Raw genomic sequence first — 115343 nt, 5'->3', positions numbered from 1 at the left:
CTGTGCTTAGTGGTTTTAAAAAGGCCTTGCTTCCGTTCGTATCTTTTGTATAAGGGTTAAAATGAAAAAGCCCAATGCCGGCAAATACATAAGGCGTCCACCATTTATCATTGAGGCTAAAAAAACTATACTGGCCGGTCAACTCCCAATCAAAAATTTTGGATTTAAAATTGAGATTGCGTTGTTGCATGGCTGCCGTTCCTTTCTTATCGTCAGCCTGCAAGCCTGTAAGACTAATGTAGCTGCGGGCCATCACATGCTCCGAAAGATCGTATCGGGCGCCTAGTGAAAAAAACAATTTCGCCTGGGAGAGAGAAACGGAGCTTTTTTTGAGATCGCCCTGGTAATTGGCAATACCCAGTCGTCCTGAAAAATGGAAATTTTGAGCCGCAGACACAAGCGGTAGAAAGCCAAAAGCAAGTAGTAGTTTTTTCATTCGTATAGAATTAACAGTCAATTCCGCTTCATCAACGGTTTTTTATCCTTTTTATTTTTCCATTTATTCAATTAAATCACTAATGATCAGATGTCTGCGGAATTGAGTAAATTACAGTAGGTCTTTTCAGCCGGATCGCCTCATTTGACCACGGTTTGCATGAAGCTTATTCTACGATATGGTTTGCTTTTGTTGCTTTTTCCCACTGTAACTTTTTCGCAAAAGGTTATTTCCCTGAAAATTGACGGTTCTATCAATCCTGTCACCGCTGCTTTTATTCATGATGGCATTGAAAAAGCAAAGGCGGAAAAAGCGGAATGCCTGGTCATTCTTCTGAATACTCCCGGTGGTTTGCTAAAATCAACCCGGGTAATAGTCCGGGATATGCTTGATTCCCCGGTACCGGTAGTGGTATACGTTTCGCCGTCCGGAGCACATGCGGGTTCGGCAGGTGTATTTATTACGCTGGCCGCACATCTTGCCGCTATGGCGCCGGGAACTAATATCGGCGCTGCCCACCCGGTAGCGTTGCAGGCCGCTATGGACAGCACAATGAATGAAAAAGCTACTAATGATGCTGCAGCCTTTATCCGAACTATAGCAGAAAAAAGAAACCGCAACCTGCAATGGGCGGAAGAGGCAGTACGCAATAGTGTTTCCATTACCGAAACAGAAGCCATTAAAAACCAGGTGATCGATATTATTGCCGTAGATGAAAAAGATCTGCTGCAACAGGTTCACGGAAAAACGGTGCAGTTGAATGGCGGCACCCATGAGTTAAACACGAAGAATGCAACAACCGAGTCGTACAAAATGAGTTTTATAGAAAGACTGCTGGATGTTATCAGCGATCCGAATATCGCTTATATCCTTTTGTTGGTGGGTATGTACGGGATTATGTTTGAATTGTATAACCCCGGTGCTGTCTTGCCGGGTATCGTTGGTGTGATCAGCATTATCCTTGCTTTCTATTCCATGCATTCCCTTCCTGTAAACTATGCCGGTGTAGCGTTGATCATTTTTGCAATTATTCTTTTTCTCCTGGAGATTAAAATAGTAAGTCATGGCTTGTTGGCTATCGGTGGTGTTATTTCGTTGTTGCTTGGCTCCATGATGCTGATCCGGTCAGGATCACCTTTGGAAATTGCGAGGATATCCCGCGGCCTGATCATTGCAGCCACTACGGTGTCGGCTGCTTTCTTTTTATTTATTGTAGGTGCAGGAATCAGGGCCCAGCGACAAAAGACAACCACCGGAAAAGAAGCAATGGTTGGGTATATGGGGGAAGTAATTGAATCGCTTAACCCTACGGGAACCATATTGGTGCAAGGAGAAATATGGAATGCTGAATCACTTTCGGGTGAAATCGCTAAGGGGGAAAAAGTAAAGGTGAAGGAACTAAAGAATCTCAAGCTGTATGTAGAACCGATCGCAAAAACTTAAAATAATATTTATATGCAACAATTCCCTGTAGCAACCGTCGCTATTATCTTGTTTGTTGTCTTTATTTTGGCCAGTGCGATACGGATTTTAAGAGAATATGAGCGAGGCGTTATTTTCAGGCTGGGCCGGTTAATTGGCGGTGGCGGTGTAAAAGGTCCGGGATTGATTTTATTGATACCCGTGATTGATAAAATGGTGAAAGTTAGTTTACGGACAGTAGTACTGGATGTGCCGCCGCAGGACGTAATCACCCAGGACAATGTTTCCATCAAAGTAAATGCGGTTGTCTATTTCCGGGTGATAGAACCGCAAAAAGCGATTGTACAGGTAGAAAATTTTTTAGCTGCCACTTCCCAAATATCTCAAACCACATTAAGAAGTGTGTTGGGGCAATCAGAATTAGATGACCTGCTTTCACAACGGGAAAAAATAAATCAGAAACTGCAACAAATCATTGACACCAATACAGAACCCTGGGGTGTAAAAGTGACCAACGTGGAAGTGAAACAAATAGATCTGCCACAGGAAATGCAAAGAGCGATGGCCAAGCAAGCCGAAGCAGAACGGGAGAGACGGTCAAAAGTAATTGCGGCCGAAGGCGAATTCCAGGCTTCTCAGCGATTGGCTGATGCGGCCAAGGTGCTGGCTGACCAGCCCAGTGCATTAACACTTCGTTACCTGCAAACATTAAGAGAAATCGCTACAGAAAATAATTCTACTACCATCTTTCCAATACCTATCGACCTGCTAAGGCCATTTTTGAAAACGGGTCAATAAGATTTGTAACAAGAAACTTATTTTTTACCCCTGATAAGCCGCAATTCTTCAGCGCTGATAAAATCAATCAGCCTTGAGGGTAGTTGTAGCTCCTCCAGAGTCAAAGTAAACCTGTTGCTTTCAACACCCCTGACGGCGCCGCAATTTTTTTCGATAAAGAGGTTGTTTTTTTCTGCCTCACCATTTTTGCCCGAAGTGTAATTAATGTTGTTATTAGCAATTTCAATGTCCTTACAATCTGCGTCTGCCTGCGCCCAGGCATAGATCCCAACATTGGTGAATTTTTGCGGCCGGGCAAATATTTTATTGTTACGGATGATGATATTGTTTCCGCCTGAAGCAGCTATCCCATATTGCCCCGGATCAACCAATATGTTATTTTCTACAATCACATTTCCGCCGCCGTTGTCACCCGTCATGATGCCACCGCCTGATTCAGACGGGCCGCCGCCCCTGAAGATATTATTGCGAATAAGAATGGGACTATCTGATGTTCCCCTTGATTTGAAAATGCTGATAAGGTCTTCGGGGTTGGATTCTCCCGGCCAGCATTCTCCTTTATTATTTTCGATCACATTGCCGCCGCCGGTGCAGGAATTAAGCTGAACATACTGAGCCCTCGGGTGCGGCCCTTTGATATTGATGAATTGATTGTTGCGGATGACAATGCCACCAGTAGTATTGTAAGAATATACACAGGATTTATTATTGGCAAACAGGTTCTTTTCAATCGTTATTTTGCTGCCTTTTTCAATACTGATAGCTTCTTCTTTGCTTGCTCCGAAATAGCAATTGCGAATGATGATGTTCGTACAATTTATCAATACAAGGTTGTTACCGGATGGATTAGTGAACTGAACATTTTCAATAACAAGATTCGAAGCGTTTTTATAAGTCGTGGGTGTTGAATGTGGTAAAGACAAATAGTCTACCTTTTCTGAAACCTGTTTTGTTGATTCTGTAGTCAGTATTGTTTTTTTATAAGGACGGGTTTCTTCAACAACGGTTTGTTGATGCAGGGAATCGATTTTGACGACTTGGATTTGCGTGTCTTTGTCCTCCTGAATCGTAATGACCTTGTTGGTTGTCGCCAACGAATCAGTTGACTGGTCTGTAGAAGAACCGCAGGCAAACGCAAATGCCATACCTAAGAATAAAGGAATATACCGCATGAAGATGTCTAACCTGATGATTAATGGTAATGTGTGCCAATTTACCGTTTTAATTCTTACATACAATACTCGGGTGCATTTCAAAATGTCGCTGTTGAAATAAGTTCGTTGGGCTAAAGCCCGCTGACTTTTTCTGCCTTATTGCCCCGCCTTTAAAGGCGGGGCAATAGAATCACACATTATATTTGGGCTTTAGCCCAATCGACATTTTGAAATGCACCCCAATACTCGTGTAATTTTTCAGACGTTAAAAATTAATGTGCATTAAATCAGCATATTCATTCTTTATTTTTCTTTTAACTCGGATGAATTACCCCCTTAAATAAAAATAATCGTTCCGTCAGGAACGACTCGTGGGTTGAAAAAATGCGAGACAAGGGATAACGTTCCATCGGAACGTTTGGTGCTTTCAGTTAGTTACCCACGATGCCCGGGTGGAAAAAAATATCGGCGCATTACATAAAAACAAAAATTAATTCCCATTGCCTACACGTTGCATTTCATCGCTTGCACCCCCGGAATATCTTTTGGTTGACTTGAAACTTTTACCAAAACGATACACAAAACCCAGGGTGCAAACCCGGCTGTCCCGTTGAAGTTTAAAATACTCATCAGCCCGCTCAAAATGTGTGAGGCCTTCCATGGCTTGTGTATAGAAAATATCCCGCACCGTCAGTCGAATTGTTCCCCTATTTTTCCAAACCTGCTTCGCTATGCCTACCGCTACCTGCCCTGTCGGTTCTAAAATTTCCTGGATATCATTTTGGTTTTTGGTGGTATAAAAACCGGAAAGCTCTGCAGACCAGTCTTTCTTAAAACGAAATTGATTATTGATATTAAAATTCATTTGCCCGATGGAAGCGACATAATCATTCCATAATACACCTTCAATTCGCTTGTGATTGAACAGGGCCATAGCTGTAAATGACCAGCAGTTGAGCGGAGAAAAATTAGCGCTTACAGAGGCGCTGATATTTCTCATCCGGTTAAAATTGCCTTCTGTATAAATAACTGTGCCGTCACTGTTGGCGATAAATAGCTGTGAGAAATAATCGTTGGTTATGCTATAACCAACAGTTGTCGTAAGAATATTTTTATAAACATGGGAGAACTCTGTGTTCCAGGTGTATTGTGGCCTTATCAATGAATTGCCCCGCTGGTAAGTGTATTTATTAACGATGTATAAGAAAGGATTCAGTTTTTGAAAAGCCGGCCGGTCTATTCTTCTTCCCGCACTTAGCATAAACTGGTTGGACGAATCCGCTTCAACATTGATGGAAGCGGAAGGGAAAAGACTATTATAGTTCCTGGAAAAAGCTGAATCTTTTTGCTGGCTGTTGCCCAGTTGGTTGGCTTTATAATTGGTAAGCTCATACCGGAGTCCGGCCTGTAATGTCCAACGGTCTGTCTTTTTTTCGGCATTGCTGTATACGGCATGAATATTTTCCGTGTAGAGAAAATGATTTGTTTTACCCAGGTCCTCTTTCCACTGCGCACCATCTTTGTAAAAATAAGCTGCCGTGTTATCCGTCGAGATATGAGAAGTTTTTATGCCTGTTTGCAATTTCAGGCTATTGGGAAGTTGTGCAGTGTGATCAGCTTTGAACGAAACAATATCAATCAGCGAGGGCAGATCTCCTTTGAAAGCTTCTTCGTAACCACCCGGTTCATCCAAATTGTTTTGAAATGCCTGGTGAGTGTTGATATCATATTTCAGCATATCAATATCTGCCGTCAACTCTTGTTTAGTCGAAAATGAATGTCGGAAGTTAAAATTGGCCGCCAGGTTTTTCCATCTGTTCTTACTGGAATTGGTAGTTTGTATTATGGAATCAGTTGTTCCTTGTGCATCTTTCCAGATGGCCGTGTTGTTGCCTCTTCCATTCCGCGAAGAATTGATGCCGGTCAGCGATAAGCCAATGGCTGTCTTATTATTTATAGCATAATCTATACCCGTACGAACAGTATGATTACGGCTTGCATTCGTAAACCAGGATGGTTGATCCAATAGCGTTTCGATTGTTTTTCCGTCGGGCTTATAATAGCTGCGAAGAGCGTACAAATCGGTGAATCCCTTATTGGCATTCATACTATAATTAAAAAACAGGTTCCATCTGCCATTTCGATAGTTCATCAAAGCGCTGTTATTACTTTTATAATAGCGACCCTGGCCATAGGCAAGACTGATATTCCCGTTAAACCCTTTTTGTTTATTCTTTTTTGTGCGGATATTAATAATGCCGGCATTGCCTGCTGCATCATATTGCGCTGACGGATTGGTAATTAATTCAATAGTCTCCACCTGGTTTGAGCTCATACTGTTCAGCATATTGACCAGGTCAGTGCCGGAGACATAAGCGGGTTTATTATCGATCATGATCAATATCCCCGATCGGCCTTTGAGACTGATATTGCCATTTTTGTCGACCGTGACACCCGGGGATTTTTCCAGCACTTCCATGGCCGTTGTGCCTGCGTTGGTGATAGCCGCTTCTACGTTAATAATTGTTTTGCCGGGCAGTTGCTGGATAAAAGGTTTTTTGGATAAAACAGTTACTCCCTGCAGGTGAGTGTTTGCCGGGTAAAGCACAATGGCCGCCAATCGTTCATTTGATTCGTCGGCCAATACCTGAACCGGGGGTGAATAGTGTGTTCCGTAATTCACCGAGCTTATACGCAATAAATAAACACCTGCAGCCACTTGTTGAAAGGAGGCAAGTCCTGATGTATCGGTAATGGCGGCTTTTATCAAAACTGAATCCTTACTGCGCAAAAGCTCAACCGTTGCATCAGCAAGAGGCAGCTGTTTGTCGTTAACAACCGGAACTAATAATTTATCAATGCCAGGCTGTGCAGGCTGAGCCAGCAAAACAGTTGATAAAGTGAATACCAAAAAAAATAAAAGGACTTTTTGCATGTATCGCTTATAAACCGGGAAAGATAGCTGAAGCGGCGGAGCAGAAGATGTTTTTTATTTTAGCGGTTTAATAAGGAGATGAAGAGTGATTTTTTTATAAGGTATATTCTTTTTTTACATCGGCGGAGCAGTGTGTCTCGCCCCTGCAGGAGGATTAATCAGCAAGGGCTTAAGGAAGCTCCACCAGGCAACCCTCATTAAAGGTTTCCAACATTATTGAATGAAGTTTGATTTAAACCAGCCCGGCTGTTTATTGTCGGGTAAACCATTCTGTAAGTTCATCGGTATGTTTTACATGAATTTCAGAAACACGTCAGCCATCATAGTAGAAAAACCCTGTTAGCGGGAGTTTTTAACCGTTGGTATTTTTTTCGAACGCACTAATTTTATAAAGTTCTTTATGTCCGTCGTGAGCTAAGTCGTCTATTGGAAGATTTTTAAAAAAAATGATACTTTTCAATTAAGGGTTTAAACTTTTCAATTCCATTTTTACTTAGGCAATTGTAAAATATCATCAATACCTCATCGCTTGATAATTGGGCCCTAACCAGTGTACTATATCTATACTTTTCTTTATCGGAAATATCACTGCTATTAACATACTTTAAAATATGGTATAGATTTCTAAAATAATGCCCAAAGTCAGTCTGATAAATTTTATAAAACTTGAGATAAATTGCTTCGATTTCTTGTTGAATCGAAACTTTTGAAAGTTCTCGTTTTACATCAGCGTATCTGCTTTTGAAAACATCTCTACCCTGTTGAGTTATAGCCCCCTGACGCCTCAGGTCCATTGCATTCACAATTTGATGGTGTAAGGTCAGTAATTGAAAAAATGTTGTTTCAAATCGTTGTTGAATTAACGTAGCGTTTTGTCGAATCATTTGTTCCTTCTGACCTTGTAGCTCACCTCGGGTCAATTCCAATTCTTCGCGTTGGAAAGCAAGCTCTTTCCTTTGTAATCGTAAGGTTATGTAAAAAAGAATTACTCCCACAAGACTCCATAAAGCACCAACTGTCCCACTAATTAACGAACCAAAATTTCCAAATTTTTCGTCGTTTATTTTTTTATCAACATCGAATGTTTCGGCATTTTTAAATAAAAAGACCGATCCGATTATTGTAACTGCACCCCAAATGGCGAATGTGATAGCAAGCCCAACTAGGAACTTTTCTAGCTTGGAAAATTCATTTTTATCAGTTTTTAGTTGACTTTGGGTTGACATAAAATTTAAGCTAACGTCGAGGGCTTGGCGATGTGGTGGTATTCCGTGATTCATCAGCCCGAACCTGTGCCCGGTAAAGATATAATGCTGAGTTTATATTCCAAAGCTCATCTGTGATCCGGAAAATCGGAACTGCAACACATCCGCGTTAATGTCGATCAGGTTATATTCGGAAGTCACCATATTGCCAAGCGATGTTAGGCACAGGCTTTCTTTAGTCAAACTAGTTGATATTTTCTTTATACTTAAACGATGCTAAAGAGTTTTGAAGATCATCTTGTATTTTTTCGTTTTTAGTATAATACATTATGATTATTTGATTGTCATAAAAAATCCTACCCTCAAATTTGTCTTGTGTATATTGGGTCTTGTAAATAGTCAAGCCATTCAGATTTACTACATTTTTCTTAACCTTACCTGAATTAAGTTGGTTGAAAAAAAAGGTTTTTAGTTCGTTGTCAAAGTCATAGTAAATTACTATTGAAGTTTCACTTGTGTCACCATCATCTGAATTAAATGAAATGTAGAATTCTTTATTTCCAAATCCAAATGACCACTTATGAATTGAATTTGGAATTGTCAAACTATATGGTGGGTCATAATAATTTTGAACATACTCAAAGCCATTATTGCAGCTAACGATATATGGAATTAGATCATCAAACCCTTTGTAGGTTGCAAGTTGAGTTGTACTATCAATTTGTTGTATTGAAAAAAGATGCCTGTCTTCTACTATACATTTTGCCGTCTTCACACCATAGTCTTTGGGGATTTTATCTGCTCTCTGATAAATAACAGTTCTCTTAAACTCACTTCGATTTAAATGACTTGGATATAGATAAAAAATTAGATGCTCACCTTCCAGCCTCAGGATATTATTGTCGTCCAAATCAAGTATGTATTCTGGGTTTACTTTAAAACTGACGGCGTTCTCGCTTTCAATAGAAAGTTTTCTTTTTTCAACTAGCCAATTTGTGATTAATAATGTCGTGACATGATTTAGGAATAGAGAATCTTTACCATTGATGGTCTGTCCAAAACATTTTATTCCTGTTCCGTCTGAACTAAGTCTTAAAAATTCAAAACTTGTCTTGTCTTTGAGATAAAACTTCCAGTCTCCAACAAGTTTATCTTTGACAGGTTGCGCCGTAGCCTGTAAGCAGAAAAAAAGGAAGATGAATACTGAATGCTGTTTCATAAGCTTGTGCTAACAGTTGTATTACCGCTAAAATACGCTTCTCCAACTACCAAACAATTTTTTCAACTCATTCTTTGTCAAGCCATATAGAAATATGCGCAACTCGCCAATAGCTTAAATTTGACACCGCTATCAGATTGATTAAGGAAGTGATAAAAAGCTGCAGTGCCGGACATTAGTGAAAGACGCCACATTGTATCCTCCCCCCGTTCAACTATCTTTGCGCTTTCCAAAAAGCAGGAGCAACCTGCCTCACATTAATAATTTATCAACTTGCGATTCACCGATTTTAATTTTCATCCGAACCTCATGGAAGGGATTGAGGCTTCTAACTATGAAAAAGCCACCCCAGTACAACAACAGGTTATTCCAGCCATACTTGCCGGTAAAGATATCATTGCTTCTGCCCAGACGGGCACTGGCAAGACAGCGGCTTTTTTATTGCCCGTTATTCATAAGCTACTGAGCAATCATGTGGATGGACAGGTTGGCGCCCTGGTGATTGTGCCCACCCGTGAACTGGCGATACAGATCTCCCAACATTTGGAAGGCCTTTCTTATTTCACGCATCTTAGTTCTATCGCAGTGTATGGGGGTAATGATGCACAGAATTTTGTTGCTGAAAAAAAGGCGTTACAATCAGGCGCCGATATTATTGTTTGTACACCCGGCCGCATGATTGCCCACCTGAATATGGGTTATGTGTCCATGAAAGGCCTGCAATTTTTAGTATTGGATGAAGCGGACCGAATGCTGGACATGGGTTTTCATGATGAGCTGACCCGCATCATTAAAACATTGCCGGTAAAACGCCAGACATTACTGTTTTCGGCCACCATGCCGCCAAAGATCAGGCAGCTTGCCAGGAATATTTTACATGAACCTGCAGAGATCAATATTGCTATTTCCAAGCCACCGGAAAAAATTGTTCAAAAAGCTTTCGTCGTACATGAAGAGCAGAAGCTTCCATTGGTAAAACATTTACTGAAGAGTACGCCTTATAAAAGTGCGTTGATCTTTTGCAGCCGTAAACAAAATGTAAAACAATTAGCCCGGATGTTAAAACAGGCGGGGTTTTCGATTGAAGAAATGCACAGCGATTTAGAGCAGTCGCAACGGGAAAGTGTAATAGGCGGTTTTACAAGCGGCCGGATACCGGTGATGGTAGCTACCGATATTTTAAGCCGCGGTATTGACATCGATACGATCGACCTGGTGATAAACTATGATGTGCCGCATGATGGTGAAGATTATGTACACCGGATTGGACGTACGGCAAGAGCGGAAGCGGATGGAATGGCTTTTACAATGGTAGGAGAGAAAGAACAAAACAAATTTGCCGGCATTGAAGCACTCATTGGTAAAGAAGTAGAAAAAGCAGGCATCCCCATTGAGCTCGGACCCGGCCCTGTTTATAACCCAAGATTAAGAACAGGCGGCAAAAGGCCCAATCGAAAATTTTACCATCGTAAACCGGGCGGCAAACGCTAAGCAAAAAGGCAAAAGCATCTTAACCGTATTCCTTTTCAGGAAGCCCTTCCTTCGTTGGCAGAGATGCTTTCTATTAATTGTTTTATTTCTTCCTTACTAAGATTCATTTTTTTCTCAAGGCGTTCCAGTAGCGCATCTTCCTGCCCCGGTTGATAGTTAAGATCTTCATCGGTCAGGTAAATATTATTTTCCTTCAAATCCTCTTTGACATCTTCCCACGGTTTTTGCAATTTAAATTGATTAGTTGCCATGTGGATCTTTTTTTCAAAATTACAGACAATATCCAGGCCATTTATAAGGATGCCGCAAAGAGGTTAATTAATATTTTGAGGTGCAGGACCCGGCCTAAATAATTTAGCTGTCCCGTAGGGACAACAGGTAGGTAACAAAAAGGGAAAATGATCCCTCTTGCGTCCTATAGGGACGGTTGGTGATTCAGAGAAATGTTTTATCTTTTTTAAAATGTTTTCTTATGGCCAATACCTATACTCAATTGCATATTCAATTTGTTTTTGCAGTTCAATACAGGGCAGCCCTGATTGATGCTTTATGGAAAGAAAGATTGCATCAATATGTAACCGGAATTTTTCAAAGAAACCAACACAAAATGTTACAGATTAACAGCATGCCTGATCATGTGCATGTCCTGATAGGACTTCGTCCGAATCAATCCATTTCCTCATTAATGCAGGTTGTTAAAGCAGAGAGTACAAACTGGATCAACCATAATAAATTGACGAAAGAAAAATTTGCCTGGCAAGGCGGCTACGGTGCATTTTCTTATGCTAAAAGCCAGTTACCCCGGGTAATTTCTTACATTCAAAACCAGGAAATTCATCATAAAAAGCAAACTTTTTTAGATGAATACAGGGCTTTTTTAAAAGCATTTGAGGTGGAATATGACGAACAATATATTTTTAATGAGCCGATCTGATTTTTATTTTTTTCAACAATCATCACCTGACGCCCCTATGGGGCATAAAAAAACATTACCTGTTTCTTTCTACCAACCTATTGTCCCGCTGGGACAAACAAACGGATCATATCATTCCAGCACTTCAAAATATTAATTAGCCCGCAAAGAATTAATTCCAGGAATCGTTACCCGGACTCATATTTACAACGGTGCGGTGATAATTCAGGGTTTAGGGTGCATTCCAAATTTTCGCATAACCCAAACCCACCCCATCGAAATTTTCTTATGCTAAACTGTTTCTTCCCCTCCCAGGGGGGATGCAGCATTCCCTTTTTGTAATAGCGTAAGCGACAACGCTGCGAAAATTTGGAATGCACCCAAGGGTTTAAGCCATAAACAGGATTATTTTTATCTTTCACTGAAATCGTTAAGTGTCATGTTCAAATATTTGGTCGTTACCCTATCTGTGACCGCAGTGGTTTTTCTACAAGCTTGTGCACCCGGTTCATACAGCAAAACAAACAAGAGCTATAAGAAACAGGCAAAGGCCTATGCGAAATTGTTGCGTGAATATCCCGTGGAAGATTCAGTCGGCTTGCTTTATGCTACCAAATGGGTCGGTACCACAAATTTCAGCATGCGGCGTCCTAATTACGTAATCATTCATCATACAGCGCAAAACAGTTGCGAACAAACTTTAAAAACGTTTACATTGCCCCGTACACAGGTAAGTTCTCACTATGTTATTTGCAAAGACGGAACAGTGCATCATATGTTGAATGATTTGTTGCGGGCACATCATGCCGGCGTTAGTAAATGGGGTAATGCATCTGACATCAATAGTAGCAGCATCGGTATTGAAATTGACAATAACGGGCTTGAATCATTTACCGATGCGCAGATTAATACATTACTGGCTCTGTTACAACGATTGAAGAACGCCTATACTATTCCGATAGCCAATTTTATTGGTCATGCTGATATAGCACCGGGAAGAAAGGTTGATCCTAACCGCAACTTTCCCTGGCAAAAATTGGCAGAACAGGGTTTTGGCTATTGGTATGATACAACCAATGTGGAAGTGCCTGCTGATTTTAATGCTATGCAGGCATTGCGCATTATCGGTTATGATATCAAAAAAGAAGAAAATGCTATTCAATCATTCAAATTGCATTTCGTGCAAAATGATTCAACTCAAGTTTTAACTGATAGCGATAAGAAAATATTAGTCGATCTGCAAAAAAAGTATCAATAACGACTTCTTCTATACATCTTCTATACATCCTGCGCTTTTTTGCCTGTTATGAGTTAATTTTATCGGATAGTAAATGATTGTCCCTGAAAATTCTTTTATAGCAACATGGTTGTTCGCCATCTTATTTTGACGATAAATACTCTGAATGACAGTAGAACATCAGCGCCTTGCGGTGAATGCCGATAAAGAAATTCCTTTGGTGCAATGGGGACCCTATCTGAGCGAACGACAATGGGGTACGGTGCGGGAAGATTACAGCGTATACGGAGATGCCTGGCATTATTTTCCATTCGATCATGCACATTGCCGTACTTATTTGTGGGGCGAAGATGGCCTTGCCGGGATATCTGATTTTTTTGGCAATCTTTGTTTTTGCGTAGCGCTTTGGAATGGTAAAGATCCCATATTGAAGGAAAGGCTTTTTGGTTTGAGCAATCCACAGGGTAATCATGGTGAGGATGTGAAGGAGTTGTATTATTACCTCGATAATCTTCCTACGCATTACTACATGGAGTATTTGTACAAATACCCGCAGCAGGCTTTCCCTTATGATCAGCTAAGACAGGAAAATCAAAAACTAAACAAACAGGACCCTGAGTATGAGATACTGGATACAGGTGTCTTCGATAATAACCAGTATTTTGATGTTTTGGTAACGTACGCTAAGCAAGGTCCGCAGGACATCTTTATAAAAATTGATATTACCAACCAGTATAGCAAGGCTGCGGAGATTCATGTATTACCTACCTTATGGTTTTATAACCGGTGGGATGGCGGAAGTTTCAAAGAGAGACCTTCAATCACTTATGTAAATAAAACAACGGTAAAGGCCGAACATGAAAGACTCGGTAATTATTATTTTTATTTTCAGCCCACCGAAAAGAGTTTTTTTACCGAGAATGAAACCAATACCGAAAAAGTAACAGGCGTACCCAATGAATCCATATTTGTAAAAGATGCCTTTCATGATGCAGTTATCAATGGAGAGAATATTAAAGAACTTTCTCAAAAGCAGGTAGGTACCAAGTTTTCCCCGGTTTATAAAATGAGAATAGCGGCAGGAGCAACTAAAACAGTTTATTGCCGGCTGAACAATAAAATGACGGATAATCCATTTGCCCGTGGGTTCAAGGACATCTTTTCCGTTCGTAAGCAGGAAGCTGATGAATTTTATGCGGCGATTTTGCCAAAGGGGATGAGTGAAGATATGGCTAGAATACAACGACAGGCCTTAGCTGGTATTTTGTGGAGCAAGCAATACTATCATTTTGATGTAGAAGAATGGTTGAATAAAACAGATGGCATCACCCCTATTAGTAATAACCGCCTTACGGGCCGGAATAATGACTGGACGCACCTGAAAAACCAGGACATCATAATGATGCCCGACAAATGGGAATACCCCTGGTACGCGGCATGGGACCTGGCTTTTCAATGTATTTCCATGGCAGTAGTTGATCCCACGTTTGCCAAACATCAATTGCTTTTGGTAATGCGTGAATGGTATATGAAACCGGATGGGCAATTGCCGGCTTATGAATGGAACTTCAGTGATGTTAACCCACCGGTGCAGGCATGGGCGGCGATGCAGGTATACAATATTGAAAAAAAGCAAACCGGAAAAGGCGACATTAATTTTTTAAAAAAAGTATTTCAAAAACTGCTTATCAACTTTACCTGGTGGATCAACCGAAAGGACGTAAGAGGAAACAATATCTTTGAAGGCGGCTTCCTGGGCCTGGATAATATTGGAGTCTTTAACCGGAGTTTTCATTTTGCCGGTGAAATGCAGTTGGAACAGGCCGATGGTACAAGCTGGATGGGCACCTATGCTTTGGATATGATGGATATAGCCGTGGAAATTGCCATGCAGGATCCTTCATTTGAAGATACCGCCACCAAGTTTTTTGAGCACTTTGTATTAATAGCCGAATCACTCAACCAACATGGTCTCTGGAATGAAGAGGATCGTTTCTTTTATGATGTTTTATGTGTGACGGGCAATGATCCCATTCCGCTTCGCATTCAATCTATCGTCGGTGTCACTTCTCTTTATGCGGTTTCAACGATCAGTAAAAAAGTGTTGGATAAGCTTGTCGATTTCAAAAAGCGTATAACCTGGTTTGAGAACTACCGTAAGAAGAACAAAAAATTTTGGCCCAATGAGGAAAGAAGCAATGACGGTGAAACTTTATTGTCACTGATTCCGAAGGACAGGCTGGTGGACTTACTCAAACCCCTGTTGGATGAAAACGGGTTTTTATCTGACGGCGGTATAAGGGCATTATCCAAATACCACGAAGAGAAACCTTACTCCGTGACAGTGGATGGAATTATCTACAGCATTAAATATGATCCCGGTGATTCAACCTCCGACATGTTTGGTGGTAATTCCAACTGGCGAGGCCCCGTGTGGATGCCCATTAACTTCCTCATCATTCAGTCTATCCGAAAATACGGCGAGTTTTATGGCGATACGTTGCTCGTCGAGTACCCCACAGGATCGGGCAATAAAATAAATCTAACACAAGTAGCCAACGAATTGACCAAAAGAGTGATCAGCTTGTTTGGGCAAAATGGAGATGGCAAGAAGCGCCGCTTGTATGGAAAGTATAGCTGGTTTTATGAGCAACCGGGCAATCAGCACCTGCTAACCTTTTACGAATATTTTCATGGCGACAGTGGCCGGGGATTAGGCGCCAGCCATCAAACGGGTTGGACGGCCCTTGTAGCCGAGCTGATCAGTGAGTATGGCGAGAAAAGCAAACAGTAGAAAAGCCAATATCCTCAATTCGATACATGAAAATCGCCGTTCATCTATAAAATCCGAGCGGAGGGATTTTTGAATTGATAAAGGCGGTATTTTGTTAAATGCAAGCCGGTCTTTAGTATTTCATCAACTTCCGAATAATTTTTTCATCCGGGAAATACTGTAAACATTGTGATAGCATATGAGACAACTAACTGTATTCTTTTTTCTGCTTCCATTTATTGTTGAGGGCCAGCATTCACAAATTGCCGATAGCCCGGGTGTAGACAGCATTGCGGCTTTCTATTTTGCCAATCAGGGCGAAACACTTGCTATTCACAATGGAAGGGTTTTTTTGGGTTATCCGGGTATTGTTGGTGATGCTTTTTATCCCTCTACGGCTTTTCAAAAAGGTTCCATATTATTTGACGGCACCTGGTATCATGATGTTTCGATCATGTATGATATCTACCAGGACGATGTCATTCTGCTTCACCCAGGCTCAACTCCAATAAGATTGTTTAGTGGGAGAATTGCGCAATTCAGTTTTGACGGATTGAATTTTGTTCGGCTTAATGCTGATAAAGACCATGTATTAAAACCAGGATTCTATCAGCACCTTGTCGAAGGAAATGCAACAATCCTGGTGCATCGCAGTAAAAAAATAGAAGAAAATATCGTTGACATGAGAGTCGAACGAAAGTTTGTTTCAGCCACCCGTTATTTTATTTTAAGAGATGGCGCTTATCATCCCATTCACAGACAGAAATTTTTATTCGATATCTTAAAAGTCAACAGGCAGGCGATAATAAAGCACCTGAAATCGCAGGGTATAAGATATAAAGACGACCAGGAAAAGGCGATTATTGCTATTGCCCAATACTATAATCAACTGCGTAAATAGAATGAAAAAGCATTTGGCAATCAGTTCTTTTTTCTTATTGTTTACACTGGTGATCATGGCACAGGGTAAAAAAGAAATAGTGATAAGCGGACGTTTTGATAGTCTGCTGTTGCCGGAATTTTTTAAGCAAATAGAATCACAAGCACCCTGTTTTTTTTATTACGATGCTGCTCAGCTCGATTCTACCAGTATAAACCTGGTAGTGCAAAACGAAACGCTGTCATCAGTACTGACGAAGGTATTTCACAATACCGGTCTGCAATTTTCAATAGACAGAGATAATAGGATTTATGTCACAAAAGGAATTAAAATTGTTACGACACTGCCGGAAGGATTTTTCCAGGCTGAGGGAAAAACCCCTGTTTATTCGATGAAGGACACTGTCGTTGACTATGGGCTGGAACTCAAAAAAACTGGTGTAGTAACATCAGAAAGCAAACTTTACGAAATAGGAGTAAAAACGAATACTGTCAGGGGAAATGCTATCCTGACCGGTACTGTACGGAATGCGAGATCGGGCGAACCGCTCATTAATGCGTCAGTGTTCATTAGCAATGAACATTCTACAGTAACAGATGCCTATGGCAACTATTCTCTCACCGTGCCGGCTGGTAAGCATACGTTGAATATCCTGGCCATAGGTATGAAGGATACAAAATTGCAATTAGCAGTTTATTCAACCGGCAAACTGGATATAGATATCCGGGAACAAGTAACTACTTTGAAAGAAGTGATCGTTTCATCCAAAAAACTTGTCAACATAAACAGGGTGCAAATGGGCGTGGAAAGAATGAGCATTGATAATATCCGTAAAGTGCCTGCAGTATTTGGGGAAGCCGATGTATTGAGGGCTATTACAAGTTTGCCGGGTGTGAAAACAGTGGGGGAGGCCAGTACCGGTTTCAATGTGCGGGGTGGGTCAGCCGATCAAAACCTTATTCTTTTCAATGATGCTACGATTTATAATCCTTCTCACTTTTTCGGAATGTTTTCTGCCTTTAATCCCGAAGTGATAAAAGATGTAGAATTGTATAAAAGCAGCATACCTGCAAAGTTTGGTGGCCGGTTAGCATCGGTTTTAGATATAAACAGCCGCGAAGGAAATAAAAAAAAGCTTACCGGTTCTGCGGGTATTGGACTTATTACCAGCAGGGTGCATCTGGAAGGGCCGATCGCAAAAGATCAAACGTCATTTATTTTTGGTGCCCGTAGCACTTATGCCAATTGGTTGTTGGGGCTTCTTCCATCTGAGTATGAAGATAGCCGGGCCTCTTTCCAGGATGTGAATCTTGGTATAAGTCACCGGGTCGATAGCTCGAGCAATCTTTACTTTTCAGGGTATTTCAGCAATGACCGCTTTGCTCTCGACAGTGACACGACGTATGCCTACACAAACCGCAATTTTAGTTTGAAATGGACACATAATTTTAATAACAGACTTAGCTCCGCCTTTATTATTGGATTCGATCAGTATAAATACAAAGTATTCCGGCGGGAAGATAAGGAGACGGCCTTTAAGCTACGTTTTGGAATTACACAATTAAATGCAAAAGCCAACTTTGTTTACTATGTCAATCAAAAGCATTCTTTTGATTTTGGGGCTGGTGCTATTCGTTATAATCTTCAGCCGGGTTCTTATGAGCCTTATGATGATAATTCCATTGTTAGTCCTGATTTGGTAGAAGATGAACAGGGCCTTGAAAGCAATATATATTTTACCCATCGGTTTACTCCAACTAATAAACTATCGGTAAGCACCGGGTTGCGTTACTCGCTATTTAATTATCTCGGGCCACAAACTATAAATTACTATGCACCCGGGCTCCCGGTCACGCCAGGTAATGTAACAGAAACAAAGCAGTTTGGAAAAGGAAAATCTATTCAAAATTATTATGGACCTGAATATCGATTTTCCATACGATATGCATTTACTACAAGTTTTTCAATCAAAGCCGCTTACAATACGCAGCGGCAGTACATTCATATGTTGTCAAATACAACGGCTATTGCTCCGACTGATATATGGAAGCTGAGCGATCCCAATATAAAACCGCAACAGGGTGACCAGGTGTCGTTTGGCTTATATAAAAATTTAAAGGCCAATACGATTGAAACATCGGTTGAAGTGTACTACAAAAATATTAAGGACTACCTCGACTATAAACCGGCAGCCAAATTATTATTGAACCATACTATTGAAACAGGTGTTATCAACACGAAGGGTAAAGCCTGCGGTTTGGAGTTTTTAATAAAAAAACCGGGCGGAAAATTAAATGGATGGATCAGCTATACCTATTCCCGCATTATGCTAAAAACAAATACAGAGGATCCTGAGCTGCGGGTGAACAGTGGGGAATACTATCCGGCCAACTATGATAAACCGCATGATGTAACACTGGCCGGAAATTTCAGGGTGAATCATCGCTTTAGCGTCTCATTAAATTCTACTTACAGCACAGGCAGGCCGATAACACTTCCGATTGGCAGGTATTACTATGCAGGATCAGAAAGAGTGCTCTATTCTGACAGGAATGCTTATCGCATACCTGATTACATACGCACAGATTTTTCATTGAACATAGACGGTAACCATAAAGTCAACCAGAAAACGCATAATTCATGGACGATAGGTGCATACAATTTATTGGGCAGAAAAAACCCATACTCCGTGTATTTTATTTCGGAGAATGGATTAGTCAATGGATATAAGTTGTCAATTTTCGGCAGCATGTTGCCATTTGTAAATTTTAATATTCGGTTCTAAAATGAGCAATCTGAAAATTTTATTGGTATGCTGGATGCTTATAGCATTATTTTCCTGTAAGGAGGTTTATAAACCCATAGTGATTTCCTCTGCAGACTCGTATCTGGTAGTAGAAGGAGTGTTGATCGCGGGAGCAGGCCCTACAAATATCCGGCTCTCCAGAACTTTTAAGCTCGATGATACAGCCCGATTGCAGGGCGAACGCAATGCACAGGTAACAGTTGAAGGCAAGGATAACACTGTAAGGACATTAACTATGACAGGCGATGGTGTTTATTCATCTCCCGACCTGGGCCTTGCTATCAACAATGAATATCGGTTACGAATAAAAACGGCCGGAGGCAAAGAATATTTATCCGATTATGTTACTGCGAGAAGCACGCCTGTTATTGACAGTATTAGTTGGAAACAGGATGAAAAAGGTGTGCAGTTAAATGTAGATACACATGACCCTGGAAATAATACCCGTTACTATCGTTGGGAGTATGATGAAACATGGGAAATAAGAACCTTTTATTATTCTGAATTTAAGTATGTAAACGGGGTAGTTAGCAAACGGACACTGGATGAAGCGGTGGCTACCTGCTGGAAATATGATGTATCAAATTCCATTTTATTAGGATCATCGGCCCGATTGCAGTCAGATATTATACATCGGGCTCCAATTGCTTTTCTTTTCAATGGTGATGAGAAATTGGATGTTCGTTATAGCATTTTAATTCGGCAATATGCGCTGGATAAACAGGGGTATGAATTCTATGAGATGATGAAAAAAAATTCTGAAAGCCTGGGTACTATTTTTGATGCGCAGCCATCCGAATTAAGAGGAAATATTCACAGTGTTTCCGCCCCCGGTGAATTAGTGATAGGCTTTATATCGGCCTCAGAGGTAAGCGAAAAGAGAAGATTTATTTCAAGATCTGAACTGAACTGGTGGAATTTTTATGAAGACTGTCCGGAAATACTTGTTAAAAATGATCCTGATAGTATCCAGGCGGCATATGATGGTAACGGTTCTATTTATGGTGCGGTATTTACTCCATTTAATACGATCTCTCACTATAAATTTTCAACTAAACCATGCGTCGAGTGTACGGCGAGGGATGGTTCGCTTATCAGGCCTTCTTATTGGTAATCGTCTGTCAACTAAATAAATTATTTGAATATAAATGAACGAAGAAAAAAAACGTTTTTTATCCGGCTTGATGTTCTTTACGCTGATAATAATGCCGTTTGTATTATTAGCCCAGGAAGACCGGTTTGAAAATATCAGGCAAAAATTTGCCAGTGCCAATCATCAACAAGTTCAGGAAAAACTGTATCTACATACCGATAAAAATTTTTACCTGGCCGGTGAGATTATCTGGTTCAAATTATATAGCGTCGATGCTTCAAATAATCAACCGCTCCACTTCAGTAAAGTAGCTTATCTGGAGGTTTTGGACAGAACCGGTAGACCTGTACTCCAGGCAAAAATTGAATTGACTAAAAAAGGTGGATCTGGTTCTCTTTATTTGCCTCTCTCATTGAATTCAGATAATTACGTGTTAAGAGCTTATACCAACTGGATGAGAAATGAAGGTGCGAAATCATTTTTTGAAAAAGTAGTTAGTATCGTAAATACTATTAAACCTGCGGAAAAGAAGGTTCAACAGGATTCTATTTATATCACAGCGGCTTTTTTCCCCGAAGGTGGAAACCTTGTCGAAGGAATAGAAAGCAAAGTCGCTTTTAAAATTGCAGATCAAAATGGCAAGGGGATTGATGCCCGTGGGATATTGACCAGTAACAACGGTGACACCATTGCCAATTTTTCGCCCCACAAGTTTGGAATGGGTAGTTTTTTATTGAAGCCACAGCAGGATCAGCAATATAAAATCACATTCTTACTGCCGGAAGGAAAAATATTTACCACTGCTTTACCAGTAGCGTATAGCCACGGTTATGTAATGAGCGTAACGGACAACAGGGATGGACGGATAAAGATACTTATCCGGGCTAAAAGCAGTGATGTCGCTATTCGGGGAGAAAGGGTTTTTTTGATGGCGCATACCCGTCAGCAAATTAAAAAGGCGGAAGCTGGTTTTATCAATTACGAAAGTGACCTCGTACTGTACGTTAATAAAGAAGACCTGGGTGATGGTATCAGCTACTTGACTTTATTCAACGCCAGTCAGAGGCCGGTTTGCGAAAGGTTGGTTTTTAAAAGACCGAAGGTTGTAAGCAATGTAAGTCTTAAAAGTGATAAGGTTATTTATGAGCCAAGACAAAAAATTCAGTTGGACATTTATCCAACAAGTAATAAAAACCATCAAAACGACAATTATTCAATAGCCGTATACCAGCTCGATTCTTTGGGGGAATCCGATCAGCAAGATATAGTCAGTTATACCTGGCTTGGCGATGAGTTAAAAGGATCCATTGAATCACCGGGATTTTACTTTTCCAATGACGCGGCTGTGGAAGAGGGGATCGATAATTTATTACTTACACAGGGATGGCGGCGTTTTGAATGGGAAGAGGTTCTTTCGCCTGCCGGGGGCGGCAACGGGTTATTCATTCCTGAATACAGGGGTCACCTGGTTGCCGCCCGGATCACGCATATCACCGATGGAAAACCTGCCCCGGGTATTAAATGTTTTCTATCTTATTCTACCACGCCATTTGGTTTTTCTGTTGCAAAAACAGACAGTAAAGGTGTTGCATGGTTTGATGTAAAAAATTATTATGGCCCCGGAGAAATTATAGTGCAGGCCGGAACAGAACCACAAACCAATTATCGTGTAGATGTATTGACGTCTTACTCAGACGAAAAGATGAATTTATCGCCTCCCTATTTGGCCATTTCGAAAAATGAAGAAGCACGGCTAACTGATAAAAATATCTCTATGCAGGTACAGAACATTTACAGGGCTGATAGTGTTCGTCGGTTTACTGCACCTGCATTTTCAGACACACTGCCTTTTTTTGGCAAAGCAGAATACTCATACCGGTTGGATGAGTATAAGCGTTTTACTACAATGGAAGAAGTGTTGCGGGAGTATGTAACGCCAATCAATGTCGTATTGAGAGGAGGTAAGCTCTATATGAGCATATATGATGAAGTTTCACAGACAGTTTACAATGACCAGTTGCTTGTTTTGCTCGACGGTGTACCGTTGATGGATTTCCAAAAAATATTTTCCTATGATCCATTAAAAGTAAAAAAGCTGGACGTAGTTCCCCGTAAATACCTGGTAGGAGGTGTAAACTTTAAAAGCATTGCCAGCTTCGAAACCTATAATGGTAAGTTTGATGGGTTTGAATTGACACCAGGGCTTGTAGCGATTGATTATGATGGACTGCAATTACAACGGGAATTTTATTCTCCCAGGTATGACCAGGAAAGTGAAAGACAAAAACGGATTCCTGATTTTCGAAGTACACTATATTGGAATCCAAATGTACCAATTGATGAATCAGGCAATGCTTCAATGCAGTTCTATACTTCAGATAAAAAAGGCGATTTCTTAATTGTTTTACAGGGAATTAATGCTAATGGGGAAATAGTATCGGCCTCAAATTCATTCAGGGTTGAATGAAGGGGATCATGAATTCAGGGTACAGTTTTTATATGCTCCCGGTGTAATACCCTCAGTCTTTTTGAACAGGCGAACAAAATAATTGACATCGCTAAAACCGCATTGCAAACTTACACTGGTGATGCTATTATTTTTATCAGCCAGTAATTGCTTAGCCAGTTTTACTCGTTCTTTATTGATGTATTCCAACGGTGTGATACCAAATTGTTCTTTAAACCAGGCAAAAAACAAATTGCGGCTCATATAAGCACGGCGGCTCAGTTTGTCCACTGCAATTTTTTCAGTCAGATGCTCATGGATATAATGTAACACATAGTGAAGACGGTTTTGATTCGAGTCTTTACCACTTTCGATTTTTACCTGTTGCAGGTACTGGCTTTGTACGAGACGTATCAGTAATTCCTTCAGGTTTAGATCTGCAAAAATATTTTTAGCCTTGTCTCCGCTGCTGCAGACCCGCATTAGCTTGTTGATCAAATCTGTTACTTCAGTATCATTGTCAAAATGATATTGATTGAATTGTAGTTTCCATTCATGCTCTCCCGACCGGTCACTATTGTAAAAAGTATTAAGATACTGCAACGTGTTGTTTACATATCGCTCATCAACTGCAAGAGCGATACATTGTGTAGGATTTTCCGCCTGTGCTTCGGGGAAGTCAATGACCATAGTTTCGTTGGCGGGAACAATAACGGTTTCACCCGGCAAATAATCAAATGAAGGTTTGTCAAAAAGATGCATTACCTTTTTTCCACGCACCATACTGGTAATGACGAAGTCACTAAAGGTTAAGGGTACACGATAGGTTTCCTGGTAGCTTTCAAAAATATTCAGCTCGCAATTATTCAGGTTAAAAACACGGCGATTTTCTACCAGCGTTTGCAGGTATTTGGGTTGGGTAAGATCAATCTTATTTAAATAACTCCTGGCAGCCACAACATTTTTTTGTAAGCTCAATAATAGCTATTCTTTTTAATCTGCCAAATGATTTTGGTACGATTGTGCTACAAATAAGTACAAAAATGCGCCATAGCTGACCGGATATTTTAAAAATTCGGGTATTCTTTAACGATTAAAACGCTTACATATGAGCACAGCAACAACTTCAGCCCCTAAATCCAATGTGGCCGCCCGGCCAAAATTTAAAGACAAATACGATCATTATATTAACGGTGAGTGGATAGCGCCCAATAGCGGTGAATACTTTGATAATATCTCACCTATCGACGGAAAAGTATTTACAAAAGCGGCCCGCGGCAATTCAAAAGATATCGATAAAGCTATTGATGCGGCGCAATCCGCTTTTCAATCATGGGGAAAAACAGCAGCCAGTTATCGCAGTAATTTATTATTAAAAATAGCACAGGTAATTGAAGATAACCTCGGGTATCTCGCTGTCGTGGAAACAATAGATAACGGAAAGGCATTGCGGGAAACAAGAGCCGCGGATCTTCCACTTGTAATAGATCATTTCCGGTATTTTGCCGGTGTTATTCGTAGTGAAGAAGGAACGGTAAGTGAGCATGATGAAACTACTGTCAGTATCAACCTGCATGAACCTATCGGAGTAGTAGGACAAATCATCCCATGGAATTTTCCATTATTGATGGCCACGTGGAAAATAGCCCCGGCATTAGCTGCCGGTTGTACTGTGGTAGTAAAGCCTGCAGAACAAACACCAACCAGCATCATGGTATTGATGGAACTGATCGGTAATATTTTGCCAAAAGGTGTTTTGAATGTAGTGACCGGTTTCGGCCCGGAGGCAGGTAAACCATTAGCATCATCTCCGAGAGTAAATAAAGTCGCATTTACCGGTGAAACAACAACCGGCAGATTGATCATGCAATATGCATCTGAGAACTTAATACCGGTAACGATGGAACTCGGCGGTAAGAGTCCCAATATTTTCCTTGAATCGGTGGCGGATGCCGATGATGAATTTTTTGATAAGGCTGTAGAAGGCGCAGTGATGTTTGCCCTGAACCAGGGTGAGGTTTGTACCTGTCCTTCAAGAATACTGGTGCATGAGAAAATCTATGAGAAGTTCATGGATCGGGTGATACAGAGAACGAAGGCAATCAAACTGGGAAATCCTTTGGATGGCACCGTGATGATGGGCGCACAGGCGTCAGAAGACCAGTATAATAAAGTTTTGAGCTACCTGGATATCGGTAAGCAGGAAGGAGCGCAGGTGTTATGTGGTGGTGAAGCCTTTCATCAAAACAGTGGGTTGGAACATGGTTATTATATCAGGCCTACCATATTTAAAGGCCACAACAAGATGCGCATTTTCCAGGAAGAGATCTTTGGGCCTGTTACTGCTGTGACGACATTTAAAACAGTAGAAGAAGCTATCGCTATTGCTAATGATACGTTATACGGATTGGGTGCCGGTGTCTGGACAAGAGATGCACATGAAATGTACCAGGTACCAAGAGCGATACAGGCGGGAAGGGTTTGGGTGAACTGTTATCATGCTTACCCTGCTCATGCTCCTTTCGGTGGCTATAAGAAGTCTGGTTTTGGTAGAGAGACACACAAGATGATGCTCAATCATTATCGCCAAACTAAGAATATGCTTATTTCTTATAATAAACAAAAGCTTGGATTTTTCTAGTTCGCAATGTTAGAGGCAAAGCAAAAAGGTGGCCAGTAAGTCACCTTTTTCTTTTTTAAATTATTAAATGCTGTAAAAAGAAATACTGGCGACTGATGCGGCACTTGAATTAATTCGGCTCCTAAAACTAGAGATGCTTTACAGTTTGGCATAACTATTTCTGTCATTTCAAAAAATGATAGTTATGAACAAGGGTATTAAAGCCTTGCTGGCCTTTGTTTTACTGGCAGGCTCTTGCAATAACGAAGGAAAAACCTCTACACAAGTAGAAAAAGATTCTATAACTCCTCCTGCCAGCATCGTAGCAGAGGATACTCTGTCATCGGGTTGTTATTCTCAAATAATACAACGTGATACATCTTCGCTGCAGTTACAAAAAAAGGGCAGTAGTTTAACGGGTGCTTTATCTTATTCCATTTACCAGAAAGATCGTAACGACGGAACGGTAATGGCAGAGCAGTCCGGAGATATTATAAAAGGCTGGTACCTGTTTAAGTCAGAAGGAATAATTTCCGTTCGCCAGGTTGCCTGGAAGATAAATGGCGAAGAACTATGGCCTGCCATCGGTGAAGTGACACAAAAAAATGACACGACGCTGTTTGCTAAACCTGATCAACTGAGATTTGACAGCACCAGGCCTTTTAGAAAAGTTCCCTGTGTTATTTAGGCACCTTAATTCACCGGCGTACTTTTTTTCCTGATAACTCTGTTGACCTGATTGAGTACTTTTGAAGGAATAAAATAACAGTATGGAATTTGGACGGGTAGATGAAAATGAATTGCCGCATATTGATTTTTCTTTACCGGCAGAACCTGCTTTCAATAAGGCTGTACTAAAAGGAAAGCCCGCTAAAAATGCTAAAGTTTATCTGGGCTGCGCTAAATGGGGAAGGGAAGAATGGGTTGGAAAAATATATCCGCTAAAAACCCGGGAGAAAGATTTTTTGCAGCATTATGTTCAGCATTATAATTGTATTGAATTAAACGCTACGCATTATAAAATTTATGGTGAGCCGGGCATCCGTAAATGGGCTGAGAAAGCAAAAGGAAAGGATTTTTTGTTTTGTCCCAAGATGTACCAGGGATTGACACATAAGGGAAAGTTAGATGCAAGGCACCCTCTTCTTAATGAATTCTTCAGGGGTATTGTTGCTTTTGAAAAACATTTGGGCCCCGTCTTTGTACAGGTGAGTGATACATTTTCTCCCAAACGGAAACAGGAATTGTTTGATTTTCTTTCGGCACTGCCAAAGGACCTGCAGTTCTTCCTGGAAGTCCGGCATCCCGATTGGTTCGGCAAAGAGAAAGAAAGGACGGATCTATTTGCATTTTTACGGGATAACAATTTCGGGGCGGTGATCACCGACACAGCCGGGCGCAGGGATTGCGCCCACATGCACTTAACGATTCCGAAAGCATTTATCCGTTATGTAGGCAATAGCCTGCATCCAAGCGACTATACAAGAAGTGATGCCTGGGTGAAACGAGTGAAATACTGGCTGGAAAATGGATTAGAAGAATTATATTTTTTTATGCATATGCACGATGAAGCTACTTCGCCAGAGTTAACTGTTTATTTGGTGGATAAACTGAATAAGGAATGCGGACTTAATTTGATAAAACCGAAGTTTATCAGCGAGCAAAAAGACAAGCAAACAAGTTTGTTTGGTTAATGAATTGCATACAGCTCATTCCAACGGGTCGTATACCGGGGGCTTCTGAGTTCCTGCCGCATCTTCCAGTCTCTTGTTGTTCCACTGGCGGCAAATTTTAATACATCATCCCGCTGACTGAAATTGACATTGTCAATCATGTCCATCAACTTTCGCTCACAATTTTTTGTATCGGGCAAAAATAAATTTCCCTGGATAGATTCGTCAGGAACAATACCACTCAGCATGACGCCGGCTTTTTTGTATAGCACACCTTTTGTAAAAATCTTATCGACCATTTCAACGGCTGGTTTGATTAACTCGTTGGTAAAAGATGTGGCAACAGGAAGCATCACGGAAGTGGTTAAGGTGCCGCTTGTATAACGATCTCTAAAATCAATCAGGTGATTTTGCTCTTTGGCAACGACAAAAATGCTGATCATTTTGGCTGCACTTTTTTGTCTCCTGAGCTTTTCGGCTGCTCTCGATGTGTAAGTGGCTATTGCCTCTTTGATATCGCTGATATTACCCACAGGGCTACCAAACATGCGGGTGGTAGCGATCATTTTTTTTGTGGTCAGCTCATCTTCCATTTCTTTTGTCGGAATTCCTTTCAGCTCTCTTATTAACCGTACCCCTACTACGCCGCCGAGGTGCGTGTGAGCAAACTCTTCACTCATATTTCGTAACTGCAATGCGTCATAAATGCACCAGAGTTCTTTTAACTTTTTGGCATATTGATGGCCTACTCCCCAGATATCACCCACCTCCGTTTTGCGTAATGCGGCAATGATCTTGTCATCGGTATCAAGTACCATTACACAACCTGTTTTTTCTTTGTTTTTTTTCGACAGACGATTGGCCAGTTTTGCTAAAACTTTCGTAGGCGCCACACCCACTGACACTTTAATACCCGTCCATTGCTCTACGGTTTCTCTTATTTGCTTTGCAATAGAAGGAAGGTCTTCTACCGGAAAAATGCTGAGATCTAAAAAGGCTTCGTCTACAGAATATACTTCCACATTTTGTTTGCCTACAATCGTCCTAAGCGTTTCCATTACCCGCCAGCTCAGGTCGCCATACAGGTTGTAATTGGAAGAAAATACGGCTATATTATGTTTCTTAATCAACGGCTTCGCCATAAAGTAAGGACCTGCCATTTCTACACCCAGGTTCTTCGCCTCATCACTGCGGGAAATGATGCAACCATCGTTGTTGCTTAAAACAACAACAGGCTTATTGTCAAGATGCGGTTTAAACAACCTTTCGCAGGAGCAATAAAAATTATTACAATCAACTATTGCTTTCATGTGCTTATTTTTATTTCAACGCTGGGCTACATGTAATCTTGCCTGTCGGCAGATAGGTTCGCCATAAAATTTTCATCGTCCCGATAGCTATCGGGAGTAAGAATTTTATTTGAATTTTTTTAGACTCATTTCATATAGGTGCATTCCAAATTGTCGCTGTATAAACAGGTAAGAATAGATCATGAGAACACTGAGAAGGGTCAAAGCTCACTGGAAAATCTTTGTGTTCTCTGTGATAAACTCTGTGAATCTCTGTGGTTAATGCGAGCGACAATTCGGCATGCACCCTTTCATATTGCTGTTCGTTGCATTTTGCTGTTCTTGTTCGCCTGGTAAGCTTGCAGTGAACTGTCCAGCACATGTATCACACAAGTCACCACGCCCCAGGAATTGTATTGGCTAAATTCACCCACTTCAATTGGCTGATGATTTTTATTTTCGGCAGCCAATATCATTTTATTAAAACTTAATTGCAGGCGACGCACCAGCAATTCTCCATCTACCGCCGCTATGATGATTTTTCCATTGCTTGCTTTCACACTACGATCTACCACTAATATATCGTTCGGATAGATGCCGGCACCCACCATCGCTTCCCCGTTCATACGAAAGAAAAAAGTGGCAGGTTTGTTCATGATCAGTTGCTCATTCAAATCGATGCCGCGTTCCATATAATCATCGGCCGCGGCGCCGAAGCCAGTAGCGTTGGCGGTCTTTACTTCTTTTTGGGTGAACTGCTTTGAGCCTTTGTAGGCTGCACCATAAAACTCTTCACTGTCCATAAAAAAGATTTTTTGATTGGCTAAAAATTTTAGTAAATTTATGCTAAATATTTGATCATACTTAATTTTCTTTATGCAGCAGGAATTCATACAGCCAGAAATGCCTTTTGACAATTTCAGGGGCATGAAGGAGTATTTATTGGTCATTCAACCAGATGATGAAGTATATAATAAAGTGAGTAAAGAAAAGCAATGCTTTTATGAGCAATACCGGCAAAAAGTTTCTATCAAAACAAAGCCACACATTACAGTAGCCAATTTTATGGCTCGTGAGGAAATGGAAGAAACGCTGATACGCTGGATTCAACGTATCGGGCTACAGCATGGCAGTTTCCCGGTAACATTAAATAATTACAGTGGATTTCCGCCTCATACCGTTTACCTGAGGGTGCAGGACCATCAGCCGTTCAAAAGATTGGCTACTCAGTTGCGGGTGATTGACACCTATGTACGGTCAAATGGCTGTCCGCCGGTCTATTTGTGTAACCGGCCACATATGACCATTGCCCGCAGGCTTCCTGAGAAAGTGTATGAAAAGGCGATGGTGGATTATTCGCAGAAAACTTTTGTTGAAACGTTTGCTGCCTGTGAGTTAACACTTCTCAAACGGGACCATCAATTTGATGGCTGCGGGGTGGTAAGCAGATTTCAACTACCAGTAAATAACAATCTTTTCAATTAATACTTAATCTTATGCAACTGGATATAACAACAACCTTACCCGGCTATCGAATTAATGAGTATTTGCTCGTATTAAGTCCCCATGAAGAATTATGGAACAAAATAATAAAGGTTAAGGAAGAGTTTGGTGACAAATACCAATCAGATCAGGCCAAATGGGGCAGACCACATATAACGCTGGCCAATTTTGTGCAGTATGAAATGATGGAAGAGCGGCTGATCAACCGGCTGAAGGTGGTCGGTATGGCATTTCCGCCATTTAAAGTAGAATTAAAGGATTTTGGCAGCTTTCCTTCGCACACCATTTTTATTAATGTTGCCTCTAAAGTCCCCATTCAAAGCCTGGTAAAACAAGTGCGCAGTGAAGCCCAGCGGCTGATGAAATTGAATGATGAAAATAAACCGCACTTTATTATGGAACCCCATGTAACGGTTGCAAGAAAGTTGCAACCCTGGCAGTATGAGAAAGGCTGGCTCGAATACAGTAATAAAAATTTCACCGGGCGGTTTATTGCTAATGAAATGGCATTGTTACGAAGACCCGTCGGAGAAAAGAAGTATAAAACGGTAAGACGATTTGAATTTCAAAATCTACCGGTGTTGACAAAACAGGGGGAGTTATTCGGATAGAAGCAGTAACGATAACCAATAAAGTGGGATGGGAATGTACAAAGGAGAATAGAGAGTAAGATAATGTGTTAAGTGATTGAGTGGGATAACTCTTTATTCTCCTTTTTTGTTTTGAAGAACGACCAAAAACCAAATATCTATGTCTGAAAATTTACAGCAGGATCATTTTAAAGTCGCTGCTAAAAATAAAGAAGAGTCGGAGCAATACGTGCAGGGCCGGGGTGCGCAGTTCAACACGAAGAATCGTTTTTTGAAAAATGAACGAACAAGAGAGCATATTGAGGGCATCGACGATTGGAGCGAAGAAAATCTTCCTACACAATACATCGAACAGGAATCAAAAACTATTGTGAATAAAGTGGACAGCCCCGATGTGGGCATGATGTACAGTATGAATCCCTATGCCGGTTGTGAACATGGCTGCATCTATTGCTATGCCCGCAATGTGCATGAATACTGGGGCTATAGCGCCGGTCTTGATTTTGAAAGAAAGATAATAGTAAAGAAAAATGCGCCGCAATTGCTTCGAAAATTTTTGATGCACCCGAAATGGGATGCTACCCCCATCATGCTAAGCGGCAATACAGATTGTTACCAGCCTGCCGAACAAAAATATCGTTTGACAAGAGGACTACTGGAAGTTTGCAATGAGTTTAACCAATCCGTGGGAATACTGACAAAAAATTCATGGATACTAAAGGATAAAGATGTATTGCAGGAGATGGCGAAGAAAAGAATCGTATCGGCGATGGTTTCCATTACTTCTTTTAATGAAGATCTGAGAAGGGTGATGGAGCCAAGAACAACGACAGCCAAACAAAAACTGAAAGTGATCAATGAACTCAGCAGCGCCGGTGTTCGTATGGGCATTATGATGGGACCGATGATTCCGGGACTAAATGAACATGAAATGCAACGCATCATGAAAGAGGCGAGAGATAACGGCGCCACCTTTACGGCATATACCTTTATTCGGTTGAATGGTGCTATCAAATTTTTATTCCATGACTGGTTGTATAAAAATTTTCCTGACCGGGCGGATAAAGTGTGGCACCTGCTGGAGCAAAGCCACGATGGAAAAGTAAATGATAGCCGATGGGGCGTACGGATGAGGGGAGAAGGAGCCATTGCGCAAATGGTAGCGCAGCAATATAAAAAATACGGAAAGCTGTATGGTATGAATACAGAGGAATGGCATCTTGATACGAGTATTTTCAGGCGGCCGGGGGAACAGGGGAGATTGTTTTGACAAAAAGTGTTGGTTATATTTATAGATAACTTACGGCTTATGTCAAAAAAGAATCCAAAAAAGCTGGTCCTGCCGCATTCAAAAGCAAAACTTGATTTATACAAGACTTATTTAAAAGAATACTTACCAATTCTTGGGCACTCAAAATTTATCGAAGCGATAAATATTTTTGATATTTTTTGTGGCACAGGTATTTATGATGATGGGAATATGGGTAGTCCGCTGATAGCAGCTTCCTGCGTATTGGATTACGAAGCTTATTTCCAGCAAAGAGGACAAGTCAGTAAGCGGGTAAATCTATTTATTAATGATTTTGATGAAAATAAAGTATACTCTGTTAGTGAGCTAATTGGAAGCTTGCCCTTTAAAAATTGTAAGATTACTCCTTTTAATTTAGATGCATCAGAAATGATGGATTTAGTTGGGGAAAAAATTAATGGATTTTCGGATAAGGAGCGGAGTTTAGTTTTTATTGACCCCTATGGTTATTCAAAAATAGAAAGGGACAAATTATATCAGTTACTAAAACGAAGAAGATCTGAGGTGATTTTATTTTTGCCTGTTGCCCATATGAAGAGATTTACTGACGAAGCCTTGACCGATTATGAGAAGAAGGCCTACGAGAATCTTAGGAAATTTATCCATAGCTTTTTTGAGACGAGCTCCAAAGTGATAACTGAAGTTAACCTAAATATTTTTGACTATATAGAAGAATTAAGAAAGGCATTTTCTTTTAACGGAGAATTTTATACCGCTTCGCATTATATAGAGCGAAACAAAGCAAATTATTATGCACTTTTCTTTATCGGGCATCACATTTATGGATTGGAGAAATTTATCGAGGCAAAATGGAAGAACGATAGTTTAGGCAAAGGATTTAACCAAAGAAGCGATCAGTCTACACTTTTCGGTGAAACGCTTACGGAGTATGATAAAAATATCAGTATTTCTAATTTAAAGAAACTATTTAGAAGTTTAATTGGCTCGATGATACAGGTATCTAATATCGAACTTTATGAATTTACCTTGCGTAATCAATTTAAAGCTTCTCACATGAGCCAAGTACTTCGTGAAATGAAAGCAAACAAAATAATTGAAATTACAGATTATAACGGCATATCCATGGATAAAACACCTGGTTTTGGTTTAACTTATACTGAATATAAATCAAAAAAAGCTACTTATATTTTTAGAAAAAGGTAAATATGGCACAATCTTCAATCGAATGGACCGAAATGACCTGGAACCCGACCACTGGTTGCAATAAGATTTCTGCTGGCTGCAAATATTGTTATGCGGAAGTAATGACCCGTCGGTTAAAGGCGATGGGTATTGAGAAGTATAAAGAAGGTTTCAAGATAAGAACACATGAAGATGCATTGTTGACACCTTTCGGATGGAAGTCTCCAAAGATTGTCTTTGTGAATTCAATGAGTGATTTATTTCATAAGGACGTGCCACTCGAGTTTATCAAGAAGGTTTTTCAGACAATGAATGACTGTCCTCAACATACTTTCCAGGTGCTAACCAAGCGATCAGACATTTTATTGAAATATCATAAAGAGTTAAACTGGACTCATAATGTCTGGATGGGTGTGTCGGTTGAAGATGAAAGAGTGATGCACCGAATTGATGATCTTCGTAAAACAAATGCAAGAACAAAGTTTCTTTCCTGCGAGCCTTTAATTGGTCCGTTGAAAAAACTAAATCTTAAGAAAATCGATTGGGTAATTGTTGGAGGAGAAAGCGGAAGAATACCTAGACCGATGGATGTTGATTGGGTACTGGATATACAACAGCAATGCGAAAAAGCGAAAGTGGCATTCTTTTTTAAACAATGGGGCGGAACGAATAAAAAGAAAACTGGAAGAACCCTCAACGGTAGAACCTATGATGCAATGCCGGCTATTGAAGAGGTAAACTTCTAAAAAATTACCTTGCCCACAAATAAATCACCTGTTTCGTTTTATCCGAAAAATCATTGATGTCGTTTTGGGTAATTATTTTTTCAGCAAATAGCTGGGCAACGGTCATCACCCATCTTGAACCTCCCAATCCATTATACCGGCGGGCTATAGCATCATCATGTAGGCTAATGACTTTAAACAGCTTCATGTATGCATCCCGGGTATTTAATTTTTCAGTATGCCAATCCTGTATTATCAGGCATTTTTAAGCAAAATTGATGTTTTAATTCCGCGGTACGACCCGGAATATGCCTTTGATCCCGGATGTATTTTCGGGTGACAACCATTAAAATACTTGTTGATAATTTCAGTAGCTTTCATAAAAATTGCCAGCTATGGAAGATTTTAATCATCTTGAAGGAGACGAAAAGCTTAAAGCAGAAAACGAGTTTCTGAAAATGAAACTAATGCTGGAACAAGGAACACATTTCGCTGGTAATGACAATACTAATCTGCCGACGGAAATAGAAAACCAGTTTCTGAATAATGTAATGGCTTTTGAAAAACAGTTTTCCGGTCATAAGACCATCAAAGTATTTGATAAAATCGGCAGACCGCAGCATTTTAAACCTGTAGCAGAAATTGCAAATGAAGATATTGAAGCCGCATGGAATCAATTGAGTGAATATCTCGACAAACATGGTATTGACCTGAGTGTTTGCAGTCCCAATATTTCAGTAAGAGAACTTTATCGGTTTACTACCGAAGAGTTGTTTGAACATGAGACGGATGATATGAATCTGCCGGGCTGGACCACTAATTTTATTTATGATGAGTTTCATCCTGATCCTGTGTATGATAATTCAAGATTGGTAGAGCAAGATTTATTTAATGATATATTCCGGAAAGCTGATCTTTTTTATGATATACATTATGCTAAAGATGGTTTTATTTTCAATGGGCTTTTCTACAATGATTTTAAATTATACGGGGAAAGGATAAACAGGTTCAAGTCATTGTTTGATGAAATTGAAATGACTGAATTTAATGTTGATGACTGCACTGTAAAAGAAAACAATTGTTATGTGCTAGGCCAATACAAAGCCACGGCCAGGATGGGAAGTGATGAAACATTTTTTGCTGGTTCATACGAGGTAAAACTAGTCATAAGTGAATTGGGATATTGGGACATGAAAGAAATACAAATCAGCGGTTTTAATTCTTAAGGAAAAATTATTTTTAAAATTTCTTCTCTAAAATTTGGCGACAACAAAAAATAATTTCAATCTTTGCATTGCAAATTAATAAACATGCTACGCAGACAATTACATATTGAATCAGTGAATTGGTTTAGTCCCAAAGGAGACTATACTGGTTGCGGGGCATGTAATGCTGCAGAATAAGTTGATAAAACGAACTCAATGAAATACAGGCCCCGCCCCGATCACAATCGGGGCGGTGTTTTTTTGTCTGAATCATGACCTGCCGCTGTCAGGCAGGTTTGAGAAGATTCTGAGGATTATAAAGATGTGTTCAGGTTGCTTTTATATGACTTGTGTTGATTTTGAATCTTAATAACCGTATAAAAATGTTGAAACAATTACGACATAAAGGATTTACAAAAGCAATGAACGTGATGCTACTGTCATCCGAATGCTATTGGTATGTACAAACAAGTAGAAGTATTGTGCCCATAGGCAATGAGAATGATAATGAATATAAACGACCGTGGTATATCCAGGAGTAGGCACATAGTGTGCTGAACAAAAGATAGCCCGGTCATAACTGACCGGGCTTTTTTGTGCCGGTGAAAAAAATAAAGGAAGGTAGGAGATGAAATTTATACTGGTTGTATTACTGATTCACCTGGTGGTGGAGATGATCAACAACGAAATAGAGTACCGCAAAGCGAAAGGAACGAGGCCTTAGAAATTATTATGTGCAGAAGGAGGAAACAAGTATTCCCCGTGAGATACAGCGGGGATACTTTTCCAAATGAATGACCATTAAAGGCAGGACACGGTGAATGTGGAGAACACCCGATAGCTATCAGGGATCAACTAACTATCTGAACTGAGATGGCCATGATGTATAAGATTGATGAGATGACCCAGGTAATCCTAATCATCCTATAAATCCCGGTTTAGACAAATTAAAACGGATAATATGTTTTGGAGAAATTGTAAAAGAAAGATCAATGAATGGACAGGGTTGTTCAATGGACATTTTGTGGAAGTAAAGGCGTTGTATGCGTTGGAGTTTGATGCCATAAGCTGTGTAAGCTTTATCGGGGAGATAGATATTTCCAAAGCCTTTGCTTTCATCACCGAAAATTTGGCCAATGAAGTGTTGTATACTTACCAGCACTCTTATTATGAGCATAGCGAAAAAAAGATGTTTTTTAACAATACCATTTTCATATTGACCAATAAGAGAATGATAGAATTAGGAAACAATTATTGCCAGGTGTTGCATACACCGCAGCAACATTCATGGGCGAATGAGCTGATCAAAAATTTGGCTGCATTCAGATTGGCAACGCCTGAGCCATCTATTGGTTTTGTCAGGCAGGTAGCGGCAAATTAATGTTTGTGATGGATGAATTCGATCACCTGCCAGCCGGCAGGCAGGTGAGCAGATAATGGCCAGTCAATATTCATCACAAACAAATGGTGCTTTGGCAGAGATGGTCTAGGCACTGGACTGAAAATCCAGTTAAGTCCCGATAGGTATCGGGATGAGTACCACATTTACGGGTTTATTGTAATGGCTAACATCACAGACTCCAAATCTGTGGATGAGGGTTCGAATCCTTCAACCCGTGCTGAATGATAAATGATAAAACAATGGAACAGGTACAGCAGAAATGGAGAAAATTAAACGGCGAACGAATTAAAATTCCTATTGCCGAAGAAGTAACTAATGTATTGATGCGTGAAAGAGAAGCTGGTCATGAGCTGAAAGTATGCATCGGTACCGATAGCCAGGTAAAAGGAAAGATCATTGAGTTTGCCACCGTGATCGTATTCATCCGGAAAGGAAAGGGCGGTTTCATGTATATGCATAATGAGATCACTCAACAAAAGATGAGTATCAAACAACGGATGCTGGTGGAAGTGGGTAAGAGCATTGAAGTGGCTTTTGACCTGTGCAATATCTTTTCCCGCTACAGTGTGGATTTGGAAGTGCATGCCGACATCAACACCAACCCTAACTTCAAAAGCAATGATGCATTGAAAGAAGCCATGGGTTATATCGTTGGGATGGGCTTTGCTTTCAAAGCCAAGCCGGAAGCTTTTGCGAGTTCCAATTGTGCAAATAAAGTGGTAAACCCCTAAATCTCCGCTAGGCGGCGGAGACTTTGGAGTCGCCAGTAATTAAAAGATTTAAAATAATCTGGAGTCTTCTAAGCCTCCCTTTAGGGAGGTTTGGAGGGTTAAAAAATTAAACAAAATGGACAATCTATATAACCAGAAAGTGATCAGCGCCAACAACGTGTTTACCGATTCCTTCCTGGATGCTAAAATGCTTTACCTGTACAGCTTCAACCTGCTACCGAGTATAAATTATATCGGGCAGATCAATGGAGAAAAAGCCTTTGCCGCGATCAGGGAAAAGTTTGCAGGCAGTATAGCAAACATTCACCAAACGAGATGGTACAAGAAGGCTAAAAAGCGGTTTGAGTTTGACAAGACGATCATCATTATGAATAAAAATATTGTGCTGGAGGTGGATGATTATTATTGCGAGATCCTGCATGACGGTCAGCAACCGGAATTGGTAGAAGCAATTTTTATGATTGCTATACAGTTCAAAGAAAGACAGCGAAGGCAACCACTCGAGATCAACCTGATTGTGCAGAACAGGAATCAACTGGGGTTGAAAGCGATGGAGATTAAACGGACAAAACTGGACCTTGATCTTTTTTATGAAGATGATTTTAAAGAAACAGATGAAGTGATCAGGAATAGGCTAAGCCAGAAGAATGATAAAGGCATTGTGTTGCTTCACGGGTTGCCGGGTACAGGTAAAACGACTTACCTGCGCTACCTGGTGGGTAAGATCAAAAAAAGAGTGTTGTTCTTGTCTCCATCGGTTGCAGGCAACCTGATGAACCCTGACTTTATCGAACTGCTGATCGACAATCCGAACACTGTTTTGATTATTGAAGATGCGGAGAATATCATCATGGACAGAAGACACAACAGCAGTTCGTCGGTGTCGAACCTGTTGAATATTTCTGACGGCCTGCTGGCAGATTTTCTGAATGTGCAACTGATCTGTACGTTCAACAGTTCGCTGACGATGGTGGACAATGCCCTGTTGCGAAAAGGAAGATTGATCGCCAAATATGAATTTGAAAAACTGGGAATAAAAAAGGCACAACGGTTATCAAAGCACTTTGGATTTGATACGGTAATCAATCAGCCGATGACCATCGCTGAGATCGCAAATCCAAACGAGAAAACTCAGCCTATTGAAAAAACAGAAGTGGTCGGATTCAGGCGACAGGCAGAGTTGATGAATTAAAAAGTCTGAACCGTGACTAATCTTCTCAAATCATGGTGTAGACAAAGTTCTTGACAATATTGTTGATTTCAAATCAACACAAAAGCTTGCTTAACGGCAAGATGGGAATTTGCATGTTGACAGCAAACCGGATGAGTGTTTCAAAGAAACACCATAGTGCAGCAGTAGTAACCCGCTGTATGCTGTTGCAGCAATATGTAATCCCCACTAGTTTGTCTGACCACAGACGTGTAGGTTCGAATCCTACTCACGATAAGTCATGATGGCGAAAAGGTAGACGCAAACAAGGGTCGCAGGTTCGACTCCTGCTCCAGGCTCATAATCTGGATAGCTCAGTTGGTTAGAGCACTACACTGATAATGTAGAGGAAAAGAAGTACACCACTTCTCAAATGGTGAGAGAAATTAAAGTCAATGTTGTTTATCGGCAGTAAGGCCTATGACTTCCTGATATGATGCAGTAATGTATCATGATGAGGACTTGAAAGAACGAGTACCTTGAATGGGAAAGTTTTGGAAATGCTGCAACCTGGTAAGCACCTGCAGGCAGGTAAACAATCATGTGGAATGTATCACTTTTTCATTGTAAAACTGTTGTGAACATCCCGGCAGTTGAGTGATGACAAACTGGTATAGAAAGCATGATTGAAATCTTTTTCCGCGATTACCGGGTGATGAGCAACATTGACTTTATTAAAAAAATTTTGAACAGCCATAAATGATCATCTGTGTAAATCTGTGTAAATCTGTGTAAATCTGTGTTCATCTGTGGCTAAAAACAAACAATATGAAAAGAGTAAAAGTAAACGAATACCAGGTAGCGCTGGTATTTAAGAATGGAGCTTATCAGCGTGTATTGCTGACCGGTAAGTATTGGTTCTGGAAAAATGAAAATGTGTACCTCTATGATGTGACCAGGCCGTTCATTGCGCCGGTTGAACTGAACATCCTGCTGAAGGACGCTATACTGGCAGACATTCTGCATGTAGTAGAAGTTGGAGACAACGAGATTGTTTTGCAGTATGAAAATGGTTTGCTAAAACAGGTATTGACCGCTGGTCGTTACACTTTCTGGAAATCAGTTGTTCAGTATGATTTTGTTCGTGCTGATATCAGTAAGATCGAAATCACTGAAAACATAGACCGGTCCGTTTTGATGAGCAAATATGTAGCGCCTTATGTTCGTAACCTAAGTGTTGAGAGCTATGAAAAGGCTGTGCTGTTTATTAACGGTAAGTTTGATAAAGTGCTGAATAGCGGTGTATATTATTGGTGGAAGAACAATATTGCCGTTCATATTGCACGGGTGGATATGCGTCAGCAGCAGCTGGAAATAAATGGCCAGGAAATCCTGACCAGGGACAAGGCTGCTTTGCGTATCAATGCCTGGGCGCAGTACAAGGTGGCTGATATTGAAAAAGCCGTGTTGATGAACAAAGAGTACGATAAGCAATTGTATGTGGCTTTTCAACTGGCACTGCGTGAATATGTAGCTGGTTACAGTTTTGATGAGTTGCTGGAAAAGAAAGAAGCGATTGCTCCTTTCGTCCTGCAACAGGTAAAGGAAAAAGCAGTTGCATTGGGTGTGGAGGTAAATGGTTTTGGTATCCGTGATATCATCCTGCCGGGTGATGTAAAGAAGATCATGAACCAGGTATTGATCGCTGAGAAGAAAGCGCAGGCTAATACTATCATGCGTCGTGAGGAAACTGCAAGTACCCGTAGCCTGCTGAACACTGCCAAACTGATGGAAGAAAATGCGATGCTGTGGAAGCTGAAAGAGATGGAATACGTCTCAACAATCGCAGATAAGATCAGCAGCATCAGTGTAAGCGGCAATGGCATGCTGGTAGAACAGTTGAAGCAGATCTTCGTGCCGCCTAAATAGTAATGATGGTTGCCAGCCAGGCATTGCGTTCCGCCGCGGTGGAGAAGCAAACGGACGGCTGGCAACCTTTTCTAAAGTATTTTTATGAGGTAAACAAGCAGGAGTAAAACATTTGTTGTAAAGACTATAATGATATGATCATTCTTATTCAGTGCAAAGACAAGGTTGGGTTGGTAGCGGTTATTGCGCAGGTGATGGCCGGCAATGGCATCAACATACTTTCCATGCGGGAACATGTGGACACCATCGAAGGACAGTTTTTTTTAAGACTGGCAACCGATTCGCATTCCGATGCCGGCAAACTGTATGATGAATTAAAGGCAGTACTGCCTGCTGATGCGGCTATTACAGTAAACCCCCAGCCCGAAAAGAAAATAGTGGTGATGGTGACAAAGGAGTATCACTGCCTCGGTGATATTTTAATACGCAATCATTTCAAAACATTGGGCGCCCGGGTACAGGCTGTTATCGGCAATCATGCTGTGCTGCAGGATATATGTGAAAGATTCGGTGTGCCGTTTATACATGTCAGTCATGAACAGAAAAGCAAAGAGCAGTTTGAAGCGGAGCTGGAACATCACTTGAAGCAGTATGAATACGATTACCTGGTGCTGGCCAAGTTTATGCGGATATTGTCGCCGGAGTTTATAGCCAAACACCCGCCGAATATCATCAATATCCATCATTCATTTTTACCGGCATTCGTGGGGGCCAATCCTTACCGGCAGGCCTTTATCCGCGGGGTGAAACTGATCGGTGCTACGGCGCATTTTGTAACCAATAATCTTGATGAAGGGCCCATTATTGAACAGCAGATCATACCGGTCAATCATACGTTTACACCTGCTGCTATGGTAACTGCCGGCAAGGAAATTGAAAAGGCCGTATTGGCCAAAGCGCTGAAGATGTTGTTTGAAGACCGGGTGTTTGTATATAATAATAAGACGGTTGTGTTTGAATAGATCAGTGAAGAAAATATTTATGTCTCCGGCTGCAGTGCTAATGGCATCGGCTGTGTAGCCTGTGCAGAGCGAAGCCGAAGCATCGCACACTTCAGGGTTCTTCGCTATTGGGCAATAGTCAAAAAGCTTGTGTAATCTTTAACAAAGAATCATCAGGTAAGATGATATATGAATGTTTAATTTAAAGAATCAACTCTGGCTTATGAAGAAAATTATTCTTCTGTTTTCCATGATAGCAATTGTTTTTTCAAGTCATTCTCAAAGAAATGATTTGAAATCTAATCTATATAAAATTGAGGATGGAGTCATAAAAGGAAACATTGAATCATTAAAAGAGATGGCAAAATTCCTTGACGACACCACTTTTGTTCAGGAATTTTTAGGCTACCATCTCTATCCGAATACAGCAAGAGGTATAGCAATTAGAATAGTTGAGGAAAACTGTTTATTCGATGATGATGAGTTAAAGATAGATTCAACCATATCTTCTGAGAGTTTTTTGAAAGTTTTGAATAGCGGAAGGGTCGAATTTGATGATTTGAGCGGTAGATTTCTTATCACTCAAATTGGAAGACGAAAAACGGTGTATCAGTTAAAGAATCTTTCGACATTCGATTTAGAACGCATAGATACAACCGTCGTCAGATCTCCATATCCTGATTGGTACTATGAGAATCAAATAGACGGTTTATTATTAAACAAAGACCCTCAGGCCCTGATGTGGATCGCTTCCGCATGGTACAGGAATAGGTCCAGGTTTAACCGATATGATTCTGATAACGAGGAGTTTCTTGATTTGATGAAAAGTCTTACGCATCTGGATTTGGGAGTACCTGATGGAAATGGAAAGACCACATTTCTTTACAAGGATGACTATTATGCAACAGCGAGGTTGAATTATCTGATTTACTGGGTAAATCATTATGCAGATTATAGATGGAATAACGAGAAGAATTTTTTTGAGAACATTAAAGACGAAGCTGAGGATAAATTAAGGGAGGAAATTTTGTTTGGGTTATTAAACTCGGAGGAGGATTCAATTGCTATAGATGCATATATGCAATTGATCCAGTTGGATACGTCGGTCGTTAAAAGTTTAGCGAAAGAATATGAAGCAAATGATATTGACAATAATCATCGGTTACCAACTTTTCTTTATAAGTTCTTAAGGCAAGCTGTTTTGTTGACGCAGTATTGCCGGGATAATCAAATAATTTATAAAGCTGAAGGATGGCTAGAAGACTCCTTGAATAAATTAAAGCAAGAGTTAAATTATAGGTCCAGATACCGTCTTGAAAATTATATAATTGAAAATCTCAACCTGGAAACAGTAACGGCAATTGAATACTACGGGTTGATTCATGGACAAGAGTGGGATCTTACTTATTCTATTGGGAGAGTCCTTGATAAATTTTATTCCCGTAAGTGGAAATCCCTTTGTTCTGATAAAAAAAGTTTGTTGTTGTACTTAAAGAAGGCAAAATTATTTGATGATCTAGGTATCATTGGGATCTGCAATAAGTATAGACGGAAATTTGAGAATTCTTCTGAAGCAACGATCAATAACTTAAAGGCAATTTTAAATTCAACAAATGATCGGGATATAAAGGAACAAATAAATAAAATTCTTGGAACTTATCGCCAAGTTCCATCTTTGAAGTTAAAAGGGGAAAGGGTTGGGAGAGAAAATAACCGGCAGTATGGCGTCAAAAATTTGGAAGTAAAATTCCAATCAATAAGGTTTAGTAAGAAAGAAGATGATGACAAAAAGAGGGAGATGCAAGAACTGTTCGGCAAAATAGGTTATCAGCAGATAGGACTTTCGATGAAAATTCTTATGGGGGATACTTTATTGGAGACGTATGATAAATTTCATTTTCTTGAGAGTGATTTTGGGTTTAGCGTAAATATTCAAGACTCCATAGAGCTCGTAAAATTTCTTAATCTATATTCCTCGATGGCAGAAAAAGAAGTGTATGAATATTACTTGAAGACAACAGGAATTAATTGTTTTGATAATTCAGGTAATTTATACTTTCCAGGTATTTATGAAGTTCTTAAATATGACGTCGTTGATGCATTTGTCGGCGGTGGTGGAGGAAGAAGAGAGGACGGCGTTTACCTAATTATTAAACTGCTGGAATTGAAGTTTAAAACAACGTTAGGGTTTCCCAAAAAACTGTGTAGTTGGCAGGGAATTTATGCATGCCATAGTGATGACAGGGCAAAAGCCTGGATGAAATTTTTAGAAGAAAGAGGTTTGGTAAAACCTGATAAAACAGACCCCCCTTCTATTTCTTATAACAATTAAAATACGAATTAGTGAAACTTAAAATACAAGGAAAAGAACTACGATCCATCGGCTACCCTGAAGGCCCGGTGATCAGCATTGCCATGAATACAATGCAAAAGAATTTTAAACATGATACAAAGGAAGAAGTGATGGAAATATTAAAGAGAATATTGGAGAAACCAGGAGCATTTAAAGATGATCCAAAAGTGGCAACAATAGCAGAAAAGCTTATACAGCAATTGGAGTCTTCAAAAGTCTCCCCGCCGGCTGGCGGGGGAGATTTAGAGGGGGCCTTATCATTAAATAATTCAGGCATCCAGTTCAATGTCTTCGGCCAGGAACATATCGAGGAAGGTGCCATGCACCAGATGTACACCGCGGCTAAATTACCGATCGCTGTCGCCGGCGCATTAATGCCCGATGCGCACAGCGGTTATGGCCTGCCGATTGGCGGTGTGCTGGCAACAGAAAATGCTGTGATCCCTTATGGAGTAGGAGTTGATATTGGTTGCAGAATGTGCCTGAGTGTATTTGATATTGATCCAAAGGAGCTGGTGCAAAAAGAAAACTATTTTGCAAGAGAGATCAATGAAGCTACACTGTTTGGCAGCGGCGCACAGTTTGACCGTGCCGCTGATCATGAGGTGATGGACAATGAAATATTTTATCAATTGCCCTTATTGAAGAACCTGCATGGAAGGGCGTGGAAACAATTAGGTTCTTCCGGGTCAGGCAATCACTTTGTAGAGTTTGGTGTAATTGAGATTGCAGAAAGTGATGAAGTGCTGGGTATTGATCCCGGAATGTATGTGGGCTTATTGTCACATTCCGGTTCGAGAGCACTGGGAGCAAATATTGCGAATCATTACACCAAGCTTGCCATTAGCAAAAGACGTTTGCCGCAGGACGCCAAAAACCTGGCGTGGCTGACATTGGATGAAGAAGAAGGCATTGAATACTGGCATGCGATGAACCTTGCCGGTGATTATGCATCAGCCTGTCATCATGTGATCCATGATAAAATTGCAAAGCAGTTGGGAAGAAAACCCTTAAAGATGGTTGAGAACCATCACAACTTTGCCTGGAAAGAAAGCCTGAGCGGAGTCGAAGGGGGGAAGAAAGAAGTGATCGTTCATCGTAAAGGAGCAACACCTGCCGGTAAAGATGTATTGGGAATTATTCCTGGTTCAATGACGGCGGATGGATTTATTGTAAAGGGTAAAGGGGAAGCAGCTTCTGTCAACTCTGCGTCGCATGGCGCCGGAAGAAAAATGAGCCGTACCAAAGCCATGGCTTCGGTTACTGATAAACAATTGAAAGATGAATTGCAAAAACACGGTGTAAAATTGATTGGTGGCGGCTTAGATGAATCACCTTTTGCTTATAAGGACATCGAAGTAGTGATGAAGAGCCAGCAACACCTGGTTGACATCGTGGGCAGGTTTACACCGAAGATCGTAAAGATGGATGGAGCAAAACATAAGGTGTGGAAATCAAAGTCAAAAGAAGAAATCAGTGGGGAGTAATGGCCACAGCGGTATTTAGCTGTCAAAGAAACTCACAGATAAATGCCGCTAACCTTTTATAGCGTTGTCATTTTCCGCAAACCAGATGGTATAGTCATAAATTTTCTTGATTCAAATCGCCAACCCGCGTCATGGTTTACCTGATTCTGAAGGATTGTTTTCACCCTTCCTATAACGCGATCTGCATCTTCTCAAACCGCTAGTCGAATGACTGATTTAACGCTTTATCCGGGCCTTTGAGTGGGCTTTGACCGGGATCGGCCATATAGCAAAAAAGCAACCTGTCTTGCACAATTCCGGCCAAAGCGGCCGAATTGGTAAGAAACAGCTTTAGTGTTATTAGTTGGCATAAACGGCCAAAGCGGCCCGTTGGTTTTTAATCGCTACAGGTGCTTTGTATTCTTGTTGTGCAATTGCAAACATCATGATGCGGCTTAAACAGGATGTGCCGGTAAACATGCTGATCTTTTTACTTCAATTTTTAATCATGGCACAACAAAAAGGGATAATCCCACTAAGAGGAACAATTGGTAACATCACCTTTTATAAATCAGGTGATGGATACCTGGCCAGGGAAAAAGGCGGTGTTGATGCACAACGCATCGCTACTGACCCGGCCTTTCAACGCACCCGCGAAAACGGAGCCGAATTTGGCAGAGCTGGTATAGCCGGAAAAGTGTTAAGAACAGCACTTCGATCCCTGCTACAAAACACAGCTGACAGCCGGATGATAGCAAGATTGACAAGGGAAATGATGAAGGTAATACAGGCAGATGCAGTGAATGTAAGAGGCATGCGCAACGTGATCGATGGCGAAGCTGAATTACTGGAAGGGTTTGAATTTAACAGCAATGGTAAATTGGGTACGACACTATTTGCACCGTATACCAGTACTGTTGACCGGGTGACCGGAGCTTTGACTGTTCAAATTCCTTCCTTTATACCGGCCAACATGGTTGCTGCTCCTAACGGAGCTACTCATTTCAAAATTGTATCAGCAGGAGCCAGCATCAATTTTGAAAATGAAACCTTTGAGGTGGTCACAAGCGCAACTGCTGAATTGCCGTGGAATGCAACAGCTACCGCCGTTATCAATCTTGATAACACCATCGCTGCCAACAGTACTCACCCTCTTTTCCTTGCACTGGGAATTGAGTTTTACCAGCAGGTAAACGCTGCTTTGTACCCGTTGAAAAACGGTGCATTTAATGCGCTTGCACTGGTGAAGGTGAACGGTTTGTAAGGGCCTTTCAACTTCTACTTTACCGTTCTTACCCCGTTTCATAGCAACTTCCCTCAAGGGATCAATGTTGTGTTCTGAAATTTTGAACCAACGAAGAAAAACCTATGCTTCATGCAGCCGGGTAAGCAATGGTATTGTAAATGTTGAGCTACAACCCATCTGTTGAATGATTCATAAAGACCGAATACTTATTTCTTAATCCTTTCAATTAAAGTAATATGAATAAGGTTGCAAAAAGAATGAATAAACCAACGCCAAGGTTTTTCAGAAAGCTCAGGAATATTGGCCTTGCCATGGCCGCCATCAGCACAGGTGTGCTCGCTGCACCTGTAGCCCTACCCGTAGTTGTAACACAACTTGCCGGTTACCTGGCTGTAGCAGCTACGGTTGCCAGCACCGTGAGCCAAACTGCGATTAAAAATGAGCGATACTGATGAACGAGCATTCTTATACGAAAACAGGAACTGTAGGTGGAACCATTACCATTATACTGGCTAATATCAATAGCGGGGATGTGATTAAAACCGCGGTGCTGGCAGGAGTTGGAGCCCTTGTGAGTTTTATCATTTCTTTCCTGATGAAAGAACTGGTTAAATGGTGGAAAAGATCCTAAGTCAGTTTCTATTGTAGAGAAGACCCTACCCAACGGTGGGGTCTTTTTCATCCAAGCCGCTCCTTACTTAAATTCAAAAAAACCATCCTATTATGAGACGCCAACTGCATAAGGAAAATTGTAAATTTGATATATGGCAAAAGCTAAGAAAAAAGCCACCAACCCCCTTGTCGGTAGTCATGACGATAAACCGCCTATAAAGGGTACCGATACAGAATCATCCCCGGATATGCAAAAGAATAAGGACTACGAGAATAAGACTACACCCACTGACCTTGACGATAATATCGAAGAAGATGAAAGAGAATTAGGCGGTGAAGGATAATCATTCCTCTTATTTGGTAAACGTTGAGAGTACTTAGAAAGGGGTATAGCATATCCAAGCGATTTTTCAAATTAGTCCTGCAAAAAATCTTTTATCAATTCCTCACTGATGCCGGTAAAAAGGCAAAACTCTTTGATGGTAATGAATTCGTGTGACCGCTTTCCTAATGCACTCCTGATTTTCTGTAACAGGCTCCGTGCTGTACGTTCGCGGCGACCGGTGATGTTGACAATATCCTTTGGATAAATAACAATACGGGTGGGTAAAGTTTTCATGGGTGGATATTTAAGGTTAATGGCTATTCAAAGTTTATAAGAACCTTTAATAGCATCCAGCCCATTAATACGCCAGGCAGGTGTATTATTCACCCGTGTTAATGCTATAGACCTGATATAAGTCGTGGAAATGCGACAAAACAGTCGTGGAAGCCAGGTTTCACAGGAGATGGTTACAAAAGATTTTTGTGCTGTAACAAATTCATTCCTTATGAACCACTTTATTCCCGTAGCTGAAGCCGCAGTAATGACCCAGCGGTACAGAAACCAAAAAGAAAACATTTTAAAAACAAACTATGAAGGTCAAAATCTTCTTTGCATTTCGGAGACTTTCGACAGAGCACCCTTTGATACCGTACTAGGTAAATCAGGATGCATGGGCTTGAGAATTTATTACGGAATGTCTGAAGATCTTAAAATTCATGCTATTATTGTAGGTGTAGATGCAGCCAATGCGGATATCCTGCCTGATAGTAGCGCTTCTCTTACTGAAGAGGATGATTCGGTAATTGACAGGGCTATACGATGTCCTGACCTTTGCGCGGAGCCCTCGCCACTGAACACTTAAAAATTTAGTGCATGAGCTTTCTCACCAATGCTGTTTTCAGTATGTCTGTTGGAATTGCAGCTATTATAGGCTGGATCAGGATCAAAAAAACTGATCTAGCCTATTTGCCATTTGTCTTGCTAATGGGAGCAGGTTTTGTGAACGAGCTTACGAGTTTTGCGCTCGTATCCAAGGGATATTCCAACTCCAGCAGCTTTAACCTATACTCTTTAACAGCAGCGCTATTGTTAGGATGGCAGTTTTACAGGTGGGGCTTGTTCAGGAGTAAACAAATTTATTTTTTACTGCAGACTCTTTTTATAAGCGGATGGCTGGCCGAACTTTATTTCACCAGGAAGGAGCATCTATTTGTTTCTTATTTTATAATCGGATACTCTTTTATTATTGTTTTCCTCAGTATTGAACAGATCAACCGGGAAATATTTCCACTTAAAAGAAAACTGTACCTGCACCCTGGCTTTTTGATTTGCATGGGATTGCTTATATTTTATACTTACTCTGTTATGGTAGAAGCTTTTTGGATTTATGGGTTAAATAAAAGTAGTTTTTTCAGGATCAGGATTTATGAAATACTGGCTTACATAAATTTATTTACGAACCTTCTATTTGCCTTTGCCTTGTTATGGATACCATTGAAAACTCAATATATACTGCGGTATTGATTTCCTGTATTGTACTGGCAATCGTTTTTGGCTATTTTGGTTTTACGATTATCAGGCGGTTAAAGAAATATTATGAAACACAGAAAGGTCATTTCCTGGCAGAAATAGATTTGTTAAATAAAGAACGAACCCGGATAGCCAGTGACCTGCATGACGAACTCGGGCCTTTGCTCTCCATTACCAAAATCGAGATCAGTGAAATAGAAACGGAAGATGAGGAAAACAAGACTTTGCAGCAAAGAGCCAATCAACATATAGAAGAATTAACAGAAAGGCTTGGAGGAATCGCCCGGAATCTTATACCTAAACGACTACTGCAAAAAGGCCTGGATGCTGCCATGCAAGATTTTTTCAATGAATACCAAGAGGTGACATCTATTCAATTGCACTATGCCTATCATGTAAAGCAGGACATACCTGTAGTGCTACGGACACAGGTATACAAGATGGTGCAGGAAATCGTTCATAACGCCGTTAAGCATTCGAAGGCAAAGAACCTTAAGGTTGTGCTTTTTGAAAGGAAGCAGTTCTTATACGTGCATTGTAAAGATGATGGAATAGGAATGAAAGGTGCGATCAATTCAACCAATTCAACAGGGCTTGGATTGGACAGTTTAAAAAACAGGATTGAAATGCTTGGAGGCCGCCTTCAATATAGTACAAATGGCGGCACTGAATATTTATTGGAAATACCATTAACTGATTAATATGAAACTACCTATTACGTTGATGATAGCCGATGATCACCCCATGTTTAAAGAAGGCCTTCATCTTTTACTCCGGCATTATGACCATCTTAAAATCATTGGCGAAGCCGAAAACGGTGCTACTCTTTTATCGCTTATTGAAAAAGAAGTGCCCGATGTGGTTATCACCGATATCCAGATGCCTTCGCTTAACGGGATAGAAGTGGCAAAATTCTTAAAAGAAAATTACCCAACGATCAAAATTATTGCCCTTACAATGTATGAAGATGAACACCTGATTGCCGATATGATGGAACAGGATGTAGCAGGTTATATGCGAAAAAATGCCACGAAAGAAGAGCTGGTGTATGCCATTGAATCTGTGTACGAAGGAAAAAAGTATTTCTGTAACTCCACCTCGTTGAAACTTGGTAAAATGCTTGCTGCCACTAAAACCAACCTATTTAAAAACTTACAGGAAATCAAGTTTAACGATAATGAGCTTGATATTATCCGGCTGATCTGCGAACAATATGCCAGTAAGGAAATAGCGGGTGCTACCAACCTGGCACACCGAACTATTGAAAAGTACAGGGACCGTATCATGCAAAAAATCGGAGCCAGGAACGTGGTAGGTATTGTGATCTACGCTATAAAGAATGGGATATATAAGGCTTGATGCGGGATACGGGATACGAGATGCGAGATACGAGATATTAGATACAGGATACGAGATATGAAGTAAGAGGTAGGAATACGAAGTACGAGAGAGGTTCTGTTTATTTTCCAGGTGGAGTGAATGATTAGCAGCGTTTTTGTTATGAAAGTGAAACTACTGAGCCATGAGAGTGAAGTGCTGCTGGAGCATGAGCAGGTGAGCAACGGCCATGAGCAAGTATATTCCCGACATATTGCTGCCGAAACGAAAACAGGACAATGCCAGTTTCAAATTATTGATACCGGAGAATGCCTGTTGTGGTTAGGTGACTATCATATTCAACAATCTTTTTTTATACAAGCCTCCTCCAACAATGATGAACTAAAAATACTTATACAATGGCCTGCCAGTATTGACAATAATTATGCTAAGGTTTTTGAAAAGTCATTACTTGTTTACCGAATTCCTTTTTTGTCGGGCCATCAGTCACCGGTTGAACTGCGCTGTCCTGCAGGGAAAGGAAGATTGTTATTACTGTTATACAGCACTAAGCATACTATAACAACGAGATTAAACCCTGATAAATCTTCTCGCAGGCAAGACGTGATAAAGCTGGATTCACATATGGCCAGCATCGTACAGCATATGCTATACTTCCCAATATCGACGGGGCGCAAAAAGTTGTATTTGCGATTAAAATGTGAAGAATTATTTGTGCTGTTTTATGAAAGCTTTGCAACTGGTCAAAAAAGAGAAATTATACCCGAGACTGTCATTGAGAAAATGATCAGTATCGATTCATTGATACGCCGGCAGGTGGACGAAAACTTTACCGTTGTACAACTTGCCAAAACTTTTTCCCTGAATACCGAACAGCTGAAACGATATTTTAAATTGTATTTTGGAACCACTATTCATCAATATATCCTCGCTATAAAAATGGAGCTGGCCGAGCAACAGATTCAAAACAGTGATCAATCGATGAAAGAAATTTCATTTGCCCTCGGGTTCAAAACTGATGCCCATTTCTCGGAAGCCTTCAAAAATTATTTTGGCTATCCCCCGGGCCAGTTACGAAAAAAGAATAACGATCATTCCTAATTAATAGTCCTGAATCCATAATGCATGCCGCATAGATGTGATGCAACTTTAACCTGTCGTGCATGATGCAGGTAAAGCTTGAAACCTGGATAAATATTGGAGAGCATTAACCTTAGAGTTTTTATTGTTTTTTAAGATTATAAAAGCAAGATATACTATGATCAAATTAAAATTCATTTTACCTCTTGTTGCCGTGTTATTAACTGCAGGTATTATTATTGGCTTCAGTTCTTTTTCCGGCGACAAAGAAAAGAAAGAACAGCGGCCTACCGAGTATTTCTGGTTTGCTGTTGACTATAGTGTGCCGGAAGGAAGAGTACCCTCTGGTGCATCACCTGTATTTTCCGGTAACAAATTGACACAAGCTGATGCACAAGCCAATGACGGCTGTGCAGACGTCAATCAAAAGCATTGCCTGCGGGGATTTACCAGCATGCCAAGCTTGCCAACCACATCGTATGATGCTTCGACGCCCAAGCCCCAATAATTAAGCCAGGCCAATTACTTTTGACAAAGGACTACATGAGAAAACAAGGAGTAGCCGCTATGCGGCTACTTTTTTTATTATTGGTTTTTCTTTTGGCTTAAAGACAGAACAGGCATATCCCTTTCTTCCCAACACAATTCAAGGCCCGAGAAATGAAGGTCCTGCATCAGGGAAGATGGGTTCAAGGGTGTTACAGAACTTGCCTTCACGATTGCATTTATGAGAATCATTTCATCCAATTCATTAATAAACGGGTATTCATAGGCAATCCAACCTTCTAAAAAATTTATTAAATCGCTTAGCGGCTGATTGATAAAATGAAAAGCTGAATCTCCATTTAGTAAAACCGGTTTGATTGAAGACGACATAGACCTTGTATGTTTAAGTACGAGGCTTTTAACTTTCCTAATCTCAATCTTTGCATCCAGGTCAAAAAAACGCTGGAGGTCCTGTTGCATAATTTTAAAACGATTGTTGGCCATGGCTGCCGGTACTATCAACTGGTAATTGAATGCGTGATTATCCAGCCAATCATCCATTTTATTGTTGTTAAGAGGCGGGATATAAGAATGTTTATCAGCTACCTGTAGATTCAAACTATATTGGGCTGCGAAGCTGTATTTTCCTTTTTCCTCAAAAGCAAGTTTGTATAAATCCAACACTGAAGAACAATTCACCGAGAGTTTTACGGCTTTGCCTTCATTTATTATTTCTCCCATAACATTACCGATATCCAGTTCATTGGAACATCGGGAGATTGCCGAGTAGTATATCAATCCTTTTTGCATTGTGGTATTCATTGCCGGGTTGTCATTTCGTTTTGTGAATGTTGGATTTTTCAATTTTAGTTTAGTTCCTTCCAAAAAATCCGAGATGTGTTTAACTGTTGTATTATAGCCGCCGGAGAAATAGCTGATTGTCCCGTTCCTGTCAATCCAAACATGATAGGGATAACCTTCGGACGGAAACATAGATGACAACAATGTGTCGCCGGTGATCATGGGCAGCGAGGGCATTTTTATTTTTTTTCGCCGGGCAAAAAAATTAATTGTTGAGTCTTTACTTTCTTTGTTTACCAGTATCAATTGTATATCATTATCGAATTGTTGCTGTAGTGAATCAAGGTGCGGGAAGGCGGCGATACAGGGAGCACAACGCTGGTTCCAGAAATCGAGGATAATGGATTTGCCTTTGTAATCGGCGAAGTTTAAATGGCCCGATTTGTTGTTGATGGTGTTGGGCAAGGTGAGTAAGGGAAGCTTATCACCGATTGATAATTGTTTTTGCTGGGAATGGGTTTGAATAGTGATTAACACGAGGCCAATTTGGGCAATGTATTTTAAGGTGTGCATGGGGTTGATTTTAATTAAATGATTGTCTTTTTACTTTTTTGCTTGTCCAAAAAAGTAACCAAAAAGGACCCCCGAAAACGATTACAGCCCGTTTTCGGGACCGTACCCTGATTAAGCTTTTGCACTACTGTGACTTCAACTTTTGTAATTCTACTCATCATTTGCGCCGCTTAACGCTTCTCTCAACAGTTTTCTTAATCCCGATGTTTAAAGAACTAATAGCCGGGGTTTTGGATTAGGAATGGATTTGTTTTTATTTCAGCTAATGGGATTGGATAGAGTGTGTCAGCTGGCTGCCAGTGAGGAGCTTTTATTGTTTGCAGTATGGCATCTGCTGTATTCGTTCTTTTCAGGTCGAACCAACGATGGCCCCATTCGGCAAAGAGCTCTGTTCTTCGTTCGTGTTGGATAGCTTCTAAAAGACTCACTTTATTATTTGCCGGAGTATCACCTAAGCTGACGCGGTGACGGATGATATTAAGGTCTGCTATTGCTCCTGCTATGTTACCCAGCTGTGCCCGGGCTTCTGCCCTAATCAAAAACTGTTCTGCCAGTCGAAATATCATATAGTATTCAGTAGTGGGTGCAGCCGATCGCATTTTATACTTGAAAGGATAGTAATTGTTTTGACCACCTGCGGTACTTAGCTTCAGCCATTTTTCTTTTCGGGTGTCACCGGGTTCAAACGCATTTAATAAATGGTCCGTTGCAACATAAGCAGGTTTGAAAAAGCTCAGTGCCGGAATAAAAGCCGCTGCCTCGGCAGTATTGTAATTGTCCGTGACGAGCTGCCAGATTGCTTCCGGTGAATCCATTACAAAAGCCTGGTCAATGTCGGTGACCAATTCATAGAGGCCTGCATCTATGATTGCCGTTGCCGCTATCGTTGCTTTTGACCAATCCCCTTTGTATAGATACACCCTTGCCAGTAGCGCTTCTACCGTGAATTGATTGGGTCTTGTTCTGCCTGCCGAAGGATAATTGACATTCAACAGTGTTTTTGCTGTTTCCAAGTCGGCGATGATTTGTTCATAAACGACCGAAGCTTCTTTACGGGGAGAACGGCTGTTTATTTGATAGCCTGATGTTATTAATAAGGGAACATCACCAAAGAGATTAACGAGGTAAAAATAATGGAGGGCTCTTACCAACAAGGCTTCTCCTTGTAGCTGGCTATGCACAGCGGGTGTTAAGGCTGAAGTATTCTGCAAACCTTCGAGAATTGCATTGGCATGGTAAATGGTTTTATAGGCCGGTATCCAAAAATTAGCTGCCAGTATCTCGTTATCCGGCATCAGCGTGTTTGCAGTGAAACCATCTACAGCCATCGCTGAGTTGGTGTTTACCAATTCATCGGCTGACAACCCACTGTATACCGTAACGCCGCCATTGGCCAGCCAAAGATTACTGGTGAGCATTTGGTTGTATAACCCAGTAGTAGCTGACACAGCGGCATCATCGTTTTCAAAGATTTGTTTTGTTTGGGTTTCTGTTTGTGAAGGAGGGATGGCCAGGAATTTTTTGCAGGACATTAAGCCTGTAAAGAATAGCAAGAGCAATGCACTTATGGTTGCAATTGGAATGTTGATGTGTTGTTTCATAATTAAGTTTTTAGACCTCACCCCAACCCCTCTCCGTCCTTCGACAAGCTCAGGAGAGAGGGGGCTTAGTGAACTACAGCAGATAGAGTTTGACGGGATGGAGGGTTGGGGTTTCATTTTAAAATTTAAGTTGAATGCCGAAGGCGATTGTTTTTAATGGTGGCAGAACGAGTATATCCTGTGTTTCAGGATCGGAACCGAGATAGCTTGTGATGGTGAACAGGTTTTGTGCCTGCAGGTAAATGCGCAGGCTTTCGATGTTTGCCTTTCTTAAAAAATGGGATGGGATGTTATAAGCAGCATAGATGGTTTTTAAACGAATGAACGAGGCATCAGTATAGATGGCATTTGAGTTCCTGAAATAATATGCGCCAAATGCCGCTGTGCCACTGTAGCTGCTGGAAAACTTTTGTACCGTGGTAATATCACCGGGATGCCGCCAACGATCCAGTACGCCTACCGGCTGGTTGGTAGCGAGGCCGGGTTGATTGCCCAACAAACTGGTCAGGTAATTTTTACCTAATTGTTTCCTGCCTTCGAAGAAGATGCTTAGCTCAAAACTTCCATAGGTAAAACTATTTTGTATACCGCCATAATATTTTGGATCCGTGTTGCCGAGCACCTTGTAGTCACTGTTGTCAAACTGGCCGTCATTATTAATGTCCTGCACCGTATACACACCAGTAGCCGGATCAACACCGAGGTAGTTGAATCCTGAGAAAATACTGAGTGGTAATCCCTCTTTATAGACTGCTGCATAACCCGATTCTGCCAGGCCGGGAAATGAAATAAGCTTGTTCCTTGGGAACGTGAGATTGAGGGAAGTGGTCCAGCTAAACTTGTTTGTTGTAAAATTTTTGGAGGTAAGTGAAAATTCAAGACCGGTGTTTTGAACCAATGCCGGCAAGTTTTGAATGATGGATGAAAAGCCCGACTGGTTGGGCAGTTTGTAATTGATCAACTGGTTGTTGCTTCGATTGCGATAGTATGCGGCAGATAAAAAAATCCTATCCCTGAAGAAGCCCCATTCAATAGCGGCTTCCCATTTCTTATTGCGCTCCCATTGATAGGCGGGGTTGTAGAGAGCAGACGGTACCAGACCGGGATAACCCTGGTAAGAATTGAAAGCCGAACGCCACCGGTCGAGGTATTTGTAATCGCCGATCTGATCATTACCGGTAGAGCCATAGCTTGCTCTTAATTTTCCAAAACTTACGATGTTGCTTAGTTTCTTAAAAAATGGTTCATCCGAAAATATCCATGCCATACCGATGGACGAAAAGTTGGCAAAGCGATTACCGGGGCCGAAGCGGCTGGAGCCATCCCTGCGACCTGTGAGGTTCAGTATGTATTTGTTTTGCCAATTATAATTGAAACGGCCAAAGAAAGCGGTGTAACGATACAGGCTATAACTGTTCGATGCATTGATGTGACCTGCGGCATCCAGCGAAGTGAGCAATAAATCATTGGTATAGTTGGTAGCTGCTATGGATGTAGCTGCGTATTTTCTTTCCTGCCAGGTGGTGCCTGCCAACAGCGTTACAATTCCTTTTGCTATTTTTTTACTCCAGTGCAATTGCGGTTCTATGATCCAACCGGAGGAAGATGATTTGGCAAAATTGGAAGAAGCTAATTCATTGGATTGAGGGCTTAGCGCTGCTTTAGGGATGATGGAGTTTTCATCGGTCAAGAAGCGATTGTAACCAAGGCTAGCTTTGGCTACCAGGCCGGGCAGGATGGAATAGGATAAAAGGAGATTGGATGAAAGGTTTTCGTTGAGGGCCTTGTATTTCTTTAATAATTCGGCGGCAGGAATGGAAGCAAAGGACATATCGAGATTATGCACCAGGATATCATCCTGTAGCCAATTGGGATGGCCAGCTTCATTATAGATTTTTAAATTGGGCGGCAGGTTCAAAAACTGGGTCAGGTCTTTTTGTAGCAGATTGTTCTTATCACTGGTGTAGAAGCCAGCGAGTGAAGCGTTGAATTTTTTATTTGCGGAACTGTGACTGATGTTGAAGTGCAAGCCGGACTTATTGGCTGTAAGCGATCTTGAAAAAAGGTTTGTTTCCCGGTGGAAATTGCCGGCTATTAAAAACTGCGTGGTATTGTTGCCGCCAGACAATGATACTTGCGCATCCGAGGCATGAGCCGTATTACCGATCAATTCTTTTTTGTAGTCAATGAAAACGGTGGTATCCCAAACCAGCAAGTCAGGTGCATAGCCATCGGTATAAGGAAAGTTGGCTTGGGGGGTAAAGCCATCGTTGGCCAGGGCTTCCCGGCGCATTTGCCGGTATTGTGCCGTGTTGAGCATATCCATGGTGCGGGCAGCACGGCTGAAACCGGCGCTGGAAGTAACCATGATGCTTGTTTTACCGGCCGTTGTTTTTTTGGTGGTAATGAGAATGACACCGCCAGCGCCACGGCTGCCGTAGATGGCGGTAGCATCGGCATCCTTTAATACTTCGATGCTTTCGATGTCGGCGGGGTTGATGGTATTTAAGGGACTAAGGCCACCTTCGGTGGTGCTTCGTGGTTTGTTAACCGAGGATATTAATTGATTGGTTGGAAGATTGCCGGGTTCGAAAGGAACACCGTTGATGATGAATAAGGGATCGTTGCGGGACAATGATAAGTCTAATGAACTGCGGCCTCTTATTTCAATGTTAAATGAAGAGCCGGGCACACCGCTCGTTTGGGTAATGACAAGGCCGGGGATTCTTCCCTGTAATGCAGCCAGGGGATTTGGTACGGGTTGGCGGCTGATATCCTCGCCCGCCAGTTTAGCAATGCTGCCGGTGTTCAACCGCCGGGTGGTAGTGCCATAGGCTTGTATCAATACCTGGTCGAGCTCGGTGATCTTTCGTTTTAAGATGATGGTGATTTGACCCCGTTCATTGTTAGGCTCTTCGGTGGAGAGGTAACCGATGGCGGAGACGATGAAAGTGTCGGTGAGCAGTGAGTGGTGAATGGTGAACTGGCCACTGCTGTTGGCAGTGACCGATTGTTTGGTACGTTTTACCGTGATGGTGGCGGAGGGAACAGGCTCGCCGTGTTCGTTGATGATGTTGCCTGATACAGGTATGGTTTGGCACATGCTGAAGAGCGGGCATAGCAGTGCGATGATGAAGTAGTGGGGTTTCATATTAAGCAGTTTGGCCCCCTCCCCGCTCCCCACCTCATCCGGCTTTCAGCCACCTTCTCCTAAAGGAGAAGAGAAACGGAAGTGGAATTTGTTAGGGGAGAGCCTGGGAAGAGTCGTTATGAAATGAATGTTTCTAAAGAGTGCTACTAACCGAAGTAGCCCTAACAAGACATGAGAGCTACTAACCGTTTTAGCCTGCCTTAAACGGGGTTCTTTGGTTTAACCGCAAAGCGGGTAAGCAATAAGTGAAGTTCTTTGTGGATGTACTGAACTTTCATATTTACAGGTTTGGCCGCTTTGAAGCCCTGTAAGAAAGTTCCCTGCCTGGAAGGTTGTTCTTCTACTATGATGCTGGCTTATAAACCAGCTATAATCTTCCTGATTTTTTACGAGGGTACGTTTTGAAAAAAATTTAGGCGTGGAACTCAACTTACCGCCTTGAGGCCCTCGGTGAGCCCGGAAACGAATAAGAGAGCCCACGCCGTAGCGTGGGCATTCTACTTATCATCTCGTTTCCGTTAGAAATTTCCGAGGTTTCAAGGCGAGATTCAAAGCGAATGCTTCAAATTATTTTATAGAAGAATCGCAAATATAATCGTTGTGAAAATAAACAAAATTTATTAAATTATAAACAAATAAAGTTATCTATTTAACACAATTAGTTTATTAATAAACAAATTATGTTACAACTTATTAAAATTCAATTAATTACTGGATTGATATATTTGTTTTCGTTCCGAGGTAAATATGAAGCCAATACAGTATAATAGAATTAAGGCAGCTTTGGCTGAAAAAAAAGTAACTAATAAAAAACTTGCATCTCAATTAAGTGTAGAACCACAAACAGTATCTAGGTGGTGTACAAACCAAAATCAACCTTCTATCGAAACGCTATATGAAATAGCAAAGGCTTTAAAAATTGATATCAGGGACTTATTAGTTTCAACAACCTGGAAATAATTTAAAGTTTTTTGGAAAAGGTGTAGAAACATGGTTTTTTAATTCCCCGAAAGTTCTCAAATTTAGTCAAAGCTAATTATATGAAATATTTACTTTCCTTAGCATTCGTGCTAATTGCTGCTAATAGTTTGGCTCAAGCCCCGATTAAACTTGAAGATGTTAGTAAGCATGTAGGAGACAGTGTAAAAGTCTGTGGGAAAGTATATGGGATACGGTACCTGGAGCAAGCAAAGAATAGCCCTACGTTTATCAATGTTGGCGGCGCGTATCCGAATCAGCTTTTGACGATTGTAATATGGGGCGAAGTGAGGAAGAAATTTGAAAAGACACCAGAAGAGCTTTTTACTGATAAAGAGGTTTGTGTGGTGGGGAAGATTGAGTTGTATAAGGGGAAGGAGCAGGTGGTGGTGAAGGCGAAAGAGCAAATTAAAGGAGAATAAATGCTTATGTGCTTATTGGTTTTCTTAATGACAAGTTCTAATTTAGAAACTTCATAGGATAAGGTTTAATGGTTAATGGTTTTTGATTAGGGCCCCCGATTTTAGCGAGTCGGGGTTCTTTATTCATCAAAGGTTAAAAACTTGCAACCATGAAGTATTTCATTTCTTTCTTATTGCTGCCCCGGTGCTGTGTCGATATCCTGCTGCGGTGGTTAGTGTCCGTTTATAAAAAGAACGCCCCGGCACGTGCCACCACGTGCCGGAATCTTAAACTAAACTTTAGGTAGCTTTGGGCAATGGTGTTCTCATATAAATTTTTTCAACCGGTGTTAATAAAATATGCCGGCATTTTGGCCAGAATTTTGGAACTAGAATGGCTGTACTGTATTTTGTGCATCTAAAAACTGCGTCATGACTCAAACCCTTATCCAAGACCAGATCAGAACCATTCAAAAGGCAACTGAAAATGCTGCCAAATCTAAAGAAGCTGCGCTACAATTTCTTAAAGAGGCCGGCATCGTTAAACGTGAACCGACTTCTGCGGTAAATCGTGACGATAAAAAGAAAAAGTAGGATTGCCTCATCATCATCCCTTCAGCATTATTGGTTTCCATAGTTGTGATAGAGAAGTAGGGCTACGTGTATTAAACGGAGATGACGAACTCAGGCCGAGTCAAAATACCTGGGACTGGCTGGGAGAGGGAATTTATTTCTGGGAACAAAATCCTATCAGGGCTTTTGAATACGCCCGGGAAAGTGCGGAAAGAAAACAATTCAATAAAATTCCAATCGTTACTCCGTTTGTGCTTGGCGCTCATATTGAATTGGGCAATTGCTTAAACCTGGTAGAAAACCAATCTTTAAAAATATTACAGGAGGCGTATGCCGGTCTTGAAAAATTAATGGGGGAGGCCGGGCAAGGCATGCCGGTCAACAAAGGCAATAATAAAGCACTTGATTGCGCCGTCATTCAATATATCCATCAATCTAATAAAAAGGAAGGAAAACACCGGTATGATACGGTGCGGTGCGCTTTCCAGGAAGGATCGGCAGCTTATCCCGGCGCAACGGTTTCCACGAGATTGCATATACAAGTTTGCGTGATCAACCCCGATTGCATCCGCGGCTATTTTTTACCAAGGCCACTTGAAAAATTTAATCCGCACCTGAAGAAGTGGCCGAAGTAATACTTATTGTAATGCATTTATTAATAAAGTACTGGTCGCAGGTGGTAAGTTGCCTGTAAAAAATATGAAAGACCATATTTGCAGAGCTATGATTTTTCATAATTACCGATTCTCTCATACTGGCTTAGTTTATCAGCCAAGTAAAAGGGGAATGTACCAATACAGTAAAGCATAACCCGGACAGCCAAAGAAATATTTCTTTGGCTTATTGAATGGGGAAAGATTGCAACAGCTTCACTTTTCTCCGGGTAATGGCGATAACAAGAGCCAGCGTAAAAAAAATACCGGCTGCAGTGCTTATCCTTCTTTTAAAGTAGGGTATGTTTTGAAATTTATCCGGCCAAAAAAGCCCCCTTCTCTTTCCTCCTGTGAAGTAATTACAAAGTCTTCCCTATAGTTGGAAAAACTAAATTTCTTCAACTGCTCTTTATGCTGTTTGATTTTTTTTAGCGACGCAGTGATCAATTTTGTGAAGGGCTTTTTCATATAAATATTTTTGCTTGTGACACAGGTTTCAATTACTGTGCCATCCAAAACAAGCAAATCGAAGAGTGCATTAATTATTCCGCCTTCCCACTTACGACAAACTAAACTTTCACATAAATTTTTTTCCTGTCCATCCAATAACAAATGAACCACATAAATAAGATCACACAAAGCGCAAACAGGAGGGATCCTAATCTTGGATCACCGGGAATATTGACCAATACTTCCTGGTAGAGCCAGTTCCATGGACTTGTGTATAGCGGTTCACCCTTAGCATTGAATCCATTAGGGATACGGATCAGCGCCAGGCCTTTTGGCAGAAAAGCACTCAGGGCAAAAACAAATAATGCATTCTTCCCAAACACATCGAAGAACCGGGCAAGCCCGCCCCTGATATTTTTTATTTCAATCATATAAATCATCGTGGCAATGGTGATCGTAGCCAGGCCGGAGGTATAAATAGTGTAAGAGCTTGTCCATATTTTTTTATTGATGGGGAAAATCATGTCCCAGCAAAAGCCAGCCAGCAGCATCGCCACGCCGGATACAAATAGCCCGGTCAACATCGGGTAGAGATTATTTTGATTGGATTCAGCAGCTAGTGATAGCAGTTTTCCTTTTTGCCGGATATAATCCCCCACCATATAACCCAGTATTACTTCTACAATTGCCGGCAGTGTGCTTACCAGGCCTTCAGGATCAAAAGGAACGCCTTCTCCTTTATATAGATGGGCTATGCCCAACACATCTTTATCAATAGCGGTCCCAAACCAGCCTTTAAGGCTATAGGGGTCGATTGGATTGCCAACATAACAAAGCAGCCAATACAACAGCAGGATTACCAGGCCAACATAAAACGCTTTTTTTAGTTTGAGGTAATAAATAATCACCGAGGCAAAAAAATAACATAGTGCTATTCGTTGCAGTACACCCAATATTCTCACTCCTTTTGACGGGTCTTCTTCGTTCACCCAATTGATAAAGGAGAGCTGATCGCCCTGCCACCGGAAGAAGGGCCACCAGTTTAAAAAAAGGCCAATCAAAAAAATGATGACGGTTCGTTTAATGACTTTTTTCCAGAAAACAGCATCACCTGCTGCTTCCAACCTGGGCATCACAAAGGCCATGGCATTGCCCACCGCAAAAAGAAAAAAAGGAAAAACGAGATCGGTAGGTGTCAGTCCATGCCAGGGGGCATGCTTTAAGGGCGGGTAAATATGTCCCCAGGAGCCGGGATTATTGACCAGGATCATGAGGCAAACGGTGGCTCCGCGAAAAACATCCAGGGAGTAAAAACGTTGGTTCAAAGCAGTGATACTTTAAGGTTTAAATGTAAGATTTTCAAGTATATACTTAGTAATCAAATTGGTCCTTCTCTTAGCGCACCTGATAAGTTCCCGAAAAATGTAACGGGTAATTGGCTAATGACAAGTAATTTATTAATAATCAAAAACGATGAACTGTGTGGGTAACTGGTTGCCCGGTTAGATTGCCAAAGGCTTCACAATCTGCTAATTTTATTCTTTTGCCAGTCCCATTTAGCCACCTATATTTGCAGCCGAAATACAATAGCCACTAAGCAAAAACCGTTACAGTGGCCATTCTTTTTAGCCGGTCACAAAAAATAAGCTGTGACCGAGGTGGCGAAGCCATCCTAATAACCCGCTGTGTCACGTAAATGGTTAGCCATATATAGCCGTCCCCGCTGGGAAAAAAAAGTCACCCAATTGCTCACCGAAAAAGGACTGGAAAGCTACTGTCCATTAAATAAGGTAAGACGCAAATGGAGTGACCGGGTAAAGCTGGTGGAAGAACCGCTTTTCAAATCCTATGTATTTGTAAAAGTGAATGACGAGGACCGTACCGAAGTGAGAATGACGCCCGGCGTTATCAATTTTGTGTACTGGGATGGGAAGCCTGCGGTGGTGAAAGAAAGGGAGATCAATGCGATCAAGAGTTTTTTGAACGAGTACGAGAACGTGGAAGTGAAGCCGATGACGGTAGAGTTGAAGCAACGGGTGAAAATTACTGCTGGTCCGTTGATGGACCAGGAAGGGGAAGTGATCGGTATCAACCGCAAATCCGTCAAGGTTGCGATTGATAGTCTCGGGTATGTGTTGGTGGCTTATATTGACCGAACTAAATTAACTTCGACGGACCCCGATTGAACAAATCTTATTTTTGCGGGCTTCTACTAAAATATCATCCATGAAATTTGTCCGGCTTCTTGTATTACTTGTGTTATCTTTTTACTTAATTTCCTGCGGCACACAGCGTAGAATCCCCAATTACCTGCAACATGTAAATGACAGTACCGGTAAAGGTGAGGTGAAAATTCCTGAGCTGAAAATTCAGAAAAACGACCTTTTATCTATCCAGGTATATAGTGCTAGTACCAAGCCTGAAATTTCCGATGCGCCTTATAATCTGCCTTCATCAAGTTCATCCTCGGGTGGCCAGGGGAGCAGCGGTTCGGGATCGGGTACCGGAGGTTTTTTGGTGGATGTGAATGGTAATATTGAGTATCCTCAATTAGGCGTGATTCAAGTGGAAGGTTTGACGAAGCTGCAGTTGGCAGATACTATTAAACGAAAGATCAACGAAAAGGATTCGGTGCTGACAAACCCATCTGTCATTATTCGTTTTATGAATTTAAAGGTAACCGTGCTGGGTGAGGTAAATAGGCAGGGACCCGTTAGTGTGCCGGGAGAAAGGGTGACATTATTGGATGCGATAGGGCTGGCGGGCGGTACTACTGATTTTGGAATGAAAAATACTGTCAAAGTGATGCGGGAAACAGATGGAAAGCGGGAAGTTGGATTGGTCGATCTTTCATCCAGGGATCTGTTCGAATCCCCTTATTATAATTTACAACAAAATGATGTAGTGGTGGTAGATCCTACAAAAAGAAAAGCGAAGAAAGCCGAACAAGATGTCGTGATGCGGCAGGTCAGCTTTGGCTTAAGCCTTATTACGGCGATTGCTTTGCTCTATAATATTTTTAACTAATGGCTATTTCCGAAAACTCATCGCAAGTAATAATCGAGGAACAGGTTACCAACAACGGCAAATCAGAATTGTCAAATTTAAGTGTAAGGGACCTGTTCTATAAATATATTCGTTTCCTGCCTGTATTTCTTTTATCAGTAGCCCTTGCTTTGTTGATAGCTTTTGTTTACCTGCGTTATGCGACGCGTATTTATAGTGCAGCCGGTAGCCTGCAAATAAAAAGTGAAGTCTCAGGAGGCGGGCGTTCGTCCGACAAGGTGGAAGATATCCTGATGGGAAATAACCGGACGGAAAATATTCAAAGCGAAATTGAAATTCTGAAGTCCCGGCCATTGATGGCCAGGGTGGTCAAAAAACTCGATTTGCAATTTAGTTACACGGCGATCGGAAGAATAAAAGATGAAAATGTTTATAAGAGAGCTCCTTTTACGATCAAAGCTTTTGAAATAAATGATTCTTCCCGGTCATTCAGCATGAATATAAAGTTCAACGATGAAAACAGGTTCTATGTTAATCATGAATCAACTGAGATAGGTTTTGGCCAGGTATTTAAAAATAAATATGGCGTATTTGCCCTAGAAAAGAAAGGCGGTGCCGTCACCGGTACGGAATATGAAATCGGGTGGAGACCTATCGAGGCAGTTGCTACGAGCCTCGCTGCTGCTGTAAACGTGACGCCAAAAGTGAGCGGGACCGGGCTTATTATTAGCATGGAAACTACTAATGCGCAAATGGCGGCTGATATAGTCAACAATTTAATGGTTCAATATGACTCCCTGACGATTGAACAGAATAATTTTTCCACCGATCAGATGATTGGTTTTATTGACGTGAGGCTGGATAAATTGAAAGGTGAATTAGACAGTTTACAGGGTATTTTACTAGACTATCGCCAGAAAAATAAGCTGATCAATGTGGAAACGCAGTCGACCAATTCCTTTCAAACTATCATGGAGGCTGACAAGCTGATCAATGAGCAACAAATGCGGCTTTCGGTGGCAGGCATGATCGATGATTACCTGAGAGATAAACAAAATCAATACAGCAAAATAGTTGTTCCATCTTCGCTGGGCCTGGAAGATGTGACGTTGAATGAACTGGTGAGTGGCTATAACAAAGCACAATTGGCACGAAAATCATTATTGGAATCCAATATACCGCCGGATAATCCCGCCGTTAAAGAATCAGAGGCCCTGATCGAGCAGCAACGGGAGAGTGTGCTGGAAAACCTGCAAAATATCAAGTCTTCTTTTAGCAATGCTATTTCCAGGTTGAAAGGACAGACCCAATCCGAAGAAAGTGAATTAGAGACCCTGCCTTATAAGATGAAAGAGTATGTGGACCTGGAACGGCAGGTTACTACCAAACTCGCCCTCTACAGCCTGCTGGAAGGAAAGAGAGAAGAAGCTGCCATTTCCAGGGCGGCTACTATCTCTAATTCTAAGATCGTTGATAAGGCCACAGCGTCATCTGATCCTGTCAAGCCCAATGATCGCACTATCCAGATTATGGCTGTTTTGATAGGTTTGGCGCTACCGGCATTGGTGATCTTTATCGCTGAAATATTAAATGATAAAGTTACTACCCGCTTTGATATTGAGAAGATAACTCAGGTGCCTATTATGGGTGAGGTGGGGCACTCTTATTCGGAGAATGCCCTGGTGGTGAACAAAACCAGCCGCCGCATGGTGGCCGAGCAGTTCAGGATTATCCGTTCCAACCTCCAGTACGTGTTAACCAAAACAGAAAAGCCGGTAATTCTTGTCACTTCCTCCTTTAGCGGGGAAGGCAAGTCCTTTGTGAGCACGAATATGGGCGCCGTGATGGCGTTGACGGGAAAAAAAACCATCATCCTGGAATTTGATATTCGTAAACCAAAGGTCCTGGCAGGTTTGAATATGGGCAGGCATCCCGGTATTTCCAATTTCCTGGTAGGCAAGGCAGATCTGAAAAGTTTGATTTTGCCGATATCCGGTCATGAAAACCTTTTTGTATTGCCCTGCGGCCCCATTCCACCCAACCCGGCTGAGTTGTTGCTTGACGAGAAAGTGACCGAACTTTTTGCGTGGTTGCGGGAAAATTTTGATGTTACCATTATCGACACGGCGCCGGTGGGCATGGTAAGCGATGCTCAAACACTGGGTAAGTTTGCCGATTGTACACTCTACCTGGTGAGGCAGGGATATACCTTTAAAAAGCAGATAGCATTGATTGACGACCTGTACCAGGAGAGGAAGCTGCCCCATGTTGCAATCGTGGTAAATGATGTAAAATTGAAAGCCGGGTACGGCTACTATGGCTACGGCCGCTACGGCTATGGTTATGGCTATGGCAATAATGGCTATTACGAGGAGGAACAACCTTCCAGAGGGTGGACGGAAAGATTAAGTATCAAAAAATGGTTTCGGAGAAAGGCAGAAAGGTAAAGGGGTGAGGTTAAGTTGAGAGTTTAAGGCTGAGGTTGAGGGTGAACGGTTATTACAAGTGTTTTTAATTTTTATCGATTTATAACGACTATGAAAATTTTGGTTACAGGTGGTGCCGGTTTTATTGGGTCCAACCTTGTTGAACGGTTATTGAATGATGATAGAGTTAGTTTTGTGCGGGTACTGGATAATTTAGCAACCGGTTCATTGAAAAATATTTCTTCCTTCTCTTCGAATCCCAAATTTGAATTTATAGAAGGCGATATCAGGAATTATCAAACCTGCCTGCAGGCTTGTGAAGGAATCGACGCCATCACTCACCAGGCAGCCCTGGGTTCTGTTCCCCGTTCCATCAACGACCCGTTGACAACCAACGAGGTCAATATCACCGGCACCCTGAATATTTTTACGGCGGCTAAAGAAAAAAATATAAAAAGAGTGGTGTATGCTGCGAGTTCCTCCACCTATGGGGATCATCCCGGTTTGCCGAAAGTAGAAGACAAAACCGGTAACCCGTTATCACCCTATGCTGTTACCAAACTGGTGAATGAATTGTATGCCAAAGTGTACGGCAATCTCTATGGAATGGAATTTATCGGGCTGCGTTATTTCAACATTTTTGGCCCCCGTCAAAACCCCCAGGGTGCTTATGCTGCGGTGATACCTTTATTTGCGAAAGCATTGCTTGAAAATAAGGCGCCTGTAATTAACGGGGATGGCAGCCATAGCCGCGATTTTACATTTGTGTCAAATGCTGTACAGGCCAATATAGCCGCATTGTTTACCGATAATAAGGAAGCCGTAAACCAGGTTTATAATATCGCCTGTGGCGAACAGACTTCTTTGTTGCAGCTTTTTGATGCATTAAAAGAAGAAGCTAAAAGCGAGTTGATGCCTCATCATGGCCCTGACCGGGCGGGAGATGTCAAACATAGCCTTGCCGATATTTCAAAAGCAAAGACTATTTTAGGTTACGATCCGTCTGTATCTGTAAAAGAAGGATTAAGAACGACCTTTAGATGGTATAAAGAAGAGGGAGGTTTAGGCTGACGAAGGAATAAGGATGAGGTTGAGACTGAGGTTGAGATTGAGTAAAAATTAAAAGGGAGAAATGGCATATAATGATTTTGCTGAGATGCCTGTTTGGCAATTGGGGGATCAGGTTGTTGCTGAAATATATAAGCTAACAGAAACCCTTCCTAAAAGATAGGACTATGCTCTCTGTTCATAATTACGAGATGCCGCAGTAAGTATTACCGGCAATATTGCTGAAGGTTTTGGTCGCGGACATATTAAAGACAAGATCAATTTTTATTATTATTCCAGGGGTAGTGCTCATGAAGTTCGTAGTCATTTGTTCAGTGGAAAAACGGCCGGATATTTTAATATGGAGCAAATTCATCCAATTCAACAAAAATGCCTGCTTGTAATAGAAGGGCTAAATAAAATAATAAAAGGTATTTCATCTTAACCTCAACCTTATTCTTAATCTTAGCTTTAACCTTAATCTTAAATGTCAAAAACCATTATCATAACAGGGGGAGCCGGTTTTATCGGTTCGCATGTCGTTCGTTTATTTGTTACAAAATACCCGGACTATAAGATCATCAATTTAGATGCGCTGACGTATGCGGGCAACCTGGAGAATCTCCGGGATATAGAATCAGCCCCCAATTATTATTTTGAAAAGGCCAATATACTGGATGCGGACAGCCTGGAAAGAATTTTTGTGCTCCATCAACCCGATGGCATTATACATCTCGCCGCAGAGTCGCATGTGGACCGTTCCATCCTTTCGCCGCTCGACTTTGTTTATACCAACGTAATTGGTACAGTAAACCTGCTGAACACGGCGAAACATTTTTGGAAAGATGACTATACGGGTAAATTGTTTTATCATGTTTCCACTGACGAGGTATATGGCGCCTTAGGCAGCACCGGTTTTTTTACCGAGCAAACGAAATATGATCCACATTCGCCCTACAGTGCATCCAAAGCGGCCAGCGACCATTTTGTACGAGCTTATGCAGACACCTATGGGTTACCCACCGTGATCAGCAATTGCTCTAACAATTACGGCCCCCACCATTTCCCTGAAAAACTGATTCCGCTTTTTATCAATAATATCATCACGAAAAAGCCCTTGCCGGTTTATGGCGACGGACTTTACACCAGGGACTGGTTATTTGTTAAGGATCATGCGACAGCGATTGACCTCGTATTTCATGAGGGTAAAACCCATGACACCTATAATATCGGCGGCTTTAATGAGTGGACTAATATCGACCTGGTAAAGCTGCTGTGCAAGCTAATGGATGAAAAGCTTGGTCACTCTGCCGGCACCAGTGAGCAACTGATCACCTATGTAAAAGATCGTCCCGGCCATGACCGCCGTTATGCCATTGACGCCAGCAAGATCAATAAGGAATTGGGCTGGAAACCTTCGGTAACTTTTGAAGAAGGCCTTGCGCAGACCATTGATTGGTATTTAGAAAACACAGAATGGCTGAAGCATGTGACCAGTGGGGAATACCAGGGGTATTATGAGAAGCAGTATGCGGAGCGGGGGAGAGTTTAGGGTTGAGCGTTTAGTAGTTTAGCAGAGATGGAAGGTTAGAATTTAGAAAATGCTTCAGTAAATTAATCTCAAAGCCACATTACCACTAAACACTAAACCATAAACTCGTATTTCCTATGCATATTTATTCATTCGAAAAATTACAGGTATGGAAGGATGCGAGATTGTTGGTGAAATGGATTTATAAAACAAGTTCCTTCTTTCCGGCCGATGAAAAGTTCGGACTGGTGATGCAACTGCGACGGGCTGCCGTGTCGGTTGTCTCAAACCTGGCAGAAGGCAGTAGCAGAACATCCTTTAAAGACCAGGCTCATTTTTCGCAAATCGCTTATAGCAGTCTTACGGAAATTTTAAATCAACTGATCATCGCGAATGATTTAGGATTTCTTTCCGACGAAATGCTGACGGAAGGTCGAAATCAAATTGAAACAGTGACGGCAAAAGTAGCAGCATTGAGAAACGCTCAACTGGCAAAAGCAACTAAACCTTAAACTCTAAACGCTAATCAATTTAATGAAGGGAATAATTCTAGCCGGCGGATCCGGTACACGTCTTTACCCGATTACCAGGGCGATCAGTAAGCAACTGATGCCCATCTATGATAAGCCGATGATCTATTACCCGCTATCTACCCTGATGATGGCAGGCATTAAAGAGATACTCATCATCACCACGCCTGAAGATAATGCGTCGTTCAAACGTTTATTGGGTGACGGGTCACAGGTGGGTTGCCGCTTTGAGTATGCCATACAGGAAGTGCCCAACGGGCTGGCGCAGGCTTTTGTGATCGGCGCTGATTTTATCGGTGATGACAAAGTGGCCCTGGTGCTTGGGGACAATATTTTTTATGGTGCGGGGCTGGGAAGACAGTTGAAGACTTTGAATGATATTGAGGGGGGTTATGTATTTGCCTACCAGGTCAGCGACCCGGAGCGTTACGGAGTAGTAGAGTTTGATGGGGAGATGAAAGCTATCAGTATTGAAGAGAAACCGGCACAACCAAAATCAAATTATGCGGTACCGGGTTTATATTTTTATGATAACGCAGTGGTGAAAATTGCGAAGGAGCTGAAACCGTCACCGCGGGGTGAATATGAAATTACCGATGTCAATAAAGAATACCTGCAGCAGGGAAAATTGAAAGTTGCGGTGCTGGACCGCGGCACAGCCTGGCTGGATACCGGTACCTTTGATTCGCTTAGCGATGCCAGTGAATTTGTGCGGGTGATAGAGAAAAGGCAGGGAACTAAAATTGGGTGCATTGAGGAGGTGGCCTACCGGAATGAATTTATTACCAAGGATCAATTGAAAGGTCTGGCGGAGAGTTTGAAGAAAAGTGGTTACGGAGAGTATTTAAAAAAAGTTTTTTAAAAAGGGGTACTTAAAAATGAACAAAATTCAAATGGTCGACCTAAAGGGTCAATATGAAAAAATAAAAGCAGAGATCGATAAAAATATCTTGGAGTGCCTAAGCAATGCAACATTCATTAATGGTCCTGCAGTTACTACTTTCCAGAAGGATTTTGAAGCATACTTAGACGTAAAGCATGTAATTCCATGCGCGAATGGAACAGATGCATTACAGATCGCCATGATGGCCCTGGATTTAAAGCCAGGTGATGAGGTAATCTGTCCCGCTTTTACCTATGTTGCTACCGCAGAGGTCATAGGTTTACTTGGATTAAAGCCGGTCATGGTTGATGTAAACACTGAGACTTTTAACATAGAAATGAGTGGGTTGGAAAATGTTCTGACTCCAAATACAAAGGCTATTGTGCCGGTACATTTGTACGGGCAAACCGCGGACATGGAACATGTCATGAATTTCGCTAAAAAATACAACCTGTATGTAATAGAGGATAATGCACAAGCTATAGGGGCTGATTATACTTTTACAAATGGAGCGATTAAAAAAGCCGGCACTATTGGACATATTGGCTGCACTTCATTTTTTCCCTCAAAGAATCTGGGATGCTACGGCGATGGTGGGGCGTTGATGACCGATGATAATGAACTCGCAGTAAAAATCAGGATGATCGCTAACCATGGCCAGGAAAAAAAATATTATCATAAAGTATTGGGTTGCAATTCCCGACTCGATACGTTGCAAGCTGAAGTACTAACAATAAAGCTCAAATACCTGGATGAATATAGCGCTGCAAGAAATAAAATGGCTTCCTATTACGATGAGAATCTTGCAGGAACAAAAGGTTTGCAAATCCCTGTCAGAGCAAATCGATCAACTCATGTTTTTCATCAATATACGTTAAAGGTAAAAGATGGAAAAAGAGATGAGTTGCAGGAATACCTTTCAAGTAAAAAAATTCCAAGTATGATTTATTATCCGTTGCCGTTATATAGACAAGATGCGTTTAGTAGCTATGTGCCGGCAGGCTTTACTTTACCCGTTACTGAACAGCTCTGCCAGGAAGTGATATCAATACCGATTCACACGGAATTTGACAAAGAAACCGCTGATTATATCATTTCAACTATCAAAGAATTTTTTAAATGAGTAAGCAATATTTTGCACATCAAACAACAGTAATTGACGAAGGATGCATCATAGGCGCCGGAACCAAAATTTGGCACTTTAGTCATGTGATGAGCAACTGTATTATAGGAGAGAACTGTAATTTAGGGCAAAATGTAGTAGTATCTCCGAAAGTTGTATTGGGCAATAATGTAAGGGTACAAAATAATGTTTCCATTTATGAGGGCGTTATTTGTGAGGATGATGTGTTTCTTGGCCCTTCCATGGTATTTACGAATGTGATCAATCCACGCAGTGCAGTCAGCAGGAAAAGTGAATACAAACCTACTTATGTTCGCAGGGGTGCAAGTATTGGTGCCAATGCCACCATAGTATGTGGTAATGAAATTGGTGAGTATGCCTTCATTGGTGCTGGCGCTGTTGTAACCAGACCCATTCCTGCATATGCATTGGTGGTAGGTAACCCGGCCCGCCAAACAGGGTGGATGAGTGAATTTGGAGAGCGGTTAAACTTTGATGAAAAAGGGATTGCCTTTTGCAAAGAAAGTGGACAACAATATCAACTAATAAATAATAAAGTAACGAGAAACAAATGAAAAATTTTGTATTGATAGGTGCTGGTGGATACATAGCACCTAGGCATATGAAAGCGATTAAGGACACAGGAAATAACCTGGTTGCGGCCCTGGATAAAAATGATTCTGTAGGGATTTTGGACAATTATTTTCCCGAGACTGATTTTTTCACGGAGTTTGAAAGATTCGACCGGCATATTGATAAATTAAAAAGACAGGGCATCCATACAGATTATGTATCGGTATGCTCTCCCAATTACCTGCACGATTCTCATATTCGTTTTGGTTTACGTGCAGGTGCAGATGTGATCTGTGAAAAACCATTGGTTTTAAATCCATGGAACGTGGATGGGCTCATGGATATGGAAATAGAAACCGGCCACCATGTGTACACCATCCTTCAGCTGCGTTTGCATCCGGCCATTATTGCATTAAAAGAAAAAGTGCAAAACACTCCAACAGATAAAAAATATGATATTGATCTGCGTTACATTACCTCCAGGGGCCATTGGTATCATATCAGTTGGAAAGGGGATATTGCAAAATCTGGGGGTATAGCTACCAACATAGGTGTTCACTTTTTTGATATGCTGATGTGGATTTTTGGTGATGTAAAAGAAAATGAAGTAACCCAGCATGATGCCAATACGGCTGCCGGAAAACTGGTACTGGAAAAAGCAAATGTCACCTGGTTCTTAAGCATTGATCCAAAAACATTACCGCCAGATGCTATAGCGGCTGGCAAGCGAACTCATCGTTCTTTGAATATCGATGGCGACCAGTTTGAATTCAGCGATGGTTTTACGGAACTGCATACGCAATCTTACCAGGCAATATTAAACGGAAAAGGGTTTCGGATTTCCGAAACAAGTAAAGCTATTCAATTGGTGCATTCAATTAGAAATAGCTTAAAGTGAGAGAAGCTTATGATTTTTTTGAGTAGCCTTATAGATAAGCATAACTTTGGCGAACTGGTTTTCATTACCTCTAAACCCGATCGCATATCCCGAAACTTATGAACATTTCTTATCTCCATTCTCTGGACTAGAAAGCGAAGATTGGGTTTGGAGATGATAAAGAAAGTAAATAAAGAAAAGTTTTAGGAATTGTTTAGTCGATTCCGGACGGTGAAAAATTAATTCTATTGACGGTTTTATGAAATTGGATAATAAACCGAGTTACAATTTAAAGACTGCTGATTAATCTTTCACCCAAAGTAAAGTATATATTGATACCACTTTCATGAGTTTGAAACAAAAAACAATTCAAGGTTTATTCTGGACCTTGGGTCAACAATTTAGTGGACAACTAATTTCCCTAATTGTACAAATTTTTTTAGCAAGATTATTAGTGCCTGAATCTTTTGGTTTAATTGCTATGTTACAAATTTTTATTGCATTAAGTAAAAGTTTAGTTGACAGTGGTATGACAAATTCTCTAATAAGAGATAATAAAATAGACCAACGTGACTACTCAACCGTTTTTTTTATTAATATTTTTGTTAGTTTTTTTTTATATATAATTATATATTTTTCTGCACCATTAGTAAGCCGATTTTATGAGCAACCACAACTAACCTCAATAATTAGAGTTTATTCTTTAATTATAATTATACAAGCATTAAATGCCGTACAAATTACTAAGTTGATTAAGGAAATGAAGTTTAAACTACAAATGATATTAGAGTTGCCTTCAATAATATTAGGCTCTTTTGTTGGCCTGTATTTGGCATATAATGGATATGGTGTTTGGTCATTGGTTTGGATGTATTTAATTAGATCAATAATTTGGACTTTATTGCATTGGAGTTTTTCAAAATGGACTCCTGATTTTATTTTCGATTTGAAAAAACTTAAATATCATTTTCACTTTGGTTATAAATTAACTCTTTCCGGATTATTAGATATATTATTTAAAAATAGTTACAGTGTGTTGATTGGTAAATTTTTCAATATTACTCAACTTGGGTATTATGATCGAGCAGTTACATTCAGAAATATTACTCAAGACTCAATTTCAACAGCTCTCGGGAAAGTCACTTATCCTATGTTTGTTAACATTCAGGATAACCCTGTGCGTTTAAAACTAGTTTTTAAGCAAATTTTAATGCAAGTCTTGTTTATAATTGCACCTTTAATGATCATTTTAAGTTTAATCGCAGAACCTGCTTTTCGATGGATATTAACAGAAAAATGGATCCCTGCAGTACCCTATTTTCAGATTCTTTGTATTGCAGGTATTTTACATCCATTACATGTATATAATCTTAATATTCTAAAAGTAAAAGGGCGGTCCGATTTATTTTTGAAATTAGAGATCTACAAAAAGATTATGATGACCATTTTAATTATTTGTAGTATACCTTTTGGTATTTATGGATTATTGTATGTACAAATCTTAATTTCAATTTTTTCCTATCTGATAAATGCAATGTACAGTGGTAAATTAGTTAATTATTCACTTTATGATCAAATCAAAGACATCCTTCCTATTATTTTACTAGCTATTATTTCCGGAATAATTAGCTGGTTATTTATTTATTTGTCAATAAAACACGTGTTGCTTCCAGATCCAGCGATTATTATTATCACATGTATTTTCTTTATAATTGTTTATTTCGGTTTGGCTGCCTTCTTTAAGTTATCGCCGTACGAAGGGTTTAAAAAATTATTACAAAATATATTTCCAATTTTAAATATTTCAAATAAAAAAATTTAATTACTGTAAACCATGATATATGTAACGAAAACATATTTACCTGAGTTTGAAAAATATACCAGTATTTTAAAAAAATCCTGGGATAAAGCTTGGATTACAAATAATGGTGAACTTGTTCAAGAACTTGAGCATAGATTAAAAGATTACCTTGGTGTTAGACATCTCTTCTTTTGTGGTAATGGCACCATAGTTTTACAGATGGCTCTTAAAGCGTATAGTATAAATGGTGAAGTTATAACTACTCCTTTTTCATATGTAGCTACTACCAATGCAATTCTATGGGAAGGGGCAACACCTGTTTTTGTTGATATAGACCCGAATACATTTTGCATTGACCCCGATAAGATTGAGGCATCAATTACTTCTAAAACCCAGGCAATATTAGCAACTCATGTTTATGGATATCCGTGCAACATTGATAAAATTGAAAGTATAGCTCTTAAACATAATTTAAAAGTTATTTATGACGGCGCACATGCATTTGGGTGTCATTATAATGGGAAATCTCTCTTAGGTTATGGAGATATCAGCACATGTAGTTTTCATGCAACTAAAATTTTTCATAGCGTTGAAGGCGGCTGTATAATAACAAACGATGATGAAACGGCAAGAAAGATTCAATTATACAGGCAATTTGGTCATGAGTATGATAATTATTATTCAGTAGGAATAAATGGCAAAAATTCTGAATTTCATGCCGCTATGGGTTTGTGTGTTTTAGAGGATTTCCAATCAATAGTTGAATCCCGGAGAAAAATTAGTATTCAATATGATGAGGGTCTTAAAACAATCGGTTTAACAAGACCTCATTTTGAAAAAAGTGACTTTAATTACAATTATAGTTATTATCCTGTTTTATTCAATTCAGAAAAAGAGCTTTTAGAAACACGTGACCGTCTTATTCAAAGTTCGATATATCCCCGCCGTTATTTTTATCCTTCATTAAACACCTTGCCTTTTATTGTTAATAGGAAATCTTGTAAAGTATCAGAGGATATTTCTTCGAGAATTTTGTGTTTGCCTTTATATCATGATTTGAGTGTAATTCAAGTAGAAGAAATTTTGAGTTTACTAAAACATGCCGTTTCTGTATGATAGTTGTAGGTGCTAAAGGTTTCGCAATTCAATTACATGACGTATTATTTAGGTTGAATGAAACAAAGAACCTAGTCTTTTATGATAATATCACCTTTGATTTGCCTGAAAAATTTCTAGATAATTATGAAATAATTCGAAGGGAATCAGCAATTCAATTGCATCTTACTAAATCCTATGATAAAAGATTTGTATTAGGTTTGGGTGGCCCAAGTAATCGAGAAAATTTATATTATAAATTCAGAGGATGGGGAGGTATACCACATACTGTTGTTTCAAAGGATGCCATAATTGGTGCTTTTAATGTATTAATTGGAGAAGGTACATGTATATTAGCCAATTCAATAATCGAAAGTACTGTGACTATTGGTAAAGGAACATTAATTAATATCGGAGTTTTAATAACCCACAATTCGACAATTGGAAACTTCTGTGAAATTGCGCCCACAGTAAAGATTTTGGGAAATAGTACTATTGGGAATAATGTATTTATTGGAACGGGCGCCATTATTTTCCCTGGTTTGAATATCGGAGATAATAGTATAATTGGTGCTGGATCAATAGTTACAAAAAGTGTGAAACCTTTACAAAAAGTTATGGGGATACCAGCTAAACCAAAAAAATAATGAAAGCTAGCATTTGTTGTATTACTTATAATCATGAGAAATTTTTGAAACAGGCGTTGGATGGATTTTTAATGCAGGAATTTGATGATTTTGAAATTGTAATAAGTGACGACTATTCAACTGATAAAACTCGAGAAATTTTGAAGGAGTACAAAGCAAAATTTCCAAAAAAGATCAAATTAATTTTGAATGAAAAAAATATTGGCATGACTGCCAATTTTATTTTAGCTCAAGAGTCATGTAAAGGAAAATATATAGCACTTTGCGAAGGCGATGACTATTGGATTGATCCATATAAGCTCCAAAAACAAGTTGATTTTTTAGAAAGTAATTCCGATGTTTCAATATGCTGGACGCTGGCCCATAGATATATTCAAGCAGAAAATGTTTATGATGATAAGCATACAGAATTATTTCAAAAAGATTATCACGTGAACAAATTTATTGATTATAAAAGCATTAAAAATGTTAAGCAATATAACCTTGCCCGGACATTAACTACTGTATTTAGAAACATATTAAATTATGATGAAATTAAAGCATATCGTTATTTCTGTGATACAGTTTTATTTCAAATCTTATTAAGCAAAGGGAAAGGAATTGTTTTAAATAGCTATAGCGCAGTTTATCGTGTACACTCAGGAGGAATATATCAGGGCGCATCCAATGTTAAAAATAAAGCGGTAGCATTGGGGAAATTTGTAGACATTTTTAGGTCTCATTCGACAGGAAACATAAGGATTTACAAAAATTTATTTGAAAGATATTATATACTTAAAAATTCTATACATAAGGTTCAATCTGAAAATGATAGATTTCAAGTCGATGAAGCATTTAATTATTACAAACAAAATGTAAATGCAATTACTAAAGTTATTTTTAGTGTGATGCAATTCATTCTTATCAAAATAAATAAATAAATAGCTTATATACAGAATCTATTAAAGACCAAGATGTTCTAGATTTTGATGATGCAGGTGCAGACGGTACAATATAATTGGTGATGATTTTTTTTTGACCTCTTTACGAAAAAGAAAAAATCTATCGATAAATAAAATTTCAAAATTCATTTGCACCTGAATGCGATCTTAGCTAAATAAAAATAAATTAATCAGGTTAACAAAAGAGAAATTAATAAAGACGGTAGAACTTATTTCTTTTGAGCAAAAATTTTTCAAATAGTTATCAGCGTAAAAATGAAGAAGATTATTTCAATAATTGGTGCAAGGCCTCAGTTTATCAAACATTGTGCATTGGATAGAGAGTTGACAAGAAAATTCAATTCAGTTACAGTTCATACCGGGCAACATTATGATCCTAAATTGAGCGATATTTTTTTTGAAGAACTTAAAATGGCACCTCCCTCTTATTCCTTAAGTTTAACTCATACCGTTGGGCAAGGCGCTCAAACTGGAGAAATGATGAACAAACTTGAAGAAATTATCATTAAAGAGAAGCCTGATGCAGTTTTAGTATATGGAGATACAAATTCTACCCTGGCTGGGGTTCTTGTGGCTGTAAAATTGAGCATACCCATTATTCATATTGAAGCTGGATTACGGAGCTTTAATATGGAAATGCCTGAAGAAATAAATCGGATCATTGCCGACCGTTTCGCATGGTTATTATTTTGCCCAAATAAAGAAGCTAATGAAAATTTAATTAGGGACAATGTTCCTGGCAAAGTATACGTAACAGGAGATGTTATGATTGATATGATTAAGTTGATAGAGCCATTCCTTCAAAATGCTTTTACATTTCCATATTGTTTTGCAACTATCCACAGACCATATAATACAGATGATCCTATTCGGTTAAGAAATGTTTTATCTGCCTTAGATAGTTTAAGTTATAAGGTTATCTTAAGTCTTCACCCCCGGACTTATGCACGAATGGAAAAATTTGCGATTAATAAAAATGAATTCGGCAATATAATCTTCAAAGACCCGGTTGGGTATCTGGAAAGTATTAGTCTGCAAAAATTTTCATTGTGTGTAATAACGGATAGCGGGGGTATGCAGAAAGAAGCTTATGCGCTGCAGAAAAAATGTGTGACGATCCGGACTGAAACAGAGTGGGTTGATACATTAAAGAACGGTTGGAATTCAATAATTTTCCATGATTTGACAACACTAAACAAAGCCATAATTTCCGAGCCAGGTAACTATGACCCGGATATTTTTGGGGATGGAAATGCATCATTTGAAATCGTAGATATTATTAGCAACGAGTTTCAGTGAAAGAGATTTTGTTTTTAACTTATTTTTATTCACCTGCTAATGACAAGGTTTATACTAACGCTATTTTCATTTTTCTTTTTCAATAAGGTAGAAAAAAGAACAATGAGGATTCTTTCTTTTAAGAGAATTGTATTATTGAATTTTATAGTAGGCAGAATTTTTGGGGTAAATAACCGGTATCCATATTCTGTTCACTACACCAGCAAATTGGGAGGTGCGGCAGGCAGATTAGTAATAGAAGATAATTCTACTTCTGTTATTACCAGTCTGGCTGTTTCAGGCGGCTGCTATATTCAGGTTCATGAAGGCACTGATCTATATATTGGAAAAGGCACACTTTGGGCTCCCAACATAACTATTGTAACAGGTAATCATGATTTGCTCGATAGATGTAAGTATCATCGTAGCAGTATAAGCATTGGCAGGAACTGTTGGCTTGCTACGGGTGTAGTTATCCTGCCTGGCGTTAAACTGGGTAATAATGTTACAGTAGCCGCAAATGCTGTTGTTAATAAATCCTTCCCTGACAATGTTGTAATTGGGGGAGTTCCCGCAAGAATAATAAAGCATTTGGATAATTAATTATTATTAACTTATTGCTCACTCTAATGGAAGCAAAGAGAGCAGTTATGAAATGACTTTATGTATATTATTCATAAAAGCGTTCCAATGAAAAAGATTTTATTTTTAACTTATTATTACCCACCTGCCAATGCAACTGGAGCAAATCGTCCAGGGTCATTTGCAAAAAATTTCGCCGCGAATGGATATTCGGTAACTGTAGTAACCAGGCAATGGACAGGCAGGGAAAAAAACTGGAAAGATCAGCTGGATTCGAACATTACTTCCGCTCAGATAGTCAACACAAATAATATTGCCGTCCATTATCTGCCTTATAAAAGATATGAGTATCCAAGAATTACAAAGTTCAACACACTTAAAGAACACTTAAGAGGCAATTTCAATTATGAATTAGCTTATGATCAATTTGAAAATTATGTTTTGAATTTATGCAAGAATGATCATTTTGATTTTATATTGGTTTCTATTCCTCCTAATTCGATTTTGAAAACTGCATACAAAGTTGGGAAACTCAATAATATTCCACTTTTACTGGACATCCGTGATTTTCAGAATGACATTATATTGAAAAAAAATCCTCCGTTCTCAATTAGCAATTTAATAACCCATCAACTCGTTTTATATTATTTTAAGAAATGGCTTTCCCAAACTAAAGCAGTTGTAACAGCTTCTCCGGTTATTACCGAGTATATCAATAAAACATTTCGAATTAACGCTGTCACACTTACAAACGGATTTAATGAGGAACTGCTGCAAATTGAAGAAGATACATATAAAGACAATTTCACCATCAGCGTTTTAGGATCCCTTCATAAGGATGCTAATTTGGATGAAATGAAAAAATTATTTGTTTTGCTTTTTGATAAACCTGATAAATACAAGCTCAAATTTAATTTTATAGGTTTAACGATTAACCCTTCTGTAGCAAATGAATTCGCACGTCTCATTCCTGCGGAGAATTTATTGATTACGGATAGAATGCCGCAAAATGAAGCCCTTCAAATTGGAGCAAAATCCCATGTTTTAATGTTAGCTGGCTATGATAATTATAAAGGAGCCTTAACTACTAAGGTTTTCGAATATTTGGGTTTACGCAAACCTGTATTATTAATTCCAAGTGATAATGATGTTATTGAAGCGCTCCTCAATGAAACAGGTGCAGGCTTTTCTCCACCTAATGCCGAAGAAGCCTATAAAGTAATATTAAATTGGTATAATGAATGGCAAAACACAGGATCTGTAAGTTTTAATGGAGAACTTGATAAAATTTTAAATTATTCAAGAGAAAATCAATTTAAGAAGATTTTAAAGCTTCTCTGATGCTTTTTATTATAAGCCTTTGCTGATTTGATATTTTCTTTGTGAAAAAAGTTGTACATATAATTGATAATTTGAAAAGAGGTGGTGCAGAAACCCTGTTACATCATGTAGTAACTAACTTAAAAGGATATGATAATTACATAATCACTTTAACTGACGCAAATGATTTCTCATCAATTGAAATGCAGGATATACAGGTAACCTCATTAAAATTTAATTCCATCCTATCTTTGCCGTTTGTAGTTTTAAAGCTTAGAAAAATAATAATACAACTCAATCCGGATGTTGTTCATGCTCATCTTCCTCTTTCATCCCTAGTTGCTCGTCTTTCAACTCCATCAAGTATTAAACTATTTATTTCTATTCATAATAAATATTCAGATAGCTTTAAAAAAGTAAGTCCCCGATTATTTTTCCTGGAAAAGAAACTGCATTCAAAAAGGGACAACCTTTTATTTGTTTCAGATTCAATTCGCAAAGATTATGATCTAATTGTTGGTATTAAAGGGACTTCACAGGTGTTACACAATTTTATAGCCGATAAATATTTTGCCAAAGAAAATCAACTGGAGCAAAATACTAGTTCCAGGGAAAAACTAAGGCTTGTATCTGTCGGCAGTTTAAAAAAACAGAAAAATTTTGAAACGTTGATAAAGGCATTCAGTTTGCTAGATGCCTCCAAATTTTCGCTTGACATTTTTGGAGAAGGATCTGAAAGGACACATCTAGAAATATTAATCAAACAACTTCAACTTAATAATATCAATCTCAGGGGATCTGTTTCTAACGTAGAAAGCCACCTGAAAAATTATGATGCCTATATTTTAGCATCCCGCTACGAAGGTTTTGGAATTGCACCTTTAGAAGCTGCGGCATTAGGTCTGCCTTTATTGTTATCGGAAATTGATGTATTTAAAGAAGTGACAAAAGGATATGCGATATATTTTTCACCCAACGATATAAACGGAATAGCAGTTACGATCCGACATTTTGTTGATAATATCGGACAGGCAAATGAAAGAGCGGTAGCTTTCAAACCTGTTATAGAAAAGGAATATTCAAAAGCGGAGTATATACAAAAACTTATAAAGATTTATAATTCCTGACTAATCTAAACCTAGAGAGAAAAGGTGCGGTTGCTGCCAACGAAGAGTAAATAAATCAACCAGTAGGTCTGTGACTATTTAGAAACCAACGTATCGGTACAGGACTGCTTCACAATGAGCCTCAACTTCAAGAATACAAAATGCTGACTTGGTGATGATTCCTTCTTTTTAGAAATTGCTGAAATGGTAAGTATTTGACACTGGCGTATCAAAAAGATAATTTACAAATGGCAAAAATTGTTACCTGTTTGAAACAGGTGTGCATGACTCTTGTTTAAACGTTTTGCTATCTGTCGTGTCAAACCTGCATCTTCTTGTTAACACAAAAAGCTGTAGGAGATGATTATGAACACCGTTTTCCTTATATTAAAAAATTTTCGGTCTTGTTAAAAAAAACAGAATGAAAAGAAAAAGTTTAAAACAAGCCTGGATATTGACATGGTTGATGTCATTTTATTTTATCAGTTATACACAAGAAGAAGTAGAAGTAAATAAAATAGCTTCAACACTGGAGGAGGAACTGAAAAAAGCAGGTGTTTCAATCAGGAAATCAACCATCCAGCTTTCCCAAGTAAGCCATCGGGATGCAAAAAAATATGATCTGAATGATAAGCCAGAAGATGCTTTCTGTATAAAAACAAATCATCAGTCACTTGATATCCGGAGTCAATCGATTGATGGCTTACGCAATGGGGTTTACTGGTACCTTCATTATCTGGGCTTCCGGTTTTATTTTCCCGGAGAAACCTGGCAATATATACCGCAACTTCAAACAGCACTTAAGCCAGTAGAGAAAACAGTTGCACCATCTTTCTCACATCGTCGAATCTGGTATGCTTATGGGACAGGTTCGGCGCAGGCGGATAAAGATTATAAAGAATGGGCCGATGCCAATATGTTGGGCGGTACCGAAGTAAATGCAGGACATTCTTACGAAGGCATTGTGAACCGCAGTAAAAATGTTTTTCTACAACACCCGGAATATTTCGCTCAAAAAGTTGAAAAAGGTAAAATACCACCGAATCCCAAATTTGAACCAGGAAACGAAGAACTTGTTCAGTTAATAATACATGACGCGTTTGCACAAATTGAAACAAAAAAGAAGAAAACTGGTCAACTCCCCGATATGATCTCTATGGATCCTTCCGATGGGGGTGGTTTTTCTACCAGTGCTTCCGCATTAAGAATTGGGGGGGCTTCCGAGCAAACATTTTATATAGCTAACCGCGTAGCTAAAGCAGTGCGAGCAAAATACCCATCTATAAAAATAGGGCTCTATGCATATAACTTTCATGCTGCTCCGCCAAATTTTGAGCTGGAACCTAATATTGCGGTCCTTGTTGCTACTGCGATGAATCAATCTGCCTACCGTACCGATGAGTTGATTGGCATGTGGAAGAAGAAAGGAGTAGAGGTGGGTATACGGGATTATTATGGCGTGATGGCCTGGGACTGGGATATGCCAGGCCAGCCGAAAGGCGCTAAGCTCACCTATGTCAATCAACTGAAAGATTATTATAAAACGGGGATACGCTTTTTTACTGCCGAAACGAATATCGGCTGGATCAGCCGGGGATTGGGTCATTATATAGCCAGTCAACTGCTTTGGAATGTGGAAGCCGATGCTGATAAAATACAGGATGAATTTTTTGAAAACATGTTTGGCGACGCTGAAGATGAAATGGAAGACCTGTTTAAATCATGGCAGAAATATTCGCAGGCAATTCCACTGGATGGAGATTTGTATGAGTGGGGGCAGTTGCTGGAGAAAGCGGAAAAAAAAGATATTAATACTGACATTCGTCAACGTATCGGTCTTGTGAAACAGTACCTGCATTATGTTTTTCTTTTCAAAAAATGGAAGGAGAGCAGCAGCGATGACAATCTTATCAAGCTACTCAATTATGCTTACCGGGTACAGGATAAAGGTATTGTGGCCAGTTACCCGCTTTTCCGTCGAATAGCTAATGCGGCAGTCATTGGCAAAGAGAATATGCGCTTCAATGATCCGAAAGCAAAATGGAAGCAGGATAACAGACCCCTGTCGGTGGAAGAGATGGAGCGAAATTTTCAGTCAGCTATGAATTCACTGAACCGCGGTCAGAAGCAGCAAGTAATAACGCTGCCCGTTGCCCAACAGTTTAAGAAGAGAATACAGGAACAAAAAAAGAATAAACCCGCCGCAGAACTGAAAACTTCTTCGATTTTACGGCTGAGAGGGATACACAAAATTCTATTGCAGGTTGGGGAAGGGGATGCTTTTATAAATGTGTCGTCCGGGTTAATTAAAGCGCATCAGTACAAAACACTTCGGCTGTCGGTTTATCCCTATCAAAAAGACCTGAACACGGAAGGTCAGACACCGTTGATAAATGAGACCATTGAGCCCAGGCAACCCTTGAAGGCGATATCGCTGAAGTCATTGCCGCCGGGCATTTATATTGCCGTTGTTGATGATGCCAAAAACGGTTTTTCAATAACCGTTACGGGAGATATCTCCTATGCCATTGTCGCCAGCAGTCGAAACAAAACATGGACATTTAGCCGCAATAACCTGGTGTTTGCAGTAAACCATGTCAAAGAATTCCAGGTACAAAATGCGGGGGCTATTACGCTGCTGAGCCCGGCCGGGAGAGTCATCGATCTTCAAAAACAGAAAGGGATTTTTACGATACAGGTTCAAAAAGGAGAAGAGGGTATGTGGAAGATTCAAAGGCAAAGTGGTGTTTTTTATCTCCAGGGGATTTTGCCTTTTGTGAGTTCTTCGGCGGAATTTTTATTACTTAAGGAGGATTAATTGAAACAAATTTTATACTTATCCTATACCGGGATGACCGACCCTTTAGGGCAATCCCAGGTGCTGGCTTATTTAAAAGGTCTTTCACAAACCGAAGAATACAGGTTCACCATTATCAGTTTTGAAAAAGCTGAGGCTTATTCCCGGCTTCATACAACCATAGAAACATTTTGCAACGAAGCCGGTATAAAATGGTATCCCTTATCTTATACATCGAGGCCACCGGTGGTCTCCACTTTCAGGGACGTGAGGCGAATGAAAAAGCTGGCTTTTGCATTACATAAAAAGGAAAAATTTTCCCTGGTACATTGCCGCAGTTATATTGCTTCGCTGGCCGGGCTGGACCTGAAAAGGAAAACGGGTATTCCCTTTCTTTTTGATATGCGTGGTTTCTGGGCAGATGAACGCATCGACGGCGGAATCTGGAAAAAAAGCAATCCTGTTTTTAAGTTTATCTATGACTATTTCAAAAAAAAAGAAAAACATTTTTTGCTGGAGGCCAATCATGTTGTAAGCCTCACGCAGAATGCCAGGGATGAAATTCAGCGCTGGAGGCTTGGTTCCGCCGATCTTTCTATTACCGTGATACCCTGTTGTGCCGACATGGAACTTTTTGACCCACTAAAAATAAAACAGGAGCAACAGGAGGAGTTGAGAAGCCAATTGAATATCCCGGCGAATGTGCCGGTCATCTCCTATATCGGATCGCTGGGCACCTGGTATATGCTGGAAGAAATGCTGGCACTGGTAAAGGTGTTTCAGGAAAAGGAGCCGGCTGCTATTTTTATGGTGCTGACCGGCGAGCCCGAACAAATGGTACTTGATGCCGCCCTGGTTGCCGGTTTAAACCTGGCCAACCTGCGGATTAAAAAAGTATCGCGGAATCAAATGCCACTTTATATTTCATTAAGTAACTGCAGCGTATTTTTTATAAAACCGGCATACTCCAAAAAAGCTTCTTCACCGGTAAAGCAAGGTGAATTGATGGCAATGGGCATCCCCATCATCTGTAATAACCAGGTGGGTGACACGGAAGAAATTGTAGAAAAGTATGGAGCCGGCGTTGTGGTAAAAGAATTTTCTACACCCGCTTATGCAGCCGCTATCGAAGCCTTCAGCCGGCGGAGTTTTGACAAACAACAAATAACGGGCGGCGCAAAAGATTTCTTCTCATTGGAAAGAGGGGTGCAACTCTACCGGCAGGTGTATAAAACCATTGAAAATGGGTAAGATCAAAAAGGTCCATTTTTTACTGATCTATCCCCTGCATACGGCGCCCAGTCAACGTTTTCGCTTTGAACAATTCTTCCCGGCGTTTGAAAAGGAGGGTTACCTGGTGTCTACGAATTGCTTTTATGATGCCGATACTTTTTCGACCCTGTATACTAAAGGGGGGAAGGTGAAGCTGGCGGCCAGGATGCTTATTTGTTTTTTACGGCGTTGCCTGCACCTTTTTACCTTATCCGGGTATGATTGTATCCTGGTTCAACGGGGAGCCGCCCCCTTTGGCCCGCCGCTTTTTGAATGGGTAATCCGGTATATCTACCGTAAACCCATTATTTATGATTTTGATGATGCCATCTGGCTTCAGCCTGAGAAAAAAATATCGCTGCTTCAACGCTGGGTCAAGTCCTATTCAAAAGTTGGAAAGATTTGCCGATGGTCTCACACCGTTGTAGTCGGCAATCAATACTTGGCTGAATATGCCAACAAGTTTTCGAAGAATGTCAGGATTATCCCAACCGTTGTTGATACTGACAACCGGTTTGTGCCGGTGATACAAGAAAAAAGAGATAGGTTAGTTATTGGCTGGACAGGCTCTCATAGCACGCTGCCCTACCTGGAAAGTTTGACGCCGGTTCTTTCCTGGCTCCAGCAGCAATACAATTTTGAGTTGCTGGTGATGGCCAATAAGGCTCCTGCACTGCCACAAACCCATTTTCAATTTGTGCCCTGGTCGGAAGAAGCAGAGGTGGCAGCGCTGCAGCAAATTGATATCGGCATTATGCCATTACCCGATGACGAATGGACAAAGGGAAAATGCGGGTTTAAGGCGATCCAGTATATGGCCCTGGGCAAGCCGGCGGTTGCGTCGGCTGTTGGCGTGAACGGGGAAATCATTGAGGACGGTATAAATGGGTTGCTTTGTTCCAACGAGCAGGAGTGGACAGAAAACCTGGGTTTATTGCTTGAGAATCCCAATAAGATAAAGGAGCTTGGCCGGGCTGCCCGGCAGCGGATAGATGAATACTATTCACTCAGGAAGGCAGCCGCTGAATGGCTGGTTGTACTGGCATCCGCCTGATCCTTTTTTGGGTGCTGGCTTTTTTCTTCACCGGCAGATCATTGATTAACACCAATGCGATTAAAAAGAACGGAATGCAGGGCGCCTTATAACGAACGAGGGAACCAAAGTTGTAAGTAGTGAAGCCAACGGCAAATCCAAAAATCAGGGCAAAGGAGATGCAGAATAAGACTTCCTTATACGATACCAATAATTTAAAGAAGCGACCGATACCTGTTCTCCGGATAACTTTGAGCGTAAAGATCAGGATGATAAGACTTTCAAGGGCCGACAGGAGCATGACCGGATTAGTCACCTCCCATACATAAGGGCGGAAAAAGGTAACATTGATTGCAGCCGGGATTTTAGAGACGATACTAACCGGACTGTTGAAATTGATTTCGCCTAAGTTATATGAAGAGCCAGTTCTTACCGCATTTCCCCGGCGGTCAGCCGTTGAGGTTCGGGTGTGATATCCCTGGTAGGTTTGAGCTGTTTCGACGATATTTTCAAGGGAATATCGTTCCAGGGATTGACCAATCTCGTTGAGGGTGAAAGCAGCGATTGCAAATATGCTGACGGCAAGCAATGGGATTGCGACGATTCGGGCGGCTTTGTTTTTTATGCGGGATTTCAGGGCAAGGAGGGCATACAACGCTAACGCAACCAACAGCGCCATTGCAATATAGGCTTTAAGAGTAATTAGTACATAAAAACCAATTGCAACAAGACAGGCTGATAAAATTTTTTGTCTTCCAAAAATGAAAATATTTTGGATAAAATATACGACCACGCCGACAAATAACATGCAAATACTGTCCTTCATAATGCCCGCACTCCAAAAGGCGACACCCGGAACAAACAGCGCTGCTATGGCCAGCGGTTTATAAAGCCTTGGATATATCCTGTAAAAACTTTGAAATATCAACCACATGCCTAAAAAAGAAAGGAAAGAAAAAAGCAATGTACAGGCCCAGTACGAGTTAAATGAGAAAAAGTTCAGAAAGCCAGCGAAGCGGTAGGTAAATAATTTTGAGTCGGAGCCACTAATCAGGGAGGCTAGCAAATAATCATTGAAGAATACGTCCAGGCCGTTTCCCTGGCCTATTACCTGGTCATAGATAACAGATGCTCCACGAAAATACATGGTGGTATCACCCCCACCGTAATAATATACATAAACCCAACCAAAACCTAAACCGCAAACCAGTTTCAGGGCAAGACCTTTCATAAAATAACTCCTTACTGCGCGGTTGGCAATCTTCTTAGAAAAGGAAGAACCAATACCGAGTATAAGACCGAAATAAAGAATGATCAGTACCAGATCAATACCTGTGATAAAATATGTCATATTCTGAGCCGCAAAAATACCACTCGGATATTAATTACCAGAGTAAATAAATCGTTGTCGACTTTGTGAATATTCTGCGTAACAGGCTAACCTCACTGTCTTTAGATCTGATTACTTCTATCGCCAAACGACGAATTAACAATTTTATAAAATGATCCCAGTTAATAAAGAAAGAAAATTTTTTAACTCGTTACAGATTTTTCGCGGATTCGCTGCCCTGATGGTTGTTTTCCATCACGAATGGATTGCTTTTTCGCATTTTCATGGAGCAGATTCACCGATCCTGGGATTCCTTGGAAGTTTAGGCAAATATGGAGTTGATTTTTTCTTTGTCCTGTCGGGCTTTATCATTACTTATTCCAACTACGAAAAAGCGGGAATAATAAGAGAAAGAAAACCATATTTAATTAACCGTGTGTTGCGAATTTACCTGCCCTATTTACCTGTATCGATTTTAATGCTGATCCTGTATTATTTCTTCCCATCAGCCTCAGAAGGAAAAGAGCGGGACATCAGTTTGCTAACGTCCCTTACATTAGTGCCGGCAGGAAAACCGGCGCTTTCTGTTGCGTGGACCCTGGTTCATGAGATGATGTTTTACCTACTTTTTTTAAGCTGGTTTTTTTCAAAAAAGGCCTGGTATTGGCTGGTGATGATTTGGGCGATGGTTATTATTGCCCTGAACTTTTTTTCTACTGGCTGGGTATGGCGGGATCATGCTTTTTTTAGTTACCTGTTTTCATTTTATAACCTGGAATTTATACTTGGCTTTTTAGCTGCTACAGCCTTACGAAAAATGAAAGGAAGGTCGAAAGCTCTTTTTTTAATCCTGGGGTTGATAACGGTGGTGATGGTAGGATCGATTAAATGGCTCCACAAAGAGGAAGCAACTATCAATGCGGGAATTAATTTGTTATTGGCAGCAGGTTTTGCAATAATTATCCTGGGGAGTATCGGCTCCCGTTTGGACCAGTTAAACTCACCGAACCTACTGATGATCCTGGGGAATGCGTCTTATTCTATCTACCTGGTGCATAACCTTTGTATATCGATATTCATCCGGTTTTTTATGAGGTTCCAGGGTGAGGTTCCAAAGTTTGTCATTTTTCTTTCCGTGTTTCTGATTTGTTGCATTGCCGGAGTTTTGTATAGTAAACTGTTTGAGGAATACCTGTTGAATAAATTCAAGAGAAAATTAATTCCGGCAAAAGTTAAACCGACCCCGCAGCTGGCGCAAACGGCTGAATAGATCAACTAAGAGTTCAACGCGGCATTTTGTGTTGTTACCAGGCCCTGATTTCTTATTTCCTATTTTCGCTCAATTTTTATCAAATGCCCAAAATCCTTCGCATCCTCAACCGTCTCGCCATAGGCGGCCCCTTGTTGAATGCCAGCTATTTAACCAAATATATGTCGCCCGAATTTGAAACCATGTTGGTGGTAGGAGAGCGGGAAGATCATGAAAAAGATGCGAGCTTTGTCACTGATCAATTGGGAATCAAGCCAGTTTATATTCCCGAGATGGGAAGGTCGATCGATCCGCGAAAGGATTATGTGGCGTACAAGAAAATGAAAAAGCTGATCGCCGATTTCAAACCCGATATTTTGCATTCACACGCAGCAAAGCCGGGGGCTATCGGCCGGATGGCTGCAAAGGCTATGAATGTGCCGGTCATTGTTCATACCTATCATGGCCATGTGTTTCATTCCTATTTTCACCCGTTGAAGACAAGGGTCTTTATCAATATAGAGCGCAGGCTGGGAAGGAAAACCGATGCGATCATTGCCATCAGCGAGCAACAGCGAAAGGAGCTGACGCAGGATTTTAATATTGCACCCGATGACAAATTCAGGGTGGTGCCACTGGGTCTTGACCTGGATAAATTTCAAAACGGCCGTGAAGAGAAAAGGCAAAGTTTCCGGTCTTCCTTTAATTTAAGTGATGATGAAATAGTCATCACAATAACCGGCCGGTTAGTGCCTATTAAGAATCACTCGTTGTTTTTGGAGGGACTTCACCATGTGTTACAAAACAGCCAGCAAAGGATAAAAGCATTTATTGTCGGCGATGGGGAGTCAAGAAAGCAATTGGAAGCAAAGGCAGGCGAGTTAGGTATAGCTTTCACCACAGAAAAGAATACAGTGCATGAAAAGCCGCTGGTGTTTACATCGTGGCGAAGCGATATTGACCATATCAATGCTGGCTCGGATATCGTAGCGCTGACTTCTTTTAACGAAGGCACGCCGGTAAGTTTAATAGAGGCGCAGTCGGCAGGCAAACCGGTTGTTTCAACCCGGGTGGGTGGAATCGAAGATGTGGTCAGGGACGAAGAGACAGGACTGTTGTCTGACATCAATGACAGCAAAACATTTTGTAAAAATCTCTTGCGGCTGGTGGAAGATCAGGAGTTGCGATGTAAATTAGGGAAGGCTGGTGAGGGGTATGTAACTTCAAGGTACAGTTACCGCCGGTTAGTGACTGATATGTCCGCTTTGTACAACGAATTATTAAGGCTCAAAAAATAATGTTCAACCTTTTTTCAAGGAAGAAAAGCAGGAGTGGAAAATTTGACTTTTCTATACTGAAAGCAGATATGCATTCGCACCTGCTTCCGGGAATAGATGATGGGGCGGGTGATATGGAGACATCACTGGAACTGATCCGGGGCTTGAAGGAATTGGGTTATACCAAACTCATAACAACCCCCCATATTATTTGGGATATGTATCGAAATACTCCGGCTATTATCAACGCAAAGCTGGCGGAGGTGAGGGATGCGGTAAAAAAGGCAGATATTGACGTCGAAATTCATGCAGCGGCTGAATACTTTTTGGATGAACATGTGGAGGAATTACTGCATCGAAAAGAAGCTTTATTGACGGTAAGTGGTAATAAAGTACTCACCGAATTTTCCATGGCCTTTCCATCCCTGAATATAAAGGATATTTTGTTTGATCTGCAAATGCAGGGTTACCAACCGATTATAGCCCATCCCGAACGCTATGTTTACCTGCAAAGAAATAAAGAGTTTTACCGGGAACTAAAGGATATTGGATGCCTGTTCCAGTTAAATATCCTGGCTCTGAATAATTATTACGGTCGTTCGGTAAAGGAATTAGCTGAATACTTGCTCCAACATGACTTTTATGACCTTTTAGGCACGGATCTTCACCATGTCAGCCACCTGGAACAGCTAAAACATGTCGAAATGACGGCTTCTTTACAAAGACTGATAGAATCGGGTCGGCTTATCAATCACCAATTATAGCAATTTGGCCATTTTACTGTCTGGTAGACTTTTTGCGGTATAGCCAGAATTACCTGCTATTTTAATGTTAAAACATTGAATTTGGCAAGGACATGATGCCGATTTAGTAATTTTGAAATGAGCCATAAAAATTTTCAAGCAATATCATCTGGTGCGACGAAAATTTTTATGATGAACCTGTCTGCCGACAGGCAAGATTCTATGTGACCAAAAAAGAATAAAAAATATTCACATAAAAAAATGGATGGACATGGCTACAACCGAATTTAATGACATGCTGCTCGACAATGCTGACTTTCTAAAGCCATTTGCGGTAAATCTTACCAAAGATTCAGAAGCTGCTAATGACCTTTACCAGGAAACTTTGTTTAAGGCCCTTGCCAATCACGAGAAGTATAATGCAGGAACAAATATTAAAGCATGGTTATTCACTATCATGCGCAATATTTTTATTAATGATTACCGGCGTAAGGCAAAGCAAAAAACTGTACTTGATAACTCAGCCAATGATTACCTGATCAACAATAAACAAGCTACTACCAGCAATGGGGCTGAAAGCAGTTTGCGGATGAAAGAAATCAATGAAGCAGTTCATCAATTGCCGGAAATATTCAAAATTCCTTTCCGTTTGTATTTCGAAGGATACAAATACCAGGAAATAGCTGACTTGTTGGGAGAACCATTAGGGACAGTGAAGAGCAGAATTCACTTTGCCCGTAAGCTTTTGAAAGATCGTCTTACAAGGTATTAAAGAATAAATTTTTTACCAGGGCCGGTAGAACCTTTAGCAACTAACCAGGATGCTTTGGGTTTTACCGGTTTTTTATTTTATACCAATGATCCTGTTATTGATCAGGGTCCATCTGCATAAACTCTCTCTTGACGGCTTTAAGCATACTAAACAACTGCGCAACTTGTATCAGCAGCATCACTGTTAATGCGAGCAATACATACCAGGGCAATCTTACTTTTTCAATATTGGCGATGTGCTGAAATTTTTCAAGATGCCAGCCTGCCAGCGCAGCTCCAAACGCCATCCCCACCAACAAAAAAGAAAGAAGTGAGTACACGACTTTCATAAACATGATGCGCATGGTGGAATAACCCACCTTGAAATTTTCAAAAATAGCCGCAGGGATAATCAGTACCAGTGTTATCCAACTCCAATTACTTCCAAACCAGCTATCGCTTAATGCAAGATTGAGTACAAGTATCAGGACGATAGAAAGCAGCCCCCATGGAAAGGTGAGAAATGTGGAAGGCTGACCGGATGTTTTTACTACCATAGCTTTTTTTATTATTGAGAGAAAGATAAAAATAAATTTCAGATAAAATGATGTTCCTGTATAGTGCGGAGAAATACTATTTTCGGGTGCATCCCAAATTCGCTTATCAAAACTCACCCCCTTTTGAATTTTGTTATGCGCAATCACTTCCGCCCCTCCAGCGGACCAGCGGAGGGGATAAAGAGTTCATTAATTGCAAAAGCAAAAAATCCCACGCACCGAAAATTTGGAATGCCCCTATTTTATTTAATTGAAAACTTAAATTCAGAAGTACTATATTTAGTACAGCAATATATTTATGACTGAGTCAGGATTTCTGCAACTGAAATCAACTATACTGGAGCTTTTACATACTGGCCTGGATCGACGGTTGACTTATCATTGCCCGGAGCATACGGAAGACGTACTGCAACAGGCTGAATGTATTGCAATCGCTGAAGACATTGCTGACCCTAAGTTGCTGCTGCTGATAAAGATTGCCGCACTTTTTCATGACACCGGTTTTCTTCATACTTACAAGGGACATGAAATAGAATCCTGCCGGATTATGGAAGGTCATATGAAAGATAATAACCTTACCGCCAGTGATATTGACCTGATAAAAGGTATGATCATGGCCACAAAGGTTCCGCAAACACCACATAATCTTCCCGAAATGATTTTGTGCGATGCGGACCTGGACTACCTGGGTCGGGATGACTTCAAGGCCATCAGCGATACACTGAAAGATGAATTTATGGTATATGGCGTCATTAAAAATGAGCATGACTGGGATGAGATACAGGTTAGTTTTTTTGAGAGCCATCGCTATTTTACCGCTACTTCTTTGCAAAACCGGTACCCTTTAAAAATGAAACATCTGGAAAGCCTAAAGCAAAAAGCATTAAAATAATTAGTAAAACCGGGTAGATGCCATGCGGCCAAGTAAATTCTGGTTGAGAGTATTGAATGTTTATCCAAATGAATGGCGGGTAGTCCGGCAATTGTATATATTCCAATTTTTCCAGGGAGCCGGCATTGCGTTTTTTTTCACCTCAGCCTTTGCGCAGTTCCTGGAAAAATTTCCGATTACTGAGCTGCCATGGGTAATGATCTATTCGGCGTTATTACTATGGGTCGCCGGGTTTCTGTACACGAGGCTGGAACATACCATAAAATTCGATGGATTTAACCTGGCTATTGTAGTATTGATGGCGGTAAGCGTTGTATTGTTGTGGATTGCCAATTACCAGTTAAAGCAGGATTGGTTTCTCTATTTTTTACTGGCATGGTTCAATGTGCTCTACCTGTTGAACAACCTGCAGTTTTGGGGCATTGCAGCTATGCTGTTTGATCTTCGGCAGAGCAAGCGGCTTTTTGCGGTGATAAGCGCCGGAGATATTCCTGCAAAATTTATCGGGTACACCCTGGCTCTCATCTTTGTTCCTTATATCGGCACTCAAAACCTGTTGCTGCTTGGTGCCATTTGTATGTTGGTTTCGCTGCCTCTTTTTAAAACCATTCTACAATCGGGCCATTTAGAGGCGCATCATAAAGCACATAAAAAGCATCATGAGAAAAAAACTCATAAGAAAATCTCTACGCTTGTCAGCAATATCGCTACCAACACCTATGTCCGGAGGATAGCTTTTATATCACTGCTCACTTCCACTTGTGTTATTCTTGTGAACTACGGTTTTTACGGTGAAGTAAGAAAAGCATATCACGATGATGTTGCACTGGCGAAATTTATCGCCTTTTTTTATGCCGCTTTACGTGTTGCTGCTTTTATTACAAAAACAATATTCACGAGCCGGCTCACCGCATCGTGGGGGATCCGGCAGACCCTGTTCATCACTCCGTTGGGAATGCTGGTTTTTATTGGCGCTATTGTAGCGCTGAGTAATTTTTCTGCGAATGAAAAGCTCATTTTTTATTTGTTTGGCGTTGCATCGATGATAGTTGATGTTTTGAGAACTTCCTTTAACTCCCCGGTGCTGCTTACACTGATGCAACCTTTGCATACCTATGAAAGGTTAAGAGCTCACAATATCGTAAAAGGTATCATGGATCCTTTTGCATCATTATTATCAGGCGTTTTTTTGCTGGCGCTGATTTATGTGCATGGTAAAGTAGACCTGATGTTTCTTTGTTATGTGCTATTGGGATTGGGCGTTTTATGGCTATTAGGCGTGGTGTTGGTGAACCGGCAATATCTTCAAATATTAGTAAAGGCAATCAGCAGCCGCTATTTTAGCCGGGAGGAATTTGATCTGAATAATGATACCATCCGGGAGCAGATCAGGAGTAAGATGATGAAGGGAACTGACCTGGAAGTGATCAGCATTTTGAGAATGCTGAGCAGTAAAATTGATGATGCGTCCGGCGATCTTATCGCAGAATTGCTTTATCATCCTTCGACCCAGGTAAGATTGGAAGCATTACGGCTGATAAAAAGCCGGTCCAATAAAGTCATCAGAGAAAGACTTGAAAATCTTTTGCAGGAAGCGGAGTTGGATAGGCAAATAAAAGAAGAAGCGGTAAAAACGCTTTGCAAAATTGGAGGTGAATCCTCATCCCCGGAACGTTTTTTAAATGATGCCGAACCGGCAATAAAACAAGCCGCCATTACCGGTATGTTAGGCAACAGGGACGAACAAATAAAGGCAGTGGGGGAAGAGGCGATCGGTAAATGGTTACAGTCAGATGATCATGAAGATAAAAAACGGGCATTGGCCATTTTATCAGATGTTAAGGATGAGTACGATCATCCGGCCCGAATCGCACTAATGAATGACCCGGATATTACAATAAGAGAGGCTGCTATCAGTTCTGTAGGCCAGGCGGCCCGGCGTGAAACACTTGATGAGTTAATCAATCATATTGGTGAATTGGAAAAGCAGGTGTTGACTGCATTTTATAATGCGGGTGACAAATGCGTTCCCGTGCTGCAGAAAATTATTAATTCGGAGAATGTTCCGGAAGAGCTACAGGAAAAACTGATATCACTTTTCGGAAAGATCGGAGGTGACAAAGCAGGAAAGATATTAATGCAATTGTTGCCGAAAAGGCCGGAATACGCTGCAACAATAATCAAAGCACTTTATCGCTGCCGCTACACGGCGTCCGGAGAGTCAAGGAAATTATTGGAAAGAATTGCGCATAGTTATATCGTATATGGAGTCGAGCTTCTTTATATGCAAAAATTGCTGGAGAAAAAAGAATTGCAATACAACGTGCTAAACAATTCGCTGAACCAGGAAATACAAGAAATAAGGGAGGTACTGCTATCCCTGTTTGCCTGCCTTTATGACCGCGATAAAATTAACCAGGCAAAACAAGGACTTAATACCCATCAACGGGATAGCATAGCCAACGCCATGGAGATAATAGAGCTGACGGTACGAAAGGATATTGGCAGAAATTTCAATACTCTTTTTGAAACGATTGATATTGAACAACGCTGTAACGCCTTGCGATCGCTGTTTACCGAAAAACAGTTTGCCAAAGTGGAGCATATCCTGGAACGGATTTTATCCGAAAAGCCGATACAATATTATAATTGGACCAAAGCCTGCTCGATGTATATTTCAAAAAAATATGTTCACCAGGTAAATGCTGAGTTGTACAAAAAATTTACCTTGTCAGAAAACAGGTTGTTGAAAGAAACAGCTTTGTTTGCAGGTTCTTAACTTTACTCCATGCCCCAATCTAATTCCGATAATTTACTCCTTGTTGAAAAAGTGCTAATCTTAAAATCCCTGAGCATTTTTAAGGACACTCCCGAACATATACTGGCCGACCTGGCCCCCCTTATGCAGGAGGAGGAATACGAAAAGGATACGCTTATTTTTAAAGAAGGTGAAATAGGTGATTGCATGTACATTATTCACCAGGGAGAAGTGAAGATTCATAAAGGCAATACCACCCTTGCTATTTTAAAAGAAAAAGAAGTTTTTGGAGAGCTGGCCCTGCTGGACCCGGAAGCAAGATCAGCCAGTGCTACTACCATTACGGATTGTATTTTGTTCCGGATAGAACAAGAACCGTTTTATGAATTGATTGAAAACCGTACGGAAGTAGCAAGAGGATTTATTAAAATACTTTGCCAGCGACTAAGAGCTTTAAATGAAAAATCAATCGGCAAGATCTAGTTCATTTTTTTCGTTTTCAATGTATCAGGAATAATCATTCTTTCTTCATGCTGCAGTAGCAATCCTGCAGAAAACAAATTAAATTTAGGTAACGCTTTTACCTGATGTGCCACAGGTTCTTTTTTTATACCATTTTTATTTTTTGTTGCCTCCGCTCCCTGGCGCAAACTCCCCTTTATACACACCAGCAATTATTTAAAGTAGAAGATGGACTGCCGCAAAGTTTTATCAGCGGTATTGTACAGGATAAAGATGGGTTTATCTGGATTGCGACCTTAGATGGCCTGGCCCGGTACGATGGTCGTGGATTTAAAATCTTTCGCCAGCAGCGAAAAGATAGTAACAGCCTTAGCTCAAATGTAATTAACCTGTTGGCTAAAGATAAATATGGTCATTTCTGGATAAAATACCAGGGTCAGCAGGTTGACAACTTTGATCCCGTCACATTTAAAGTACAACATGCCAGTAATAATCCTGTATTGCAAAATGCAACAAAGCCCAACAACAACCGGGATTATGATTATCATTCCAACAGGTGGGTATTCGCTATCCCCGGAAAAGGGATAGGCTGGGTCGATACGAGGACAGGGTTGGAGATATATGCGAACAGGAGCAATGGCAAATTGATGAATGATACCATTGTCAGTTTACTACAGGAAGAAAATGGAGTGTTATGGTTGGTATCTCCCGCTGGTATTCACAGGTCTGATTCCACACAACAACATTTCGAATGGATACCTTTTCGTATTCCTGTCAGGTTTGATCCCGAAACTTTTGTACAAACAATTTTTGTAGAAAAAATGTTGGTCATCGGGTTATTGGATCGCCTCCTGCTGATTGATGTTGATGCCCAAAAAATTTCAACCATCACTATTCCACCCGGTAAAGTAAATGGAATTGATTTCCCAATGAATTCGCTTCAAAAAGACAGCCATGGTGAATTATACTTCAGAAGCAGTGGCCGCATCTTCCGCCTGGAGAAAGACGGGAAGCTAACATTGATCTGGGAAAATAATATAGAGAAGGGGCGTCGGATTACTTCTTTTTTTGTAGATCGATCAGATGTGCTTTGGGTAGGCATTGATGCCGGCGGCCTCGCAAAAATCAATTTGAGGTCGATGCCTTTCATGGCCGGCCGCTACCAGTATAACTTTCATACGGATGTATTAACACAGGCAGGCATTCCATTACAATCACTACCCGATATATGGATAAAATCCAAGTGGTCATATAATTTCCGCTATGCTTACGGGGCTGACTCGGCATTATATATCAGTAATGTGGATTCGATTTTCAGCAGGGTTTATTGTTGGCAAAAGAATAAATTTTTTCCACTTTCTTTTCCGGCAGTAAAGTCGGCTCATTTTCGCGGATTGTATGCCGGCAATGACGGCTCCGTGTGGGCCCTGGATAATTATAATTACGGCATATGGTATTGGAAGGATAAGCTATCGAACCCGGTCTTTACTGCCGTTGAATTACCGGTCAATGCAAGGAGAAATTTTTTTGCTGACTTATTAACTATTGACAATTTTCAGTGGGTCACTACATACGGCAAGGGATTATTTCAACTAAAGGACGGGAAGGGTATTAATCATTATGAAAAAAGTTCCGGTAAAAATGCCCTGCCTTTTGATCTGACTGATCTTTGCGCTGATCCAAAGGACCCGTATAAGTTTTGGATTGGCTCACTGGGAGGCGGGATGATACTATGGGATAGTAAAAGCGGGGTAAAAAAAATATTTACCACAGACGATGGCCTACCGAATAATACGATTTATTGCATTGTTGCTGACAAAAATGGTGAGTTGTGGTTAAGCACCAACAAAGGAATCTGCCGCTTTAATACAGCTGATTTTAGTACGCATAATTTTGAAAAAACCGATGGCCTTTCGGGGAACGAGTTCAATCGTTTTCATAAATTTCAATTCCCGGATAATCGTATTGCATTTGGCGGACCGGATGGTTATACAGTGTTTAATCCAGACGATTTTAAACTGAAAAAAGATAATCTCCAGGCAGGTATACAAATTACCGGAATCCAGATCAATAACCAGTTGCAGGATTTCACCACCAAAGACGGTTACATTGACCAACCTTTTAATCAGCTCCGCAAACTCACCTTACCTTATAACCGAAATTATATTACGGTGGAGTTTGTTTCTCTTTTATTTAACGAGCCCCAGAAAATCCGTTATCGCTACAAGCTGACAGGTGTGGACAATAATTGGAACGAAGGCGCCAGAAATTTTGCCCAATACACCCAGTTACGTCCCGGCAATTATAAATTGTTGATGAACGCCACGGATATGGACGGGCAGTGGAGTTCGAACATCAGGGAGTTGGACATACAGATACGTCCTCCTTTTTGGCTCAGTTGGTGGGCCTATGGCTTTTACGTGCTTGCGGCTATAATGCTTATCCGAACATACTGGCGCTATCATGGAAAACGAATTCTTGAACAGCAACAGCTTGTTTTCGAACAACTCGAGGCAAAGCGATTAAGAGAGCTTGACCAGGTAAAGGACCGCTTTTTTGCCAATATCACTCATGAGTTCCGTACTCCCCTTACCCTTATCACCACTCCTTTGGAAAGATTGGGAAAAGATCCGGGTCTTTCAGACAATGCCCGCCAAACTGTAATGACAGCGCAACGAAATGCGGGTCAAATGCTCAGGTTAATAAACCAGTTGCTGGACCTGGGTAAGCTTGAGGCCGGCCAAATGAAACTTGTTCAGTCAATTGGCGAACCCAAAGTTTTCGTAGAAGAAATTCTTGATTCGTTTAAGGAGCGATCGAAAGAGAAAAATATACAGCTTAGTTTTTCATCGGCGGGTATTGACGGTATATACCGGTTTGACAAGGATAAATGGGAAAGAATTATTACGAACCTACTAAGTAATGCGCTGAAGTTTACTCCATTTGGTGGCGCTGTCAATGTGTTGCTGGAGGGCAGGGAGGAAGAAAATTCCGTTTTTGTCGCGAGGTTTATTGTGGAAGACAGCGGGCCGGGAATTCCGCCGGCAGACCTGGAAAAAATATTCGATCGCTTTTACCAGTCAGAATCAACGATGTCCGGCAGTGCTGGTGGCACTGGTATCGGGCTTTCTTTGGTTAGGGAATTAGTAAAGTTTATGCACGGAACTATACATGTTGAAAGTAAGAAAGGCGGGGGTGCAAAATTTATCGTTGAAATTCCTTTGAGCAAAATAGAACCCGGGGAGCAAATACCTGAAGAAACAGCTGCTGTGAGTGATGTGATACCTGTTGATAAAATGCAGGAAAAGTCTGCTCAAAGAGAGGAGCCCCTGATTTTAGTGGTGGAAGATAGCGGGGAGCTTCGGTCATATGTACTTGCCAGTTTATCCGAAAAATGGCGAAGCATTGCAGCTTCAGATGGAATGGTCGGGTGGGATCTTATTTTACAAGAAATGCCCGATGTTGTCATCAGCGATGTTATGATGCCCGGAAAAGATGGCTTCGAGCTATGCAGTTTATGCAAAACTGATAGCCGAACCGCTCATATTGGTTTTATCCTGCTGACCTCAAGGGCGGCTCATGCTGCCAGGATCGAGGGGCTTGAAACAGGTGCCGACGATTATATCACCAAACCCTTTCACCAGGATGAACTGGAGCTGCGCATTCAAAATCTTCTCCAGCTACAGGAGAAAACCAGGGAATTTCTTAAATCACAGCTTTTGCCCCGTGAGCCTGGCATAATAACAGCCCCGGTAAAAGACGATTTTATCAGCCAGCTGTATAGTGTAATAGAAAATAAGCTTGACGATCCCCAATTAAGCGTGGAATATTTGGCCAGGACTGTCGGTATGAGCCGAAGCAGTCTGAATAGAAAACTGAACGCATTACTGGATATATCCGCTAACGATCTTGTCCGGAGTTACCGCCTACAAAAAGGGGCGGCTTACCTAACGGCGGGTCATGATATTTCGGGTACGGCTTACAAGGTTGGGTTTACAAGTCCTTCTTATTTTGCTAAATGCTTTAAGGATGAATATGGCCTGACGCCTTCAGAATTTATTTCCAAATCGGCCCTGGGTCAAAATTGATAGTCTTCGCCTGAAATTTGATAGGGGAAATGAAATTTTATGCACTAACTTTAAAGGGTAAACACTTAATGGGCCGAACTCTCACTTTTTTTTCTTCGACATCCTTCCCCTCTTGAATATAGTTTTTGACGTTTTGCTCAATTTGATTAGTGGCAACATATGCCATCTTTTGTACAGACTTAACTTTTAACCACCTAATTGCGAAAACTGGCAGGGTCCAGTCAAAACTTATTTTATGAGGAAATTCAAGAAGCACCAGCTCCGGATTTGGTCTACGTTCTGCTTTTTCATTTTTAGCCTGGTAACAATTACTTCAAATGCGCAATCCCCTGCCATGGGGGATTTTGCAATATTTGCCGGCTCCGGCGTTTCGGGATCGGTAACTCCGCCTGCACCCGGGTATGGGGTTCAAATAGGGTCTTCGATTACTGTTAATGGTGGATCAGTAGGGAGTTATAGTCTTGTACAAACAACGGGCAATGCAACTATCAACTCAAATATCTATTCAGGTGGGAAGGTTGTTCTTACCAATAGCAATGTGGTGTCGGGTAAAATAGCAGCGGCAAATTCAGCCTCACTGCCCGGTACAATTTTATCTGTTGGATCCAGCGCCAACATTACCGGTAATATTGATGTGAATGGAAACATCGTTATCGGGGGAGGAACGGTTTCCGGCATCGTTACCCATCCTCCGGGTACTACTTATTCTGGGCCGTCAATTGGCTCCAGGGATGTTACGGGAACCCCGGCATTACCTGATTTGCCGTCGCTACCGGGCATTACCCAATTTCCGGAACCAGAACCGAATGTTGTTCCCCAGGACATCACAAATACCAAAACAATTGAACCAGGATTTTATAAAAACGTAACACTTGGCGGAAACAAAACACTTACGCTTGAAGGAGTCGGCACCTATGTGTTTAGTTCATTTCAATTGAGCGGAAATTCTAACAAACTTGTTTTTAATTTCAAAGATGCTACCTCCGGTAATTTCAAAATTTATGTGGAGGGTGATGCCGATTTCGGCAAATTAAATACAACTATTTCCAACGGTGGTGATGCTTCAAGAATTTTTATAGAAACCCATGGTAAGGGTACTGGTTCTTCTATTCCCGGGTATTCGTTTGTTATTGCGAATGGCTCATCAGGTGGTGGGTCAAAATGGCTGGGTACGGTGTGGGCCCCTTATGCCGGGGTGAATGTGGGTTCGGGAACGGGATCGAGTACCCTGACAGGTGCATTATATAGCGGTGTGCAGGTGAAGCTTCAAAGTGGAGTAACATTTAATTACAGTCCGCTTGCGGAAGAGGAAAACGTAATTTTTCCTTTTAATCCTTCGGTGGGTAAGGTTTCAACTATAATTGGTGCGGAGCTGACTTCACTTACCGGGGGAGTAAGTGACGAGGCGCACAAGGTGTTGATGATTTTGGGCGACTATGTATTGATTGATGTGATTGCGAGGGTCGGCCATGAGGCAGAGGCGCTGAGCTACCTCATAAGTGAAGGGATGACAGGGATTATAAGCAACGGAACCAATACGCTTATTACAACCGGAGAATTCCCTATTGCCAATTTGCTTCATCTTAATACAAGGGGTGATATAATAAATTTTTGCCGGCCGGTATATGTCCCGCTGGGAAACAATGGCCTGATAAAGAATGCAGGCGATACAGCTATCGGCTCACAACTGGTGAGGAATGGTTATAACCTGCATGGCCTTGGTGTGAAAATAGGTGTCCTTTCCGATAGTTATAATTCACAGGTTACACCAACCAGTAATCCAGCCGAGCTGGATATCACAACCGGTGAAATTCCCGGTGTTGGAAATACTATTAATTCCACCCCTGTGCAGGTAGTGCAGGAGTTTCCATATGGCGCCCGTTCGGACGAAGGAAGGGCCATGCTTCAAATAATTCATGACATTGCGCCAAAAGCGGAGTTGGCTTTCAGAACAGGTTTTATAAGCCCGGGTGATTTTGCCGTTGGTATTAAGCAAATGCAGGAAATAGGTTGCCAGGTAGTTGTCGACGACATTATTTATATCAACGAACCTTTTTTAAGAGATGGTCCCGTCGCTAAAATGGTAGATGAAGTGAAAGCGTTGGGCGTTACTTATTTCACTTCAGCTGGTAATTTCAGCAATAAATCTCATGAGCAAAATTATCGGCCTGTTGCAGCACCGGCAGGTTTCGCTGCCGGCACTACTGCCCATGATTTTAGCGGCACAGGTGATGTGTACCAGCGCATCAGGTTGAAACCCGGATCTTATACGATCGCCTTACAGTGGGATGATGATATTTATTCAATCGGGCAAACGCAAGCCGGTGGCACTAAGAATGACTTTGATATTTATCTCACTGATCTGACTGGCAATATTATTTGTGGCTATAACAGGAACAATGAATTTGGAGATCCGTTTGAGTTTTTGGCCTATTCAGTTAGCAGTAGCGTAGCAGAAGTAGATGCCAATATCTTAATTACCCGTGCAAATACCGGAACTGCAACTCCCCGGTTCAAGTACATCATCTTCAGAGGTGATGCTGTCATTGCAGAATACCAGGTTGGCGGCTCTACCATCGTTGCGCAGGCAAACGCCGCAGGCGCTATTGCAGTTGCCGCAATCAATTATTTTAAAACACCTGTCTTTACATCTGCAACTCCCACAATAGCGCCATATTCTTCCATAGGTGGAACGTTAATTGGTGGAGTAGATCGCCACAAACCGGATATAACAGCTCCTGATGGTGTAAATACAAGTGTAAACATGGGTGTGGATTATGCCGGAGACACCGATCCTTTTTCTAATTTCTTCGGCACTTCGGCAGCGGCGCCACATGCGGCTGCTACGGCTGCCCTACTTATTGAAGGCAGAAAGAGATTTCTTGATGAAGTCGTTTCGCCCGATGGAGTGAAAGAGTTATTACAAACTACCGCAATAAATGTTGGTCCGGCTAATGCAGCCGGCGCAGGCCTCATCCAGGCCGACCTGGCCATGCGTTCCTTTGCTGAGCCCACGCCTTTTCTTATTTCCCTGGAGTATCCTTCCAGCATTACGCCGACGAGTTATCCCACAAGCTCTTTCACGTTAACTGTAAATGGTAATTACTTGTCAGAGGAATCACAGGTATTATTCAGAGGGAGCCCGGTACAAACCACGTTTGTCAGTACTACCGAATTAACGGCCATTATTCCTGCGTTTGACTCCGGGAATCCGGCTATACAGGTGTATACACCTCCCATTGCAAATGGAGATGGTGGCTATTCAAACATAATACAGTTTTTCTCCCTTGCAAAAAAGGCAATCACCGTTGCGGCTGATCCAAAGACAAAAAAATATGGCGAACAGCTACCGGCTTTTACTTCCACTATTTTAGTTGACAATGTTCCTTTGGCTCAGAGCGGTTTAACACTTGAGGATATAGGACTGGAAAATCTTACCTATGCAACCAATGCAACCCCGCTATCCAATATTGGCAGTCAGTATTTCATAAAGCCGGTAAGAACATTTGACCTTAACAATCCTACTGACGCCGGGCTGCTGGAGGTTTATACTTATGATACTATTCCGGGAATACTTACCATTGTAAAATTGCCGGTGACTGTGATACCGGAAAATCAAACTATCACGTACGGGCAGGATCTTGCACCAATCACTTTCAGGTATGAAGTTGATCCTGCAATAGCGACAGCTAATCCGGAAGTGGTAAACATTATCAGATTGTCTCATGAAGAATTCCTGGCGACTGATGCTATTGGATTGGTGAACAAGCTGCCTGTAGCTATTTCCAACGGGGTGCTTCCCATAGCTATTTCCAACGGTTTTCCAATTGCCATTTCCAACGGGCTGCCCGTTGCTATTTCTAATGGCGAGGAACTTCCACTTTACAATGCGCAGTCTGTTACTGGCTTCGATATAGGTGTCGCTACAGTAACTCCTTATACGCTTACACAACAGGAGTTGGCTAATCTTAGCTTTTATGCCAGTGAAAAATCTTTACTGAGCACGAGACAATTAACACCCAACACAAAGGTTATTGATATTACCCAAGAGTCCATTCTCGGCTACAATAGCGATCCTTCCCTGACAACCATGGTTAATACCGTAGAACCAGTAAAAGCAAAAGGAGTATTGGGTGCGGAGCCTTTATCTAATGGCAGTTTGCCCGTCGCTATTTCAAATGGATTTCCCGTTGCGATTTCCAACGCATTCCCTGTTGCAATTTCCAATGGTTCGCTGCCAATTGTCATTTCGAACGGGCTGCCCGTTGTTATTTCCAATGGCACGCTGCCAATAGCTATTTCGAATAGCTTTACAGAACAGTCGCATCGGATTGCTGTGATTATTGATCAGGCAGATGTAACTGAGCAAACAGGAATAGTTCTGAGAGCGTTAAACACGATTACAGGACTATCTTCCGGAACGCAGTATATCATTCCCGGTAGCGTTCTTAATGACAATTATGATATTACTTATGGGTTAGGCACATTGACTGTTAACCCGGCTAACGTAACTGTAAAGGCAAATAATGTTACCAGGGCATATGGAGAGCCTAACCCCGAATTAACTGCTACTTATACGGGTTTGCAATATGGCGAGGATTTTGAATCAAGTGATATAACCGGAAGCCCATTGTTAACTACCACTGCTGTTCAATCAAGCCCTGTAGGCGTTTATCCTATCACAGCATCTGCGGGCACTCTTTCTTCCTATAATTACGCCTTTAACTTTGAAAATGGGGTATTGACAATAGAGAATAATCCTTGCTTAATCACGCATAAACCATTTACAAATTTTGGCAGTACGGCCAACCCCGGCACCGCTACCAGTTTATGGTTAAGTATTGTTACAAAAGTAAGCGGCCAGTTAAGCCAGCAGGGCGATTATCTTTTATACCAGTTTGGCACCGTTACCTTCAACAACATAAATTCGAGACCCGCTGTAAATGATCTGCCAATCCCTGCCGGAAAAATTATAGCGGACAATGTTTCTACCCCTGAAACGTATTATGACGCTGCTACAAATATGTGGATCACAAAGGTTCCAATAGGCTTTAGTAGTACTTCCGATATTTTTATAACCGGGGTGATTATTAATTCTTCAAATGGATTTTCAAAGAAGAACAATGCTAATTCAGTAGTAAAGGGAATATTTTACAGCAACAAATTCTTCGGCGATCAGTGGGCTTATGCGATAGCAGCTTACCAGCCCCAGTTTTCGTATAGTGCCATTGCGGCTCCCGGCCAGGTGACTTCCATCAACGGAGACTACCGGGCTGGTACACCTACCACGCAATTAAACAATCTTGTTAATGGCGGAAGTGGCGGAGGAGGAAATAACTATACGGGGAGCCCGAGTTCATTTGAAAACTTTACAGCCTGCCAGCAAGGCTCTTCGAATATCACCAATGTTTCATCAAGACCGGGGTCAGCCACAGGTATGGTGGTTAACGAAAGCGGCAGTTTAGTAAAACCAGGATTTATAGTTGCTCCCAATCCGGCCGGTAGTTACCTTGATATATCATTTAGCCCGTCGGTACCGGGAAAAACCAGGCTTAGTATTTATACAATCAGTGGAATAAAAGTGCTGGATGTATTCGATGGCTTAAGTGATGCAGGGACATTATATCAGAAGAAAATAGATATAAGCCGGTTGCCCGGTGGAGTCTATTTCATCAGGTTGCAAAACGATAAGAAAAATGAAATAAAAAAATTAATCATTGCCCGATAAAAAAGTAAATCCTTTGATAACTGTTCATAAAGTGAATTGATATGAAACGCAATAACCTGCTTTTATGGGTGGCCTTAATTTCATTTTCAATAAATGGACTGGCGCAGCCAGGCGCTGGCCCGGACATGGAAAAACAACAGGATACCGTATTAATAAATAATTTGATCCAGCAAAGCACTGATCAGCGAAGTACTGATCCGGATAAATCCCTGGAATTAGCGCTACAAGCTAAAGAGCTTGCAGAAAAAGTTGATTTTAAAAAAGGGGAGGCCTACGCCTATAAAAACATTGGTCTCGCCTACCTGGTGCAGTCAAAATATATAGAGGCTCTTCAAAATTATGAGCAGTCGTTAAAGATATTTGAAGACATCAAATATGATGAGGGCATTGCCAACCTGCTGGGCAATATCGGGGTCATCTATTATTACCAGGGGGATATGGTAAAAGCATTGGATTACTATCTGCGATCACTGAAGATAGCAGAAAGAACGGGTAATAAGCTTCGGATTATGCCTATGCTTAATAATGTCGGCGCAATTTATGGACTGAAGCCTGATACGTATGATAAGGCGCTGCAATATTACCTGCAGGCTCTTCCAATATGTGAGGAATTAGGCGACAAAGATGCTTTGGGGGGAATTTGTGTAAACGTAGGTGATATTTATGCGGATTCTGCGTTTAAGCAAAATGATGATGAAAAGGCGCTGGAGTATTTTAATAAAGCTCTAAAGGCTTATGGTCCCAATGCTGATGGAAGCCCAAATGCATATAACGCTATTGGGAAACTATATCTCAAACAGGGGAAATATGAGAAAGCGCTCAATAATCATTCACAAGCGCTGGCTATTTCTGAAAAGCTGAATGATAAGCTTAAAATAGTACAGTCACTAATCGGACTGGCAAAGGTTTATTCCCAACAAAATGATTATAAAACTGCAATAAGTTATTTTAAGAAGGCGGAGCCATTGGCGGTAGAGATACAATCCACCAACATACAGCTTGAGTTGTATGGATACATGTCGAAGACATACGCCGATGCAAAGGATTTTGGAAAAGCCTATGCTTACCATTCTCTTTACGGCAATGTAAAAGATACCGTTTATAATAACGAAACCGATAAGAAATTAACCACCATACAATTTGACTTCGATCTGGAAAAAAAGCAAAACGAAATCAACCTGCTGACAAAAGACAATGCATTGAATGAATTACAGCTGAGACGGCAGAAATTGGAAAAGACGGCGTTGACGGTGGTATTGGTGCTCGTTTTTTTAATCGCCATATTAATACTACGTAATAACCGGATCAAGGCGAGAACCAATAAAATACTGGACAGGCAAAAGGATGAGATTGAACATTTACTGTTGAATATATTGCCGGCCGAAGTGGCAAAAGAATTGCAGGTAAACGGCACTTCCGCCCCCCGCAATTATGAATCCGTCTCTGTGATGTTTACCGATTTCAAAGGATTTACGTCAATCGCCGATAAAGTATCTCCGCAAGAGCTGATCGAGGAACTGAATGCATGCTTCCTGGTGTTCGACAATATTATTGAGAAATATGACCTTGAGAAGATAAAAACAATCGGCGATTCCTACATGTGTGCGGGTGGTGTTCCAACACCTGATGATCAGCATGTATTCAAAATCGTCAAAGCGAGCCTGGAAATACAACAATACATTACTGAAAATAATATTAAGCGAAGAGAATCGGGGCTAGCACCATGGGATCTCCGGATAGGAATACATGTCGGTCCTGTCGTAGCAGGTGTAGTAGGAAAGAAAAAATATGCCTATGACATTTGGGGCAGCACGGTTAATATCGCCAGCAGGATGGAAAGCAACGGCGAACCAGGCCAGGTAAATGTTTCCTCCGCTGTGTATGATATAATCCAGGAAAAATATGCCTGCGCTTACCGGGGAAAAATTTATGCAAAAAATGTTGGTGAAGTAGATATGTATTTCGTGCAATATGAAAAGCCGGTGATTATACATCCAATGGGACGAAATGAGTCGTCTGAATATTCTTTAAACGATCAAACTCGCCAGCAACCGGTTACAGGTTAGTTTGCATTATTCATTCCTTCTCGTTGCATACTAATGGTCATTTGCTCTGCGAAATCACATATTCCCTATCTTAGAGCTTTTAGTGATATTCGAATGTTTTTGATATGCAAAAAGAACAAGCAGTACAACAGGTAATTGAAGACCAGGGAATACTTCCTTTATTTTATAACGACGACATTGAAGTTTGTTTAGCCATTACACGGTCTTTGTATGGAGCAGGCATCAGGTGCATTGAGTTTACCAACAGAGGCGAAAAGGCATTGGGTAATTTCAGACAGCTGGTAAAGGCCCGTGATGCTGATATGAAGGATATGTTGCTGGCCATTGGTACTATTAAAACGGGTGATGAGGCGTCGCGGTTTATTGATGCTGGTGCTGATTGCCTTATTAGTCCTGTGTTTGACAGTACAGTCTGTGATGTAGCTTACCTGAATAAGGTTTTGTGGGTCCCGGGTTGTATGACGCCAACAGAAATTGACGTCGCGCAAAAGGCAGGCTGCACTACCTTAAAATTATTTCCGGGCAATGTGCTGGGCCCGGGTTTTGTAGAAGCCATTCAACCTTTATTTACGGGTTTAAAATATATTGTGACCGGCGGCGTAGATATTACAGAGGAAAGTCTTCGTCCATGGTTTAAGGCAGGCGCGGCTGGTGTGGGCCTGGGCAGTAAATTGATAACCCGGCAGGTTATCGAAAGCAATGGTTATAACGAGTTGCAAACTTCAACTGAAAACATTCTCTCCATCATCCAAAAGCTTAAGCGTAAATAAAAGTAATCAGCGATTAGCACGAGCACTTTAATTGTTAATCGGGACCAACCTTATTATTTTATTCAACTGCTCATAATTTTATCACTTGCACACCATAATTATTGAATACTCATCAATATTGCGTTTAAAAGTTTAGATTTGCATCCGCAACAAAAGGGGTGCCTTGCAAAATACCAGGACTAATAATTCAGATATTTTGCTGAAACAAAGGCTGAGATTATACCCATTGAAAGAAGCATGCTCTTACATTGTTTCTTTCAAACACCTGATCCGGGTAATGCCGGCGTAGGGAATAGATAGTAAAATCATAAGTTCGGTCGCACCGCCTTTTGTTGGCTCAATATGTTATTTCATTAAAATTGATTTCAATGAGCAATGAATGGCAACTGCTTTTGCAACAAATTAGCCAAACAGACTGGATTCAATGGACGGCAGTGATCCTGGGTGTGGCTGAAGTATTATTTGCAAAGGCAAATAAAATCTGGTTATACCCATCGGGAATTGCTAGTATACTGTTGTCTGTCTATATTCTTTTCCTGGCAGGCTTGTATGCTGAATGTTTATTACATGGTTATTATTTGGTGATGAGCATCTATGGCTGGTGGTATTGGAAAAAAAAGAAAGGTCAACCCTCATTGGCGATCACTTCCTGCAGCTACAAAGATTGGAAAGTCGTTTTTACCATTATAATAGCAGGATTCATTGTATTGTTTTCGTTGTTAAAGTATTTTACTCCTTCAACAGTACCGGTATGGGATGCGTGGGTAAGTGCTGTTGCCTGGGCCGGTATGTGGCTGCTTGCAAAACGAAAAATTGAGAACTGGATAGTTTTGAATATCTCCAATTTCTTTGCCATACCTCTGCTGTTCCATAAAGGTTTACCGCTGTATGCAGCGCTTACGATCTTTTTATTTGTTATCGCTATACAAGGTTATATAAAATGGAAAAGAATCATGAGGAGTGACAGTGAACAATTTCAATACTCAACAGCTTCATGATTCAAAAAGTTTTCTTTTGTTCGACAAACGATATTTATGAGCCAGATATCACACCCGGGAAGTTTCATTGCTTCTGAAATAACAGATGTAATAAGAAATAATGCTGCCGAAGCGGAAAAACTGGTCCGGCTGCATGATAGACAGTTAGAAGTTATTTATCGTGAGAATTGGTTTAACCTGTTTGTTCCAAAAATTTTTGGAGGCCTAGAGTTGAGTTTACCCGAAGCATTACGGGTAGAAGAAGCACTTGCATGGGCCGACGGAAGCATGGGCTGGACGGTGACATTGTGTAGTGGCGCTAATTGGTTCATCGGGTTTTTAAACTCCGAAGCGGCAAAAGAGATTTTTTTAAATCCAAAAGCTTGTCTGGCCGGAAGTGGAAAAGTTTCTGGTATTGCAAAGATCACCGATAATGGTTACGAGATATCTGGTCGTTGGAAGTATGCAAGCGGCGCGCCGCATGCTACCGTCTTCACCGCTAATTGTGTGATCGAAAGGGATGGCTTTTTGTTAAAAGATGATTTTGGAAATTCCCTTGTTAATTCTTTTTGGTTCCGGAGATCAGAAGTGATCATACACGAAGACTGGAATTGTATGGGAATGATTGCCACTGCCAGTCATAGTTTTGAAGTCAAACAATTACAGGTGCCAAAAAACCGATCCTTTGTCATTGATAGTGCAACCGCAGTTTTAAATCATCCGGTATATAAATTTCCTTTCCTTCAATTTGCAGAAACTACATTGGCAGTCAATATGTCGGGAATGGCTGTATGTTTTTTGGATCTCGCTGAAAAATTGTTGCAGGAGAAGATGCAACAAAATGACGATGGAATAAAAAACGTTAAAGCTGTCAATGGAAAAATTTAAGAAGGCAGGAATGAGGCTCAACGCTGCAAGGAAATTATTTTATTCAACAGTAGAAAAAGCATGGGATGAATTGTTTTTGACCGATGCTATAAACGAAACATTGTTAAATGAATTGAGCAAGATATGTCATCATCTTGCAAAAAATGCAAGAGAAATAGTCGATGATCTTTATCCTTATTGCGGACTTATAGCTGCCAATCGTGATTCGGAGATCAACAGGGTATGGCGCAATTTACATACGGCAAGCCAGCACAGCTTGTTGAGCAGTTTTAATAAAGAATAGTAATGACCCAGATCAAAAAATTAGGACAAAACTGATAAAAAAATCAATATCCCCCGGGGACAACAGTAGTTTGCTTCTGGATTATTGATTTTTCCCTATTTTACATCCTGCTTGTTGAATTTGTCGTCTATGTGCTTGTCAATCCCTGTTCGTTTTATAGTTGTTTTCATATCGGTTTTGTTTTCCTGCCAACTCAATGCACAGGATATACAGGTCCGGTATTTAGGTATTGAAAACGGTCTTTCCAATAACGTCGTCAATACCATTTTCCAGGATCATAACGGATTTATGTGGTTTGGAACATATGATGGACTAAACCGTTATGATGGGCACAGTTTTAAAACCTACCGGAATATTATTGACGACAGCACGTCTCTGAGCTCCAATAATATTAATGCCATTGATGAAGACGCAAGCCACCAGCTTTGGATAGGTGGGCAGAAAGAGGTTAATATTTTAAACCCGGTTACGTCAACTTTCTCTACGCCCTCTTACTCTTTTTATAAAGGAAAAACTACCCGGCAACTTAACGATAATGTAATTGCGATCTCGGTCATTTATGGGGAGAAAGTACTGGCAGGCACACAGCACAACGGGCTTTTTTATTTTTCAGACGCGAATATCGGGCGACAGATCCCGTTAAAATCGAAAGGAAAAGATGTTTTGAACTACTACGTATCTGCCATCAACTATGACAAACGAAAAGGAGTTGCGTATGTATTTGTACAGGATAATGGATTGTATGAATTCAATTTCAAAGATGGCTCGCTTCATTTAAAAAGTGATGTGCAGCGTTATGCTAATTGTTTAAAAGCCACTGGCAATGAAAAGTTGTGGCTTGGCAATGACTGGGGGCTTTATCTGTTCGATGAAACGACGAATCGTTTTTCTGAAAGTTATATTTCATATAGAGGCCCCGTTGTAAATCTTTGCGAGGATAAAAAGGGAGCCCTGTGGATCGCAACAGATGGAGCGGGGGTATGGCTGCTGGAACAAGGCGGGTCAAAAGCGAAACACTTGCAACCCACGAATGAAAATGGCAAATCGCTGATCAACAGCAACTCCGCTTATGCGGTGTGTGAAGATAAAGAAGAGCGAAAGTGGATTGGAACATTGCGGGGTGGCATAAATATTATAGAACCAGCATCACCGTTTAAGAAAATTATTTACCAGCCGGGTGATAATAATGCTTCAGTAAAAAACTTCATCTTTTCTTTTTGCGAAGATGAGCCCGGGAACATCTGGATTGGTACAGATGGCGCGGGGCTTCGTTACTGGAATCGCCCCACTAATACCTATCAAACCTTTGAGCATGATGAAAAAAATCCGGGTTCCATCAGCAGCAATTTTATCACCAGTATTATAAAAGATAAACAAAACAACACCTGGTTTTCCACCTGGTTTAATGGCATTAACCGGTACAATCGGGCAACAAAATCTTTTGAGCATTATACATGTTTCAACGCCAAAACAAAAACGATTAATAATAATATTTGGCGGTTGCTGGCTGATTCAAAGAATAGATTGTGGGCCTGCGCTGTAAGAAACGGAGCCTTGTACCAGTTTGATTATCGTTCAAAACAATTTGTCGAGTTTGATAATAGCTTGTCTGAATTGCAGGCTCTGGCGGAAGACCATACCGGTACTCTCTGGGGCGGCGATTACTCTTCCCTGATAAAAATTGATACGCTTAATAAAAAGCATACTTATTATAAAGTAGGTCATCCCATACGTTGTATATACGAGGATAAGAAAAACAATTTTTGGGTAGGAACGCAGGAAGGTGGATTAATGCTCTTCGATAAAAAAACCGGCCATTTTCAACGCTATACTACCAACGAGGGGATTTCGAACAACACCGTGCTGCGTATACTCGAAGATGAGCTGGGAAATTTATGGCTCAGCACATACAATGGGCTATCAAAATTCAATGCTCAAAAAAATGAGTGGCAGAATTTTTACCAGTCTGATGGTTTGCAAAGCAATCAGTTTAGTTTTAACGCAGCCCTGGCGCTTCAAAGCGGTGAGTTCCTTTTTGGCGGTATTAAGGGGTTTAATATCTTTTATCCAGGCCATGTTCATAGCAAAAGCTTGTCGCCGGAATTATTCCTTTCCGGCCTTCGTGTTAACAATAGCCCGATTGCCAAAAATGAAAAATTTGTAAAAGAGAGAAATATCGAAAAGATCAGGCGCATCGTTATTCCCTATGATCAGGCCTTGCTTTCGCTGGAGTACCTGGGTTTGGATTATTCGGATGTAGCGAATATCAATTATGCGTATCGGTTAAAGGGGTGGGATAAACATTGGAACAATGTGGGTAATAGCCGTACGGCTAACTATTCAAACTTACAGGAAGGTGATTACATTTTTGAAGTAAAGGTGAGTAACAAAAGAGGGGCGTGGAGCGAACCGTATGATCTGCTCCATATAACAGTGCTGCCTCCCTGGTACCGCACCTGGTGGGCCTATTGTATATATTTCATTGCCGTGGGAAGCATCTTATATTTTTATACGTTGTACAAGAACCGCCAGGCCCGTTTGAAATTCCAAATCCAGTTAGCCAATGTAGAAGTGCAAAAGGAGAGAGAGCTGAATGAAAAAAAGATCGCTTTTTTTACCAACGTGTCGCATGAGTTTCGTACACCTTTGTCGCTTATTATTAACCCGATCAAAGATTTGCTGCATAAAACGGAAAACAAGGGTGAGACAAGGGAACTCCGGATTGTGTACCGGAATGCAAAACGCCTGCTACGATTGGTAGACCAACTTTTGCTTTTCAAAAAGACGGAACAGGAAACAGGCGTGCTGAATCTCAGCAACCAAAATGTTTATACGCTTTGCAGGGAAGTATTCTTATGCTTTTCAGAGCAGGCACGATCCCGAAGAATTGAATATGAGCTAAAATGTGATGCTAAGGATATCATGATAGAAGCGGACCGGGAAAAGATTGAGATTGCTTTGTTTAATATTTTGTCTAACGCTTTTAAGTTCACACCCGATGGGGGTTCGATAGCTTTGACGATAGAAGAAGATGAAGGGAATGTAAAAATTAGTGTTTCCGACACCGGTCCGGGTATTCCTGCCGAAGAAGGGCAAAAACTTTTTGAACGTTTCACTCAATTGAAAAGTGCCGATAATAAAGCGGGATTTGGTATTGGACTTTACCTGGTTAAAAATTTTGTGGAAGCTCATGGCGGATCAATATTGTTTAATGGGGAAGAGGGTAAGGGTACTACTTTTTATATTAGTTTGAAGTGCCTGAATGCAAACCGGGTAGTTGCTAATAACGGTACTTTGGAAACTGTAATAAATAAAGTTGACCAGGAGACGGATTTGGAGAAACCCGAAGCTTCATCGACGACAAAGCCGGTATCTTCTTTATTAAACGAAATGTCAGAAGATCCTGCAGAGCAGGAAGAGAGTCAAACCAATCCCTTGGTGATCCAGGAACTGGCTACCGAAAAACAGACATTGCTGATTATAGATGACGACCAGGAAATCAGGCATTATCTTGTCAATATCTTAAGTGATCAATACAAAATACTCCAGGCAGCGGATGGCAGTAAAGGACTGAAGCTGGCGAAAGAACATTTGCCCGACCTGATCATAAGCGATATTGTGATGCAGGGATTGGATGGTTTGGATCTTTGTAAAACAATTAAGGAAGACAGTTCCCTAAACCATATACCGGTCATTTTACTAACAGGCAGCTCGTCCGATGAAATGCAGCTAAAAGGCATGCACCAGGGAGCGGATGATTTTATTAAAAAGCCCTTTGATAAAGATATTTTAATGGCCAGGGTAAGTTCCATTTTAAAACGAAGGAATATCCTGCAGAGTTATTTCTATAATGAAGTAACCCTGGGATCGGCGAAATTTAAAGTATCTGCTGAGTACAAGGAGTTTATCGAAAACTGTATGAGGATCATTGAAGAGCATTTGCTGGATGATGATTTTTCGATAAAGGTATTGGCGACGGAAATGGGCATGAGCCATTCTAACCTGTACAAAAAAATAAGAGC

At 40.8% G+C, this 115343-nt stretch carries 95 protein-coding genes, 1 tRNA gene and 1 pseudogene (2 of these 97 running past the window's edge); 79 read left to right on the top strand and 18 right to left on the bottom strand.

Features of this window, described 5'->3' with window-relative positions; genetic code table 11:
* Positions 1-436 carry the 5' portion of an outer membrane beta-barrel protein gene (locus tag ACFEL9_RS24130; RefSeq protein ID WP_385895395.1) on the bottom strand. It extends 419 nt beyond the left edge of the window, so only the first 436 of its 855 coding nucleotides appear in the window; its start codon is at positions 434-436; the stop codon falls past the left edge of the window.
* Positions 437-595: 159 nt separating this feature from the next.
* On the opposite strand from ACFEL9_RS24130, the gene ACFEL9_RS24125 reads away from it, so the two are divergent.
* Together ACFEL9_RS24125 and ACFEL9_RS24120 are read left to right on the top strand one after the other, a co-directional pair.
* Entirely contained in the window at positions 596-1879 is a 1284-nt protein-coding gene (locus ACFEL9_RS24125; protein ID WP_385895392.1) for an NfeD family protein, read from the top strand.
* A gap of 12 nt (positions 1880-1891) precedes the next feature.
* A complete protein-coding gene (locus ACFEL9_RS24120; protein WP_385895390.1) occupies positions 1892-2656 on the top strand; it encodes a slipin family protein in 765 nt (254 codons plus the stop codon).
* Positions 2657-2673: 17 nt separating this feature from the next.
* On the opposite strand, the gene ACFEL9_RS24115 is transcribed toward ACFEL9_RS24120, so the two are convergent.
* The 4 genes from ACFEL9_RS24115 to ACFEL9_RS24100 form a co-directional block, all read right to left on the bottom strand.
* Positions 2674-3912 (bottom strand): right-handed parallel beta-helix repeat-containing protein, encoded by a 1239-nt coding sequence (locus tag ACFEL9_RS24115; RefSeq protein WP_385895387.1) that lies wholly within the window; start codon positions 3910-3912, stop codon positions 2674-2676.
* 388 nt (positions 3913-4300) lie between these two features.
* Positions 4301-6745 (bottom strand): outer membrane beta-barrel protein, encoded by a 2445-nt coding sequence (locus ACFEL9_RS24110; protein WP_385895384.1) that lies wholly within the window; start codon positions 6743-6745, stop codon positions 4301-4303.
* Positions 6746-7182: 437 nt separating this feature from the next.
* The gene (locus tag ACFEL9_RS24105; RefSeq protein WP_385895382.1) at positions 7183-8025 is read right to left on the bottom strand and encodes a putative phage abortive infection protein; all 843 of its coding nucleotides are present in this window, start codon (positions 8023-8025) and stop codon (positions 7183-7185) included.
* A gap of 169 nt (positions 8026-8194) precedes the next feature.
* Positions 8195-9169, bottom strand: coding sequence for a hypothetical protein (locus ACFEL9_RS24100; protein WP_385895379.1), 975 nt, complete (start codon positions 9167-9169; stop codon positions 8195-8197).
* A gap of 309 nt (positions 9170-9478) precedes the next feature.
* Between ACFEL9_RS24100 and ACFEL9_RS24095 the strand changes: the two genes are divergently transcribed.
* Positions 9479-10660 (top strand): DEAD/DEAH box helicase, encoded by a 1182-nt coding sequence (locus ACFEL9_RS24095; RefSeq protein WP_385895376.1) that lies wholly within the window; start codon positions 9479-9481, stop codon positions 10658-10660.
* Positions 10661-10695: 35 nt separating this feature from the next.
* On the opposite strand, the gene ACFEL9_RS24090 is transcribed toward ACFEL9_RS24095, so the two are convergent.
* Positions 10696-10911 carry a hypothetical protein gene (locus tag ACFEL9_RS24090; protein WP_276505073.1) on the bottom strand — a complete coding sequence of 72 codons (216 nt, stop codon included), beginning with the start codon at positions 10909-10911 and terminating at the stop codon, positions 10696-10698.
* Positions 10912-11132: 221 nt separating this feature from the next.
* On the opposite strand from ACFEL9_RS24090, the gene tnpA reads away from it, so the two are divergent.
* From tnpA to ACFEL9_RS24055, 7 genes are all read left to right on the top strand, one after another.
* Complete coding sequence (gene tnpA / locus ACFEL9_RS24085) at positions 11133-11594, top strand: IS200/IS605 family transposase (protein ID WP_385895373.1); 462 nt, start codon at positions 11133-11135, stop codon at positions 11592-11594.
* A gap of 418 nt (positions 11595-12012) precedes the next feature.
* Entirely contained in the window at positions 12013-12831 is an 819-nt protein-coding gene (locus tag ACFEL9_RS24080; RefSeq protein ID WP_385895370.1) for an N-acetylmuramoyl-L-alanine amidase, read from the top strand.
* 145 nt (positions 12832-12976) lie between these two features.
* Entirely contained in the window at positions 12977-15604 is a 2628-nt protein-coding gene (locus ACFEL9_RS24075; protein WP_385895367.1) for an MGH1-like glycoside hydrolase domain-containing protein, read from the top strand.
* A gap of 178 nt (positions 15605-15782) precedes the next feature.
* A complete protein-coding gene (locus tag ACFEL9_RS24070; protein ID WP_385895364.1) occupies positions 15783-16484 on the top strand; it encodes a hypothetical protein in 702 nt (233 codons plus the stop codon).
* A 1-nt stretch (position 16485) separates the two neighbouring features.
* Complete coding sequence (locus ACFEL9_RS24065; RefSeq protein ID WP_385895361.1) at positions 16486-19248, top strand: carboxypeptidase-like regulatory domain-containing protein; 2763 nt, start codon at positions 16486-16488, stop codon at positions 19246-19248.
* Between the two features lies 1 nt (position 19249).
* The gene (locus ACFEL9_RS24060; RefSeq protein ID WP_385895358.1) at positions 19250-20383 is read left to right on the top strand and encodes a DUF4249 domain-containing protein; all 1134 of its coding nucleotides are present in this window, start codon (positions 19250-19252) and stop codon (positions 20381-20383) included.
* Positions 20384-20417: 34 nt separating this feature from the next.
* Positions 20418-22829 carry a hypothetical protein gene (locus tag ACFEL9_RS24055; protein ID WP_385895356.1) on the top strand — a complete coding sequence of 804 codons (2412 nt, stop codon included), beginning with the start codon at positions 20418-20420 and terminating at the stop codon, positions 22827-22829.
* A gap of 6 nt (positions 22830-22835) precedes the next feature.
* Here ACFEL9_RS24055 and ACFEL9_RS24050 read toward each other — a convergent pair whose 3' ends face one another.
* Entirely contained in the window at positions 22836-23786 is a 951-nt protein-coding gene (locus ACFEL9_RS24050; RefSeq protein WP_385895353.1) for an AraC family transcriptional regulator, read from the bottom strand.
* A gap of 130 nt (positions 23787-23916) precedes the next feature.
* Here ACFEL9_RS24050 and ACFEL9_RS24045 point away from each other — a divergent pair, with 130 nt between their 5' ends.
* The 3 genes from ACFEL9_RS24045 to ACFEL9_RS24035 all read left to right on the top strand — a co-directional run bounded on the left by ACFEL9_RS24045 (position 23917) and on the right by ACFEL9_RS24035 (position 27122).
* Positions 23917-25449 carry an aldehyde dehydrogenase family protein gene (locus ACFEL9_RS24045; RefSeq protein ID WP_385895351.1) on the top strand — a complete coding sequence of 511 codons (1533 nt, stop codon included), beginning with the start codon at positions 23917-23919 and terminating at the stop codon, positions 25447-25449.
* Positions 25450-25633: 184 nt separating this feature from the next.
* On the top strand, positions 25634-26116 hold the full coding sequence (locus ACFEL9_RS24040; RefSeq protein ID WP_385895348.1) for a hypothetical protein: 483 nt from the start codon (positions 25634-25636) through the stop codon (positions 26114-26116).
* A gap of 82 nt (positions 26117-26198) precedes the next feature.
* Positions 26199-27122 (top strand): DUF72 domain-containing protein, encoded by a 924-nt coding sequence (locus ACFEL9_RS24035; protein WP_385895345.1) that lies wholly within the window; start codon positions 26199-26201, stop codon positions 27120-27122.
* On the opposite strand, the gene ACFEL9_RS24030 is transcribed toward ACFEL9_RS24035, so the two are convergent.
* Positions 27119-28411, bottom strand: a complete 1293-nt coding sequence (locus ACFEL9_RS24030; protein WP_385895342.1) for a Y-family DNA polymerase — start codon at positions 28409-28411, stop codon at positions 27119-27121. The two genes, ACFEL9_RS24035 and ACFEL9_RS24030, sit on opposite strands and share 4 nt — an antisense overlap.
* Before the next feature lie 290 nt (positions 28412-28701).
* Positions 28702-29193, bottom strand: a complete 492-nt coding sequence (locus tag ACFEL9_RS24025; protein WP_385895339.1) for a LexA family protein — start codon at positions 29191-29193, stop codon at positions 28702-28704.
* Between the two features lie 73 nt (positions 29194-29266).
* On the opposite strand from ACFEL9_RS24025, the gene ACFEL9_RS24020 reads away from it, so the two are divergent.
* The 5 genes from ACFEL9_RS24020 (at position 29267) to ACFEL9_RS24000 (ending at position 33681) form a co-directional block, all read left to right on the top strand.
* Complete coding sequence (locus ACFEL9_RS24020; RefSeq protein ID WP_385895336.1) at positions 29267-29875, top strand: 2'-5' RNA ligase family protein; 609 nt, start codon at positions 29267-29269, stop codon at positions 29873-29875.
* An 11-nt stretch (positions 29876-29886) separates the two neighbouring features.
* On the top strand, positions 29887-30504 hold the full coding sequence (locus tag ACFEL9_RS24015) for a 2'-5' RNA ligase family protein (RefSeq protein WP_385895333.1): 618 nt from the start codon (positions 29887-29889) through the stop codon (positions 30502-30504).
* 139 nt (positions 30505-30643) lie between these two features.
* Positions 30644-31753 (top strand): PA0069 family radical SAM protein, encoded by a 1110-nt coding sequence (locus ACFEL9_RS24010; protein WP_385895330.1) that lies wholly within the window; start codon positions 30644-30646, stop codon positions 31751-31753.
* A gap of 39 nt (positions 31754-31792) precedes the next feature.
* Entirely contained in the window at positions 31793-32956 is a 1164-nt protein-coding gene (tcmP, locus tag ACFEL9_RS24005; protein ID WP_385895328.1) for a three-Cys-motif partner protein TcmP, read from the top strand.
* Between the two features lie 2 nt (positions 32957-32958).
* On the top strand, positions 32959-33681 hold the full coding sequence (locus ACFEL9_RS24000; RefSeq protein ID WP_385895325.1) for a DUF5131 family protein: 723 nt from the start codon (positions 32959-32961) through the stop codon (positions 33679-33681).
* Positions 33682-33685: 4 nt separating this feature from the next.
* Here the strand turns inward: ACFEL9_RS24000 and ACFEL9_RS23995 are convergent, their stop codons facing one another.
* Complete coding sequence (locus tag ACFEL9_RS23995; protein ID WP_385895324.1) at positions 33686-33868, bottom strand: hypothetical protein; 183 nt, start codon at positions 33866-33868, stop codon at positions 33686-33688.
* Positions 33869-34055: 187 nt separating this feature from the next.
* Here ACFEL9_RS23995 and ACFEL9_RS23990 point away from each other — a divergent pair, with 187 nt between their 5' ends.
* The 14 genes from ACFEL9_RS23990 to ACFEL9_RS23925 all read left to right on the top strand — a co-directional run bounded on the left by ACFEL9_RS23990 (position 34056) and on the right by ACFEL9_RS23925 (position 47039).
* A complete protein-coding gene (locus ACFEL9_RS23990) occupies positions 34056-34886 on the top strand; it encodes a hypothetical protein (RefSeq protein ID WP_385895322.1) in 831 nt (276 codons plus the stop codon).
* Between the two features lie 362 nt (positions 34887-35248).
* A complete protein-coding gene (locus tag ACFEL9_RS23985) occupies positions 35249-35407 on the top strand; it encodes a hypothetical protein (protein WP_385895320.1) in 159 nt (52 codons plus the stop codon).
* Between the two features lie 419 nt (positions 35408-35826).
* Positions 35827-36246, top strand: coding sequence for a hypothetical protein (locus ACFEL9_RS23980; RefSeq protein ID WP_385895318.1), 420 nt, complete (start codon positions 35827-35829; stop codon positions 36244-36246).
* Positions 36247-36412: 166 nt separating this feature from the next.
* A tRNA-Trp gene (locus ACFEL9_RS23975) sits at positions 36413-36484 on the top strand.
* A gap of 4 nt (positions 36485-36488) precedes the next feature.
* The gene (locus tag ACFEL9_RS23970) at positions 36489-36998 is read left to right on the top strand and encodes a ribonuclease H-like YkuK family protein (RefSeq protein ID WP_385895316.1); all 510 of its coding nucleotides are present in this window, start codon (positions 36489-36491) and stop codon (positions 36996-36998) included.
* Between the two features lie 115 nt (positions 36999-37113).
* Positions 37114-38190, top strand: a complete 1077-nt coding sequence (locus tag ACFEL9_RS23965; RefSeq protein WP_385895313.1) for an AAA family ATPase — start codon at positions 37114-37116, stop codon at positions 38188-38190.
* A 786-nt stretch (positions 38191-38976) separates the two neighbouring features.
* Positions 38977-40077, top strand: coding sequence for a slipin family protein (locus ACFEL9_RS23960; RefSeq protein ID WP_385895310.1), 1101 nt, complete (start codon positions 38977-38979; stop codon positions 40075-40077).
* A gap of 134 nt (positions 40078-40211) precedes the next feature.
* Positions 40212-41039, top strand: a complete 828-nt coding sequence (purU, locus tag ACFEL9_RS23955; RefSeq protein WP_385895307.1) for a formyltetrahydrofolate deformylase — start codon at positions 40212-40214, stop codon at positions 41037-41039.
* A gap of 202 nt (positions 41040-41241) precedes the next feature.
* Positions 41242-43350: a hypothetical protein gene (locus ACFEL9_RS23950; RefSeq protein WP_385895305.1), complete on the top strand. Its 2109-nt coding sequence runs from the start codon at positions 41242-41244 to the stop codon at positions 43348-43350.
* Between the two features lie 11 nt (positions 43351-43361).
* Positions 43362-44858, top strand: a complete 1497-nt coding sequence (locus ACFEL9_RS23945; RefSeq protein ID WP_385895303.1) for an RtcB family protein — start codon at positions 43362-43364, stop codon at positions 44856-44858.
* A 487-nt stretch (positions 44859-45345) separates the two neighbouring features.
* Complete coding sequence (locus ACFEL9_RS23940) at positions 45346-46101, top strand: hypothetical protein (protein ID WP_385895302.1); 756 nt, start codon at positions 45346-45348, stop codon at positions 46099-46101.
* A gap of 218 nt (positions 46102-46319) precedes the next feature.
* Positions 46320-46535, top strand: a complete 216-nt coding sequence (locus ACFEL9_RS23935; RefSeq protein ID WP_276504436.1) for a hypothetical protein — start codon at positions 46320-46322, stop codon at positions 46533-46535.
* Complete coding sequence (locus ACFEL9_RS23930; RefSeq protein WP_385895299.1) at positions 46535-46714, top strand: hypothetical protein; 180 nt, start codon at positions 46535-46537, stop codon at positions 46712-46714. The genes ACFEL9_RS23935 and ACFEL9_RS23930 overlap by 1 nt, the downstream gene beginning before the upstream one ends.
* A gap of 133 nt (positions 46715-46847) precedes the next feature.
* Positions 46848-47039 carry a hypothetical protein gene (locus tag ACFEL9_RS23925; RefSeq protein ID WP_385895298.1) on the top strand — a complete coding sequence of 64 codons (192 nt, stop codon included), beginning with the start codon at positions 46848-46850 and terminating at the stop codon, positions 47037-47039.
* Between the two features lie 71 nt (positions 47040-47110).
* Here the strand turns inward: ACFEL9_RS23925 and ACFEL9_RS23920 are convergent, their stop codons facing one another.
* Entirely contained in the window at positions 47111-47314 is a 204-nt protein-coding gene (locus ACFEL9_RS23920; RefSeq protein WP_385895295.1) for a hypothetical protein, read from the bottom strand.
* 211 nt (positions 47315-47525) lie between these two features.
* Here ACFEL9_RS23920 and ACFEL9_RS23915 point away from each other — a divergent pair, with 211 nt between their 5' ends.
* The 6 genes from ACFEL9_RS23915 to ACFEL9_RS23890 all read left to right on the top strand — a co-directional run bounded on the left by ACFEL9_RS23915 (position 47526) and on the right by ACFEL9_RS23890 (position 51476).
* Positions 47526-47882, top strand: a complete 357-nt coding sequence (locus tag ACFEL9_RS23915) for a hypothetical protein (protein ID WP_385895293.1) — start codon at positions 47526-47528, stop codon at positions 47880-47882.
* 11 nt (positions 47883-47893) lie between these two features.
* Positions 47894-48544, top strand: coding sequence for a hypothetical protein (locus tag ACFEL9_RS23910; RefSeq protein WP_385895290.1), 651 nt, complete (start codon positions 47894-47896; stop codon positions 48542-48544).
* Complete coding sequence (locus ACFEL9_RS23905) at positions 48505-49251, top strand: sensor histidine kinase (protein WP_385895288.1); 747 nt, start codon at positions 48505-48507, stop codon at positions 49249-49251. Before ACFEL9_RS23910 ends, ACFEL9_RS23905 begins: the two co-directional genes overlap by 40 nt.
* Position 49252: 1 nt before the next feature.
* On the top strand, positions 49253-49909 hold the full coding sequence (locus ACFEL9_RS23900; RefSeq protein ID WP_385895285.1) for a response regulator transcription factor: 657 nt from the start codon (positions 49253-49255) through the stop codon (positions 49907-49909).
* A 141-nt stretch (positions 49910-50050) separates the two neighbouring features.
* On the top strand, positions 50051-50989 hold the full coding sequence (locus ACFEL9_RS23895; protein WP_385895282.1) for a helix-turn-helix domain-containing protein: 939 nt from the start codon (positions 50051-50053) through the stop codon (positions 50987-50989).
* A gap of 157 nt (positions 50990-51146) precedes the next feature.
* A complete protein-coding gene (locus ACFEL9_RS23890) occupies positions 51147-51476 on the top strand; it encodes a hypothetical protein (RefSeq protein ID WP_276504444.1) in 330 nt (109 codons plus the stop codon).
* Positions 51477-51553: 77 nt separating this feature from the next.
* Here the strand turns inward: ACFEL9_RS23890 and ACFEL9_RS23885 are convergent, their stop codons facing one another.
* The 3 genes from ACFEL9_RS23885 to ACFEL9_RS23875 form a co-directional block, all read right to left on the bottom strand.
* Complete coding sequence (locus tag ACFEL9_RS23885; protein ID WP_385895279.1) at positions 51554-52828, bottom strand: TlpA family protein disulfide reductase; 1275 nt, start codon at positions 52826-52828, stop codon at positions 51554-51556.
* A 215-nt stretch (positions 52829-53043) separates the two neighbouring features.
* Complete coding sequence (locus ACFEL9_RS23880) at positions 53044-54429, bottom strand: RagB/SusD family nutrient uptake outer membrane protein (RefSeq protein WP_385895277.1); 1386 nt, start codon at positions 54427-54429, stop codon at positions 53044-53046.
* A gap of 118 nt (positions 54430-54547) precedes the next feature.
* Positions 54548-57580, bottom strand: a complete 3033-nt coding sequence (locus ACFEL9_RS23875) for a SusC/RagA family TonB-linked outer membrane protein (RefSeq protein ID WP_385895274.1) — start codon at positions 57578-57580, stop codon at positions 54548-54550.
* Between the two features lie 747 nt (positions 57581-58327).
* Here ACFEL9_RS23875 and ACFEL9_RS23870 point away from each other — a divergent pair.
* The 4 genes from ACFEL9_RS23870 (at position 58328) to ACFEL9_RS23855 (ending at position 60167) form a co-directional block, all read left to right on the top strand.
* Positions 58328-58540 carry a helix-turn-helix transcriptional regulator gene (locus ACFEL9_RS23870; protein WP_385895272.1) on the top strand — a complete coding sequence of 71 codons (213 nt, stop codon included), beginning with the start codon at positions 58328-58330 and terminating at the stop codon, positions 58538-58540.
* 80 nt (positions 58541-58620) lie between these two features.
* On the top strand, positions 58621-58980 hold the full coding sequence (locus ACFEL9_RS23865; RefSeq protein WP_385895269.1) for a hypothetical protein: 360 nt from the start codon (positions 58621-58623) through the stop codon (positions 58978-58980).
* A gap of 411 nt (positions 58981-59391) precedes the next feature.
* The gene (locus tag ACFEL9_RS23860; RefSeq protein ID WP_276504450.1) at positions 59392-59553 is read left to right on the top strand and encodes a hypothetical protein; all 162 of its coding nucleotides are present in this window, start codon (positions 59392-59394) and stop codon (positions 59551-59553) included.
* A gap of 2 nt (positions 59554-59555) precedes the next feature.
* On the top strand, positions 59556-60167 hold the full coding sequence (locus ACFEL9_RS23855) for a hypothetical protein (protein ID WP_385895268.1): 612 nt from the start codon (positions 59556-59558) through the stop codon (positions 60165-60167).
* A 297-nt stretch (positions 60168-60464) separates the two neighbouring features.
* Here the strand turns inward: ACFEL9_RS23855 and ACFEL9_RS23850 are convergent, their stop codons facing one another.
* Entirely contained in the window at positions 60465-60653 is a 189-nt protein-coding gene (locus ACFEL9_RS23850) for a hypothetical protein (protein ID WP_385895266.1), read from the bottom strand.
* 101 nt (positions 60654-60754) lie between these two features.
* On the bottom strand, positions 60755-61960 hold the full coding sequence (locus ACFEL9_RS23845; RefSeq protein WP_385895264.1) for an acyltransferase family protein: 1206 nt from the start codon (positions 61958-61960) through the stop codon (positions 60755-60757).
* Positions 61961-62320: 360 nt separating this feature from the next.
* Here ACFEL9_RS23845 and ACFEL9_RS23840 point away from each other — a divergent pair, with 360 nt between their 5' ends.
* The 22 genes and pseudogenes from ACFEL9_RS23840 (at position 62321) to ACFEL9_RS23735 (ending at position 86524) form a co-directional block, all read left to right on the top strand.
* Positions 62321-62821 (top strand): UpxY family transcription antiterminator, encoded by a 501-nt coding sequence (locus tag ACFEL9_RS23840; protein WP_385895262.1) that lies wholly within the window; start codon positions 62321-62323, stop codon positions 62819-62821.
* Between the two features lie 40 nt (positions 62822-62861).
* Positions 62862-63662 carry a polysaccharide biosynthesis/export family protein gene (locus tag ACFEL9_RS23835; protein WP_276504455.1) on the top strand — a complete coding sequence of 267 codons (801 nt, stop codon included), beginning with the start codon at positions 62862-62864 and terminating at the stop codon, positions 63660-63662.
* Positions 63662-66088 (top strand): GumC family protein, encoded by a 2427-nt coding sequence (locus tag ACFEL9_RS23830; RefSeq protein WP_385895259.1) that lies wholly within the window; start codon positions 63662-63664, stop codon positions 66086-66088. Before ACFEL9_RS23835 ends, ACFEL9_RS23830 begins: the two co-directional genes overlap by 1 nt.
* A gap of 90 nt (positions 66089-66178) precedes the next feature.
* Positions 66179-67138, top strand: coding sequence for an SDR family oxidoreductase (locus tag ACFEL9_RS23825; RefSeq protein WP_385895257.1), 960 nt, complete (start codon positions 66179-66181; stop codon positions 67136-67138).
* A 193-nt stretch (positions 67139-67331) separates the two neighbouring features.
* Positions 67332-67559 (top strand): annotated as a pseudogene (locus ACFEL9_RS23820) (four helix bundle protein); the annotation flags it as partial.
* Between the two features lie 42 nt (positions 67560-67601).
* Positions 67602-68666, top strand: a complete 1065-nt coding sequence (rfbB, locus tag ACFEL9_RS23815) for a dTDP-glucose 4,6-dehydratase (RefSeq protein ID WP_385895254.1) — start codon at positions 67602-67604, stop codon at positions 68664-68666.
* Between the two features lie 116 nt (positions 68667-68782).
* Positions 68783-69157 carry a four helix bundle protein gene (locus ACFEL9_RS23810; protein ID WP_385895251.1) on the top strand — a complete coding sequence of 125 codons (375 nt, stop codon included), beginning with the start codon at positions 68783-68785 and terminating at the stop codon, positions 69155-69157.
* Positions 69158-69179: 22 nt separating this feature from the next.
* Positions 69180-70037, top strand: coding sequence for a glucose-1-phosphate thymidylyltransferase RfbA (rfbA, locus tag ACFEL9_RS23805; RefSeq protein WP_385895249.1), 858 nt, complete (start codon positions 69180-69182; stop codon positions 70035-70037).
* Between the two features lie 16 nt (positions 70038-70053).
* The gene (locus tag ACFEL9_RS23800; protein WP_385895247.1) at positions 70054-71181 is read left to right on the top strand and encodes a DegT/DnrJ/EryC1/StrS family aminotransferase; all 1128 of its coding nucleotides are present in this window, start codon (positions 70054-70056) and stop codon (positions 71179-71181) included.
* Entirely contained in the window at positions 71178-71756 is a 579-nt protein-coding gene (locus ACFEL9_RS23795) for an acyltransferase (RefSeq protein ID WP_385895245.1), read from the top strand. The genes ACFEL9_RS23800 and ACFEL9_RS23795 overlap by 4 nt, the downstream gene beginning before the upstream one ends.
* The gene (locus ACFEL9_RS23790; RefSeq protein WP_385895242.1) at positions 71753-72652 is read left to right on the top strand and encodes a Gfo/Idh/MocA family oxidoreductase; all 900 of its coding nucleotides are present in this window, start codon (positions 71753-71755) and stop codon (positions 72650-72652) included. The genes ACFEL9_RS23795 and ACFEL9_RS23790 overlap by 4 nt, the downstream gene beginning before the upstream one ends.
* Positions 72653-72977: 325 nt before the next feature.
* On the top strand, positions 72978-74453 hold the full coding sequence (locus tag ACFEL9_RS23785) for a lipopolysaccharide biosynthesis protein (protein WP_385895239.1): 1476 nt from the start codon (positions 72978-72980) through the stop codon (positions 74451-74453).
* A gap of 12 nt (positions 74454-74465) precedes the next feature.
* A complete protein-coding gene (locus tag ACFEL9_RS23780) occupies positions 74466-75548 on the top strand; it encodes a DegT/DnrJ/EryC1/StrS family aminotransferase (RefSeq protein ID WP_385895237.1) in 1083 nt (360 codons plus the stop codon).
* Complete coding sequence (locus ACFEL9_RS23775; protein ID WP_385895234.1) at positions 75545-76174, top strand: NeuD/PglB/VioB family sugar acetyltransferase; 630 nt, start codon at positions 75545-75547, stop codon at positions 76172-76174. The genes ACFEL9_RS23780 and ACFEL9_RS23775 overlap by 4 nt, the downstream gene beginning before the upstream one ends.
* Positions 76174-77094, top strand: a complete 921-nt coding sequence (locus tag ACFEL9_RS23770; RefSeq protein ID WP_385895232.1) for a glycosyltransferase family 2 protein — start codon at positions 76174-76176, stop codon at positions 77092-77094. The genes ACFEL9_RS23775 and ACFEL9_RS23770 overlap by 1 nt, the downstream gene beginning before the upstream one ends.
* Positions 77095-77370: 276 nt before the next feature.
* Positions 77371-78414: a non-hydrolyzing UDP-N-acetylglucosamine 2-epimerase gene (gene wecB / locus ACFEL9_RS23765; protein WP_385895230.1), complete on the top strand. Its 1044-nt coding sequence runs from the start codon at positions 77371-77373 to the stop codon at positions 78412-78414.
* Between the two features lie 102 nt (positions 78415-78516).
* Positions 78517-78996, top strand: coding sequence for an acyltransferase (locus ACFEL9_RS23760; protein WP_385895228.1), 480 nt, complete (start codon positions 78517-78519; stop codon positions 78994-78996).
* Between the two features lie 87 nt (positions 78997-79083).
* Positions 79084-80316 carry a glycosyltransferase family protein gene (locus tag ACFEL9_RS23755; RefSeq protein WP_385895226.1) on the top strand — a complete coding sequence of 411 codons (1233 nt, stop codon included), beginning with the start codon at positions 79084-79086 and terminating at the stop codon, positions 80314-80316.
* A 41-nt stretch (positions 80317-80357) separates the two neighbouring features.
* Positions 80358-81422 (top strand): glycosyltransferase, encoded by a 1065-nt coding sequence (locus ACFEL9_RS23750; protein WP_385895224.1) that lies wholly within the window; start codon positions 80358-80360, stop codon positions 81420-81422.
* Between the two features lie 400 nt (positions 81423-81822).
* Positions 81823-84219, top strand: coding sequence for a DUF4838 domain-containing protein (locus ACFEL9_RS23745; RefSeq protein WP_385895222.1), 2397 nt, complete (start codon positions 81823-81825; stop codon positions 84217-84219).
* A complete protein-coding gene (locus ACFEL9_RS23740) occupies positions 84220-85449 on the top strand; it encodes a glycosyltransferase (RefSeq protein ID WP_385895220.1) in 1230 nt (409 codons plus the stop codon).
* Positions 85442-86524, top strand: a complete 1083-nt coding sequence (locus ACFEL9_RS23735; RefSeq protein WP_385895218.1) for a glycosyltransferase — start codon at positions 85442-85444, stop codon at positions 86522-86524. The genes ACFEL9_RS23740 and ACFEL9_RS23735 overlap by 8 nt, the downstream gene beginning before the upstream one ends.
* Here the strand turns inward: ACFEL9_RS23735 and ACFEL9_RS23730 are convergent.
* Complete coding sequence (locus ACFEL9_RS23730; protein WP_385895216.1) at positions 86478-87854, bottom strand: hypothetical protein; 1377 nt, start codon at positions 87852-87854, stop codon at positions 86478-86480. The genes ACFEL9_RS23735 and ACFEL9_RS23730 overlap by 47 nt on opposite strands.
* A 151-nt stretch (positions 87855-88005) precedes the next feature.
* Here ACFEL9_RS23730 and ACFEL9_RS23725 point away from each other — a divergent pair, with 151 nt between their 5' ends.
* From ACFEL9_RS23725 to ACFEL9_RS23710, 4 genes are all read left to right on the top strand, one after another.
* Positions 88006-89103 (top strand): acyltransferase family protein, encoded by a 1098-nt coding sequence (locus tag ACFEL9_RS23725; protein ID WP_385895214.1) that lies wholly within the window; start codon positions 88006-88008, stop codon positions 89101-89103.
* Positions 89104-89186: 83 nt separating this feature from the next.
* Positions 89187-90380 carry a glycosyltransferase gene (locus tag ACFEL9_RS23720; protein ID WP_385895212.1) on the top strand — a complete coding sequence of 398 codons (1194 nt, stop codon included), beginning with the start codon at positions 89187-89189 and terminating at the stop codon, positions 90378-90380.
* Positions 90380-91123, top strand: coding sequence for a tyrosine-protein phosphatase (locus ACFEL9_RS23715; protein WP_385895210.1), 744 nt, complete (start codon positions 90380-90382; stop codon positions 91121-91123). The genes ACFEL9_RS23720 and ACFEL9_RS23715 overlap by 1 nt, the downstream gene beginning before the upstream one ends.
* 250 nt (positions 91124-91373) lie before the next feature.
* Positions 91374-91874 carry an RNA polymerase sigma factor gene (locus tag ACFEL9_RS23710; RefSeq protein ID WP_385895208.1) on the top strand — a complete coding sequence of 167 codons (501 nt, stop codon included), beginning with the start codon at positions 91374-91376 and terminating at the stop codon, positions 91872-91874.
* A 94-nt stretch (positions 91875-91968) separates the two neighbouring features.
* Here the strand turns inward: ACFEL9_RS23710 and ACFEL9_RS23705 are convergent, their stop codons facing one another.
* Positions 91969-92526, bottom strand: coding sequence for a hypothetical protein (locus ACFEL9_RS23705; RefSeq protein WP_385895206.1), 558 nt, complete (start codon positions 92524-92526; stop codon positions 91969-91971).
* 181 nt (positions 92527-92707) lie between these two features.
* Between ACFEL9_RS23705 and ACFEL9_RS23700 the strand changes: the two genes are divergently transcribed.
* The 11 genes from ACFEL9_RS23700 to ACFEL9_RS23650 form a co-directional block, all read left to right on the top strand.
* A complete protein-coding gene (locus ACFEL9_RS23700; RefSeq protein ID WP_385895205.1) occupies positions 92708-93301 on the top strand; it encodes an HD domain-containing protein in 594 nt (197 codons plus the stop codon).
* 22 nt (positions 93302-93323) lie between these two features.
* On the top strand, positions 93324-96080 hold the full coding sequence (locus ACFEL9_RS23695; protein ID WP_385895203.1) for a hypothetical protein: 2757 nt from the start codon (positions 93324-93326) through the stop codon (positions 96078-96080).
* A 9-nt stretch (positions 96081-96089) separates the two neighbouring features.
* A complete protein-coding gene (locus tag ACFEL9_RS23690) occupies positions 96090-96542 on the top strand; it encodes a Crp/Fnr family transcriptional regulator (protein ID WP_385895201.1) in 453 nt (150 codons plus the stop codon).
* Between the two features lie 104 nt (positions 96543-96646).
* On the top strand, positions 96647-100609 hold the full coding sequence (locus tag ACFEL9_RS23685; RefSeq protein WP_385895199.1) for an ATP-binding protein: 3963 nt from the start codon (positions 96647-96649) through the stop codon (positions 100607-100609).
* Between the two features lie 235 nt (positions 100610-100844).
* Positions 100845-106337 carry an MBG domain-containing protein gene (locus ACFEL9_RS23680; protein WP_385895197.1) on the top strand — a complete coding sequence of 1831 codons (5493 nt, stop codon included), beginning with the start codon at positions 100845-100847 and terminating at the stop codon, positions 106335-106337.
* A gap of 41 nt (positions 106338-106378) precedes the next feature.
* Positions 106379-108403: an adenylate/guanylate cyclase domain-containing protein gene (locus tag ACFEL9_RS23675; protein ID WP_385895195.1), complete on the top strand. Its 2025-nt coding sequence runs from the start codon at positions 106379-106381 to the stop codon at positions 108401-108403.
* Positions 108404-108507: 104 nt separating this feature from the next.
* Entirely contained in the window at positions 108508-109173 is a 666-nt protein-coding gene (locus ACFEL9_RS23670) for a beta/alpha barrel domain-containing protein (RefSeq protein WP_385895193.1), read from the top strand.
* 368 nt (positions 109174-109541) lie between these two features.
* On the top strand, positions 109542-110171 hold the full coding sequence (gene pnuC, locus ACFEL9_RS23665; protein WP_385895191.1) for a nicotinamide riboside transporter PnuC: 630 nt from the start codon (positions 109542-109544) through the stop codon (positions 110169-110171).
* A gap of 36 nt (positions 110172-110207) precedes the next feature.
* Positions 110208-111038: an acyl-CoA dehydrogenase family protein gene (locus ACFEL9_RS23660; RefSeq protein ID WP_385895189.1), complete on the top strand. Its 831-nt coding sequence runs from the start codon at positions 110208-110210 to the stop codon at positions 111036-111038.
* Positions 111025-111321, top strand: a complete 297-nt coding sequence (locus ACFEL9_RS23655) for an acyl-CoA dehydrogenase family protein (RefSeq protein ID WP_385895187.1) — start codon at positions 111025-111027, stop codon at positions 111319-111321. The genes ACFEL9_RS23660 and ACFEL9_RS23655 overlap by 14 nt, the downstream gene beginning before the upstream one ends.
* 129 nt (positions 111322-111450) lie before the next feature.
* Positions 111451-115343: the 5' portion of a two-component regulator propeller domain-containing protein gene (locus ACFEL9_RS23650; protein ID WP_385895186.1), read on the top strand. 241 nt of this gene lie beyond the right edge of the window; 3893 of the gene's 4134 nt are visible here — the first part of the coding sequence; its start codon is at positions 111451-111453; its stop codon lies beyond the right edge, outside the window.

It is taken from the genome of Terrimonas alba (assembly GCF_042434975.1).
Taxonomy (GTDB): Bacteria; Bacteroidota; Bacteroidia; order Chitinophagales; family Chitinophagaceae; genus Terrimonas_B; species Terrimonas_B alba.
Note: the sequence above shows the minus strand (reverse complement) of the source record. Positions and strands in the feature narration are given on the sequence as shown.

Excerpts from the sequence above, each read along its gene's own strand:
- ACFEL9_RS24125 (WP_385895392.1), top strand. The coding sequence starts at position 596 with ATGAAGCTTATTCTACGATATGGTTTGCTTTTGTTGCTTTTTCCCACT.
- ACFEL9_RS24120 (WP_385895390.1), top strand. The coding sequence starts at position 1,892 with ATGCAACAATTCCCTGTAGCAACCGTCGCTATTATCTTGTTTGTTGTC.
- ACFEL9_RS24110 (WP_385895384.1), bottom strand. The coding sequence starts at position 6,745 with ATGCAAAAAGTCCTTTTATTTTTTTTGGTATTCACTTTATCAACTGTT.
- ACFEL9_RS24105 (WP_385895382.1), bottom strand. The coding sequence starts at position 8,025 with ATGAATCACGGAATACCACCACATCGCCAAGCCCTCGACGTTAGCTTA.
- ACFEL9_RS24100 (WP_385895379.1), bottom strand. The coding sequence starts at position 9,169 with ATGAAACAGCATTCAGTATTCATCTTCCTTTTTTTCTGCTTACAGGCT.
- ACFEL9_RS24095 (WP_385895376.1), top strand. The coding sequence starts at position 9,479 with ATGGAAGGGATTGAGGCTTCTAACTATGAAAAAGCCACCCCAGTACAA.
- ACFEL9_RS24090 (WP_276505073.1), bottom strand. The coding sequence starts at position 10,911 with ATGGCAACTAATCAATTTAAATTGCAAAAACCGTGGGAAGATGTCAAA.
- tnpA (WP_385895373.1), top strand. The coding sequence starts at position 11,133 with ATGGCCAATACCTATACTCAATTGCATATTCAATTTGTTTTTGCAGTT.
- ACFEL9_RS24080 (WP_385895370.1), top strand. The coding sequence starts at position 12,013 with ATGTTCAAATATTTGGTCGTTACCCTATCTGTGACCGCAGTGGTTTTT.
- ACFEL9_RS24075 (WP_385895367.1), top strand. The coding sequence starts at position 12,977 with ATGACAGTAGAACATCAGCGCCTTGCGGTGAATGCCGATAAAGAAATT.
- ACFEL9_RS24070 (WP_385895364.1), top strand. The coding sequence starts at position 15,783 with ATGAGACAACTAACTGTATTCTTTTTTCTGCTTCCATTTATTGTTGAG.
- ACFEL9_RS24065 (WP_385895361.1), top strand. The coding sequence starts at position 16,486 with ATGAAAAAGCATTTGGCAATCAGTTCTTTTTTCTTATTGTTTACACTG.
- ACFEL9_RS24060 (WP_385895358.1), top strand. The coding sequence starts at position 19,250 with ATGAGCAATCTGAAAATTTTATTGGTATGCTGGATGCTTATAGCATTA.
- ACFEL9_RS24055 (WP_385895356.1), top strand. The coding sequence starts at position 20,418 with ATGAACGAAGAAAAAAAACGTTTTTTATCCGGCTTGATGTTCTTTACG.
- ACFEL9_RS24045 (WP_385895351.1), top strand. The coding sequence starts at position 23,917 with ATGAGCACAGCAACAACTTCAGCCCCTAAATCCAATGTGGCCGCCCGG.
- ACFEL9_RS24040 (WP_385895348.1), top strand. The coding sequence starts at position 25,634 with ATGAACAAGGGTATTAAAGCCTTGCTGGCCTTTGTTTTACTGGCAGGC.
- ACFEL9_RS24035 (WP_385895345.1), top strand. The coding sequence starts at position 26,199 with ATGGAATTTGGACGGGTAGATGAAAATGAATTGCCGCATATTGATTTT.
- ACFEL9_RS24030 (WP_385895342.1), bottom strand. The coding sequence starts at position 28,411 with ATGAAAGCAATAGTTGATTGTAATAATTTTTATTGCTCCTGCGAAAGG.
- ACFEL9_RS24025 (WP_385895339.1), bottom strand. The coding sequence starts at position 29,193 with ATGGACAGTGAAGAGTTTTATGGTGCAGCCTACAAAGGCTCAAAGCAG.
- ACFEL9_RS24020 (WP_385895336.1), top strand. The coding sequence starts at position 29,267 with ATGCAGCAGGAATTCATACAGCCAGAAATGCCTTTTGACAATTTCAGG.
- ACFEL9_RS24015 (WP_385895333.1), top strand. The coding sequence starts at position 29,887 with ATGCAACTGGATATAACAACAACCTTACCCGGCTATCGAATTAATGAG.
- ACFEL9_RS24010 (WP_385895330.1), top strand. The coding sequence starts at position 30,644 with ATGTCTGAAAATTTACAGCAGGATCATTTTAAAGTCGCTGCTAAAAAT.
- tcmP (WP_385895328.1), top strand. The coding sequence starts at position 31,793 with ATGTCAAAAAAGAATCCAAAAAAGCTGGTCCTGCCGCATTCAAAAGCA.
- ACFEL9_RS24000 (WP_385895325.1), top strand. The coding sequence starts at position 32,959 with ATGGCACAATCTTCAATCGAATGGACCGAAATGACCTGGAACCCGACC.
- ACFEL9_RS23995 (WP_385895324.1), bottom strand. The coding sequence starts at position 33,868 with ATGAAGCTGTTTAAAGTCATTAGCCTACATGATGATGCTATAGCCCGC.
- ACFEL9_RS23990 (WP_385895322.1), top strand. The coding sequence starts at position 34,056 with ATGGAAGATTTTAATCATCTTGAAGGAGACGAAAAGCTTAAAGCAGAA.
- ACFEL9_RS23985 (WP_385895320.1), top strand. The coding sequence starts at position 35,249 with ATGTTGAAACAATTACGACATAAAGGATTTACAAAAGCAATGAACGTG.
- ACFEL9_RS23980 (WP_385895318.1), top strand. The coding sequence starts at position 35,827 with ATGTTTTGGAGAAATTGTAAAAGAAAGATCAATGAATGGACAGGGTTG.
- ACFEL9_RS23970 (WP_385895316.1), top strand. The coding sequence starts at position 36,489 with ATGATAAATGATAAAACAATGGAACAGGTACAGCAGAAATGGAGAAAA.
- ACFEL9_RS23965 (WP_385895313.1), top strand. The coding sequence starts at position 37,114 with ATGGACAATCTATATAACCAGAAAGTGATCAGCGCCAACAACGTGTTT.
- ACFEL9_RS23960 (WP_385895310.1), top strand. The coding sequence starts at position 38,977 with ATGAAAAGAGTAAAAGTAAACGAATACCAGGTAGCGCTGGTATTTAAG.
- purU (WP_385895307.1), top strand. The coding sequence starts at position 40,212 with ATGATCATTCTTATTCAGTGCAAAGACAAGGTTGGGTTGGTAGCGGTT.
- ACFEL9_RS23950 (WP_385895305.1), top strand. The coding sequence starts at position 41,242 with ATGAAGAAAATTATTCTTCTGTTTTCCATGATAGCAATTGTTTTTTCA.
- ACFEL9_RS23940 (WP_385895302.1), top strand. The coding sequence starts at position 45,346 with ATGGCACAACAAAAAGGGATAATCCCACTAAGAGGAACAATTGGTAAC.
- ACFEL9_RS23935 (WP_276504436.1), top strand. The coding sequence starts at position 46,320 with ATGAATAAGGTTGCAAAAAGAATGAATAAACCAACGCCAAGGTTTTTC.
- ACFEL9_RS23930 (WP_385895299.1), top strand. The coding sequence starts at position 46,535 with ATGAACGAGCATTCTTATACGAAAACAGGAACTGTAGGTGGAACCATT.
- ACFEL9_RS23925 (WP_385895298.1), top strand. The coding sequence starts at position 46,848 with ATGGCAAAAGCTAAGAAAAAAGCCACCAACCCCCTTGTCGGTAGTCAT.
- ACFEL9_RS23920 (WP_385895295.1), bottom strand. The coding sequence starts at position 47,314 with ATGAAAACTTTACCCACCCGTATTGTTATTTATCCAAAGGATATTGTC.
- ACFEL9_RS23915 (WP_385895293.1), top strand. The coding sequence starts at position 47,526 with ATGAACCACTTTATTCCCGTAGCTGAAGCCGCAGTAATGACCCAGCGG.
- ACFEL9_RS23910 (WP_385895290.1), top strand. The coding sequence starts at position 47,894 with ATGAGCTTTCTCACCAATGCTGTTTTCAGTATGTCTGTTGGAATTGCA.
- ACFEL9_RS23905 (WP_385895288.1), top strand. The coding sequence starts at position 48,505 with ATGGATACCATTGAAAACTCAATATATACTGCGGTATTGATTTCCTGT.
- ACFEL9_RS23900 (WP_385895285.1), top strand. The coding sequence starts at position 49,253 with ATGAAACTACCTATTACGTTGATGATAGCCGATGATCACCCCATGTTT.
- ACFEL9_RS23895 (WP_385895282.1), top strand. The coding sequence starts at position 50,051 with ATGAAAGTGAAACTACTGAGCCATGAGAGTGAAGTGCTGCTGGAGCAT.
- ACFEL9_RS23890 (WP_276504444.1), top strand. The coding sequence starts at position 51,147 with ATGATCAAATTAAAATTCATTTTACCTCTTGTTGCCGTGTTATTAACT.
- ACFEL9_RS23885 (WP_385895279.1), bottom strand. The coding sequence starts at position 52,828 with ATGCACACCTTAAAATACATTGCCCAAATTGGCCTCGTGTTAATCACT.
- ACFEL9_RS23880 (WP_385895277.1), bottom strand. The coding sequence starts at position 54,429 with ATGAAACAACACATCAACATTCCAATTGCAACCATAAGTGCATTGCTC.
- ACFEL9_RS23875 (WP_385895274.1), bottom strand. The coding sequence starts at position 57,580 with ATGAAACCCCACTACTTCATCATCGCACTGCTATGCCCGCTCTTCAGC.
- ACFEL9_RS23870 (WP_385895272.1), top strand. The coding sequence starts at position 58,328 with ATGAAGCCAATACAGTATAATAGAATTAAGGCAGCTTTGGCTGAAAAA.
- ACFEL9_RS23865 (WP_385895269.1), top strand. The coding sequence starts at position 58,621 with ATGAAATATTTACTTTCCTTAGCATTCGTGCTAATTGCTGCTAATAGT.
- ACFEL9_RS23860 (WP_276504450.1), top strand. The coding sequence starts at position 59,392 with ATGACTCAAACCCTTATCCAAGACCAGATCAGAACCATTCAAAAGGCA.
- ACFEL9_RS23850 (WP_385895266.1), bottom strand. The coding sequence starts at position 60,653 with ATGAAAAAGCCCTTCACAAAATTGATCACTGCGTCGCTAAAAAAAATC.
- ACFEL9_RS23835 (WP_276504455.1), top strand. The coding sequence starts at position 62,862 with ATGAAATTTGTCCGGCTTCTTGTATTACTTGTGTTATCTTTTTACTTA.
- ACFEL9_RS23830 (WP_385895259.1), top strand. The coding sequence starts at position 63,662 with ATGGCTATTTCCGAAAACTCATCGCAAGTAATAATCGAGGAACAGGTT.
- ACFEL9_RS23825 (WP_385895257.1), top strand. The coding sequence starts at position 66,179 with ATGAAAATTTTGGTTACAGGTGGTGCCGGTTTTATTGGGTCCAACCTT.
- rfbB (WP_385895254.1), top strand. The coding sequence starts at position 67,602 with ATGTCAAAAACCATTATCATAACAGGGGGAGCCGGTTTTATCGGTTCG.
- ACFEL9_RS23810 (WP_385895251.1), top strand. The coding sequence starts at position 68,783 with ATGCATATTTATTCATTCGAAAAATTACAGGTATGGAAGGATGCGAGA.
- rfbA (WP_385895249.1), top strand. The coding sequence starts at position 69,180 with ATGAAGGGAATAATTCTAGCCGGCGGATCCGGTACACGTCTTTACCCG.
- ACFEL9_RS23800 (WP_385895247.1), top strand. The coding sequence starts at position 70,054 with ATGAACAAAATTCAAATGGTCGACCTAAAGGGTCAATATGAAAAAATA.
- ACFEL9_RS23795 (WP_385895245.1), top strand. The coding sequence starts at position 71,178 with ATGAGTAAGCAATATTTTGCACATCAAACAACAGTAATTGACGAAGGA.
- ACFEL9_RS23790 (WP_385895242.1), top strand. The coding sequence starts at position 71,753 with ATGAAAAATTTTGTATTGATAGGTGCTGGTGGATACATAGCACCTAGG.
- ACFEL9_RS23785 (WP_385895239.1), top strand. The coding sequence starts at position 72,978 with ATGAGTTTGAAACAAAAAACAATTCAAGGTTTATTCTGGACCTTGGGT.
- ACFEL9_RS23780 (WP_385895237.1), top strand. The coding sequence starts at position 74,466 with ATGATATATGTAACGAAAACATATTTACCTGAGTTTGAAAAATATACC.
- ACFEL9_RS23775 (WP_385895234.1), top strand. The coding sequence starts at position 75,545 with ATGATAGTTGTAGGTGCTAAAGGTTTCGCAATTCAATTACATGACGTA.
- ACFEL9_RS23770 (WP_385895232.1), top strand. The coding sequence starts at position 76,174 with ATGAAAGCTAGCATTTGTTGTATTACTTATAATCATGAGAAATTTTTG.
- wecB (WP_385895230.1), top strand. The coding sequence starts at position 77,371 with ATGAAGAAGATTATTTCAATAATTGGTGCAAGGCCTCAGTTTATCAAA.
- ACFEL9_RS23760 (WP_385895228.1), top strand. The coding sequence starts at position 78,517 with ATGAGGATTCTTTCTTTTAAGAGAATTGTATTATTGAATTTTATAGTA.
- ACFEL9_RS23755 (WP_385895226.1), top strand. The coding sequence starts at position 79,084 with ATGAAAAAGATTTTATTTTTAACTTATTATTACCCACCTGCCAATGCA.
- ACFEL9_RS23745 (WP_385895222.1), top strand. The coding sequence starts at position 81,823 with ATGAAAAGAAAAAGTTTAAAACAAGCCTGGATATTGACATGGTTGATG.
- ACFEL9_RS23735 (WP_385895218.1), top strand. The coding sequence starts at position 85,442 with ATGGGTAAGATCAAAAAGGTCCATTTTTTACTGATCTATCCCCTGCAT.
- ACFEL9_RS23730 (WP_385895216.1), bottom strand. The coding sequence starts at position 87,854 with ATGACATATTTTATCACAGGTATTGATCTGGTACTGATCATTCTTTAT.
- ACFEL9_RS23725 (WP_385895214.1), top strand. The coding sequence starts at position 88,006 with ATGATCCCAGTTAATAAAGAAAGAAAATTTTTTAACTCGTTACAGATT.
- ACFEL9_RS23720 (WP_385895212.1), top strand. The coding sequence starts at position 89,187 with ATGCCCAAAATCCTTCGCATCCTCAACCGTCTCGCCATAGGCGGCCCC.
- ACFEL9_RS23715 (WP_385895210.1), top strand. The coding sequence starts at position 90,380 with ATGTTCAACCTTTTTTCAAGGAAGAAAAGCAGGAGTGGAAAATTTGAC.
- ACFEL9_RS23710 (WP_385895208.1), top strand. The coding sequence starts at position 91,374 with ATGGCTACAACCGAATTTAATGACATGCTGCTCGACAATGCTGACTTT.
- ACFEL9_RS23700 (WP_385895205.1), top strand. The coding sequence starts at position 92,708 with ATGACTGAGTCAGGATTTCTGCAACTGAAATCAACTATACTGGAGCTT.
- ACFEL9_RS23695 (WP_385895203.1), top strand. The coding sequence starts at position 93,324 with ATGCGGCCAAGTAAATTCTGGTTGAGAGTATTGAATGTTTATCCAAAT.
- ACFEL9_RS23690 (WP_385895201.1), top strand. The coding sequence starts at position 96,090 with ATGCCCCAATCTAATTCCGATAATTTACTCCTTGTTGAAAAAGTGCTA.
- ACFEL9_RS23685 (WP_385895199.1), top strand. The coding sequence starts at position 96,647 with ATGTGCCACAGGTTCTTTTTTTATACCATTTTTATTTTTTGTTGCCTC.
- ACFEL9_RS23680 (WP_385895197.1), top strand. The coding sequence starts at position 100,845 with ATGAGGAAATTCAAGAAGCACCAGCTCCGGATTTGGTCTACGTTCTGC.
- ACFEL9_RS23675 (WP_385895195.1), top strand. The coding sequence starts at position 106,379 with ATGAAACGCAATAACCTGCTTTTATGGGTGGCCTTAATTTCATTTTCA.
- ACFEL9_RS23670 (WP_385895193.1), top strand. The coding sequence starts at position 108,508 with ATGCAAAAAGAACAAGCAGTACAACAGGTAATTGAAGACCAGGGAATA.
- pnuC (WP_385895191.1), top strand. The coding sequence starts at position 109,542 with ATGAGCAATGAATGGCAACTGCTTTTGCAACAAATTAGCCAAACAGAC.
- ACFEL9_RS23660 (WP_385895189.1), top strand. The coding sequence starts at position 110,208 with ATGAGCCAGATATCACACCCGGGAAGTTTCATTGCTTCTGAAATAACA.
- ACFEL9_RS23655 (WP_385895187.1), top strand. The coding sequence starts at position 111,025 with ATGGAAAAATTTAAGAAGGCAGGAATGAGGCTCAACGCTGCAAGGAAA.